Consider the following 115343-nt stretch of genomic DNA (forward strand, 5'->3'; position numbering starts at 1 on the left):
TGCATGTGTAAGGCATGCCGCCAGCGTTCAATCTGAGCCAGGATCAAACTCTTCAGTTTAATCTCTGTTACTTTGCCATTTTACAGGCACCGTCATTTCTGACGGGTCGCTCACTCAAAAAACTGACAGGCTACTTCCGAAGAAGTATCCTATTTCATTATTTCTTGTGAACATTTGATATTTTAAGTATTACAGCAATCCGAAGATCACTGCTGCACTACATCAAATGCCCACACTTATCGACTGTTAATTGTTAAAGAACTGTATTCGGTACTACTTTCGCGCTATCGACAAAGCGTTGTGTTTGTCAGCTGCGAAGAAGGAAGAGTATGAAGCGTTTCGGCTAATTCGTCAACCTTCTTTTTTACTACCCAGCCCCGGAAGGCCGCCCCTTTTGTGCCGCAAACTAGTGCGTCTCATCGGGGAGGCGAATCATATCAAAGACCGCCGAAGTTTGGCAAGCGCTTTTCCAGGAAAGCGTGCATGCCTTCTTTTTGTGCAGGCGTGCCGAAGGCAGCCTGGAACAAGCGGCGCTCATAGGCGACGCCATCGGTCAGGGTCGTTTCGAAGGCGCGGTTGACGCAATCCTTGATCATCATGGCCACCGAGGTCGGCATGGCGGCGATGGTCTTGGCGGCAGCCAGGGTTTCTTCCAGCAACTTATCGGCCGGCACCACGCGCGACACCAGGCCGATGCGTTCCGCCTCGGCGGCATCGATGGTGCGTGCCGTCAGCAGCAGATCCATGGCCTTGGCCTTGCCGATGGCGCGCGGCAGGCGCTGCGTACCGCCCGCGCCCGGCGTGACGCCAACCTTGATTTCCGGCTGGCCGAATTTGGCGCTGTCGGCAGCGATCAGGAAATCGCACATCATGGCCAGTTCGCAGCCGCCACCGAGCGCATAGCCGGCCACCGCGCCCACCACCGGTTTGCGCACGCGCAAGATATGCTCCCAGTTGCGGCTGATGTAACCCTGGGTAAAGGTGTCGGGATAAGTGTAGTCAGCCATGGCGGCGATGTCAGCACCGGCGGCAAAGGCTTTTTCGCTGCCCGTGAGCACGATGCAGCCGATATTCTCGTCCGCGTCGAATTTCAGCAAGGCGTGGCCCAGCTCATTCATCATGTTGTCGTTCAAGGCATTCAAGGCCTTGGGACGGTTCAGGCGGATGACCGCCACCTTGTCCTGGATGTCGATGATCAGGTCTTCGTATTGCATAGTGTCTCCTCTCGATGAACGGTGCAACGATTGTAGCGGCTAACGGCAGCGGCGCGGCAGGTGCGCTGCTATTATTGTGAGTCCGATCACCTTTATCGAGCAGCGTATTTTCTCCTCCTTCTTCCAGTACTGCACCCGCTATCTGCGCGGCGACGGCAGCGCCGCCAGCGTCAATTTCCGCCGCCTGTGGTTCAGCAACGGCCTCAATTGCTTCGGCGCGCAGATCACCTCGCTGGCCCTGCCCCTGTGCGCGGTATTGTTACTGCATGCGACGCCGGAACAGATGGGCGTGCTGGTTGCCCTGCAGGCGCTGCCGTTCGCCCTGTTCGGCTTGCCCGTCGGCGTGCTGCTGGACCGGCGCAGCAAGCACCCGATCATGCTGTTCAGCGAAAGCATGTCGGGCCTGGCACTGGCCAGCGTGGCCGTCGCCTGGTGGTGCGGCGTGCTGTCGATGCCATGGTTATATATAGTGGGATTCATCATCGGCACGGGCTTCGTCGTCGGCGGCGGCGCCGAACAGGTGTTTCTGACCTTCCTCGTGGGCCGCGATGGCTTGATCGATGCGCAGTCGAAATTTGCCGCCACCGAATCGGCTTCGCGCCTGATCGGCCCCGGCCTGGCCGGCGTGCTGGTGCAAATGCTGTCGGCGCCCGTCGCCATCCTGTGCACGGCTTGCGGTTATCTGGTTTCCGTCTTCAATCTGCGCGCCATGAGCGTGCGCGATCCACGCCCTGCTCCCTCCGACAAACACGCCCTGCACGACATCGCCGACGGCTTGCTGTTCGTCTGGCGCGAACCGCTGCTGCGCGCGCTGGCATGGGGCGCCGGCATCTGGCACTTCCTGTTTTACGCCAGCATGGCCTTGACGGTGCTGTTCGCCACGCGCGACCTGGGCATGAGTCCTGGCGTGCTGGGCATGACGCAGATGCTGGGCGGCGCCGGCGTCTTGCTCAGCGCCTTCATCGTCAAGCCGCTGACGCGCCGCTACGGCGCCGGCCGCACCATCCTGATCGGCCTGGCATCGACCTCGCTCTGCTTTGTCCTGACGCCAACGATTCCCGCCGCGCTGTTCGGCAGCGCGGCCGCCAGCGCCGTGGCGTATGCCATATTGATGTTCTTTTTCGATTGCGGCGTGATGCTGTTCTTTATTCCCTACCTGGGCCTGCGCCAGAAAGTCACGCCCGACCCCATGCTGGGCCGCATGACCTCGACCATGCGCTTCCTGACGGTGGCGACGGCACCGCTGGGCGCGCTGGCCGCTGGCTGGGTGGCGGAACATTTTGGCGTGCGCAATGGCCTGGCCTGCATCGCGGCAGGCAGCATTGTGTTGACGATCGCCATGGTGTGGGGCACGCCGCTGCGTAGCGTGCGCACCTGAAGCGAGGAACGGGCATACACTGCAGAAAGATTGCCTTGGCGACACTATTCATGCCAAAGCCTGTGAGGTTTGATTTACATCAAGGTTTTAATTGATGTAAATCCATAAGCTGTCTTACATCACTTGAGGAGCACGCCATGTTTAACACCATCTTATTTCCCACCGACGGCTCGCCGTTGTCCGACAAAGCTGCCGAGACTGCTCTCGCCTTCGCCCAATTGAACAAGGCCAAGCTGGTCGCCATCAGCGTGGTGCAACCCTTCCCGTTCTCGCCGATGGCCGACGGCGGCATCGTGCTCGACGCCAGCCTGTATGAACAGCAGATGCAGGAAGCCTCGCAACGCGCCATCGACAAGATCGGTGCGGCAGCGCGCGCCGCCGGCGTGCCTTTCGAAGGCGTGGTGGCCGTGTCACCGAGCCCGCACGACGAAATCGTCAACGCGGCGCAAACCTACCATTGCGACATCATCCTGATGGCCTCGCATGGCCGCAAGGGCTTGAACAAGCTGTTCGTGGGCAGCGAAACGCAAAAAGTGCTGGCGCATACGCATCTGCCCGTCATGGTTCTGCGGTAAACCGCCCCCCCCGGCGTCGCCAGGACTCCCTAGCGCGCCGGCGCCTGCTTCGGCAGCAACACCCACACGGCGCCGCTCTGCTTCATGCGGCCCGCATTCTCGGCCGCTTCCGCGCCAAAGCCAAAGAAATAATCGACCCGGATCGGCCCGCGAATGGCGCCGCCCGTATCCTGCGCCATGACCAGGCGCTGCATGGGAATCTCGCTATTGGCTTGCGTGGTGGACAGGAACACGGGCGCGCCCAGCGGCAGGAAGCGCGAATCGACGGCCACCGAGCGCTGCGGCGTCAGCGGCACGCCCAGCGCGCCCTTCGGCCCCACCTTCGGATCGGGCAAACGCTCTTCCTTGAAGAAGACATAGCTGGGATTGGCGTTGAACAATTCATCCTTGCGCGTGGGATGGCCGGCGATCCACGCCTTGATGCCCTGCGCGGACGCCTGGCTCAGGGTCAGCTCGCCCTTGTCAACCAGGTAGCGGCCGATCGACTTGTAGGGATGGCCGTTTTGATCTGCATACGCCACGCGCACGGTTTCCTGCGTATCGGTCAGCTGCACGCGCCCGGAACCCTGCACCTGCAGGAAGAACGCCTCGACTTCATCATCCACCCACAGCAATTCCTTGCCAGTGACGGATGTGGCGCGCTCGATATCGGCGCGGGTCGCGTACGGTATCACCTTCTTGCCGACCAGCTTGCCCCGCAGGCGCATGTTCTTCAGCTCCGGATACACGCCGGCCAGGTCGACCGAGACCAGGTCGTCGGGCACCTTGTACAGCGGCGTCTGATATGGACCGCCGCGCTTGCGCGCCCCGTGCAGCAGCGGCTCGTAGTAGCCGGTGACGAGGCCCGTGCTGGCGCCATCGGCCGTGATGACTTGATTGGGCACAAAGAAAGTCTCGAAGAACAGGCGGATGGCCTTGTCGCTGTCGGCATTCACCTGGCGCGCGATCGTGCACGATTCCTTCCAGTCCGGCCGCTTGACCAGCACGCCGCACGAAGCCATGAACGCGGGCCAGGCGGCGCGCATGTCGTCGCGGGCCCAGCCAGGCAAGGCGGCAAATTTGGCGGGCACGAAGGTGGGCGCTACCGCTGCATCGATGGCGTCCTTGGCATCCTTGGCATCGGCGGGCTTGGCCGGAACCGGCCTGACGACGGTCGGCGCGATGGGCGGCGCCTTGCCGCCGGCAGCGGGCGGCGCAGGCGGCGTGGTACAGGCGGAAAGCGCAAGCGCGACGGCGCCGATTGAAACGGGTAGACTACCGCGTGTCAACAGACGGCGGGTAAATACTAAGCTGCGGGTAAATAACATAGGAGTACGTATGTGGATCTTGATGATAGAGGCGCTGGTGGCGTTCTTCTTGCTGGCATTTATAGTCTGGTGGACCATGTATTCGGGTAAAAAACCCGCGCCACCGGCACGCAAGCAGCTCGGCGAAGAACAGGACGGCACCGAGAAACTGAAATAAGGGGGCGCGAGCCCCCGGCGACGCATCAATGCAGGGTGCGTGGCACCGACAGCACGAACTCGGGAATCGGCGCTTCGAACTGATGGCCGTCTTCGGCCACGCAGAAGTATTCGCCATGCATCGAGCCTTGCGGCGTGCCCAGCATGGTGCCGCTCGTGTACTCGAACTGCTCGCCCGGCTGCAGCAACGGCTGGTGGCCGACGGCGCCCAGGCCCCGCACCTCTTCCACCTTGTTGTTCGCATCCGTGATGACCCAGTGGCGCGAAATCAGTTGCGCGCCGGCCGTGCCCGTGTTGACGACGCGGATCGTGTAGCTGAACACGTGCCGCCCCTGGTCCGGTGCCGATTGCTCGGGCAGGTATTGCGTCTTGACCGTTACCGTAAATTCATAAGTCGCCATCGTCATTCCTATTCAGACATTGCCAGTCGTATTGTGTGTCGCGCGCGACGCATTGGCCATCGCGCGATGCGTATTCTGTGTTTCACTGTCCTTCAATGAAGCATGGTACCGGCGTCAAGCGTAAAATAGCGCATCTCCGCATTTTCTACTCTTAGCCTTTAGCCACCATGACAACATTCCGTATCGCTCCCAGCATCCTGTCCGCCGACTTTGCCCGCCTGGGCGAGGAAGTGCGCAACGTCGTTACCGCCGGCGCCGACATCATCCACTTCGACGTGATGGATAACCATTATGTGCCGAACCTGACCATCGGCCCGCTGGTGTGCGAAGCGATCCGCCCGCACGTGCAAGTACCGATCGACGTGCATCTGATGGTCAAGCCTGTCGATCGCATTATCCCGGATTTCGCCAAGGCTGGCGCGAACATCATCACCTTTCACCCGGAAGCGTCGGATCACGTCGACCGTTCCTTGCAGCTGATCCGCGACAACGGCTGCAAATCGGGCCTGGTGTTCAACCCGGGCACGCCGTTGCACTACCTGGAACACGTGATGGACAAGATCGACATCATCCTGATCATGTCGGTCAACCCGGGCTTCGGCGGCCAGTCGTTCATCCCGCAAGCGCTGAAGAAAATCGCCGAAGCGCGCCGCATGATCGACGAATCGGGCCGTGACATCATGCTGGAAGTCGATGGCGGCATCAAGATCGACAACATCGCCGCCGCCGCCGCCGCAGGCGCCGACACCTTCGTCGCCGGCTCGGCCATATTCGGCAAGCCGGACTACAAGGCCGTCATCGACGCCATGCGCGCGGAATTGGCCAAAGTGGCGGGCGCCTGATGCAAGCGGGCACGGTGAAAGACCACGTACTGGCCGGCGTGCGCGCCGCCATCATCGACCTCGATGGCACGATGCTCGACACCGTGCCCGATTTTCATGTCGCCATCAATGGCATGCGCGCTGAACTGGAGCTGGCACCCATCAGCGCCGAGGCCATCAAGCTGATGGTGGGCAAAGGCTCGGAAAACCTGATCCGCACCGTGCTGGCGCTCGACTTCGATGCGGCCGGCGTGGAACAGCGCTTCGAGCAGGCGATGGACGGCTACCAGCGCCACTACCTGGCCATCAATGGCCAGTTCAGCACCCTGTACCCGGACGTGGAAGCGGGACTGGCGGCCATGCAGGCGGCGGGCTTGCGCCTGGCCTGCGTCACCAACAAGCCGATCGCCTTCGCCCTGCCCCTGCTGAAACTGAAAAACCTGGACCAGTATTTCGAGATCGTCTACGGCGGCGATTCGCTGCCGCAGAAAAAACCGCATCCCATGCCGCTGCTGCAAGTGTGTGCGGACTTCGACCTGCCGCCCGCCAGAGTGGTGGCCATCGGCGACTCCTCGAATGACGCGCAAGCGGCCAGGGCTGCGGCTTGCCCCGTATTGACCGTACCGTATGGCTACAATCACGGACACTCTATACACGATACCGATTCCGATGGTATAGTAAAGACACTGCTCGAAGCAGCACGTTTTATTAGCATGCAAAATTAACCGGCATACTGACCAAACCCAACACTATATCGTGAACACGTTTCTCATCAAAAAACACAATGTCACCCAAACCGGCTCGATTGAGGCCTGGCTTTGGCGACGCTGGCAATCCTGGCAGGCCTAAGGGCCGAGCCGTTACGATTGCTGCCGGCTGCACACGCGTCCTTTGCGCCTCTTGCGCAAGTTCCATGTACCGGCAGGTTTTTTGATAACCCACCGCAGGGTTTGTGCACTATGCACACTCGCACCCTGGCGGCATGGAGAAACACATGACCGAACTCGAATTCAAATCGCTGGCCCAGCAAAGCTACAACCGCATCCCCCTGATCGCGGAAGCGTTCGCCGACCTGGAAACCCCGCTCACCCTGTACCTGAAACTGGCACAGGCCCAACACGGTGGCAAGAACACCTTCCTGCTCGAATCCGTCGTCGGCGGCGAACGCTTCGGCCGCTACTCCTTCATCGGCTTGCCCGCCACGACCGTGCTGCGCAGCTACGGCAAACGCACCGAAATCGTCAAGAACGGCACCGTGATCGAGGAACACGAAGGCAATCCGCTCGACTTCATCGAACAGTTCCAGTCGCGCTTCAAGGTCGCCCTGCGCCCCGGCATGCCGCGCTTCTGCGGCGGCCTGGCCGGCTACTTCGGCTACGACACCGTGCGCCACATCGAGAAAAAGCTGGCCGGCGGCGCGCCGAAAGATGACTTGAAGCTGCCCGACATCCAGCTGATGGTGACGGAAGAACTGGCCGTCATCGACAACCTGTCCGGCAAGCTGTACCTGATCGTCTACGCCGACACGACGCAGCCCGAATCGTTTTCGAAAGCACAGCAGCGCCTGAAGGACTTGCGCATGATGCTGCGCCGCGGTGTCGATGCGCCCGTCACCAGCGCTTCCGTGCGCACGGAAACCATCCGCGATTTTTCCAAGGAAGATTACCTGAAGGCGGTCGCCAAGGCGCATGAATACGTGATGGCGGGCGACCTGATGCAGGTGCAGATCGGCCAGCGCATCCGCAAGCCATATGTCGATTCGCCGCTGACCCTGTACCGCTCCTTGCGTTCGCTCAATCCATCGCCGTATATGTACTTCTATAATTTCGGCGACATGCAGATCATCGGCGCCTCGCCCGAGATTTTGGTGCGCAACGAAACGACGGCCGATGGCGGCAAGAAAGTCACCTTGCGTCCGATTGCCGGCACGCGTCCGCGCGGCGCCACGCCCGAGCGCGACGCCGAGCTGTCGGCCGAACTGCTGGCCGATCCGAAAGAGATCGCCGAGCACGTGATGCTGATCGACCTGGCGCGCAACGACATCGGCCGCATCGCGGAAACGGGCAGCGTGCAAGTGACTGACCGCATGGTCATCGAAAAGTATTCGCATGTGCAGCACATCGTCTCGAACGTGGAAGGCACCCTCAAGGAGGGCCTGTCGAACCTGGACGTGCTGCGCGCGACCTTCCCCGCCGGCACCCTGACGGGCGCGCCGAAAGTGCGCGCCATGGAAGTGATCGACGAACTGGAAATCACCAAGCGCGGCATCTATGGCGGCGCCTGCGGCTACCTGTCGTTTGGCGGCGAAATGGATGTGGCGATCGCCATCCGCACGGGCGTGGTCAAGGACGGCATGCTGTACGTGCAGGCCGCGGCCGGCATCGTGGCCGACTCCATTCCTGAAATGGAATGGCAGGAAACCGAAAACAAGGCGCGCGCCGTGCTGCGCGCCGCCGAACAAGTGCAAGATGGCCTGGATGGAGGGTTTTAAGATGCTGCTAATGATCGACAACTACGACTCCTTCACCTACAACATCGTGCAGTATTTCGGCGAATTGGGCGAAGACGTGCGGGTCTACCGCAACGATGAAATCACGATCGCACAGATCGAGGCGCTGAATCCGGACCGCATCTGCATCTCGCCCGGCCCGAAAGCACCGGCACAGGCGGGCATTTCGGTGGAAGTGCTCAAGCACTTCGCCGGCAAGAAGCCGATACTGGGCGTGTGCCTGGGCCACCAGGCCATCGGCGATGCGTTTGGCGGCAAGGTCATCCGCGCCAAGCAAGTCATGCACGGCAAGACTTCCCTCATCGCGCATACGGGCGTGGGCGTTTTCAAAGGCATGCCCAGCCCCTTCACAGTGATCCGCTACCACTCTTTGGCGATCGAACGCGCCTCGCTGCCTTCCTGCCTGGAAGTGACGGCGTGGACGGACGACGGCGAAATCATGGGCGTGCGCCACCGGGAATACGATATCGAGGGGGTGCAGTTCCACCCCGAATCGATCCTCTCGGAACACGGCCACGCCCTGCTGAAGAATTTCCTCGAGCGCTGATCCCATGCGCACGCCCCGACGTGCCATCAGTGTCCTCCTGCGCCATCATTGAAGAAGGAAGCATCATGCCGATCACCCCACAAGAAGCCCTGCTGCGCTGCATCGAACACCGCGAGATCTTTCACGACGAAATGCTGTACCTGTTCCGCCAGATCATGTCCGGCGAAATGTCCCCCACCATGATCGCGGCCCTCACCATGGGTTTACGCGTGAAAAAGGAAACCATCGGCGAAATCGCCGCCGCCGCGCAAGTGATGCGCGAGTTTTCCACCAAGGTGCCCATGGCCGACACCACCAACCTGCTCGACATCGTCGGCACGGGCGGCGACGGCGCGCACACGTTCAATATTTCCACCGCCTCGATGTTCGTGGCGGCGGCGGCGGGCGCGCGCGTAGCCAAGCATGGCGGGCGCAGCGTGTCGTCCTCGTCCGGCAGCGCCGACGTGCTCGATTCCTTGGGCGTCAACATCAACCTGCAGCCCGAGCAGATCGCCCAGTCGATCGCGCAGACGGGCATCGGCTTCATGTACGCGCCGAACCACCATGCGGCCATGAAGCATGCGGCGCCCGTGCGCAAGGAACTCGGCGTGCGCACGATCTTCAATATCCTCGGGCCGCTGACGAATCCGGCCGGCGCGCCGAATATCCTGATGGGCGTGTTCCACGCCGACCTGGTCGGCATCCAGGTGCGCGTGCTGCAGCGCCTGGGCGCGCAGCATGCGATCGTCGTGTATGGCCGCGACAATATGGATGAAGTCTCGCTGGGCGCGGCCACCATGGTGGGCGAATTGATCAACGGCGAAATCCGCGAATATGAAATCCATCCCGAAGACTTCGGCATGTCGATGATCGCCAGCCGCAACCTGAAGGTGGCCGATTCCATCGAATCGAAGGCGAAGATGATGGAAGCGCTGCGCGGCGAGCCTGGTGCCGCCGCCGACATCGTCGCCCTGAATGCGGGCACGGCGCTGTACGCGGCCGGCGTGGCCAGCTCGATCGAAGACGGCCTGGCGCGCGCGCGCGCCGCCGTCAGCTCGGGCGCCGCGCTGGCGAAACTCGATCAATTCGTGCAGGTGACGCAGCAGCTGGGCACCCCGGCACAAGCGTAAGCCTGCGCCCTCCTTTATAGAATAGCGACCATCATGTCCGACATACTCGATAAAATCCTGGCCGTGAAAGCCGATGAAGTGGCCAAGGCCAAAGCCCGCCGCAGCCTGGCCAGCCTGCGCGGCGACGTGGAAAGCGACGGCGCCCTGCGCGCCGGCCTGCGCGGCTTTGAAGCAAGCCTGCGCCAGCACATCGCCGACGGCAAGCCCGGCATCATCGCCGAAGTCAAAAAGGCATCGCCGTCGAAAGGCGTGATCCGCGCCGACTTCCGCCCGGCTGATATCGCCGCCAGCTATGCCCAACACGGCGCGGCCTGCCTGTCCGTGCTGACGGACGAACAGTTCTTCCAGGGATCCACCGATTATCTGCGGCAGGCGCGTGCCGCCTGCGCCATTCCCGTGCTGCGCAAGGATTTCATGGTCGACATGTACCAGATCTATGAAGCGCGCGCCATGGGCGCCGACTGCATCCTGCTGATCGTCGCAGCGCTCGACCATGGCCTGATGGCGGAGATGGAAGCGTGCGCCCACGAACTGGGCATGGGTGTGCTGATCGAAAGCCACGACGGCGAGGAGCTGACGGCGGCGCTCAAGCTCAAGAGTGCGCTAATCGGCATCAACAACCGCAACCTGCGCACGTTCGAGACGTCGCTGGAAACGACACTCGGCCTGCTGCCGCGCATCCCGCAAGACAAATTGATCATCACGGAATCGGGCATCCACAGCACGGCCGACGTGCAACGCATGCGCGACGCACACATCCACAGCTTCCTCGTGGGCGAAGCGTTCATGCGCGCACCCGACCCCGGCGTGGAACTGGAACGCCTATTCAGTTAAACCATGGTAGGCTGGCAGTCATGAGACACGCGATCGCCATCCTTGCCGCCGCCGTCCTGCTGTCGGCTTGCCAGACTGCGCCCCCGACAGCGGAGCGCACTGTCCCTCGTACGCCGGCCGCGCTACAGCTTGCCGCCAGCATCGACGCCTACAAGTCGCTGGTGGCGCAACAGATCATGGCGGCCAACGCAGAATATACGTTCAGCGGACGCCTGCCGCCCATGCTGCCGGCCATCGTCGTGCTCGACCTGAGCGTGGGCCCGGACGGCGAGCTGAAAAGCGTGCACGTGCACCGTTCGCGCGACAGCGACGCATCGGCCGCGGCGCTGGCCGCCGTGCGGCGCGTGCAGGTCCTCTTTCCTCCAGCCGCACACCTGATGCGCCGCCACGCCAAGACTTTCGATTTCTCCGAAACCTTCCTCTTCAACGAGCAGTACCGCTTCCAGCTGCGGACCCTGTCCGGTCCTCAGTAAACACGCAAGCATCGAGTTCGATGCGGTCGCGTCCCCGCTCCTTGGCCAGATACAGGGCCGCATCGGCGCGCGACAACAGCTGTTCCAGCCCTTCCACCACCGATGCCTGGCAAGCGACGCCGATGCTGACCGTACACGATGGCAGCCCCGCATGACTGGGCTCGCGCAGCAAGGCACGGATGCGTTCGGCCACGCCCAGCGCGTTATGCGCCGGCATGTCCGGCATCAGCACGACGAACTCCTCGCCGCCGAAACGCGCGACGCAATCCGATTCGCGCAGGGCGCCGCCAATGACGGTAGCCACATGCGCCAGCACCTGGTCGCCCACCGCATGACCGTGGCGGTCATTGATCAATTTGAAGTAATCGAGGTCGATGCTGAGCAGTGTCAGCGGCAGGCGGCGGCGCCGCAGATTGCCGATTTCGCGCGCATAGGCGTCGCCGAAGCCGCGCCGGTTCAGCACCTGCGTGAGCGGATCATGGGTCGAGCGGCGCTCCAGTATCTGCTGCAGGCGCCGCGTCGCCACCGTCATGAAGCCCACCGTCAGCAGCAGCGCCATGAAATTGGCGACCGCCAGATAGATGCCGGCCGGCGTGCCGGCCACCGCCAGGTTCACGCTGGCGCCGCCATGCAGCAAGGCCGACACGCCGCGCGCCAGCACCACGACGGCTTGCATCAGCATCAGCGCGGCAAAGAAAAAACTCGAGAAATGGCGCTCGCCGTGGCGCCACACCAGTTGCACCTGGCGCGCATAAAACAGGAAGACCAGCAGGGAGAAGACCGCCACACGCGCCGAGAAGTCGGGGTGCGCCAGCAGCCACCAGCTATTGCCGGCAATGGCCAGGGCAAGTATCAGCAGATAGGCGCGGCGACTGGGCGCCAGGCCAAAGAATTTCTCCGTGCCCAGCATCGACAGGCCGATGCCGGCCACCAGCGCCGCGTTGGCCGCGATCGTGGACAATGCCGGCGGCAGCACCTCGCGGGTGCCGAACAGCAGGGACGCGCACACCAGCAGCAGCAAACCGGCCGCCCAATGCCCCAGGCCATGCACCTCGCGCCGGAAACTGCGATACACCGAGAACATGACGATGCTCATCGCCCCGCACATCAGGGTCGTCATCAGCATAATCGTTCGAGGATCGAGGGTTTGCACGTTGAGCGTGATCTAAAAGAATCAATTTGGCAATTTTAGTTTAGTTAAAGAAAAATTAGTTCATTTGCAGTAAATTTTGAGGGCAAGCGCCAGTGTCGGCGGATGAGTTGTAGTGAGAAATTGCTGCTTGAAATAGAAAACCGGCCAGTGACGGCCGGTTTTCTGTCTTACTGCACGATAAACAGCATCATGCCGCGCTAGGACGCTTCGGCCCCGTGGCTTTCTTTGGGGCCGGCAGCAGGGTCAAGCTGACGCCCGGCACGCGATCGCCCTGCAGCACGGCGGTGAATGTCATCAGCTCGTCGCGACGGAAGGCGTGAATGGCCACCTTGGCGCCGACGGCGTAACGGCCCAGCAAGGTGTCCAGGTTCGCCGGGTTGCCCGTCACGCGCAAGCCATCGACGGCCACCAGCACGTCGCCCGCCGACAGGCCAGCCACGTGGGCGGCGCCGCCCTGGTGCACCTGCGCCAGTTTGGCGTCGGTGCCATCGCGGCCCAGGTTGACGTCCAGGCTGGCTTTTTCCGCCTTGCGCGCGTCGCTGTATTTCACGCCGAACGGCGCCAGCAGGCGCGCCAGCGGCACGTCGTCCGTGCCGCGGATGTAGCGCTCGAAGAACGGCTTCATGCGCGTGCCGGAGACCTCGTCGAACAGGGCTTCGACTTCGGCCGGCGTCACGCCGCGCGCTTTACCCTTGTAGAAATCGCGGCCATAGCGCTGCCACAGCGCCTGCATCACGTCGTCCAGCGACTTTGCGCCATTCGTCTTGGTGCGCAGCGTCAGGTCGAAGGCCAGCGCGATCAGCGAACCCTTGGTGTAGTAGCTGACGATGGCGTTCGGCGCGTTTTCATCCTGGCGATAGTACTTGCCCCAGGCGTCGAAGCTGGAATCGGCCACACTTTGCTTGGTACGGCCGCTGCCGCGCAAGACGCTGTTGACGGTCTTGCCCAGCAATTTGAAATAGGCCGCCTCGTCGATCAGGCCAGCGCGCACCAGCATCAGATCGTCGTAATAGCTGGTGAAGCCTTCGAACAGCCACAGCAGCGGCGAATAGCTTTCCGCCTGCAGGTTGTACGGCGCAAAGGCGGCCGGCTTGATGCGCTTGACGTTCCAGGTGTGGAAGTACTCGTGGCTGCACAGGCCCAGGAATTTCAGGTAGCCGTCGCCGATCTCGGTGCTGGTCGACGCCGTCGTCGGCAGGTCGGCGCGCGCGCAGATCAGCGCCGTCGAGGCGCGGTGTTCGAGGCCGCCGTAACCGTCGCCGACGGCCATGGTCATGAATACATAGCGGTCCATCGGCGCTTTCTTCGTCTTCGGCTCGAAGAAGGCGATCTGCGTTTCGCAGATGGCTTTCAGGTCGCGGCACAAACGCGGCAAGTCCAGGTTAGGCACCTTGCCCGTGACGACGATATCGTGCGGCACGCCATATGCGGTGAAGGTGGCCAGCGCGAAGTCGCCCATTTCCACCGGGTGGTCGATCAGCTCATCGTAGTTGGCTGCCTGGTAGCTGCCGAAGCCATAGCGCTTGGCCTTCAGTTCCGGCAGGGTGGTGGCGACTCGCCAGGTCTTGCAGGCCGCATCCTTGGGCTGCACGATGTGCACTTCATGGGCGTCGGATTCCTGGCCCAGCACGCGCAGGAATACGCTGGTGCCGTTGAAGAAGCCGTGATTCTGGTCCAGGTGGGCGGCGCGCACGGAAAGGTCCCAGGCATAGACGTCGTATTCGACCGTCAACGGGCCCTTGCACGGGGCGGCTTGCCACGAGTGCTTGTCCAATTTGGCCAGCGCCACGGCCTTGCCCTCGGACTCGGCGCGGATGCTGACGATATTGCGCGAAAATTCGCGGATCATGTAGCTGCCCGGGATCCAGGCCGGCAAGGCAAACACCTGGCCGATGGCGGCCGGCGACTTGACGGTCAACGTCACCTTGAACATGTGGCCGGCCAGGTCGGCTGCGGCGATGCTGTAGATGATGCCGGCGGCCGGCGTGGTTTTCACTGCGGTTTTCACTGCGGTTTTCGCCGCGGCTTTGCTTGTGGCTTTGCCGCTTGCCTTGGCTCCCGCCTTGGCGGTGATTTTTTGAATCGGTGCTTTCTTCATGTTTTCCTCGTGTCTGGCATGGATGTTCTACAATCGCCCGGGCGCGCCAGGCACCGGCGACAAATCGTCAGGTGTATCAATATCGCGCAAGATGCCGCCGTCGTCCACTGTCACTTCGCATACGGCATGGCTGTTGACGATGCTGCGCGCGCCCTGGTCGCCATCGAGCGCCAGCAGCAGCGGCAAGTGAAAGGTACTGAACGCGACAGGATTGCCGCGCCGTCCCTGGAACACGGGCACGGCGATGCGCGCGCCATCGCCGATGGCGTGCGACAAGGCGGCGATTGTAGCCGCTTCCACGAAAGGCATGTCGCCCAGCGCGATCAGCCAGCCCGGCGCGCCCCGCACGTGATCGATGGCGCAGGTGAGCGAGGCGGCCATGCCCGTGTCGGCGTCATCGCAGACGCGCACCTCGCAGCCCAGCGCGCCGAGCACGCGCGCCACCTGCGTATCGTCGGCACGCACCACGGCCAGCACGCGCGGCAGGGCCGCCAGCATGTTCCTGGCCGCCGCCACTACCACGGGCAAGCCCGCATGCGGGCCTTCGGCCAGCGGCTGCAATAATTTGTTCTGTACGCCGGAAGGGTCGAACCTGCGTCCCCTTCCGGCTGCCAGCAAGATGCCGACCGTGCTCAAAAAACCGCTGCCGTCATGCCGCCGCCAGGTCGAACGGCAGCTTGCGCAGGCGCTTGCCCGTCAGGGCGAACAGCGCATTGGCGAATGCGGGCGCCAGCGGCGGCACGCCCGGCTCGCCCATGCCCGTCGGCGCGTCGCCGGACGGCACCAGGTGCACCTCGATCACCGGCATGTCGGGCATGCGCGGCACCGGGTAGTCGCCGAAGTTCTGCTGCTCCACCACGCCATCCTTGAGCGTGATGGCCGCGCCGGGGATGGTCATGCCCAGCGCCATCAGCGCGGCGCCCTGTACTTGCGCCTCGATCGTCAAGGGGTTGACGGCCAGGTTGCAATGCACGCCCGCCCATACCTGGTGCAGCTTGGGCGCGCCTTCGACCACGGAGGCCGTCACCACGTAGGCGACCACGGAGTTGAACGACTCGTGCATGGCCACGCCCCAGGCCTGCCCTTTCGGCAGCTTCTTCCTGCCATAGCCGGACTTGGCCACGGCCAGGTCCAGCGCGGCGAGGTGGCGCGTGTGCTTGGCATCGATCAGCTGCCTGCGGTAGGCGACGGGGTCCATCTTCGCCACGTGCGCCGCTTCGTCGATCAGCGTTTCCATAACAAAGGCCGTATGCGTCGAGCCGACGGAGCGCCACCACAGCACGGGCACGTTGGCCTTGGCCGTGTGCACGGACAGTTTCATCGGCAGGGTATACGGCTCGCCCATGCCTTCGACCATGGTGCCGTCGACGCCATTTTTCACCATGAAGGCTTCGAACGGCGTGCCGGCCATGATGGACTGGCCCACGATGGTGTGGTCCCAGGCGAGGATCTTGCCCTTGGCGTCGAGGCCGATCTGCGCGCGGTGCACATGCGACGGCCGGTAGTAGCCGCCCTTGATGTCATCCTCGCGGCTCCACATCAGCTTTAACGGACCGCTCTTGCCCGCCGCCCGGTATGCCTTGGCGACGTTGACGGCTTCGACCACGTAATCGGACGAGGGCACGGCGCGCCGGCCGAAGCCGCCGCCCGCCATCATCGTGTGCAGGGTCACCTGCTCCGGTTTCAGGCCGGAAGTAGCCGCGATGGCCGCCTGGTCGCCCGTCTGGAATTGCGAGCCGACCCACATCGTGCATTTGTCGGCCTGCAGGTCGACGACGCAGTTGAGCGGTTCCATCGGCGCGTGCGCCAGGTAGGGAAATTCATAGACGGCTTCGATCTTTTTCGGCGCCTTGGCCAGTGCGGCGACATCGAATGCGCGCGCCACCGTGCCCGGCGTTTTCGCCAGCGCCTTGAAAGCGGCCAGTTGCTTGTCGCTGCTGACCTTTTCCACGGCGCTGCTATCCCACTCGATCACCAGCGCATCGCGCCCCTGCTTGGCGGGCCAGTAACCGTCGGCGATGACGGCCACGCCGCTGCCGCCACGGTCCGTCTTCACTTCCAATACTTCCAATACGCCCTTGATCGCCTTGGCCTTGCTGGCGTCGAATTTCGCCACTTTCGCGCCAAACACGGGCGGGCGCGCCACCATGGCCACCTTCGCGCCGGGCGGTTTGAAGTCGATGCCGAACTGCTGTTTTCCCGTGGACTTGGCGGCCGCGTCCAGGCGTTTCACGGGCTTGCCGATGATGGAAAATTCGCGCGGGTCCTTCAGCTTGACGGTGGCGGGCACGCTCTGGCGCATGGCCGCGTCGGCAAACTCGCCATACGTCGCCTTTTGTCCGCCGGGACCATACAGCACGCCCTTGGCGGCCCGTATCTGGTCGGGATTGACTTTCCACTGCGCGGCGGCGGCGCCCACCAGCATGGCGCGCGCCTTGGCGCCGATTTCGCGGTACTGCGTAAACGAATGGGCGATGCTGCCGGAACCGCCCGTCATCTGCATGCCGTAGGCGGCATCCTTGTACTGCTCGCCGGCCGGCGCCAGCGCGCCGTGCACCAGGCTCCAGTCGGCGTCGAGTTCCTCGGCGATCAGCATGGGCAAGCTCGTTTGCACGCCCTGGCCGAATTCCAGCCGGTTCACCTGCACCGTCACCGTGTTATCGGGGGCGATGTGCAGGAAGGCGTTCGGCGCATACACGGGCTTGGCGGGGGCGGCATCGGCCGCCTGCGCCAGCTTGCCCGCGCCGGGCAGGAAAAAGCCCAGCATCAAGCCGCCGCCCGCCGCCGCGCCTGCCTTCATGAAACCGCGCCGCGAGACGCCATCGGCCACCGGAGCCGATGCCAGCGCCGCGCCCAGGGTCACGCCACCGTGCTGCAATGCTTCCTGATTCAACCATTCGATACGCATGTCGCTCTCCTCAGGCCAGGGTCTTGGCCGCGTCCTTGATGGCTGCGCGGATCCGTTGATAGGTGCCGCAGCGGCAGATGTTGCCGCTCATGGCGCCGTCGATGTCGGCATCGCTGGGCGACTTGTTGGTGCGCAGCAGCGCCGTCGCGCTCATCACCTGGCCGCTCTGACAGTAGCCGCATTGCGGCACGTCGTGGCGCACCCATGCCGCCTGCACGGCCTTGCCCACCTGGTCGTTTTCCATCGCTTCGATGGTGGTGATCTTTTGCGCGCCCACCGAGGAAATCGGCGTGATGCACGAGCGGATCGGCTGGCCATCGAGGTGCACCGTGCAGGCGCCGCACAGGGCCGCGCCGCAACCGAACTTGGTGCCCGTCATGTTCAGGTTATCGCGCAGCGCCCACAGGATGGGCGTGGAAGGATCGGCGTCGACCTGCGTGTCGCGTCCGTTGATATTCAAGGTAATCATCTGCTGCTTCCCCTTTTTTGGATTGTTATGGCGTCTACGAACAACACTTGATGATACGACAGCGGAAAAAAACGCAAAAAAAAGCGCGCCTTGCGAGGGCGCGCCGTCCAGCCTTCCTGGCGACAGCCCGGATTACTTAATGGTCGAGAATTTCTGTTCCAGCGTTTTCGCATCGACCGCGCCTGGAATGCGGCTGCCGTCGGCAAAGAAGATGGCTGGCGTGCCCGAGACGCGCAGCTGCTGGCCCAGGGCGAGGATTTTTTCATGCGGATTGGCGCAATTGGCGGCGACCGTGGCTGGCGCCTTGCCGTTCAACATCCAGTCATCCCAGGCCTTGTTGCGGTCCGGCGCGCACCACACATTGCGCGACTTGACGATGGAGTCCGGCGACAGGATGTTGTACATGAAGGTGTAGACGGTGACGTTGTCGATCTCCTTCAGCGCGTTCTGGCGGAAGCGCTTGCAGTAGCCGCAGTTCGGATCTTCGAACACGGCGATCACGCGCTTGCCATTGCCCTTGACGGTTTTCATGGCCGAATCGAGCGGCAGGTCGGAGAACTTGATGCGGTTGACTTCGTCCAGACGCACCTTGGTCAGGTCTTGCGAAGTCTTGGCGTCGAAGACGTGGCCGACGAACAGGTACTGCGCATTCTTGTCCGTGTACAGGATGTCGCCGCCCGTGCGCACTTCATACAGGCCGCCGTACGGGGTTTCCTTGACCGAGTCCACCTTGGCGCCTTCGCCCAGACGCGGCTCGATCAGCTTCTTGATGCTCGCTTCCGTCGGCGTTTCCGCGCCGGCGCACGACATCATCAGGCCCGAGGCCAGTACCAATGCGATTCTGCTCATTTTGATCACTATCACTTCTCCACTTGACACGCCTGGCGGGACTGGACTCTGGTCCGGCGGCGATCTTTTAACAAAACGATCGCCGCAGACCAGCTGCGGCGACCTTGAATTTTCACTGCTGCCATTATCCGGCGATATCTTAAGATACGCTGATATTTACGGATGTCCCAATGCGTGCGAGATCATTTTTCGCTTCAGGGCCGGTAATTTATCCAGCAAGTTTAATCCCAAATTGCGAACCACGCGCAACGGCTCCAGATCGGCGCCAAATAACCGCGCCAGACCATCGGTGGCCAGCTGCATCAGCAGCACGTCTTCCTTGCGCGCGCGCGCATAGCGGGCCAGCACGCGTTCGTCGCCGATGCCGCGGTGCGCTTCGCGTTCGCCGATCGTCTTGACCAGCTGCGCCACGTCGGCAAAGCCCAGGTTCATGCCGTGGCCGGCCATCGGATGGACCACGTGGGCGGCGTCGCCGACCAAAGCCACGCGCGGCGCCACCATGGCGTGCGGGCGCATCAGGGTCAGGGGAAACGCGCGCACCAGTTCCGGCTGCAAGGGCGTCAGCTTGCCCAGCTTGTCGTGGCAGTAGGCGGCCAGGCGCGCGGCCAGGGCGTCGGCCGGTTCGGACATCAGGGTATCGGCCAGCGCATCGGGCGCCGACCAGACCAGCGAGACGCGCTCGCCCGGCAGCGGCAGCAGCGCGACGATGCCTTCGCTGCCCGTAAACCACTGGTGGGCCGCGCCATGGTGCGGCTTTTCGCAGGCGAAGTTGCTGACCACGCCCCGCTGGCCGTAGGAGCGGTAATCGAGGCCGATGTCGCACTGGCCGCGCACCCACGACTGGGCGCCGTCGGCGCCCACCACCAGCGCGCAGGTGATGGTGTCGCCGCCGTCGAGGTGCACGATGGCCGAATCATTCGTCCATTCCAGACGGCTGGCACGGCCCTGCAGCACGCTGACGTTCGGCGCGAATTTCAGGGCGGCGTCCAGCGCCTGGCCCAGGTTGCGGTCTTCGATGATCCACGCCAGGGCGCCCACATGCGCGCCGTAGGCGTCGAAACCGAGTCCGCCCGCCTGCGCGCCATCGCCGTTGACCAGCATGGCGTCGACGGGCGCCACCCTGTCGGCCTCCAGGGCGCCCCATACCTTCAGCGACGACAGCAACTGGTGCGCCGTGTGATTGAGCGCATACACGCGCACATCCCAGCTGGCTTCGACCGGCCTGGCGGCAGAAGTGGATGTGGATGCGGGCGGACTCACGGGGGATAACAGGGTGACGCTTTGTCCTGCCTGGGCAAACGCCAGCGCCGTGGTTTTCGCGATGGCGCCATTGCCGACGATGCAAACGTCGCTGTGGCTGTGCATGAAGCGCCGCATGGTGGGGGGAGTGGGACTGTTCATGCGGTCATTATAGCGTTTGCCCTACCCTTTTCAGCTAGTCCGGAAGTACAGAACGCATGCCCCAGGTCAAGCGGCGCCATGAAACACGGGCAGCACGTATTCGCCGATCTCCTGCATCGTCTCGGCCAGCGGGCGGCGGTTCTGCCGCAGCTGCAGGCCAATATGCCGCACGCCGGCCGCGCGCATGGCGTGCAGCTCGGCGATCAGTCCATCGCGCCCCGCGCGCCCGCCGAAGCGGAAGCGCTGCAGCGGCAAGGTCGGATCGTCATCCAGGTCCAGGTGGATGAAGCTGACATACGGCTTGTCGCCGCCGGCCACGGCCCGCCATTGGGCGGAACGCCGGGCATGGTCTTCCGGCGTGCCCGGATAGGCGAGCCAGCCATCCATCTGCGCGCCTATCCAGGCCGGCGTTTGCTGCGCCAGCCCCGCCACCAGCAGCGGCAACGGTGCGGCCGGCTTGGGCAGCAGGCGGATGCCGGGCGGCAGGCGCATATCTCCCCAGTCGCGCAGCATGGCGACCTGCTCGCGGAAGGCGGCGCCGCGCTGATCGAAGTCGCGGCCGAAGACGGGATACTCGACGGGCCGGTCGCCGCTGGCCACGCCCAGCAGCAGGCGCCCGCCGCTCAACTGGTCGACGCTGGCCGCCGCTTTTAAAGTCAGCACCGGTTCGCGCAGGGGCAGTACCACGGCGGCCGTGCCCAGCAAGATGTCCTCGGTGATGCCGGCCAGGTAGCCCAGATAGGTAAACACCTCGAAGACCTGGGCCGCGTCGCCGAACGACGGATCGTACAGGGGCACGTCGCGCAGCCACAGGGCCCGGAATCCCAGGCGGTCGGCCAGCTTTGCCAGCGCCGCATGCTGTTGCAGGTCCGGCTCACCCGGCACGCGGCCGCAGGCCGCATTCGCCTGGCGCCCCGTCGATGACCAGTCATTGTCGAGCGGCAGTTCCAGGCCGATACTGAAACCGCCCTGGCCCAGCTTCGTCATGGCGCCCATATCAATCCCACTGCGGCGCCAGGCCGTCCGGGTTGGCCAGGCGCTCGCCCCGTTCCAGGGTGGCCATCTGCGCCATCTCGTCCGGCGACAGGGTGATGCGCTGGAAATGCAGGTTCGCTTCCAGGTTGGCGCGCCTGGTCGACGACGGAATCACGGCAAAGCCCTGCTGCAGCGACCAGCTCAAGGCCACTTGCGCCGGCGTCACGCCATGTCTGGCTGCAATGGCCGCGATCACGGGGTCGGCGACCACCTTGCCGTACGCGAGCGGCATATAGGCCGTGATGTGGATGCCCTGGCTGCGCGCGAACTCGATGACCTTGCGGTTTTGCAGGAAGGGGTGGATCTCGACCTGCTGCGTGGCGATTTCCGCCGCGCCCACGGTATCGATGGCTTGCCGCAGCTGCGCATTCGTGAAATTCGATACGCCGATGGCCCTGGTCAGCCCCTGCGCCTTGGCTTCCGCCAGCGCCGTCATGTAGTCGGCCACGGGAATCGCATCTTGCGGCGACGGCCAGTGAATCAGCGTCAAATCCAGCTGCTCCAGCCGCAGCTTGTGCAGGCTGTCTTTTAAACTGGGAATCAGCTTGTCGCGCTGCAGATTGTCGATCCAGATCTTGGTCGTGACGAACAGCGCGTCGCGCGGAACGGCGCTGGCCGCGATCGCCTGCCCCACGTCGGCTTCGTTGCCGTAGATTTGCGCCGTATCGATATGGCGGTAGCCGACGTCGAGGCCCGTCGTGACGGAATCGATGACAACCTGGCCCTGCAGGCGGAAGGTGCCCAGACCGATGGCGGGGATAGCGGTGTGATTGGTAGCGGCGTGCATGCGGTAATCCTCTCAAAGCAATGTCGATGGCCACACTATGCGCCCATCTTTTGTTGAGAAAAATACCGTTTATCTCAAATCATATTTGATCTGTGAGCAACTAAAGCGATACCTATGCAGTAAATCAAGGAAAAGTCGCAGCCGGCTCTTGCATTCCCGTTTTGGTCTGCTATAATTCGCCACCTTGGCCTGGTAGCTCAGTCGGTAGAGCAGAGGATTGAAAATCCTTGTGTCGGTGGTTCGATTCCGCCCCGGGCCACCAAGAATTCGTTTCACGTTCAAAAACGCCACCTTCGGGTGGCGTTTTTGTTTGTCACCCCATCACATCGTCTTCAGATCATCATCGCGCGCCATGGCGCAGGACGCCAGCATCCTCGACAGGCAAATTTTCCTTGCGGGAAGTGTGTTACTGTTAAATCAATATCAACATCCGCATTCAGGAAAATGAGCATGAAACGATGGTTACTACTGGCGGTCGCCAGTGCCCTTGCCAATACTGGCCTGGCGCAGCCTGCGCAAGTGGCAGGACAGGCGGCCTCGCCCTTGAATGCCGCACAGCAAGAACACCGGAGCGCAATCCCGCTCATACCATCGGAAAAAAGACTGGCAGCGCCGACATTTTCCATGCAGATGCTCGCAAGCGACCGCATCGATCCCGACTATCCTGGCTTGCCGCTTGGCATAGCCGTAGCAGCAATACAAAAGTTCGTGGCAGACAAAAAAGGGGAATTCGAATCGACGGCTGATTACAACCGCAGAAAGGCCGCGGCCTTGGACGAAAAAATCGTCGGCAACTCAAGCATGAATGACTGGTTTGCGTTTACGGCGCCGGTCAAAAGAAACGGACAAACCTCACACGCCATCGGCTACGACTTCAATGCGGATACGGGAAAAGTACAGCTCTTTGTCTTGCCTTACTCTTTTGAGTTGAATGGCATCGGCGCGCCTGACTATGAGGCCAACAAACTGCGATATAACGGCCTGGATCAATTTGAGTTGAGTTCCAAACTGAACTCAAAGGATCCATATAAGGGACCTGGCAGCTATCGCGCGAAATACCCGATAGAAGAAACCGACACGACCAGACTGGGAATTGCCGTCAATCGCATCCCGTTCCTGGATTCTAAGCGCGACAATTTCCAATCCAGCAAGATACCTGCGATCCAGTTGACGATGGAAAATGCCGTCGCGCAAAAAGAGCTGCCCGCCTTGAAGGCGCTGCTCGTGATGAAGGTGGCGTCGCCTTACCTTGTCTATGATTTCTACCAGTCCGAGTTCACCCCGGACAGGACGGACATGAAAACAATACGGAGCATTTACCTTGCCGGGAATATGGCGGGCATCATTTTTTACTCCGGCACCACTGGCGAAATCCTCGGGCGACTACCCGCCGGATTTGGCCTACCTGTCGCACCGAATTAACGCAAAAAAAACGCCAACCCTCGGGTTGGCGTTTTTGAATCACGCAAGGCGGCCGCCTGCGGCAGCCACGTGGTTCTTACCACATCAGATCGTCCGGAATCTGGAACGCCGCATACGGATCATCCTCGTCCACTTGCGTGCTGGCCTGTTTCACGCGCACGACGATGGCCGGGTCGCGTTCGGCGATCTTGTCGGCGATGATGCGCGGCACCAGTTCCACGGCGCCGCCCAGGCAGACGATCACCAGGCGGCCCGCCACCAGGTGCGCCTGCACGGCGGCCGTCACGTAGATGCGCTCGATCTTGTTGTTGAACGTGAAGTTATACGGCACGTCGCCGTGGTTGCCCTTGCTCTGGCGGTTCTTTTGCACCATTTGCGCGATCTGCGCCACGATGGCCTTCTGGTTGGCGGCCGCATCGCGCTGGGCGTTCAGCTCGCGCGCGCGTTCCGCGTTCTTGCGCTGGGTCTCGAGCGCGGCCAGACGCACCTCGTCGACGCTTTGCGTGCCGCTCTTGCGCTCGTCCTTTTTTTGCTTGCTCTTGTCCTGATTGGCCAATTTGACCTTCTTCTTGTCGACCAGGCCGGCCTTTAAAAACTGCTCTTGCAACGAGACCATAACTACTCCGTATTGAGGGTGCGCCGGCCAAGGCAGCGGCATCGGCCGGTAGAAAGACGCTAGCATAGCAAAAAATGGAGCCGCTGCCGCCGCAACATGGCTGCCTTGGCCACCGGGCAGGCGCTTGACAACGGCCAGTAACAAAAAGACACACTCGAGTGGAAATTTTGTTGATAAATGTCATATAGTTAGTTACGTTCTGCATATCGGCATTCATAGCCGATTGCACGTCCCCTTCCACTGACTGCGTCTACAAGGATTTGCCATGAAACAATTAATCGCCCTCTGCATCGCCGCCGCGTTTGCCAGCACCGCCTTTGCCGCCGCACCGGAAGCGGCGCCCGCCGCCAAGACGGCGCAACAGTCGAAGATGACGACCTGCAATGCGGATGCCGCCGGCAAGAAAGGCGATGAACGCAAGACCTTCATGAAGGAATGCCTGAGCGCCAAGCCGGCGCCGGCCATGACGCAGCAAAACAAGATGAAGGCGTGCAATGCCGACGCCAAGGACATGAAGGGCGACGCGCGCAAGGCTTTCATGAAAGAGTGCCTGAGCGCACCAAAGAAATAAGCGCCGCTTCGACGCGCCTGCATGCGCTTCGCTGCGCAACGCCAGCCGAAAGGCTGGCTTTTTTTCGCCGGCAACACGCCGCCACGCATGCAACCATGTTTAATGATCAAGATGACATGGAGAAAGATAGCGCGTAGTATTTAATCAACCTACAGCTCAGTACGGTTATACGGCATTCTGGAGAAAGGACGGCAGCGTGGCGGCGTCGAACGATCTCGCACACTGGCGCGGTCAGGTCTTTACCCGCCTGTTGCAGGCGGTGTTGCTGCTTGGCATCGTCACGGCCATTCCCAGCGCACTGCTGGCCGCGAGCGAAGCGATCTGGTCCATCGTCGCCCTCGACCTGCTGGCCATCGGCTGGATCGGCGCCATCTGGCATAGTCGCGCCATGTCCTACCGCTGGCGCGTGTGGCAATTCCTGATCGTCGCCTACCTGGTGGGCGTGGGTTTGCTGCTGAAAATCGGCCCCGTCAGCCAGATCTACATGATGCTCATGCCCGTGCTGGCGGCACTGCTGCTGGGCATGCGGCCCGCCTTGTCGACCCTGGTCCTGACTACGCTGACCATCTTTTTCCTCGGCCTGCATCCCGACGTCGCCCTGCGCCTGCCGGGCACGCCCGATTCTCCCGTGCTGCGCGCGCTGATCGTGGCCCTGAACTTCCTGTTGATCGCCGCCGTGCTGACTCTGTCCTGCGCCTTTCTGCTGCGCCACCTGGAAGACAGCAGCCAGGCCTTGTCGCAGCTGAACGCCGAGCTGCGCCTGACGGCCACGGCGCTGGCCCGCCTGAACGACATGGTGATGATCGCCGAAGTGGCCGATGCCCCCGCCGGCACGGGCGCGGCGCCGGCCACGCGCATCATCTTCGTCAACGACGCCTTCGAGCGCAGCAGCGGCTATGCGCGCGCCGAGGTGCTGGGCCGCAGCCTGCTGTTCCAGCAGGGCCCCGCCACCGATACGGGCGAACTGGCGCGCATCGCCGCCGCCATGGCCCGCGCCAAGCCGGCCAGGGCGGAATTGCTGAACTACAACAAGGCCGCCAAGGCATACTGGGTCGAAGCGGAACTGGTGCCGTTTACGGATGCGGACGGCAGGCAGACGCACTGGGTGGCCGTCGAGCGCGAAATCGACGAGCGCAAGAAATCGGAAGCGGACATCCACCGCCTGGCCTTCTACGACGTGCTGACGGGCTTGCCCAACCGGCGCCTGCTGATGGACCGCATCGGCCACCTGCTGGCCGCCGCGCCGCGCGGCCATACCATCAGCGCGCTGATGTTCATCGACCTCGACCACTTCAAGCACATCAACGACGCGCGCGGCCATGCCACGGGCGACGCGCTGCTGCGCCTGGCGGGCGAACGGCTGGCGCAGCTGATGCGCAAGGCCGACACGGTGGCGCGCATCGGCGGCGACGAATTCGTCGTGCTGCTGGCGCACCTGGCCGATGACCTGGACAACGCCGCCCGCGCGGCGGCCCAGGTGGCCGAGAAAATCCGCGCCGCCATCGCGCGCGACTTCGACATCGGCGCGCAGTCCTATCATTGCAGCGCCAGCATCGGCGTGACCCTGCTGCCGAAAGCGGGCCAACAGGCGCACGACCTGCTGCGCGAAGCGGACATCGCCATGTACCGCGCCAAGGCGGAAGGGCGCAACGGCATCGCCTTCTTTGAAGCGGCCATGCAGGCGGGCGTGGAGCGCCGCCTGACCCTGGAACGGGCGCTGGCGCGCGCCCTCGACCTGGGGCAATTGTGCATGCACGTGCAGCCGCAGGTTGACCGCCATGGCCGCTTGACGGGCGCCGAATTGCTGATGCGCTGGCCGCAGGCGGACGGCGGCTTTATCGCACCCGGCGTGTTCATCCCCATCGCCGAGGAATCGGGGCTGATCGTCAGGCTCGGGCACTGGGCCCTGCGCGAAGCATGCCGCGCCGCCAGCCTGCTGGCGCAGGCGCAGGCTGGCCAGCCGGCCCCCCTGTCCGTCAACGTCAGTCCGGCCCAGTTCCGCCAGCCCGATTTCGCCGCCCGCGTGCAGGCGGCGCTGGCCGAACACGGCACGCCGGCGGGCGCCCTGATCCTGGAACTGACGGAAGGCTTGCTGATCGACCAGCGCGACGCCTCGCTGGCGCGCATGCACGAACTGGCGGACCTGGGCATCCGTTTTTCCATCGACGATTTCGGCACCGGCTATTCCAGCCTTGCCTACCTGACCTCGATGCCGCTGTACGAACTCAAAATCGACAAGCGCTTCATCGACGACACGCCGCACGACGCGCGCGGCACGGCCATCGTGCAGGCGATCCTGGCCATGGCGCGCCACCTGGGCTTGCGCGTCGTGGCCGAGGGCGTGGAAACGCAGGCGCAAGCCGACTTCCTGATCGCCCACGATTGCGACGGCTTGCAAGGCTTCCTGTATGCGCGGCCGATGCCGCTCGACGACTTTCCCGCCTGGCTGGCCCGGCATCAAGCTTAGCTTTCCGACATTTCCTGCACGAAACTCCTCCGCTAGAATACCGGCCTCATAGCCTGTACCTTCACCATCCCCTTTTATTAAAGCGATCCCCGATGCGTCTGGTTCTTCCCCTGCTGCCGCTCCTGCTGCTATCTCTGCCGCCCGCCGCCCATGCGGCCCCCTCCGCCAACGCGCCCACGCCGATCACGCTGGACCAGACCATGGCCGATCCCGACTGGATCGGCACACCCGTCGAAGCGGCATGGTGGGGCTGGAATGGCCAGCTGTATTACAAGCAAAAACGCCTCGGTTCGCCCCTGCGCGACACGTTTCACGTAGCGGGCGCGCATGCGAAACTCAATAGCGGCAAGAAGGTCGACGATGCGCAGCTGGCGAACCTCGATGGCCAGCAGATGGTCGTCAACCGGGCCGGCACGCGCGCCATCCTGCTGCGCAACGGCGACTTGTTCGAGCGCGACCTGAAAAACGGCACCCTGGTCCAGATCACGCGCGGCGTCTCCGCCATCAGCGACCCGCAGTATTCCGCCGACGGCAGCGCCGTGCAATACCGCAGCGGCAGCGACTGGTTCAGCTGGAGCCGCGCGGAGCGCCTGAGCGCCCCCGTCGCCCTGCTGCGCGCGGCCAAGGACCCGGACGCCAAGCCGGAAGCGGACGCCCTGCGCGAGCTGCAGCTGCGCCTGATCGTCAACCTGGCGCGCCAGAAGGACGACCGCGACGCCAGCCGCGAGCGCCGCCACGAAGAGCGACGCCTGGACGCCACGCGCGCGCCGGAACCGATCTACCTGGGCGACAAAGTCACGATTTCCGGCAGCGCCCTGTCGCCGGACGGCCGCTGGCTGCTGTTCGTCACGCAGGACAAGGCCGCCGAAAAGGGCAAGCTGGGCAAACTGGCCCGCTACGTCACGGAGACGGGCTACCCGGAAGCGGACGACGAGCGCACGCGCGTGGGCCGCAACATGCCGATCGCGCAAAGCCTGAAACTGGCCGACCTGCGCACGGGCCAGGTGCGCGAGATCGCCTTCGACAGCCTGCCCGGCATCGCCACCGACCCGCTGGCCAGCCTGCGCGCCGAACAGAAGCTGCCGCCGCTGAAAGGCAACCGTGCCGTGCGCATCGACGCCCAGCGCGACGGCATCGCCTGGACCGATGACGGTTCGCGCGTGGCCGTGCGCGTGCGCGCCATCGACAACAAGGACGGCTGGCTCGCCACCGTCGACCTGGCCAACGCCTCCCTGGTTCCGGCGCACCGCATCAGCGACACGGCCTGGGTCAACCGCCGCGCCGAGGAATTCGGCTGGCTGCCCGACAACGCTACCCTGTGGTATCTGTCCGAGGAAAGCGGCTACGCCCACCTGTACGCGAAAACGGGCGCCGCGCCCGCGCGTGCCTTGACGCAAGGCCAATGGGAAGTGAGCGCCGTCGAATGGAGCCGCGACGGCAAGACTGCCTATTTTATGTGCAACCGGCAGGCGCCGGGCACGTATGAAGTGTGCGCCAGCACGGCCAAGGAGGGCGGCGCGCGCGAAGTGACGAATCTGAAAGGTGTGGAAAACTTCGGCCTGTCGCCCGATAACGGCAAGCTGCTGCTGCGCTATTCGAGCAGCTATATGCCGGCCCAGCTGGCGACCATTCCTGTCTCTGGCGGCAAGGCGACTATCCTGACGGATACGCGCAGCGACGCCTTCAAGGCGCGCAGCTGGGTCATGCCGGAACTGGTGCAAGTGCCGTCCACGCATGGCGCAGCGCCCATCTGGGCCAAGCTGTACCGGCCACAGCAGCTGGAAGCGGGCAAACAGTATCCGATCGTCATGTTCGCGCACGGCGCCGGCTACCTGCAGAACGTGACGCAGCGCTACCCCGTGTATTTCCGTGAACAGATGTTCCACAACCTGCTGGTGGAGCAAGGCTACATCGTGCTCGACGTCGATTACCGCGCCTCGCTCGGCTACGGCAGCGCCTGGCGCACGGCCATCTACCGCCAGATGGGCCACCCGGAGCTGGAAGATTTCATCGACGGCGCCAACTGGCTGGCGCAACAGCACCAGGGCGACATCCGGAACGTGGGCATCTATGGCGGCAGCTATGGCGGCTTCATGAGCCTGATGGCCCTGATGCGCGCGCCGGAAATCTTCAAGTCCGGCGCCGCCCTGCGTCCCGTGACGGACTGGACCACCTACAACCACGAGTACACGGCGAATATCCTGAACACGCCGGACGTCGATCCTCAGGCGTATAAAATCTCGTCGCCCATCGAATACGCGGACAAACTGACGGGCAACCTCCTCATCGCCCACGGCATGATCGACGACAACGTGTTTTACCAGGATTCCGTGCGCCTGGCGCAGCGCTTGATCGAGCTCAAAAAGGATCACTGGGAAATGGCCAGCTACCCGATGGAGCGCCACGGCTTCGTGCAGCCGGAAGCGTGGTATGACGAGTACCGCCGCATCTATCAGCTGTTCAATCGTACGTTGAAATAAGCGATATCAACAAAAAATGTCGGATTACGCGGCTGCGCCGCTAATCCGACCTACTCGCTCAGGTGTAGGTCGGATTAGCCCGCAAGGGCGTAATCCGACACCACACCCACCACAAGCACTCAGTCAAACGGCACGGGCCGCGGCGTCGTGTCGCTCGATGGCGGCAGGATCGGCAGCACAAGGTGCGGCTGCTTGCCCGTCAGGGTTTTCAGGAAGGCGACGAGTTGCGCGTTTTCATCAGGCGCAAACGTGCGGCCCAGCTGCAAACGGCCCATCACGTCGACGGCCTGCGTCAGGGTGGCCGCTTCGCCATCGTGGAAGTAGGGATACGTCAGCTCCACGTTGCGCAGGGTCGGCACCTTGAAGTTGAAGCGGTCGGCATCCTTGCCCGTCACGGCCGAGCGTCCCTGCGCCGTCATCGCCGTCTTGTACGGTTCCACCACGCCCATCTTCTGGAAGGTATTGCCGCCGACGGCGGGGCCGTTATGGCAGGCGATGCAGCCGCTGGACTTGAACAGCTGGTAGCCAGCCAGCTCGTCTTTCGTCAGCGCGCTTTTCTTGCCCATCAGCCATTGGTCGAAGCGCGAACCGGGCGTCACCAGCACTTCCTCGAAGGCGGCGATGGCGCGCGTGACTTGCTCGATGGTCAATTTATCCTGGCCAAACACTTGCCGGAATTCCGCGCGGTAGGCGGGAATCGAGGCCAGCACGTCGATGGCCAGCTCGTGCGTAAAAGCCATCTCGCCCGGATTGGCGATGGGGCCGCCCGCCTGCTCCTGCAAATCCTTGGCGCGGCCATCCCAGAATTGCGCCACGTTCATGCTGGCATTGAGCACCGTCGGTGAGTTGATGGGTCCGCGCTGCCAGTTATGGCCGATCGACGTCTTGATGTTATCCGTGCCGCCCATGCTCAGGTTATGGCAGCTATTGCAGGAAATGAAGCCGGAACGCGACAGCCGCGGATCGAAAAACAGTTTCTTGCCCAGTTCGACCATGGCCGGATTGGCCACCTTGGCGGCCGTGATGGGCTGGATCGGCTCCTTGCTGGCGGCGTGCAGCGTGCCGCTGAAAGCGAGGCTGGCGATAAAGACAAAGGGGGAGAAGGTACGGCGCATAGTCTAACTCCTGGAAGCATTCCCGAATCGGCGGTGCACGCCGGCGCGGGAATGCAGCGCGGCGGCCCGGTCGCCACCCGACCATCGCTGATTGGATGTTGATTTATATTAACTTTGACGGCTTGATAATGAAAATGACCGGCGTCAAGGATCGTCCAGCGCGCGAATCGCGCTTGCCATTTGGGCAAGCGTGGCACATGATGAGGGCATGCATACACCTCCCTGCTCCGCCCTGCTGCGCACCGCGTGCGCCGCCATCCTGCTGCTGGCCACCAGTGCCTGCGGCAGCGCCCCCGCACAAGATGCGCCGCCCGCGCCCGGCAATGCCGGCTTGCTGGCGCAAATCCAGGCGGAAGTGGGCGCCGCCGCCTGCGATTCCACGCAGCAATGCCAAACCATAGCCATCGGCGCCAAGGCCTGCGGCGGCCCCGAGCGCTACCTGGCCTGGTCCAGCAAGGACAATGACGGCAAAAAACTCAAGGCCTTGGCCCAGGCGCAAGCCGAGGCCAGCCGCAAGCAGCAGCAGGCGGACGGCATGATGTCGACCTGCTCCATCGTCACGGACCCGGGCGCCGTCTGCGAAGCGGGGCGCTGCGTGCTGCAAAAGAGCGGCCTGGGCGGCAGCTCGGCGATGTAAAAAAAGCCGCTGGATCAGCGGCTTGCGTGATTCTGCAACAAGTCAGGACTGCAGCTGCAAGGTCTTGACGATCTTACTTTCCACCTTCTCGCCCGCGCCCGAAGTGGCATTCTTGCTTTCCTTGCGCAGCAACAATAAATGGTCGCCGCTGACGCCATACTGGCGCGTCTCGTCCGTCTTTTGCGTAAAACTGACGACGACAAAGGCGCGCCCGCTGACATCGAAGTGAAAATGGCTGGCCAGCGGCGTGCCGTCGGCGGCGATCCACACCTCGATGCCGCCCTCGAACTTCTTCACATACTTGCGGTCTTTCTCAGGTACCTTGTCGAGCGACAAGGTAAAACTCAGCAGGCGCGCCGGCTTGCCCTTGTAGCTATCCATCTTCTCGCCGCTGAACACGGCTTCCTCGATCTCGCGCGACAGGGAATCGGCCGCCGACACCATGGAACGCAGCTCTGTCGCCTTCATTTCCCCCAAAGCAAAACCGATCGGCGTCCTGGCCTTCGGATCCTTCACCCTGGCGCGTTGCTCGGCCTCCACTTTTGCCAGCACCTCCTTACTGTAGAGCACTTGCAAGCCCGCCGGTCCGCCCTCGACAGCGACCGTGGCCTGGCCGCTATCCTCTTCCGCCGCCTTGCCCTCGCCCTCGCGGCGCCAGGTTTTCGATTCCACCTGCGCCTTGATGGGCAGCTGGCCCTGCAAGCGCGCCAGCGCCGCATTCAGATCGGCCAGGCCATCGGCCCGCGCCGCGCCGCAAAACAAACTGAACAAGCCCGCAGCCGCCAGGCCCTGCACTCCAATACGTCGCCGCATCGCCACATCCCTTCAGCTCATACAAGGATGCCAAAACACCATGTTTTGGCCATCTGTTGCATTTGAACACAGCTAGCTCTGGTCAGGTGGAAAGTCTTTCTGCTATAATTCGCCGCCTTGGCCTGGTAGCTCAGTCGGTAGAGCAGAGGATTGAAAATCCTTGTGTCGGTGGTTCGATTCCGCCCCGGGCCACCAAGAACAGTCTCCATGAAACGCCCACTCCCGCCAGTGGGCGTTGTCGTTTCCGGGCTTCGCCGTGCCCGGCGCCAATGTAGCCGCGCCCTGCCGCAGACGCCCGCCCTCGCCCATCGAGGCGCAATTTCATCGCTGTTTGATTTATTACAAAGTGCAACATCCGTCCTTGGGCGACAGTCCATCAACGGGCGGCAGGCACGCAATCAATGCCAGCGGACCAGCCTATCTCCTCGACCAAGGAGTCCACGCGCATGAATGAGCACAAGATTGTGGTCTTTACGGGCAATGATGGCTATTCGATCCGCCAGGGGATCGCAGCGATTGAGCGCGCCCTTCCCGGCTTGCGCTGGCTGATCGTGATCCACGCGCGGCGCAAGTCAGCGCCTGAATTGCTGCATAGCCAGTGGGCGAACCTGAAAAAGAATGGCTGGCGCTGGATACCATATCAAGCCGCGGATATCTGGCGGCGCCTGCGCGCGCGCCCCGCGCCTGGGCAGGGTGCGATGGCAGCGCCAAAGCACCTCGACGTGCTCACCGTCGCCGATATGCATGCGGACGCCACGCTGTCCGCCGTCAAGGCCTTCGCGCCGACGCTGGGCCTGGCGCTGAACGCGCCGGTCTTGCGCAGGCCGCTGTTCGCCCTTCCCACGCTCGGCACGCTCAACTTGCACAAGGGAAAAGTGCCCGACTACCGCGGCATGCCGCCGGCATTCTGGGAATTGTGGAACGACGAGCCGTCGGTCGGCTGCACCATCCATTGGGTCGACGACAAGCTCGACACGGGCAATGTCGTGCTGGCGGCCACGCTCGAGCGGGAAGCCTATTCGACGGTGCGCGGCATGCAGCTGCGCCTGGACGAAGCGGGCGTCCATCTGATGCGCGATGCGGTGCGGCAAGTGCTTGCCGGCGCCCCGCCGGCGCTGGCGCAAGCAGGGGGCGGCGCGACCTATCGAAAACCCAGCCTGGCACAGGTGGCCGAACTGGACGCCAGGCTGCTGCGTGGCCAGCGGCCCGGAGGCCACGCCATGCGCAGAATGCTCAAGGATGGCGCAGCGGCTGGCGCATCGGTGCTGGGGCGTCTCGGCCTGACACGCGCGCTCGCGCCACGCCTGACGGTGCTGCTATACCATCGCGTCAGCGACAGCGCGCGCGACAATCTCAGCGTCGGAATCGCACAGTTTGACCGGCAAATGGCATTGCTGCGCAAGCATTGCACGGTGCTGCCGATCGAGCAGGCGCTGAAGCTCGAATCAATCCCCGCCTCGCCCCGCCCGCTGGTATGCGTCACCTTCGACGACGGCTACCTGGACAACTACACCAACGCCGTGCCTATCCTCCTGAAGCACCGGATTCCCGGCGCATTTTTTGTCGCCACCGGCTTCATTGGCACCGGGCGCGCCTTTCCGCACGATGCGCGACGGGGCAACCCGGCGATACCGATGATGACCTGGCAACAGCTGCGCGCGATGCGCGACGAGGGTTTCCTGATCGGCTCCCACACCGTCAACCATATCGACTGCGCGGCCGAACCGGAAGACGTCGTTCGCCACGAACTGGCGCGCTCGCGTGACGATTTGCGGCACGCACTGGGACTCGAAAGCGTCGTGCTCGGCTATCCATACGGGGGACGCCGGCACATGACGCCAGAGCGCCTCGAACTGGTCAGGCAAGCCGGCTATGTCGGTTGCCTGTCCGCCTATGGCGGCAGCAATATCGGCGCCGTGGATCCGTTCAACCTGCTACGGCGCGGCATACACTGGGAGTTTTCCGATCGCGCCTTCCTGTTCGCGTGCCTGGGATGGAGATGAGCGGATGAGCGGAAAAGCGCCGCCGCTGGTCTTGCATGTCATACATCATCTGGTCACCGGGGGCCTGGAAAATGGCGTGGTCAACCTGATCAACCATATGCCCGAATCGGCCTTCCGGCATGGCATCGTCTGCATCGAAGATTATTCGGACTTCCGCGACCGCATCGTTCGCCGCGACGTGGACGTCATTGCCCTGAAGCGCAGCCGCATCGGCGTGTGGGCGATGCGCCGCGAGATCTACAAGCTATGCCGCCTGCTCCAGCCAGCTATTCTGCATACACGTAACCAGTCCGCTCTCGATGCCCTGTTGCCGGCACGGCTGGCGGGCGTGCGCCATGCCGTCCATGGCGAGCACGGCTGGGATGTCGACAACTTGCGCGGCGACCAGTGGAAGCCGGCGCTGCTGCGCCAGCTGCATTCACCGTTGATCGACCGCTATGTCACGGTCTCGAAAAACCTGCGAAGCTACCTGACCGGGCGCGTGGGCATCGCTCCCGCGAGGATCAGCCAGATCTACAACGGCGTCGACACGACCCGCTTCACGCCCCGGGAAAACGGCCCCCGCTGCGCCATGCCCGCAGCTTACGCGCGCGGCGATGCGATCATCATAGGCACGGTCGGCCGCATGCAGCCCGTCAAGGATCAAGCCACCCTGCTGCGCGCCTTTGCCAGCCTGGCGCCGCTTCACGCCAGGGCGCGCCTCGTGATGGCCGGCAGCGGCCCGCTGTCGGCGGACCTGCGCGCATTGGCCGCCGCGCTCGGCGTCGGGGAGCGCGTGTGGTTTCCCGGCACCTTGCACGACGTCGCCGGGGCCTTGCGCAATTTTGACGTCTTCGTCCTGCCTTCCTTGTCGGAAGGGATCTCGAATACCTTGCTCGAGGCCATGGCCAGCGGCGTGCCGGCCCTCGCCACCAGCGTGGGCGGCAATCCCGAGCTGCTCCAGGAAGGGCATACGGGCCGGCTGTTCCAGCCTGGCGACGTGCCCGCCCTGAGCCGGCTCCTGGACGACTATATGACGCAACCTGCCTTGCGCCTCGCGCACGGCGCCGCCGCGCGGCGCGCGGCCGTCGACCATTTCAGCCTGCCCGCCATGGTCGCGCACTACCAGTCGGTGTACCAGCGGTTGTGTCATTAGCGGGCGCCGAGAGTGGTCCATCTGCGCAAAAAACGTTCCTGCCCCCACCGCTATGTACGCAAACGTACGGACTGCGGCCGCCCAAGAGCACATGCTGCAGGCAGACCATCACTTCTCCTCCCGCCGCCAGCGCCCTGCGCGACACGGCAGACGGGTCGCCTGGTCTGCTCTCCCCGCCACACCGCCATGCGAAACTCGCGCCCGACGCCGTCGAGCCGTTCCGTACATTACGGCTCACCGCCAAAGGATGCATCATGAAAACTACCCTGATATTGCTCGCGCTCGCCTCTACCCTCGCCCTGACCGCTTGCCAGCGCGAAGCGCCACCTGCGCCCACCGTCGTCCAAGTCGTTCCCGGCCCTGCCGGCGCGCCTGGTCCTGCCGGCGCCACCGGCGCCACGGGCGCTGAAGCCCCTGCCGGCGCGACCGGTGCCACCGGCGCCACTGGCCAGACCGGCGACAGCGGTGCCGCCGGCTACGATGGCGCCAAGGGCGCTACCGGTGCACAAGGCAACGACGGCCCCAAGGGCGACGACGGTGCCAAGGGCAAGACGGGCGACACGGTGATTGTCGTTCCACAACGCTAATACCGTTAGCGCCGGTCATCACCGGCAACCTTGTTTCCCCACAACGCCAACCCCTGCGGTTGGCGTTGCTCCGTATGCGCTGTACCGCACAGTAACATCGGCCGCATCGGCCTATCCTGTTCTTATTCCACAGGGAGATATCGCATGCTGACGATCATACTGATGGTGGCCCTCCTGGGCTTGGCTTTACTGTTCGCGCCCGGCCCCGTGCGCCGCGCACTGATTACCCCGCACCTGCTGGCCTTGTTCAAGCGCATCCTGCCAAGCATGTCCGGCACGGAACGCGACGCCCTCGAGGCGGGTACCACCTGGTGGGATGCGGATCTGTTTTCCGGCAAGCCCGACTGGACAAAATTGCTGGCGTATGGACGCGCTTCGCTCACCGCCGAGGAGCGCCACTTTCTCGACCACGACGTCGAGCGCCTGTGCGAACTGGTCGACGACTGGGAAACGCAGCAGCAACTCGACTTGCCACCGCAAGCCTGGGCCTACATGAAAAGCCAGGGTTTCCTCGGCATGATCATTCCCAAGCAGTACGGCGGCAAGCAGTTTTCCGCCTATATGCATTCGCAGGTGGTGATGAAACTGTCGAGCCGCTGCTCGGCGCTGGCCGTGACCGTGATGGTGCCCAATTCGCTGGGACCAGCCGAATTGCTGTTGCACTACGGCACCGAAGAACAGAAAAACCATTACTTGCCGCGCCTGGCCGCCGGCACCGAGATTCCCTGCTTTGCCCTGACCAGCCCGTATGCGGGCTCCGACGCGGCCGCCATCCCCGACCTGGGTGTCGTGTGCATGGGCATGCATGAGGGGAGGCCTACCCTGGGTTTCCGCCTCAGCTGGAACAAGCGCTACATCACCCTGGCGCCCGTGGCGACCTTGCTGGGGCTGGCGTTCCAGACCAGCGATCCCGACCACTTGCTGTCCGACAACGATACGCCCGGCATCACCTGCGCCCTGATCCCCGCCAGCCACGACGGCGTGGTGATCGGCCGCCGCCACCATCCGCTCAATGCCGCGTTCCAGAACGGCCCCACGTCCGGCAACGATGTCTTCATCCCCATCGACTGGGTCATCGGCGGCCAGGCGCAAGTGGGCAAAGGCTGGCGCATGCTGATGGAATGCCTGGCGGCGGGACGCGCCATCTCTCTGCCCTCGTCCAGCGTGGGCATGGGCAAGATAGCCGTGCGCGGCACCGGCGCGTATGCGGCCGTACGGCGCCAGTTCAACATGCCGATCGGCAAGTTCGAGGGGGTACAAGAAGCGCTGGCCCGCATGGGCGCCAACCTGTACCTGATGGACGCGGCCCGTACCCTGGCCGCGCACGCCGTCGACCTGGGCGAGAAGCCGGCCGTCATTTCCGCCATCGTCAAATATCACGTCACGGAGCGGGGCCGCGCGCTCGTCAACGACGGCATGGACATTCTTGGCGGCAAGGGCATCTGCGTGGGCCCGAACAATTTCCTCGCCAGCGCCTACCAGCAAATCCCCATCGCGATCACCGTCGAAGGCGCCAACATTCTCACGCGCAGCCTGATCATCTTCGGCCAGGGCGCCATCCGTGCGCATCCGTATGTACTCAGGGAAATGGCCGCCGTCGGCGAAAGCGACGGCCGCAAAGCCCTGCGCGATTTCGATGCGGCCTTCTTCGGCCACGTGGGCTTTGTGCTGGGCAACCTGGCCAGGGGACTGTGGTACGGCCTCGGCGGTGCCCGCCTGGCGGCCGTGCCCGACGCCGGCGCACCCGCCCTGGCGCCCTACTACCGCGCCCTGACACGGCTGTCGACGGCGTTTGCCGTCATGACGGATATGTCGATGTTCGTGCTCGGTGGCGAACTCAAGCGTCGCGAACGGTTGTCCGCCCGGCTGGGCGACGTGCTGGCGCAGCTGTACCTGGCTTCGTCCGTGCTGATGCGCTACGAGGACGATGGCCGGCCCGAGGCCGACCTGCCCTACGTGCACTGGTCGCTGCAGGATGCACTGGTCCAGGCGCAGCAGGGCTTGACGGGCGTACTCGACAATTTCCCCGCGCGCATGCTGGCCGTGCTGCTGCGCACCTTGCTGTTCCCGTTCGGCCTGCCACACCGTCCGCCGTCCGACGAGCTGGGCAGCGAAGTGGCGCTGGCCCTGCAAACGCCGGGCGCCGACCGCGAACGCCTGCTGGCCGACGGCCATGTCGCCAGCGACAGCAACGATCCCGTCGCCTGCGCCGAGCGGGCGCTGGCCCTGCAGCCCGAGGTCCTGCACATCGAAAAACGCCTGAGGGACACGCCCGAAGGCGCGGCCCTGCGGCACCTGCCGCAAAGCCTGTCCGCCATGCAGCCGTGGCTGGCCGCGGCCAAGGCGGCAGGCACCATCAGCTGCCAGGAGCACAATACCTTGCTGGAATATGCGCGCCTGGTCGATGGCTTGATCCAGGTCGACGATTTTCTCACCGATGCGGCACAGCCAAAACACTTGCCTGTGCACAGGGCCGATACCAGCAGCCGTGCAGCCTAAGCCAGATTGCGACCTATACTGAATGGAGCGGGCACGGTGCCCGCTCTTGGCAGAAAGGAGTTGATCATGACGCGCAAATTCATCGATTGCCGGGAGTTCCCAAGTGACACGCATTGCTCGGTTGCGATCTCGGCCGACAGCGAAGAAGAGCTATTGGGCATTGCTGTGGAACACGCAGTCTCGGTACACCATCACCACGACACGCCGGAGTTGCGCCAGCAACTGCGTCAATTGTTCAAGGACGGCATGCCGCCCGAACACTTGCCCATGACGGGGCAGGCCGGCAGCAGCGGAGTCTCGCACGCACACTAGCCTGCCAGGGCTTGCGCCGGCCTCTGCAAGCGCAAGCCCAGCACGAGCGGCACCAGCGCCGCATACACGACGATCACCGATAGCCAGACGGCGCCGGGCCAGTACGCCCTGACGCCAAAGTAAATGCTGGAAAACACCAGCGGACACAGCACGGATGCCAGGCTCACGGACGAGGCCAGCACGCCCTGGAACTGGCCTTGCCGGCCTTCATCAACCTGGCGCGTGGCCAGCGATTGCAGGGCCGGCGCGCCGATGCCGCCCAAGGCGAACACGGGCATGATGGCGAAAACCATCCAGCCGCGGCTGGCAAAGGCCATGACGACCAGTGCAACGCAGGCACAACCGACGCCAGTCAGGATGGTGGCGCGCTCGCCCAGCAGCTTCACGGCCGGGCCGGGCAAAAAAGCCTGGGCCAGCGCCTGGCACACGCCGAAGGCGCCCAGCGACAGGCCGATCCACAACCCGTTCCACTCGAACGCATCGTGGCCCCACAGCGCCCAGCACACGCCATACACTTCGCCGGCCGCGCTGAAGGTAAAGAAGATGGCGGTGATCGGCAGCAAGCTTTTCTGAGAAAACACCCAGCGCAGCGGGCGCAATGGATTCAATGCCGCCAGGTCGATTTTTTCGCGTGTCGGCGTTCGTGATTCGGGCAACGTCAACAACGCCAGCAGCAGGTTGCCGCCATTCAAGATGGCCGCCGCCATGAACGGCAGGCGCAATCCGTAATCGCCGAGCGCGCCACCGAGCACGGGGCCGATGATGAAACCGGCGCCGAACATGGCGTTGAGCAAGCCGAAACGACGCGCCCGCGTCGCTTCAGGGGAAATGTCGGTGATGTAGGCCGTGGCGACGGAGACGTTGGCGCTCGTCAAGCCGGCGATGGCGCGCCCCAGCAGCAGCATCCACAGGCTGGGCGCAAACGCGAGAAACAGGTAATTGACGGCCGCGCCCGCCAGCGAAAGCAGCAGCACGGGCCGGCGTCCCAGGCGGTCGCTCAGCGCGCCCAGCACGGGCGCGAAAACCAACTGCATCAGGGCGTACAGGGCCGTCATGATGCCGATATACGGCGCCACGTTATCGGCATGCGTGACGTCGCGCAACAGGGCGGGCAGGATGGGGAAGATCAGGCCGATGCCGATGGCGTCGAGCATGACGGTGGCAAAGATGACAGGCAGTGCTGTCGCCGGAACGGCTATTTTCATATACTCAATCTAAATATGTACTCAGTACATAAATAGTACGCCTGGCTTGGCCGCGCCATCAAGCCTTATCTGTACTCAGTACACTTCGTGTATGATCGCAGCAACATGACGATTCCTTCCGACCTCCGCTCCCGCAAACGCCTTGCCACCCGGCAAGCCATCTCGAATGCTGCCACGCGCTTGTTTTTCGTGCGCGGCTTCGAGCAGGTGACGGTGGACGAGATCGCGGCGGCTGCCAGCGTGGGACGCATGACGGTGTTCAACCACTTTCCCCGCAAGGAAGACATGTTCTTCGACCGCGAGGAAGAGGGACGCGAGCTGCTGCGCGCCGCCTTGCGCCAGCGCGATCCCATGGTGCCCCCGATCGTAACCCTGCGCCTGCTGGCGCACCGGCTGGTGGCCGAAGACAGTCCCTACGTCACGTTTTCCGCCGCCGGCCAGGGTTTTATCGCCACCATCGAGGCCAGCGAGACCCTGAAAGCGCGGGCGCGGGCCATCCGCGACGAACTGGCGCAAGTGGTGGCAACGGCGCTGACCGACAGCACGGGGCGCGACGCGCACGATCCCCAGGCCCGGCTGGCGGCCAGCCTGCTGCTGGCCACCTGGAGCACGGCCCTGATCGAAGCGCACCGTGCCTTCGCGCGGCACGGCGACGCGCAGCTGGCCAAGGCCCGCTTCCTGGCCCTGGTGGACCAGGGGCATGTCGGCCTGAAGGCGGCGTTGGCGGGCACGCCTTACGTCTGACGTTGCCGGGCATCGGATGTCAATCCCTTGACCCAAGGCAAGGCAATCTGGCGCCAGCCCGCCTACAATCGCCGGCTTTGCCCATCCCATGCGCCACGCTCCCGAACTCCTCCTGCCTGCCGGCTCCCTGGCCAAGATGCATGCCGCCTTCGACTATGGCGCCGACGCCGTCTACGCGGGCCAGCCGCGCTACAGCTTGCGCGTGCGCAATAACGATTTTTCGACCTTGCAAGCCTTGCAAGAAGGCATTGATGGCGCCCATGCGCGCGGCAAGCAGTTCTTTGTCGCGAGCAATATCTTCGCCCACAACGCCAAGCTGAAAACCTATTTGCGCGACATGGAACCGGTGATCGCCATGCGCCCGGACGCCCTGATCATGGCCGATCCGGGCCTGATCATGATGGTGCGCGACAAGTGGCCGGAGATTCCCATCCACCTGTCCGTGCAGGCGAATGCCGTCAACTGGGCCGACGTGAAGTTCTGGCACCGCATGGGGCTGACGCGCGTGATCCTGTCGCGCGAACTGTCGCTCGACGAGATCGAGGAAATCCGCCAGCGCTGCCCGGAAATGGAACTGGAAGTGTTCGTGCACGGCGCCCTGTGCATCGCCTATTCGGGCCGCTGCCTGCTGTCCGGCTATTTCAACCACCGCGATCCGAACCAGGGCACGTGCACGAATTCCTGCCGCTGGGATTACAAGGTGAAAAATGCCGCCGAAGACGCCAGCGGCGACCTGGGCGGCATGCAGGTGGTGCCGCTGGAATTTCATCAGGCGCTGGCCGAGGCCGACAACAATGCGTTTTCCGCCCTGCACCAGCAGCCGCGCCACCCGCTGGCCGACCAGCCATACTTCATCGAAGAAGCGCAGCGCCCGGGCCAGCTGATGCCGATACTCGAAGACGAGCACGGCACCTACATCATGAATTCGAAGGACTTGCGCGCCGTCGAGCATATCGAGCGCCTGGTCAAGATCGGCGTCGATTCGCTGAAGGTGGAAGGCCGCACCAAGTCGCTGTACTACGCGGCGCGCACGGCGCAGGTCTACCGCCAGGCCATCGACGATGCTGTGGCGGGCCGCCCCTTCGACATCAGCCTCTTGGGCCAGCTGCAAGGCCTGGCCAACCGCGGCTACACGGACGGCTTTTATCAACGCCATCACACGCAGACGCACCAGAACTATATGCGCGGCGCGTCCGAGGCGGACCGCAGCCAGTACGTGGGCGACGTGCTGGACGTGGCCGACGGCTGGGCCAGGGTGGAAGTGAAAAACCGCTTCGCCGTGGGCGACCGCATCGAAGCCCTGCACCCGGGCGGCAACCGCGACTTCACCATCGCCCGCATGCTGGCCGACGATGGCAGCGAGATCCAGGTGGCCCCCGGCAGCGGCCACTTCGTGCGCATCGAACTCGACAGGGCGCTGAATAAAGCCTTGCTGGCCCGCTATTTGTAACCGCCAGTCTGCCGCGCGCGGTGGCGAGCAGTTTCCAAGTGTTTGATTTGACAAGAAAAATTCCAGCCAACACTGCCTAAATAATTTGTTTAGGCTTCAACATTGCTATACGATACGGCCACCCTGCGCCCGGGGGCCTGATCGGCATCCGGTGCGTCCCTGACACGTTCACCGGAAGCCCCGATGCCACCTGCCACCTCTGCCCTGATCACCAATGACGCCGTCGTCCTCGGCCTGCTCGCCATGACCCTGGGGGGCGTCTTCTGGACCGCCTCCCGTGCCGACGGCTTCTGGAAAAAGTTCTACGCCTATATCCCGTCGCTGCTGATGTGCTATCTGATTCCGGCGCTGCTCAACACCTTCGGCATCATCGACGGCAACGCTTCCGGCCTGTACGCCGTGGCGCGCGACTATCTGCTGCCCAGCGCGCTGGTGCTGCTGTGCGTGGCCATCGATTTCGGCGGCATCCTCCGCCTCGGCCCCAAGGCCATCATCATGTTTCTCACAGGAACACTCGGCGTCATGCTGGGCGCCCTCGTCTCGTTCGAGGCGCTGCGTTTGATCCACCCGGAAACGGTGGCGGGCGACACCTGGCGCGGCATGACCACCGTCGCCGGTTCGTGGATAGGCGGCGGCGCCAACCAGGCGGCCATGAAGGAAGTGTTTGAAGTGGACGCCACCCTGTTCGGCCAGTTCGTCGCCGTCGACGTGCTGGTGGCCAACGTGTGGACGGCCGTGCTGCTGTTCCTGGCCGGCCGCGCGGGCGCCTTCGACCGCTGGACGGGTGCCGATTTGTCCGCCATCAATGCGCTCAAGGACAGCATCGAAAGCTACCGCGCCCAGCACGCGCGCGTGGCCAATCTGACCGACATCATGATCATCCTCGGCGTGGGCCTGGGCGTGACGGGCCTATCGCACTTCCTGGCCGGCCCCATCATCAGCTGGATCACCACCCTGCCCGCCGCCTGGCGCCTGCAGGATTACAGCCTGACGTCGAACTTCTTCTGGATCGTCGTGCTCGCCACCACCTTCGGCCTGCTGCTGAGCTTTACCCGGGCGCGCAGCCTGGAAGGCGCGGGCGCCTCGACCATCGGCTCGGCCATGCTGTACGTGCTGGTGGCCACCATCGGCATGCACATGGACTTGAAAGCCCTGTTCGACAAGCCTTTCCTGTTCCTGCTGGGCCTGATCTGGATCGCCGTGCACGGCGGCCTGATGCTGCTCGTCGCCAAGCTGATCCGCGCGCCCCTGTTCTTCATGGCCGTCGGTTCGCAGGCGAACATCGGCGGCGCCGCCTCGGCCCCCGTCATCGCCAGCGCCTTCCACCCGGCCCTGGCCCCCGTCGGCGTGCTGCTGGCCGTGCTCGGCTACGCGCTGGGCACCTACGGCGCCTACATCACGGGGCTGATCTTGCGCGGCATGGCGGGGTGATCCACGCGGCAATGGCGGCAACGCCAGCCTGCCGGCTGGCGTTGCCGTTACTGGCCTCCTTACGACAAGTCACTAACAGTTGCTACGAAGCGACACATTAACGTAAATAAAATGCAACTTCATGCGGTAGTAGCGTGAAGTGAGATAGTATTTGAAGACAACAATTTTTCCATAAAAACAATTCGCTTGCCTTTAAGACATCCAATCGCCGCTAACAAGGCTGAGCAGGCCTATCTCCACTATCCATGAATGATCGTTGCAACACTCCGTTGACTGACGCACGCTCAGTGTGGCCAGGCACCATGCGCCCTACGCCCGCCGAAATGCGCGAGTTTCCCTACGACACAACATCGTCAGCGTTCCCCGATAAAAAACTGCTGGTCTGTGCAGCACCACGCGCCTCGAGCAAGCGGCTGGCCCGCCTGTTGCTGGGCGCGGGCATCGGCGTGCCGCTGGAATATTTCAATGACAACAGCGTGCAGGCACTGACGAACCGCTGGCAAATCAAAAAACATGATTACCTGGCACATATTTATGCCCGGCGTTCCGCGAATGGCGTGTTCGCATCGAACATCCAGTTTGCCCAGATTCAAAAGTGGCCCCATGCACACGACTTTGCAACCCTGTTCGAAGGCGCAACCGTGATGCATTTAATCCGCGACAACAAGGTCGCCCAGGCTGCGTCTCTGGCGACTTGCATGGTGACGGGGCGCTGGGGTTTCGAACAAGCGACGGTGACAAAGAATTACTCGACCTGGCGCCTCAAATTGGCGGCGCGCAAGGCCATGCAACTGATTGCCGAGGATGACCAGCTTTGGCAGGACTGGTTCAGGCAACGGGGCATCCAGCCGCTCGTCATCAGTACCGAACGTGTCAACCAGAACGATTTGACACTGATTAATGACATCGCCGGTTTGCTCGGCGTCAGCGCCGATGCGGCAAGCGCGCAGCGCATGCTGGACGTGGATCGTGGCGCCTATCCTGGCGATCAGGAGCTGAAATCGCGCTTTCAGGCACTTATCGAAGAACTCGCGGCGCGCGGCTAAGCACCGTACCTTGCCTCCCAATTTCCCTACACCCCCATAACAAGAAGGACGGACATTGAATATCTTTATGGTGCGGCCCACCACTCGCAATATCGGCAACGATCTCATCGGCTACGCTACCGCAGAACTCCTTTACGAGGTATTCGGAGAAGCCACCAATGTCGTCAGCATTCCTGCCTTGAAGGGGCCGCAGTTCGGCGGCTTGGTAGCGCGCCAGATCTATGACATGAACCGCCTCGCCGACGCCGTCATCGTGGGCGGCGGGAATCTGTTTGAAAACGGCCAGCTGTCCTATGATGTGCAGGCCGTCAATGCCCTGCGCCGCCCGATGATGCTGATGGGACTGTCCCATGGCCGCATCACGGGCCGCGATGGGCAAATGGAAGACCGCACCGATGCCCTCAGCCCGACTGCAATACGGCACCTGGTCGAGCATGCCAAGGTGGCCATGGTGCGCGACACGGGTTCGCAAGAAATCCTCGCCGATCTTGGCGCCAAGGTGACGGTCGGCGGCTGCCCCACGCTGTACCTGCCCCCAAATGCCGAGGGCGAAGCGGCCAGGGGCGGCGTGATCATTTCGGTGCGTCACCCCATGCGCATGAGCGTTCCTGCCACCTTGCAGTGGCGCATCGCAGAAGACCTGCGCCGCCTGATTGCCGCCCTGCGTGCCGAATATGCGCAACCCGTCTATCTGGCCTGCCACGATTACATCGATCTCGAATTCGCGGCCGGCTTCCCGGAAGCGGCGCCCATGTACTTTGACGAAGTCAGCCGCTACATCGAAGCGCTGCGCACCTGCAAGCTGCACGTCAGCTACCGCCTGCACGGCTTCCTTCCGTGCCTGGCCATGGGCTCGCACAGCATCAATCTTTCCTATGACGAAAGGGGCCGCTCGATGCTGTCGACCATCGGCATGGCATCGTGGGATGTCGATCTGATGGAAAATGGCGATTGCGTAAGCGCCATCATGGACCGCGCGCGCTCGGCCGATCAATATCACCGTACCCGCCAGAACGCCCTGCCGCTGATACAAGAGTTGCGCCAGATTACGGTGCGCGGCTTGCACACCTTGCGCACCCTGGCAACGGAGCAATGAATATGAGCTCGCCATCTTCGTCGCAGGGCGTGTGGCTGAAGTGCCACGTCCGCGAACTCGCCCCTTGGGAAACCATGACCGAGCGCGTGCTCGAGGAAATTATTTCCACGGTGGGACAAATGAAGGGCGCAGCAAAGGCTCAGGTGCTGCGCCAGCAGGGCATTGAGCGGCTGCACGAAGTCATCGATACCGACGATGTGGCTTCCTTGCGCAACCAGGTGCTGGAACGCTTGCGCCAGCCCTTGCTGGCCATGGCGACGGCCGTCGGACGCCAGATCCTGGGCTGGGATGGCGATTTCTATGTGGATGACTATTTGATCCTGCGCATCAACTTCCCTTACGAAGTGGCCCGCAAGACCAATCCGGCGAGCGAGAATCCCGGTATTGGCAGGCTCAGCGCTACCGTGCGCGAAAAATTCCAGATGCGCAAGGTCATCGACCCCGTGTACGCGCCGAAGGAGTATCACCGGGGCCACCCGCCCGCCGCCTGGGCGCACGGTCCGCACATCGATAGCTGGGCCGGCCATTCGCGCGACGGGCGCAATATCTGGTGGGCCATAGGCGAGGTGCCGGCGGAAGCGGGCATGGTGCTGTATCCGGAGTTAGCCAACGTCACGCTGCCCTGCGAGCGGCGCACGCTGTACCTGCAAGCGGGCTACCGCCTGCCGGTGCCGACCTACCTGCCCCTGGCGGCAGGCGAGATGCTGGTCTTCGATCCCGAAGTGCTGCACGGCACGCATCTGAACACGACAGAGGCCACGCGCGTGGCCATTTCCATGCGCCTGAACGCTTCCAGGCCGACGTTCGATCCCGCCTGCTTCTATTCGCGCGAATTCTGGCGCCGGGCCGCCGATATCGAGCAAGGCCATGATGAAGTCCTGCATCTGCGACGCGAAGACAACTTCGGCCCGCCTGTGGCGAACGCACCCGTGCAGACGCCGCCTGCCGTTCCCGTCATCGCCGGCCGGCTCGAGCAGCAAAGCGGTCTCATACATGGCCAGCTGCCTGCCGCCGGCCCGGATACGCAGCGCGTCATCGTCGATGCCGCGCCGTATCGCATCATGCTGGTACACACCAGCGACGGCACCCGCGCCTACGACGCGGCCTGCCCGCACTATGGCGTGGACCTGGCCGATGGCGGATGCGATAGCGGCAAAGTGTATTGCCCGGCTTGTGCAATCTCGTTCGACTTGCAAACAGGAAAATCGTCCTGCCCGTCGCTGACACTGCAACCGTATGAAATCCGGCAAGACGGCGCTACCGTACGCATCCGTGTTGCGCCGCCTGCGGCCGTGGCGACATGAGCGCAGCCGCAGCCCACGCTCTGCCTGCCGCCCTCGATGCGGGCGCGGCGGCAGTGAGTGTCATCATTTGCACCCGCAATGGCTGGTCGCGCGGCTTTCTTGACGACAGCTTGCAATCGCTGCTGGCCCAATCCTGGCCCGCGCAAGAAATCCTGCTGATCGATGATGCCAGCAGCGACGACACGCCCGCCTATGTACGGCAAGCCTACCCGCAAGTCACCGTCTTGCCGAATGCGGGAAGCGGTCTGGCGGCCGCGCGCAATACGGGAGTAGCTGCAGCCCGTTTTCCTTGGGTCGCCTTCATCGACGACGACGACATCTGGTGCCCTGAAAAACTGGCTGAACAACTTGCACAGGTACAAGCATCCGAAACGCCGGATGCGATTGTGTATGCGTCGCAAGTTGCCACGCTTAACAGCCATGGCGGCAATCCCGTGGATTGGGCAACGCCACGGCAGTTTGCCGCCTGGCCCGCCTGTCTGCTGGGTTCTCCCATTCAGCCATCCGGCGTGCTGCTCAGCAAACGGCTACTCTCCCGTATGGGGCCATTTAGCGAACAGCTCAAGGAAGGCGCCGCTTACGACTACTGGATACGCTGCCTGAGCGCCGGGATGTCCATACACTACAGTACCAACGTCCTGCTGCACTATCGTCAACATCATCCACAGATGACGGCGATGTCGCGCAAGCTCGATCATTTCCTGAATATCGACGCCATGATCACGCCGCACCTTGCGCGGCTGGCACCTGCGCTGGCCAACCGGATCCGCTCAGCGCGCTTGCTGAACAATCTGCGCTCCCTGCTGGGCCATACCGGCATCTCGGCGGCGGTACGCTACTGGCGCGTCAGCGTGCCACGCCCGGCGTCCAGCCTGCGTACCCTTTCCTATTTTTTGTTAGATACGATTGCATGCCGGACCCCGCACCGGATACGCCACACACTGCGGCAACGCGCCATGCAGCTACTCATCGGCAAGCAGACGCCCTTGCCCGAGCTACGCCCGAAACGATCCGGACATCCGACGTGAAGGACCACAACGCCAGCGCTTCCGCTGGCGTTTTTGTTTTTATATCAAGTTTTCCATCAGATCAGGGGCTGTTTTTCCGCGCCGGACGGCTGAAAAATTCGCCCCACAATGTAGCAGAAACCCCTCAAAACCAAATTTCCGCACCATTTTTGTGCGAAATCTGCGATGATAGTTGCCCAAATAACCGATTACCTCCATGGAATTCTGATGAAATACGCATCTGCTCACGAGTATGTCCAGCATGTCGCCGCACGCAATCCAGGTCAGCCCGAGTTTCTGCAAGCCGTCACCGAAGTCATGGAGAGCTTGTGGCCGTTCCTGGAGCAGCACCCGAAATACGCGGAACAAGGCTTGCTGGAACGCTTGATCGAGCCGGAGCGCGTGGTGATGTTCCGCGTGTCGTGGGTCGATGACCATGGGCAAGTACAAGTCAACCGCGGCTACCGCATCCAGCACAGCATGGCCATCGGGCCGTACAAGGGCGGCATCCGCTTCCACCCCTCCGTCACCCTGTCGGTGCTGAAATTCCTCGCCTTCGAACAGACGTTCAAGAATGCGCTGACGACATTACCGATGGGCGGCGGCAAGGGCGGCGCCGATTTCGATCCGAAGGGCAAGAGCCCGGGCGAAGTGATGCGCTTCTGCCAGGCCTTCGTGAGCGAACTGTTCCGCCACGTGGGTTCGGATACGGACGTGCCGGCCGGCGACATCGGCGTGGGCGGGCGCGAAGTGGGCTATATGGCCGGCATGATGAAAAAGCTCAGCAACCGCGCCGATTGCGTGTTCACGGGCAAGGGCGCCAGCTTCGGCGGCTCGCTGATGCGGCCGGAAGCGACGGGCTACGGCACCGTGTATTTCGCCGAGGAAATGCTGAAGACGCGGGGCCGCTCGTTCGAAGGCATGCGCGTGTCCGTTTCCGGCTCGGGCAACGTGGCGCAGTACGCGGTCGAAAAAGCCATGGCCATGGGCGCGAAAGTCATCACCGTCTCCGATTCCAGCGGCACCGTCTTCGACGAGGACGGCTTTACGCCGGAAAAGCTGGCCATCCTGATGGAGGTCAAGAATCATCTGTATGGCCGGGTCAGCGACTACGCAGAACGCACGGGCGTGCGCTTCGAGGCGGGCGTGTCGCCATGGCATGTGCCGGTCGACATCGCCCTGCCCTGCGCCACGCAAAATGAACTGAACATCGACGATGCGCGCCTTCTCATCGCCAATGGCGTGCAGTGCGTGGCCGAGGGTGCCAACATGCCGACCACCATCGAAGCAGCCAAGGCTTTCGAAGCGGCCGGCGTGCTGTATGCGCCGGGCAAGGCCAGCAATGCGGGCGGCGTGGCGACTTCCGGCCTGGAAATGAGCCAGAACGCGGCCCGCATATCGTGGCCGCGCGAGGAAGTCGACGCGCGTTTGCTGCAGATCATGCAAGGCATCCATGCCGCGTGCAAGCAATACGGCACCCGCGCCGACGGCACCGTCAGCTACGTGGATGGCGCGAATATCGCCGGCTTCGTCAAAGTGGCCGATGCCATGCTGGCGCAGGGTGTCATTTAGGCGTAGGTCGGATTAGGCGCAAGGCGCCGTAATCCGACAACATGGTTGGCGCGGCCGGTAGTGTTGTCGGATTACGCACGGCATAGCCGCGCTAATCCGACCTACAACATCTCGGGCTTCATCAGACTCTTGCGGCTGATCGTGCGGCCCGACACCATGAACTCGCCATTGCCCCGGTAGTGCAGGGTTTCGGGCAGCTTGGGCGAGGTGGCCACGTGGGCTTTCACGCACTCGAAGATGAAGAAGCCGCCCTTCGGGTTGCCCGCCACCTGCGCCAGCTTGCATTCGAAGTTGGCGTAGCACTCGGCGATCAGGGGCGCGCCCACCAGTTCGGCCGGCTGCGGCGTCAAGCCGAAGGCCGCGAACTTGTCCGTGTCTGCGCCGCTGCAATTGCCGATGGCGACCACCTGGTCGACCATGTCGGCCGTGGGCAGGTTGATCACGCATTCCATGCTGCGCTTGATCATTTCATGGCTGTGATTCGCGTCGGAAATGAAGCAGCCGAGCAAGGATGGGGTAAATTCCATCAGCATGTGCCAGGCCATGGTCATGACGTCGCTCTCGCCCTGCCACGTTGAAGTGACGAGCACCACCGGCCCCGGTTCGAGAAAGCGGCGGATATCGGCGACGGGATAATCTTCTTTGTGATAATTTTTCATGCAGTCTCCAGGACGCGTTACGCCATAGCATAGCCCAACGGCGCCTTCGCGGGCGCGCGGCTGGCCGATGGCGGCGTGTCATCCACGCCGCGATTTGCGCCGCTCATCGCAAATTTCTCCACCTTGGAGATGTTGCAACATAGAATACACTGATCAACTACTCAAGGAAACCGCCATGCGCCCTCTGTTCCTGTTGTCAGTCCTGTCCCTCGCCTGCCTTTCCACCCTCGCGCATGCCGACGAGCAAACCCGCACGGTCGCCGCCTTCAACGCCATCGACATCCGCGGCCCCATCAGCATCGAAGTGGAATCGGGCAAGGAGCAAAGCCTGCTGCTGCGCGGCGACCAGAAATTCCTCAGCGGCGTGATCACGGAAGTGGTCGACGGCGAACTGAAAATTTCCATGAAGGATAAAGATATCAAGAAGACCGAGGGCGACCCGCGCATCATCATCACCATGCCCACCTTGCGCAAGCTGATCGCGGAAGGCGCGGGCGAGAAGATATTGACCAAGCTCAATGGTCCACGTGTCGACATCAGCTACAAGGGCGCGGGCCGCCTGGCCGCCGATGGCCAGGTCGACTGGCTGCGCCTGAAGGCGCAGGGCGTGGGCGAAGTCGATACGAAAGCCTTGCTGGCGAAAAACGTCGATGTGAATTTCGAAGGCATCGGCTCCGTCAAGGTGTATTCCTCGGGCGAGCTGAACGCCGTGGTGCGCGGCATGGGCGAACTGACGTATTACGGCAAGCCGAAGATCGTGCACAAGTCGATCGCCGGCATCGGCAGCGTCAACGCCGCCAAGTAAGCTTTTCCATAAAAACAAGGCCATCAGGCCACTGGAGACCGCATGACCGCTTTACAAGATACCGACGCACCGCTGGTGCTGCGCGAAGAGCAGGATGGCCTCGTCACCCTGCGCCTGAACCGTCCCCTGCAATTCAATGCCCTGTCCGTAGCCATGCTGGCCGCGCTGCAGGAAGCGTTCGATGCCATCGCGCAGCAGCCGCACGTGCGCTGCGTGGTGCTGGCCGCCGAAGGCAAGGCGTTTTGCGCGGGCCACGATTTGCGCCAGATGCAGGCCACGCGCCAGCTTGATTATTATCAAACCCTGTTCGCGCAATGCTCGCGCGTAATGCAGGCGATTCAGGCCTTGCCCGTGCCCGTGATTGCCCGCGTGCACGGCATCGCCACGGCGGCCGGCTGCCAGCTGGTCGCCAGCTGCGACCTGGCCGTGGCAGGCGCGTCCGCCCGCTTTGCCGTCTCCGGCATCAACGTGGGCCTGTTCTGCGCCACGCCATCCGTCGCCCTGTCACGCAATGTCTCGACCAAGCGGGCCTTCGACATGCTGGTGACGGGCCGCTTCATCGACGCCGACACGGCCGCCGACTGGGGCCTGATCAATGAAACGGTGGCCGACGCGGCGCTCGACGAGGCCGTGGCACGCCTGGCGCAGCAGATCATGGCGAAAAGCCCGACGGCCATCCGCTACGGCAAGGCCATGTTCTACCGGCAGCGCCAGCTGCCGCTGGACGAGGCGTATGCGTACGCGGGCGACGTGATGGCGCGCAACATGATGGAAGAGGATGCGGAGGAAGGCGTCGCCGCCTTTTTAGAGAAGCGGCCGCCCGGCTGGGCGCAGCCTTGAGTACCTGACCGAACCTACTGCGCGTCGGTATAGGCAGCCTGCGATGCTCACCGTACTTCAGTACGGTTGCGCTTCTCGGCTACCTCTCCCTTCCGCTCGCTACGGTTCTGTCAGGTACTCTTGGACTGCCTGGTCTTAACGACTGTCCTTCATCTGCTGCTGCACGGAAAGACTCAAGGTACCGAGGTCTTCCTTGCCCAGCAACGGCAATTGCGCCAGCAGCTGCATCAGGGCCGAGCTGCCCGTCACGTCCAGCTCGGACGACTGCACCAGCACCGTGCCGGCGCCCGTGAAGTCGATCTGCTTTTCCTCGCCCGACAGGGTAAAACCCGTGAGCGCGCCGGCGGCCGAGGCCCAGCCCTGCACGTGGGCATAGTCGTAGTGATACGAGGGGCTGGGGCAATCGGCCCAGCCCAGCACGGCCTGCTCGTCCACGCGGCACGGCAATTCCAGGAAATGCACGGGGCCGTTCGACGAGGCGATCACTTTACCCGTGCCTATCATGGTCAGATAGCCGGGCAAGGTCGATTCCTGGCAAATCACATCCTTCGTAAAACCCAGCAGGTTTTTCGCGCGGATGGTCATGTTGGCGTTGTCCAGGTCGTAGCACGCCAGGTCGTTGCCGTTGTCGCCCAAAATCAATTGGCCCTGCCCTTGCGCCACGACAAAGTGGTGCACGTATTTCGGTGCATTGAAGGCATTGCGCACGATCAAGTCGAGCACGCTGCTGCCCATGGCTTCGAAGCGCAATTCGCCATAGAAGGCGATCATCTTGCCCTTGCGAATGAAGATCTGTTCCTTGACGTCGATGACATACGAAAAACGGTTCAGGTTATCGTTCTTCGGCAAGGTATCGGGGTTGTAAATCGTCATGGCTTACCTTTCGCTCGCTTGGATGTAGACCGTACCCTGGCCCGTAAACTTCACCTGGTAGGATTCGCCGGACGCCTGGCCGACGAAGGTTTTCCAGTTCAGGTCCGTGACGATGGTCGAGCTCAGCTGGCCCGTGTGGCCGATATACGCTTGCGGGTCGACAAAGACGGGCACGTCCGGCGTGACGGGCAAGCCGATGGCATTGCCGTCGGACAAAATCGCCACCTCGCCCGTGCCTTGCAGGGTGGTGGTAAACAAGCCCTGGCCCGAGGCCATGCCGCGCACCACGCCCTGCACGCCGCCCTGGTTGCCAAGGAACATGGTACCGGCCGTGAGGCGCGCATCGAAGGCCAGCAGAGAGTCGCTTTCCACATAGAAAGTTTCGCCGCGCACGGGCACGATGCTGACGAACAGGCCGCCCTGCGCATAAAACACGCTGCCCGTGCCGCGCGCCGACATCAGGGCATAGCCCTCGTTCGTGACGGCGCGCATGGCCAGGCTTTGCACGCCCTGGCCGGCCAGGAAGGAGCGGCTGAACGCCACGTCGCCCTGGTAGGACACCATGGCGCCCTTGCGGGCGAACACTTCTTCATTGCCGAGTTTGACCTCAAGCATCTTTTCATTGATCTGCTGATAGACAGGCATGACGGGTCCTCGCTGACTTAACGTTCGGCGGGCTGGATGAACACCACGCCCTGGCCTGTGAATTTGTGCTGGTACGATTCGCCCGAGCTCTGGCCGATCATGGTGCGCCAGTTGACGTCGAAGACGAATTCCTGGCGGATATCGCCCTTGAAGCCGACGAAGGCGTCCGGGTCCACGCGCAGCGGGTGAGAAGGCGTCACTTCCAGCATGATCAGGTTGCCGCGCGAAATGACGGCCAGATTGCCGTGGCCTTCGACGGTGGTGGAAAACAGGCCCTGGCCGGAACTGGCGCCGCGCAGGCCCGCAAAGCTGGTGCCCGTCTTCAGGCTCGTGTCGTAGGCCAGCAGGCTGCTGCTTTCGATGGTCAGCTTTTCGCCGGCCAGCGCCATGACGGTGATCTCGGCCGCGTTCTGCGCGAAAAACACGGTACCCGTGCCGGCGGCCTGCATCACCTGCATGCCTTCGTTCGTCACCTTGCGCTTGAGCGCGCCAAAGATGCCCTCGCCGCCCAGCAGGGATTTTTCAAATTTGATGCTGCCCGTGTAGGCGACCATGGCGCCGGCAATCGCCAGCACTTTTTCATCCTGCAGGCGCACTTCCAGCAGGCGGTCGGTATTGGTGCGGAAACTGGTCACGCGCGACTCCCCAAGAATGCCAGGGCACAAAGCCATGGCTATCCGACAAGATACCGGGGGCGTTACCGCCATGCAAGTGCTATTCCTCCCGAACGGGGGGGAATCTATAAAAAAAGGCGTGCCCGGAGGCACGCCTTGCGTTCACGCAAAGAACGGTTTATTCAGCCAGCACCGGCCTGGCGCCGCGCGCGTTCTGGAACAGCGGCACGGGATCATTGGTATTGACCTCGACCACCGTGACGCCCTGCACCACGCCAGCGACCTGGTAGCCGACGGCGCCCAGGTGGCGCTTGCCTTCGGCCAGGTTGGACCAGCTCAGCGAGACAGACGCGGTGCCGCCCACGTAGGCCGTGCCCGGCATCAGCGCCTTGAAGTTGCCGTTGTTCAAGCCGGGTGCCAGCACCCACGACGACAGGGTGTAGTCGGCCTGGCCGTTTTGCGGCGCGAAGCCGATCACGCACACCTTGTACGTGCCGGCGGCGGGCAGGCGCAATTCCACTTGCTCATTGGAACTTTCGTTGCCGCTGCTGCCGACCAGCACATTGGCGGCGTTGTAGACCTCCATGTCCATGTCGGTATTCGCGCCGCCCGTCGTTTCCGCGTCGTAGGTGGCAAAGCGCGCCGCCAGGGTACCGGCCGGGACCACCACGTTGTGCACGTTCACGCCCGTGGCGCCGCCCGCCTTGCAGGCGGCCGATGCGGCAGCGCCCGTCGCGGCCTGGCCGATCGTGCGCGACTCGCGCACGGCTTCGACCAGGCCCGACTTGACGCCCACCAGCGCGCCCGTGAAGCCCGTGCCCAGGGTCAGCACCTTGCTGCCCGTGGCCGCTTCACTGCTGACCAGTGGAATGGCGGCCAGCGAGGTGCCGCGCGCCGTCAGCGGGCTGCGCACCGTGTGCGTGCCATCCGTCCAGCTCAGGGCGCCGTAGGTCCAGGTATTGGCCGGCGCCGTGGTGCGCGTCAGCTTGACCTGGTACTGGCCCTTGGCACCGGGCGCCAGGCTCAGGCTCGTTGGCGTCACCGCCACCGTGTAGCCGGGCAGGCTGGCCGAGACGTTGTAGACGGCGCTGCTGGCGCCCACGTTGGTCACCGTGCGCGTCAGTGTCTGCGTGCCCAGCACGTTGGCCGCCGTCAGCGACGCCAGGTTCAGGTTGTAGGCAGCAATGGTGCCGACGGCCTGGCAGGTGGCGGCGCTGTAGACCTTCAGGTTCAGGCCGCACAGGAAGCGCGCATAGTCGATTTCCGACACGTCGTACACGAGCCCGGGATCGGCCGCGCTGTTGGGCGCGATATGGCCGGCGCCCTGGCCCCACGGCAGCTGGCCCGAGTTCTTCGCCGTGGCATCCCACGACACGGAACCGTTCAAGCCATCGGAGTACGTGCTGAAGGCCGTCGTCATCAGCGCCGACTTGATGGCCGCGGGCGACCAGCTCGGGTGCTGCTGCTTGAGCAGCGCCGCCACGCCGGCCACGTGCGGACTGGCCATCGAGGTGCCGGAATAGAAATCCCATTCCGCCACGGGCGCCGCGCCGCCGGCCGCCACCGCATCGCGCTGTGCCGGCGTCAGGTCGGCCGTCACGCCGGCCAGGATGTTGGTGCCGGGCGCGGACAGGTCGGGTTTCAGGATGTTCGCGTTGGCCACGTTCGGCCCGCGCGAGGAGCGGTCGCTGACGATCGGCGCCTGCACCGTGGTGTCGGCGATGGTGTGGATTTCGCCCAGTGCCGCCGTGCCGTCCGGATTGGCCGCCATGAAGGCCTTCAGCGCGTCGCCCTGCGCCTGCGCTAGGTGCACGGTCGACAGCACGTGCGCCTGGTTGATGATGGTGTTGGCGCCGCCGGCCACGTTGGCGATGACCACGCCCGCCGCGCCCGCCGTCCTGGCGTTCGCGCTCTTGTTGACCAGCACGTTGCCGCCACGGTCGCACACGAGCACCTTGCCCGCCACTTTCGCCGGGTCCAGATAAGCCGAGGTGGCATCGGCCGCGCCGTAGCAGCGCAGCAGATTGACGTCCGTCGGCGGCACGCCGGCCAGGCCCGCGTCGCGCGAACGGATCAGCGGCAGCGCCGGCGTATTCGCATTGCTCGACGCGCCTTCCAGCTTGCTGCCGTTGCTGAGGATGACATTGCCCGCGTACAGGCGGTTATGCGTGGAATTGGCCACCGTGGCCAGCCACGGGCTGATGTGCGAGACGGGCGCCGGCACGTCGGGCGCGGGCGTGGCCGGGCCGGAATTGCCGCCGGAGGTGGCGACAAAAACGCCGGCCGCCGCCGCGCCGAGGAAGGCGACTTCCGTCGGTTCGTCGAAGGCGCCGCCGCCCGCGTTAGGGCCGATGGAGAAGTTGATGACGTTGACGCCATCCTTGACCGCCTGGTCGATGGCGGCCACGCTGTCGGCCGTGGCGCAACCGTTGCGGCCCGTCGACGCGGCCGTCCAGCACACTTTATAGGCGGCGATGCGGGCGCGCGGCGCCATGCCGGAAGCCTTGCCCAGCGACACGCCGTTCGAGGTGGCGATGGCGCCATTGTTGCCGCCGGCCGTGGACGCCGTGTGCGTGCCATGGCCGCCATGCCCCGTCAGGCCGGCGACGGAATCGCGCGGCGACAGGAATTCCGTCCAGTGCAGCGCCGACGTGGAGGCGCGGTAGTAGCGCGCGCCGATCAGCTTGTTGTTGCAATTCTCGGCGCCAAAGCCTTCGCCCGTCTGGCACGTGCCCTGCCAGCTGGCCGGCGGCGCGCCGTACACGACGTTGCCGCCGCTGTGGCTGGGCACGCCGTTCTCGTCGAGGCGGTCGGCAAAGGCCGTGTTCTCGGGCCAGATGCCGCTGTCGACGATGCCGATGATGATGTCTTCGCCCGCGTGTGTCTTGCCGCCCAGTTGTTCCCACAGGCCGCCCGGCTTGTCCAGGCCCAGGAAGGTCGGCGTGTAGCTGGTGTCGAGCTGCAGGATGGAGTCGGCGCTGATGCTGGCCACGCCGCTGTTTTTCTTCAGGGCCCGCACTTCATCGTCCGTCAGCAAGGCGGAAAAGCCGTTGAAGACGACGCTGTACTGGTGCGTGATTTCCGCCGCGCTGACGGTGCCGGCCACGGCGGCCTGCTTGCTGTCGAGGTAGCTCAGGTAGGCCTGCACATCGGCGGCGCCCACGTTGATGCGCGCGCCCGGGGCGGGCTTGGTGGCGGCCAGGCCGTCGACCTGGCCCGTGTAGGTGGCGGCCGGCTTGTCGACCAGCTGCACGATGTAGGAACGGCGTTCCTGCGCCTGCGCCGCTTGCGCCAGGCTGGCGGCCAGCAGGAGGATGGCGAGGGAAACGGGACGTAATTTCATCTCACGCTCCTTGCACGGTGAACGCGGCGAACTTGCCGCTGCGGCGGCGCGACAGCATGCCGATGGCGCCCAGGCCGGCCAGCAGCAGCATGTAGGTCGACGGTTCCGGCACGGCGCTGATGTTGATGTTGTCCAGCGCAAACTGGCCCTGGTTAAAGGCGGGGAAATCGATGGAATTGCTGCACACGCCAGTGTCATTGAAAATGCAGGCGTTGAAGGTCAGGCCCGTGAAGGCGTAGTTGCTGAAGCCGCCCAGCAGGGAAGCGCCCTGGAAATGGTAATTGCCATCGCTGCCCTGGCCGGGAAACGCCAGCGAGGTGCTGACCACCTGGCCGTTGCTGAGGGTGCCGCTCAGCTGCAGTTCGCCCCAATTCTGGTTCGGCAAGCCGGAGACGGGCGCGATGAAGGAATAGTCGAAACCGGCCAGGCTGAACGCCTGGTGGTCGGCACGCGCGAAATTCACGCCGCCATCGTTGAGGATGGCCAGATAGTTGCCGGTGCCGCCCTGCGGACAGGCGGCGATATCGCACGACGAACCCGCGCGCCCATCGAGGATGGCGCCCACACCGCTGACGCCGCCGCCGGCCGCCGTGGTCGGGTCGGCCAGGAACAGCAGGTTGTAGCTCGACGTATTGAGCGTCTGGCCGCTTTCATACACGTCGGGACGCAAATTATCGAAGGTCAGGACATCGGCCATGGCCGGCGCCGAGGCCAGCACGGACACGGCGGCCAGCGCGGCCAGGATGGTGGCGCGACCGCGGGTAGCGGGCGGATGGGCAGTGGCGGGCGATACCCGCGCATGTGATGGACGATTCATTCTATTCCCTTGTTTGTTGTGGATAGATAGGTCGGCAGGTCTGGCGCCCGCTTTCAGCTTTTTCACAAAAGTGTCAACAAATATAGCAAATCGCATAAAACAAATATCATATTTTTAATATCATTTATTTATTTTTTATCTAAGCCTGCGAAACTTTGTTTTGTTTTATCTATGGAAGCTTGAGGAATCTCAACGTTACATTGGAACAACAATGCCTCGCACTGCAGGCGTGCGCGCCAGCGTGCCGGCGCGACTTCAGATAAGCTCGAAAACCGTGCCTGCGGCCAGCGCAAGCGCCCACCGTCACATCGCGGTACACCTGTTCCATCCTGGAACAGTCATCCCCTCCCCTGCTCCGCATGACGCGCCCCCAGAGGCCCCTGCGCCGATGGCATGAAGCTTGCACAACAACGAGATCGACCGTGCTCAGGGAGCAGCATCATGGAACACCATCAACTCGCCGGCAGCGGCCGCGCAGGCACGCGGCCGGCCCGGCGCATCCTCGTGTGCTGCGCACTGGCACTGGCTTTTTTCCTGCTGGCCGCCAGGCTGGACCTGGCCGAACGGCTGACGCACGCGCTCTGGCGCCAGGAACACTGGCAACTCGATGAACTGGCCCTGAGCCTGTTGCTGCTGGCGCTGGCGCTGGCCGGCTTTGCCGTGCGGCGCGGGCGCCAGGTGGCGCTGCTGCTGGCGCAAAACCGCGCCCTCACGCAGCGCCTGCTGCGCGCGCAGGAAGAGGAACGCTGCGCGCTGGCGCGCGAGTTGCACGATGAAGTGGGACAGGACTGCACGGCCATCCGCGCCGCCGCCAGCTACATCCTGCGCGCGCGCGACGGCGACCAGGCGAACGTGCAGGCGTGCGCCGCCAGCATCGCCCGCTCGTCGGAAGCGCTGCACGCGATGGTGCGCACGATGCTGCGCCGGCTGCGCCCGCCCGTGCTCGACAGCCTGGGATTGGCGCCGGCCCTGCAGGCGCTGTGCGACAGCTGGGCCCAGCAGCACGGCATCGCCTGCCATTTCGCGCCGCACGCCATCCCCGCCAGCCTCGACGACAGCACCGCCACCGCCATCTACCGCCTGGTGCAGGAAGGCTTGACGAACGTGGCGCGCCACGCGGGTGCCGACCGTGCCACGGTGGAATTGCGCGCCGATGCGCACGGCGTGCTGCACCTGGCCATCGAAGACAATGGCCGGGGTTTGCGCCAGGACAAAACGGAAGAAGGCGGTTTCGGCATGCTGGGCATGCGCGAGCGCGTGGCCGGCTTGCGCGGCCATATCCGCTGGATCAGCGGGCTGGGCAACGGCTTGCGCATCGAAGTGGCGATGCCGCTGGCGGCCGGTGCGGCATGAACGCGGCGCTGACCCCGGTCCGCGTGATGCTGGTGGACGACCATCCGGTGGTGCGCTCCGGTTACCGCCGCCTGCTGGAACAGGGCGGCGACATCGCCGTCGTGGCCGAGGCGGGCAATGGCGAAACGGCGTATGCCTTGTACCAGGAGCACGCGCCCGACGTCTGCGTGACGGATTTGTCCATGCCCGGCATCGGCGGCCTGGAATTGCTGCGCAAGCTGCTCGCGCGCGACGCCGCTGCGCGCGTGCTGGTATTTACCATGCACGACACGCCGCAGCTGATCGCGCGCGCGCTCGATGGCGGCGCCTGCGGCTTCGTCAGCAAGCAAGCCGACCCGGAACACCTGGTCGACGCCGTGCGCGCGGCCCACGCGGGCCGGCGCTACCTCGATCCGCACAGCACGCCCGGCGTGCTGCAAGGCACGGCCTGCATGGAAGCACAGCGCTTGAGCAGCCTGAGCCAGCGCGAATTCGAAATCTTCCGCCTGCTGGCCGAAGGCCGCAGCGCCGCCGACTGCGCCCGCCTGCTGCACCTGAGCAGCAAGACGGTGGCCAACCACCAGACCTGCATCAAGGAAAAACTCGACGTGCCCGGCCCCGCCGCCCTCGTGCACCTGGCGCTGCGCAATGGCGTCATCGAGCATATCCTCCCTTAAAACGCGTAGCGCAGACCTACATTCACGCTACGCGGCGCACCGGCCGCATAGAAGGTCGCATTGACCATCGGATAGTCGCCGTTCACGGCGGACAGTGGCCGGGCGGCAAAATTGCCGTTGGCGTCGAAAGCCGTCGCGCCCAATTGCGCCGCCGTCGCGTACTGGCGGTCGAACAGGTTGTTTATCTGGGCAAACACGCTCAGGCGCGGCGTCAGCTGGTATTTCCCGTTCAGCTCCACCACGGCGTAGCCGGCGCTCTTGCCGGAACCCAGGTATGACGGGCCGCCCGCCTGGTGCCCGTTGTTTTCATTGCCGCGCGCATAGGAACTCGACACGGCCGTCATGGCCAGGCCCACCGTCCAGTCGCGCCCGCCCTGATAGTCCACGTGCGCCTTCAGGATATGGCTGGGCGTCAGCGGTATGCGGTTGCCGGGCGTGATGACGATATTGCCTTCCAGGCCGGGCGCGTCCGCATCGCTGCTGCTGTTGGCGCTGCCGTTGACGGTTTCGCGGCTTTGATACGTCGCCTGCAGCCACGTGTAGTTGACGCCGAAGTCCAGCGCGCCCGCCTTACCATCCAACGCCAGCTCCACGCCCTGGTGGCGCGTCTTGCCGAAATTCTTGAAGTAGCCGAAACCGGCCTGATTGTCGGCCACGAACAGGATATCGTCATGGTTTTCCGCGCGGAACAGGCCGGCGCTCCAGCGGGCCACGTCGGAAAACTTTCCGCGCACGCCCGCTTCCCACGTCTTGGTGACCACCTGTTTCAAGGGCGGGTCGCCCGCCATGGCGTTGGGCAGGCGGCACGGGTTTTCCGGGTCGGCGCAGCCGAGTTCGATGGCCGTCGGCGTGCGGCTGCCTTCGTTGTAGCCAAGATAGGCGCTGGTGCCGCCGGCCGGCGCATAGGCCAGACCGATGGCGGGATTGAAGCGGCTGAAACGGTGGTCGCCATCGAGCGAGCCGCTGCCGCCGCCCGGCGTGATGGCGTCGCGGTTGCGCACGGTGCTGCGGTTGTAGCGGCCGGAGATGGTCAGGGTCAACGCTTGATTCAACGCCATGCTGTCGCTTGCATACACGCTCCACGTGCGCATGCGCCCGCTCAAGTCGACCCGGTTGTCGACCGGTGTGCCATCGTCGTCGATCTGCGTGCCGTCGGCAAAGAAATCGACGGGCGTGATGCTGCGGTCCGGGTTCAGGTAGCCGAACTGACTGGTCTGGCGAAAGGTGGCGTGGCTGGCATCGAAGGCGGCGCCGGCCGTGACGGCGTGGCGCGCGCCCGCCACGTCGGCCAGCGCGGTGAACTGGCCTGAAAAACCATAGTTTTCCTGCTGCGTATGGCTGCGGTTGAGCATGCCATTGCACTTTTCGGCCGGCTCGTCATTCAACAGCACGTTGGCTATGCAGCGCCATTTCGGGAACGGCGTATTCGACGCGTTCGCCCCGCTGGCGGGAAAACCCGTGTAGCCGGCCGCCGCCAGGGCCGCCCGTTCGGCCGCGCCTGGCTGGTAGACGGACTGGTCGAGCGACTCGTCGTTCAGGTCGCCGTTGTAGGTGTGCGTGTCGATCTTGCGGTAGTACACATTGCCGGACAAGAGCAAGCCGGCGCCGGCCTGGTGCTTGCCCGTCACGTTCAGCAGGGTGGACCTGTTTTGCGTCAAGTCGGGCTTGGTGTAGACGCTGCGATAATCGCGCGCCAGCATTCGCTGCTCCTGCAAGCCGTTGCCCGTCAGCGCATTGTCCGCGTGGGTCACGGTGACGGCGATATCCGTGCGCGCATCGCTCCAGCCCAGCTTGCCAAACACCTGGCGTACGTCCGATGGGGAATCGTCGCGCCAGCCGTCTTCCCTGAAGCGGTTGCCCGTCACGTACCAGTGCCAGCCCTGCGCATTGCTGCCGCCATGTTCGACCTCGACGCCGCGACGTTGATCGGAACCGAGGCGCGCCTCGACGGCTGTGCCGGGATTGCTCTTGCCATCCTTGGTCTGCAGGGCCAGCGCGCCGCCCAGGGTGTTCAGGCCGAACAGGGGGTTCGAGCCGGGCATCAAGGTCAGCGAGGCGATGGCCATGCGCGGGATCAAGTCCCAGCTGACGACGTCGCCAAACGGCTGGTTCAGGCGCATGCCGTCGAGGTAGATGGACAAGCCTTGCGGCGTGCCCAGCAGCGGCGAGGCCGTATAGCCGCGGTAGCTGACGTCGGACTGGAACGGGTTGTTCTGCACTTCGTTCACATACACGCTGCCCAGGTTGCGGCGCAGGAAGGCGGAAATGTCGAGCGCGCCGCTGCCGGCGATCTGTTGCGCGCTGGCCGTCTGCACGGGCACGGCGAATGCGTCGCGCGGCTGCTCCACGGTGGGCAGCGGCATGCTGCCCGTGATGATGACGGTGGGCAAGTCGTACGCCAGCTCCAGGCTGGCAGGGTCGGCAGCTTGCGCCTGGCACAGCGCCATGGCGGCGGCCGCGAATAAGGTCAGTCTCATGCATATCCCCGATTTATAGTGGTTTTTATTGCGTCCAGTATCGGACAGTCACCATCAATGAACTAGGGAAAAACTCCCGCCGTGCGGGGAAGGGGTCACAAAGTCAACGCTGCAAGGGCAGGTAGCTCTGCTTGAGCTGACGCAAGACAAAGCTCGATTTGCTGTGGCGGATGCCGGGAATTTTATACAGGCGCTCGCGCAGCAGGCGTTCGTAGTCGCGCGTGTCGCTCACCGCGATGCGCAGGTAGTAATCGTAGTCGCCGGACACAAGAAACGCTTCCAGCACTTCCGGGATCATGGCCAGCGCGTGGCCGAATTCAAACAGGGCCTGGTCGGAATGGTCGTCCAGGGTGACTTGCACGATGACGGTATCGGCCAATCCCACCTTGGCCGCGTTGACGTTCACCGTATAACCCTCGATGACGCCATCGTCTTCCATGCGCTTGATGCGCGCCCAGCATGGCGACGAGGTCAGGCCCACCTTGGCGCTCAAGTCATGCAGGCTGATGCGGGCGTCCTGCTGCAGGGCCGTCAGGATGGCGAGGTCGAATTTATCCAGTTTCATTCTGTCATATCCTTATTTCACAGCAAATTTTGCTGAATACTACATTCTATACGAGAAAACCAGCAGCCTTTTCTGCCGCATCAGGCAGAAAATAAGGCCATGAAACCCGATCCCGCCCCCCTCCTCGCGCGCGCCTCCCGCAACGGCGCCAGCACCCTGATCGACACCCTGCTGGCGCTGGGCGTCGACACCGTCTTCGGCTACCCGGGCGGCGCCGTGCTGCCCCTGTACGACGCGCTGCACGCCCAGCCGCGCCTGCGCCACGTGCTGGTGCGCCACGAACAGGCGGCCGTGCACGCGGCCGAAGGCTATGCGCGCAGCACGGGCCGGCCCGGCGTCGTCTTCGTCACGTCCGGTCCCGGCATGAGCAATACCACCACGGGCTTGCTCGACGCCCTGTGCGATTCGATCCCCGTCATCTGCATCAGCGGCCAGGTGGCCACCACCAGCATCGGCACGAACGCCTTCCAGGAATGCGACGCGCTGGGCATTTCGCGCCCCGTCACCAAGTGGAACCGGCAAATCCGCACGGCCGATGAAACGGCGGCCGTCGTGCGCGAAGCGTACGCGCAGGCCACGCAGGGCCGGCCCGGCCCCGTGCTGGTCGATTTCCCCAAGGATCTGCAACTGGCGCCGGTGCAGGAAACGACGGTGCTGGCCCCTGCCACGCCGGCCCCGGTGCCGATGCCGGCAGCCTCCGATCTCGAACGGGCCGCCGGCCTGATCGCCGCCGCCCGCCAGCCCGTGTTCTATGGCGGCGGCGGCCTCATCAATTCCGGCCCCGCCGCCTGCGCCGCCTTCGGCCAGCTGGTGAAACTGGCGGCCGCGCCGTGCACCCTGACCTTATTGGGCCTGGGCGCCTTTCCCGCCTCGCATCCGGCCTTCCTGGGCATGCTGGGCATGCACGGCACCCTGGAAGCGAACCTGGCCATGCACCATGCGGACCTGATCGTCTGCGTCGGCGCCCGCTTCGACGACCGGGTGACGGGACGGCTGGACGCCTTTTGTCCCGGCGCGAAAGTCATCCACGTCGATATCGACCCGGCGTCGATCGGCAAGGTGGTGCGCGCCGACGTGGCCCTGCGCGGCGATTGCGCGCCCGTGCTGGCGGCTCTGCTGGCGCAGCTGCGCGGGCGATTGCTGGCGGACCGTCAGCCGTGGTGGCAGCGCATCGATGGCTGGCGCGCGCAGGACTCGCTGGCGTTCGACGACACGCCCGACGTCATCGCGCCGCAGGCGCTGATGCGCCGGCTGCAGGCGGCGCTGGACAGCGTGGATGGCGGCGACGCCATCGTCTCCACCGACGTGGGCCAGCATCAGATGTGGGCGGCGCAGCATCTGCGTTTCGAGCAGCCGCGCCGCTGGCTGACCTCGGGCGGCGCCGGCACCATGGGTTATGGCTTGCCGGCCGCCATCGGCGCGCAGATCGCCCATCCCGAAAAATGCGTGGTGTGCGTCAGCGGCGACGCCTCGATCCTGATGAATATCCAGGAACTGGCCACGGCCGTGCAGCACCGCCTGCCCGTGAAAGTGGTGCTGTCGAACAATGGCTACATGGGCATGGTGCGCCAGTGGCAGGAACTGATACACGGCGGGCGCTACAGCCACAGCTACACCGAAGCGCTGCCCGACTTCGTCGCCCTGGCGCGCGCGTTCGGCTGGCAGGCGCACACGGTCAGCCGGCGCGAGGAACTCGACGCGGCATTGACTACCTGCCTGGCATCCGAGGGCCCGTACTTCCTCGACGTGCGCGTGCATGGCGCGGAAAACTGCTTCCCCATGATGGCGCCCGGCGCGGGGCACCATGAAGTGACCTTATCCAAGGGCAAGGTGTACAAGGAACGGTAGGTCGGATGAGCGGCGGGACGCCGCGTAATCCGACACCAGCGTCTTGCAACAATGTTGTCGGATTACGCTCTACGAGCTAATCCGACCTACGCCCATATCCGGTAGATCCAGTAGCTTTCATCTTCCTTCATGGCGCGCGCCAGTTCCGTGGGGCTCAAGCCCGTGATTGCGCGCGTCTCGCGGCAGAAATGCGCCTGGTCGGCGTAGCCGCCGCTGGCGGCAACGTCGGACCAGGACGCCGTGCCCTGCAGGATGGCGCCGCGCTCGTCGAGAAACAGCTGTTCCGCGCGGCGCATGCGGCGCAAGGTGCGCATGGGCTGGCCGGCCCAGGCCTTGATGCGGCGCTCGATATGGCGCGCGCTGCTGGCCAGGCCCGTCGATGCGGCCTGCACGCCCAGGCGGCGCACCCAGTCCTGGATGGCGCCGGCCGGATGGTCGCCGCTCTTGCGCGCCAGCTGCCAGCGGGGCGCGAGAAAATCCTCCACCAGCCTGACGCGGGCCTCGTCGTCCGGCGCGGCCAGCACGGCGTCCGACAGGGCCAGCCAGTCGGCATCGAACAGCGCGCCCAGGGGGCGGAACTGGTCCAGCAAGGCATCCATCGAGATGCCCGTCAACGCATGCAGGGCGGCCGGATAAAACATCACGATAAACGAATGCACGGGACCGGGGTTGTAGCTGACCAGCGGATACGAACGGGGGCCGCCGAACAGCGCGGGCGGCATGCGCACGTCCGGCAGCGACAGGCCCGGCGCGGCCGCTTCCACGTCGCCGGCGACGGTCCAGACGATGCTGCACATGGGCGCGGCGGGAAAGCGGTTCAGGCGCTGGGCCGGCGGCAGGGGCGCGCAGCCCGTGGTGTCGCGCACGAGCATGGCGCGCACGCAGGAAGCGAGCGCGGCGCGCGGTGCGATCAGACGGGTCAGAGGCGTATGGGCGGCAGGCATGGCGACGATTGTACCGGCAAAGCCGGGCGCCGCACGATGTCGTATTCGTTCAAGACGCGGGCGCGCAAGCGCGCTACAGTGATGTCATTGTCGCCATCCACCAGGAGTCCGCCATGCCCCCGCTCGACCATGCCGCCGCCCCCGCCGTCGCCACGCCCTTGCGCCAGATCCGCCGCCTGCCGGGGCCCTTCGCCCTGCCCATCGTCGGCAACAGCCTGCAACTCAAGCTCACGCGCATCCACCGCGACGTGGAGCAGTGGGTACAGCGCTACGGCCCCTTCATGCGCGCCTGGTTCGGCCGCACCCTGGTGCTGGTGGTGGCCGACAGCGAGGCCGTCGGCGCCGTGCTGCGCGACCGGCCCGACGGTTTTCGCCGCCCCCTGAGCAGCTCCGTCGTGTCCGAGGAAATGGGCGGCATCCCCGGCCTGTTCCTGGCCGAGGGCACGGAGTGGCGCAACCAGCGCCGCATGGTGATGGCCGGCATGGCGCCCGGCGCCATCAAGGCCTACTTCCCCGCGCTGGTGACGGTGGCGCAGCGCCTGCAGCGGCGCTGGCATCTGGCCGCCACGCAAGGCCAGGCGATCGACCTCGATGGCGACCTGAAACGCTACACGGTCGACATCATCGCCGGCCTGGCCTTCGGCACGGAAGTCAACACGCTCGAATCGGGCGAAGACGTGATCCAGCGCCACATGGACGACATCCTGCCCGCCGTGGCGCGGCGCAGCCTGTCCATGTTCCCGTACTGGCGCTATGTCAAGCTGCCCATCGACCGCCGCCTGGACCGCGATGTGGCGGCCCTCTCTGCCGCCGTGGCGGACCTGGTGCAGCAGGCGCGCACGCGCATGGCGCACGACCCGGCGCGCCGCGCGCATCCGCCCAACCTGCTCGAAGCCATGATCGCCGCCGCCGACCTGGAAGGCAGCGGCGTGACGGACCGCAACGTGGCCGGCAATGTACTGACCATGTTGCTGGCGGGCGAGGATACGACGGCCAACACGGTGTCCTGGATAATTTACCTGCTGCAACGCCATCCGGCATGCCTGGCGCGGGCGCGCGAGGAAGTGCGGCGCCTGGCGCCCGACACGGCCCACTTCACCATCGAGCAGATGGATAGCCTCGATTACCTGGGCGCCTGCGCCAGCGAAGCCATGCGCTTGAAACCGGTGGCGCCCTTCCTGCCCGTCGAGGCGTTGCGCGACACGGTCATCGGCGACATCGCCGTGCCGGCCGGCACCCTGGTCTGGTGCGTGATGCGCAATGACACCGTATCCGATGCGCACTTTCCCGACGCGCAGGCCTTCCAGCCCGAACGCTGGCTGGCCGACGGCGGCGATGCCAACAACAAGCGCGCTTCGATGCCCTTCGGCGCCGGCCTGCGCACGTGTCCGGGCCGCTACCTGGCCTTGTTGGAAATCAAGATCGCCATGGCCATGCTGCTGGGCAGCTTCGACATCGCGGGCGTCGACACGCCCGATGGCGGTGCAGCGCAGGAACTGATGGGCTTTGTGATGTCGCCCATCGGCCTGACCATGCGCCTGGCGCGGCCGCAGTGATACCATGGGGGAATCTCAGTCAACGTGCTTTCCCCCATGCAAATTCACCTGGAATCGCCGCAGCAAGCGGACGTGCAGACCCTGATCGCCGAGCTTGATGCCTATCAACAAACGCTGTATCCGGCCGAGTGCGTCTACTCGCTGGACCTGGCATCGTTGCCGCCGGACACCCTGCTGTTTGCCGTCGCCCGCGATGCGGCGGGCACGGCGCGGGCCTGCGGCGCCATCGTCGTCACGCCCGATTTCGGCGAGCTCAAGCGCATGTATGTGCACCCGGACAGCCGCGGCCTGGGCCTGGCCAAGCGCCTGCTGGCCCTGCTGGAAGAGCAGGCGCTGGCGCGCGGCTGCCGCTTGCTGACGTTAGAAACGGGCATCCACCAGCCCGAGGCCATCGCCCTGTACGCGCGCCACGGCTACCAGCGGCGCGGGCCCTACGGCGGCTATCCCGACGATCCATTCAGTGTCTTCATGGAAAAACCGCTGCGGGCGGCCGCATGAGCGCCCCATCCGACAGCCTGCTCGACATCCGTGCGCGCCTGCGCGCCTTTGCCGCCGAGCGCGACTGGGACCAGTTCCACACGCCGAAGAACCTGGCCATGGCCCTGTCCGTGGAAGTGGCGGAACTGGTGGAGCACTACCAGTGGCTGCCCACGGGGGCGGACGCCGAGCTGGACGAGGCGAAACGCACGGGCATCCGCCACGAGCTGGCCGACGTGCTGATGTATCTGGTGCGCCTGGCCGACAAGAGCGGCGTCGACCTGCACGCGGCCGTGCTGGAAAAGATGGCACTGAACGCGCAGAAATACCCGGCGCAGCAGGTGCGCGGCGATGCGCGTAAATATAGCGAGTACTGATAGACCCACCCGTGCGTGGCCGCCGCGCAAAAAAGCGTAGCATCAAGCCATGCGCATTCCTCTCTCCCTGCTGCTCGCCGGCTTGCTCGCCGGTCCACTCTCCAGCGCTGTTGCGCAGGCGCAAACCGCGCCCGTGCCGCAAGTGAAAGTGAGCGCCACGCGCGACCCCGTCGACAAATCCTACCGCAAGATGCTGCAGGGCGTGGACCGCTTCGAGCGCGACCATGCGCTGGCCCCGCAGGCCGTGCTGCGCTTTCGTCTGCTGCCGCGCCAGCCCGGCGTGGACATGAGGGGCGTGCAGCTGCGCATCGCGGGCGACACCGTCAGCATCCCGTTACCGCTGGCCGAGGACAACAGCTTTGCTCCCGTGCGCAATGCACAAGCGGCGCGCGAAGACGCCGTGCTGATCGCCAACCGCAAGGCCACCACCATGAGCTGGCGCGCGCAGGTGATCACGCCCGGCTTGCCGCCCGGCACGCGACGCCTGGGCGACTTGCGCCTGGAATGCCGCGCCGGCATGGATTCGGGCCTGATCTCGAACGACCCGCAAATCATCGCCTGGCTATCCAGTATGCTCTACAGCACGGACAAGGTGTGTTCCGAGCCCGATGGCAATTATCTGTTCTTCACGGAGCGCCCCCTGTTCGGCGTGACCCTCGTGCATGGCGAACGCCGCCTGGCCCTGCCGTTCGCCATGCTGTACGCGGGCGGCGAGCAAACACCCGCCTCGCTGCCGTATTGCGATTGCCAGGTCTTGCTTGACCGCACGTATTACGCGCCCCTGTGGGATATGAACTGGCCAGACGACGCCCTGCTGGAATTTGACTATATGGACGAGGTGGCGCCATGAAATGGCTGCTGATCGCCATGCTGGTGCTGCTCACCGCCTGCTCCGGCACGCGCGCCTTGCAGGCAAGCAAGAATGTGCCTTACGCCACCCTGGAACAGACGGTGCAAGTGGGCAGCAGCACGCGCGAGCAGGTGCGCGCCGCGCTGGGCGACAGCACATTGATCCGCTTCGACAGCGGCAAGGAAGTGTGGATGTACACCTACCCGGCCGCCTCGGGCACGCAGGGAGAATATGTGATTCTGTTTGGCGGGGATGGGGTGGTGAAGAAGGTGCGCAGCGGGGAAGTGTATCGGGTACGGAAGTAAATCCCGCCAACGGTGCGCTGGCGGGATGATCGTCTTAGCGTGCCTTCAGCAAGGCCCGCGACGCGACGCCAGCGCCCACGCTGCGCCCCACGCCGGCAGCCTTGCGCTTGGGCGAGGCCTTCAATTTGAAGATGCCGATCGACTGGGCCACGCTCTCCGTGCGCTGCGCCAGGCTGGTGGCGGCGGCGGCCGCCTGCTCGACCAGGGCCGCATTCTGCTGCGTGATGCCATCCATGTGGATGACGGCCTGGTTGACCTGGCCGATGCCCTGGTTCTGCTCGCGCGTGGTCGAGGAAATCTCGTCCATCACTTCCGTTACCCGGGCCACGGAGGCGATCACTTCCGTCATGGTGGCGCCCGCATTGCTGGTCAGCACGCTGCCCGCATTCACGGTGGCGATCGAATGGTCGATCAGATTCTTGACCTCTTTCGCCGCCGTGGCAGAACGCTGCGCCAGGCTGCGTACCTCGCCCGCCACGACGGCAAAGCCGCGGCCGTGCTCGCCCGCGCGCGCCGCTTCCACGGCCGCGTTCAAGGCCAGGATGTTCGTCTGGAAGGCGATGCCGTCGATGAGGCCGATGATGTCGAGAATCTTGCGCGACGAAGAGCTGATCTCGTCCATCGTGGTGACCACTTCGCTGACGATGGTGCCGCCCTTGGCCGCGACGGTCGATGCCTGCGCCGCCAGGTCGTTGGCCGTGGCCACATGGTCGGCGCTGTTTTGCACGGTCGACGTCAGTTCTTCCATGCTGGCCGCCGTCTGCTCCAGGCTGGAGGCCTGCGACTCCGTGCGGCTGGACAAGTCCATATTGCCCGTGGCGATTTCCGCCGTGGTGATGCGGATATCCTCGAAGTTGGCGCGCACGTCGCCGATGATGCTGTGCAAGTTGATGTTGGTCTGGCGCAAGGCTGCCATCAATTGACCCATGTCATCGTCGCGCACCTTGTCGATGACGCCCGTCAAGTCGCCACCGGCCATCTTGCGCGCCACCGTGATGGCGTCGCCCAGCGGCGCGACGAGGGAGTTGTGCAGATGGGCCCAGAAATACAGCATCAGCGCCACGGCGGCAGCAGCAGCGCCGCTGAGCCAGCTGCGCGTGGCCGTACCCGTGTCGCCGTCGATATTCCACACGGCGCAGCCGAGGATGGCCAGCACCACGCCAAAGACGATGCAATGCAGGGCCAGGTCTTGCGACAGGGTCAGCTTGCGCCACTCGGCCAGCTTGGCGGCCCAGCCCTGACGCACGACGCGGCCATTGCGGATCGCCAGGTTGGCGCTATTGCCGTCTTTAAAACTTTTATACAGGGCTGCCGCTTCGTTGATCTGCTCGCGCGTGGGCTTGGTGCGCACGGACATATAGCCGATCGGGCGGCCGTTTTCGATGACGGGCGTGATATTGGCGAAGACCCAATAGAAATCGCCATTCTTGCAGCGGTTCTTGACCATGCCGGTCCACGGCATGCCCGTCTTGATGGTGTCCCACAGGTCGGCAAACGCTTCGGCCGGCATATCGGGATGCCGCAGGATATTCTGTGGCGCACCCAGCAGTTCCATTTCTGAAAAACCGCTGACCTCAATGAAATACTGATTGGCGTAATTGATGTTTCCCTGTAAATCCGTGGTGGAAACAATCGTCATGCCTTCATTTAATACGTATTCATTTTGCGTGATAGGCGTATTGACCCGCATCGTCGCTCCTCTATTTTTTTCAACTAGCATAACAAAAACATAAAAACAATATACCACATCAAGCACCCATGATATATCGCCTCGGCGACAGTGACGCTGGTCAAACAATTTAATAAAAATCAATTCATTTATGTTTTAGAATTTACTTTGACTCAACTTGATTGATTTTATTGAAATACAAAATTTAAATTGCGCGCAGATACAATAATTAATAAAAAATTATGTATCGATGCGGCAGGCAATAAAGACGGTGCTTGCGCCGATAAAAAAAATGCACAAGCGCCGTAATAAGCGCCGGCCCATGGCGGGGCCTGCCGGCAAGCATAATGCGGCAATCCCAATCGTTTCTTGAGGGAAAATAAAAACTGGCGCGAACGTGCCAGTGGGGGAACTGTCTCCAATCCGCGACACAGGCGCCGGGGAGGCGCCTGGGAAGGGACAGCTTACTTGAATGATTTACGCGGTGGCGATTTCGGACGCGGTGGCGCAGGCTTGCGCTCCGTCGTGCCGTCATCGAGGCTGATGCGCAGTTTCTGGCCCGACACCACGACCGATTTCAGGTGGTCGAGGATTTCCGGCGGCATGCCTTCCGGCAGGTCCAGCACGCTGTAATTGTCAAAGATATCGATGCGGCCGATATGCTTGGCTTCCAGGTTCGCTTCGTTGGCGATGGCGCCCACGATGTTGCTTGGCGTCACGGCGTGCTCACGACCCACTTCGATGCGGTAAGCCGTCACGCCCGGGCGTGGACGTTCCTTCTTCGGCGCGCGCGGCGCAGGTGCTGCCTCGCCCGCATCCGCTGGCGCGGACTTGGCGGCGAACGGCTTGCGCGGCGCGGCTGGCGGCGCCAGGTCCGGCGCGTCGCCGTCACGGCTGATGCGCAGCTGCTGGCCCGCGACCCACACGGTTTTCAGCTGGTCCAGCAATTCTTTCGGCATGCTGTCCGGCAAGTCCAGGACACTGTAGTCGTCATAGATTTCGATGCGACCGATGTTTTTCGAATCGATGCCCGCTTCGTTGGCGATGGCGCCCACGATATTGCCCGGTTTTACGCCATGTTGATGACCTACCTCAATACGGAACGTCTGCATGCCGGCGTCGGCTGGACGCTGGATGCGTTCCTTTTTCGGGAAGGCCGGGCGTTCGCTGCGCTCGTTGCGGTCGAAGCGGTCATTACGTTCGAAACGGTCATTACGCTCAGGGCGGTCAAAACGGTCCTGGCGCACGGGGCGGTCGTCTTGCCACGTTGCTTGCTCGCGCGCCTTGTTCTTGTCCAGCAACAAAGGCACATTGCCACGCGCCATCTTGGCCAGCGCGGCGGCGATTTCGATGGCGGGAATGTTCTGTTCGCGTTCGAAATCCTCGATCAGCGACTGGAACTGCTCCAGTTCGCCCAGGGCCAGGGTTTCGCTGATCTGCTCCTTGAACTTGGCGATACGCACGTCGTTGACGGCCTGGATCGTCGGCAGTTCCAGCATGCCGATCGGCTGGCGGGTCGAGCGTTCGATGGCTTTCAGCAAGTTCTTTTCACGCGGGGTGATGAACAGGATCGCTTCGCCGCTGCGGCCGGCGCGGCCCGTGCGGCCGATGCGGTGGGTATAGCTTTCCGGATCGTGCGGCACGTCGTAATTGACGACGTGGCTGATGCGCTCGACGTCCAGGCCGCGGGCGGCCACGTCGGTTGCGACCAAAATGTCGATCTTGCCGTCTTTCAACTGCTGGATCGTGCGCTCGCGCTGGGCTTGCTGGATGTCGCCATTGATGGCGGCGGCCGAGAAGCCGCGGGCTTGCAGCTTGCCGGCCAGCTCTTCCGTGCCCAGCTTGGTGCGGGCGAAGATGATCATGCCGTCAAACGCTTCCGCTTCCAGGATGCGCGTCAGCGCGTCGAGCTTGTGCATGCCCGACACGAGCCAGTAGCGCTGACGGATGTTGTCGGCCGTGCCCGTCTTGGCGGCGACCGTCACTTCGGCCGGGTTCACCAGGTAGGTGGTGGCAATGCGCTTGATGACGGAAGGCATGGTGGCCGAGAACAGGGCCGTTTGATGGCCTTCCGGGGTTTCTTTCAAGATACGTTCAACGTCGTCGATAAAGCCCATGCGCAGCATTTCATCGGCTTCGTCCAGCACCAGGGTTTTCAGCTTGGACAGGTCGAGCGAACCCTTGTCCAGGTGATCGATGACGCGGCCCGGGGTGCCGACGATGACGTGCACGCCGCGGCGCAGGGCCGACAGCTGCGGGCCGTAGCTTTGGCCGCCGTAGATCGGCAGCACGTGGAAGCCGGGAATGTGGGCGGCGTACACCTGGAACGCTTCGGCGACCTGGATGGCCAGTTCGCGCGTCGGTGCCAGGACCAGGGCTTGGGGTGAGCTTTGTTTCAGATCGATGCGCGACAGGATAGGCAAGGCGAAGGCGGCGGTCTTACCCGTGCCCGTTTGCGCCTGGCCCAGCACGTCGCGGTTGGCGAGCAATAATGGAATCGTGGCCGCCTGGATAGGCGACGGTGTTTCGTAACCGACATCCTTGAGCGCGCGAACCAGCGGCTCGCTCAGGTTAAGGTCGGAAAATAAGGAAATTGGTGTATCAGACATGAAATCACTCACAAGTTCGCTCGAATCGCCCAATGCGAAAGAGTGTATCTGCTAGTTTACTCTTTACTGGACCATACCGGGTGGAACGAGGCGGCAGAACGCCATTTTTTGCATCCTAAAACGCAGAAAAATCGGCGATCCGCACGCAATTGGTGCAAAAACCAAGCAATATTATGTGTTTTGCAATAGATTCAGCTGTTTTACAGATGCGCCTCGATATTGCTTGCCGCATCGACCGAGTGGCGCAGGAACTCCAGCAAGTCCTCGTTCAGGCGGTCCTTGTGCGTCGTCGCCAGGCCGTGCGGCGCGCCCGCGTACACGAGCAATTTGCTGCCGATGATGAGCTCAGCCGTGCGCCGCGCCGAGGCGGCGATCGGCACGATCTGGTCGTCGTCGCCATGGATCACCAGGGTCGGCACGTCGAATTTGGCCAGGTCGCTGGTGAAATCCGTTTCCGAAAATTGCTTGATGCATAAATACGATGCCGGCATGCCCGCCTGCATGCCCTGCAGCCAGAAGTGCTCGCGCACGCCGTGCGACGGCGTGGCGCCGGGCCGGTTGTAACCATAGAAGGCCTCGCTCAAGTCGCGGAAGAACTGGCTGCGGTCGGCCTGCACGCCGGCGCGGATGGCGTCGAACGCGGACAGCGGCAAGCCCAGCGGGTTATCGGCGGTTTGCAGCATCAGCGGCGGCACGGCGCCCACCAGCACGGCGCCGGCCAGGCGCCCGGTGCCATGGCGGCCGATGTAGCGCGCCACCTCGCCGCCGCCCGTCGAGTGACCGACGAGGGTGGCGCCCGCCAAGTCGAGTGCGTCGATCAGGGCGGCCAGGTCGTCGGCATAGGTATCCATGTCGTTGCCGCCGAAGGGCTGGCTGGAACGGCCATGGCCGCGCCGGTCGTGCGCGATGACGCGATAGCCGCGTGCGGCCAGATAAAACATCTGGTCTTCCCAGGCATCGGACGACAAGGGCCAGCCGTGGCTGAAGACGACGGGCGGGCCGCTGCCCCAGTCCTTGTAGTAGATCAAGGTGCCGTCGGCGGTACGCAGGGTGTTACTTGAATGCAAGTCAGGGCTAGTCATGGAACGCTCCTTGTCGGTGGGCCAGCGGCCATTGTGGCCGCAATCGGCTTGCGCACGCCGCGCGCTACGCCAGGGCATTGCGGTAGAGTAAGATTGCCGCTGCTTTGCTTTCTCGTATTCACTTTTGGAGTTGTCATGCGCTTTCCCTTCGTCCTCGCCGCCAGCCTGTTCAGCACGGCCGCCCTCGCCCAACCGCTCGTCGCCGAAGCGCCCCTGCGCGCCCATTTGTCCTTCCTGGCCGACGATTTACTGGAAGGACGCGGCACGGGCCAGCGCGGCGGCGACCTGGCCGTGCGCTACCTGGAAACGCAGGCGGCCGTAGCCGGCTTGCAACCGTTACAGGATGGCAGCTACCGCCAGGCGCTGACCATCGTCGGCAGCAAGGCCTTGCCATCGAGCAAAGTCACCTTCAGCGCGGGCGGCAAGACCATGTCTCCCGCCTTCGGCAAGGACATCGTCTTTGGCGCGGCGAATGGCCAGCAGACAGTGGCGTTCGACGCGCCCGTGGTGTTTGCCGGCTACGGCATCCGCGCGCCCGAGGAACGCTGGGACGATTTCAAGGGCGTCGATCTGAAGGGCAAGCTCGTCATCATGATGGTCAACGACCCGCAGCCGACCGCCGCCGAACCAAACCGTTTTGCCGGCAAGTCCCTCACGTATTACGGCCGCTGGGTCTACAAGTACGAGGAAGCGCTGCGCCAGGGCGCCGCCGGCGTCTTGCTGATCCATACGACCGAATCCGCTTCCTACCCATGGTCGGTGCCCGCCAACGGCTTCGGCCACGAGCGCTTCAGCCTGGCCGGCGCGGGCAATGCGATGGAAGGCTGGCTGCAGGAAGACATGGCGCGCGCGCTGTTCCAGCAAGCCGGACAAGACCTGGACGCCTTGCGCGCCCAGGCCGAAACGCGCGAATTCCGCCCGGTGGCCCTGAACGCGACGGTCAAGGTGGCATTGAACAGCCAGATCCGCAGCATCGAGCAATTCAACGTGGCCGGCATCGTGCCGGGGACCGACCCGAAACTCAAGGACGAAGCCGTCATTTACTCGGCCCACTGGGACCACCTGGGCAAGGATGACGAAGGCAGCGCGCGCGCAGGACAGAGCGACCATATCTACAACGGCGCCATCGACAATGCCTCGGGCGCGGCGGCCCTGCTGGCCATGGCGCAAGTGGCCGTGAAACAGCCGGCGCGCCGCACGCAGATCTTCCTGTGGCCGGCCGGCGAGGAAACGGGCATGCTGGGCAGCACGGCCTACACGCGCGCGCCCCTGTGGCCGCTGGCCAAGACGGCCGCCGACCTCAACCTCGACAGCATGAATTTCGTCGGCAAGACGCACGACATCGGCGTGGCCGGCGCCGAGCGCAGCAGCCTGTACGCAAGCGCCGCCAAGGTGGCCAAGCGCATGGGCCTGCGCCTGGCGCCAACCATCCCCGACCTGTCCGGCGCGTTTTACCGGGCCGACCATTTTGCCTTCGCCAAGGCCGGCGTGCCGGCCTTCAACGTGGGCTCGGCCGTGTTTTCCGGCGACGGCTCGTTCGACTTCGTCCACGAGCCGAAGGCGTCCAGCGAACGCCTGGTCGCCTTCAAAAAGGATTACCATCAGGTAACGGATGAGTACCACCCGTCGTGGGACTTGTCGGGCATGGTGCAGCAGGCGCAGTTCACCTTGAACCTGGGCTACGAAGTAGCGAACGACAAGAATTTGCCGGTGTGGAACAAGGGCGAGGCATTTGGAAAAGTGAAGCGCTAACGTCAAGCGTAGGTCGGATTAGCGGGGCATCGCCCCGCTAATCCGACAACATTGTTAGCGCCGGTGGTGGTGTCGGATTACGCGGCGTAGCCGCTAATCCGACCTACGCTCTTTGATTCAAATCGCCATGATGCGTTTCAGGTCGACGAATGCCGTCTCGTACAAATGCTGGAACGCGCCCACCATGACCTCTTCCACGCCTTCGGCCGCGTCGAACTCGCTCGACCATTGCGCCACGCACTCATTCGCGCCCGGTTCGCCCGTGACGCGCAGGGTGGAACGGTAGTTCTTGACGGGGATCGGGCCCGAGACGATGGTGTAGCTGTAGCTCTTGTCCGCTTCGCTGTAGCTTTGCAGGCGTTCGGCGATGATGGCGCCGTCCGTGGTTTTCAGGCGGCGCACGCGGCCGCCGTGTTCGGACAGGCTGGTCTTGATGGAGCTCGACCATTCAGCCAGCGACTGGAAGCCGCCGATAAAATCCCACACGCGTTCGGCGCTTGCCGCCAATGTTACAGAAACAATTACTTGGGCCATCTTTAATTCGGTTCCTCATCCAGGTTTGCCGGGCGCCGCGCCCGGCCGGCCGGAGTTGCCCGGCACAGCCGCTATTTTAGCGCCCATGCGGCTTTGCTGCTGAGCAAACCATGGCAACCGGCCAGCCTGGGCTGGCTCTCTTATAGATTTTCCGCCAAGAAAATCAAGGAATTGCCGTGCGCGTGGGCTGCGGCGCGCTGCTGGTAGCTGTCGCGGTGGGTGCAGTTGAAACCGTGCTCGGCGCCCGGGTAGATATGGATTTCCACGTCTTGCCGGTCTTCGAAGCGCTCGGCGATCTTTTGCACGGCTTCCGGCGGAATATGGCTGTCCTGGCCGCCGAAATGCATGAGCAGCGGCACCTGGATCTTGTCGGCCAGGTCCAGCTTGTTCTGGATGCCGCCGCCGTAATAGGCGATGGCCGCATCAACTAGGCCAGCCGCGGCCGTCTGGAACGACAGCCTGCCGCCGAAGCAGTAGCCGACCGAGGCCAGCTTGCCCGTCACTTCCGGGCGGGCGCGCAGGACGGCGACGGTGGCGGCGATATCGGTATTGGCGTGCGGATTGTCGGTGGCCTGCATCAGTTCGACGGCGCGCTTCCAGCCATCCGCGTCATAGCCCAGTTCGATGTGCGCGCCGGCGCGCCAGAACAGGTCGGGCACCAGCACCACGTAGCCATCGGCCGCGTACTGGTCGGCCACGGCGCGGATGTGCTCGTTGACGCCGAAAATTTCCTGCAACAGGATGATGGCGGGCCCCTTGCCCACGTGCGGCACGGCCAGGTAAGCCTGAAAGCTGCCGTCCGGGCCGGCGATATCGATCCACTGCGAAGTTGTGCTCATAGAAACTCCAGTCTGAGGTTGGGGGAAATGCCACAGCCAGGCATGTTACTGGTTTTTCCCCCTTTCTGCGCCCACCCTTTGTTCTGGCTCAATACATCTCGCGCAGGTAAATCACGGGACCCGATTTGAAGACGCCAAAGACGACGGTGCCCACCGTGCTGGGCAAGTAGGGATGACCGGAGACGGAAACGTCGACGCTGCCGGTCTTGCCCGCGCCGGGTGCCGCCAGGGTCAGGCGTTTATTCAGCGGCAAGACGCCCTTGTCGACCGTATAAGTAATAGTAGTGCCAGCGGGGAATGCAAAGTCCTTGCACTCCAGTGTTTTCTTGCAATTGGCAAACACCACCTGGGTGTTGCCGAACGCGCTGATGCTGTCGAGCAGACTGGTGACCCAGGTCTTGCCGTCCCAGTACTGCGCCTGCACCGCCAGCCGCACGGGATAGCGCTCGGAACCGTAGTCATGCGGCACCATCAGGCGGCCCGTGAGCACGGTCAGCTGCGCTTCCTTGCCATCAACTGGCGCCGAACTCACCGTTCCGGCGGTAGGAAAAGCATGGGTCGCGCGCAGCAGCAGGCCCGTCGGCGAGGCCAGTGCTGTCGGTTCTTTGGGTACGGCGTAGGCGGCAGGGAAGCTGTAGGCGATGGGGCGCGTGGCAACGCCATTGCTGAAACTGGTGACGGGGACGCCCGTCACGGCCGCAGGTGCTTTTGCCCCATCCGTCAGCGTGCTGCCCGATGGCGCCGTGGGTGGATAACTGTTCTTCCCCGTGGCCACGTCATACGGGAGCAGCGTCACTTGCGTTTTGTTGATGTCGTCATTCCTGGCGTCAAAATTCTTGGTGTCCACGCCACCCGAGGTCTGGGCACGGATGGTCAGATCGAAGGGCTGGCGCGAGTACACGGCGCGGTCGCCGGAGCAGGCGAGCGGCGCGCTGCACGGGAAAGGAAACTCCGTCTTCGCCCCCCCCGGGAGGTCCACTTGCTTGATAACCAGTTCCGTCACGAAATGATGCGGATAAAAGAGCACTGGGTCGCTCGGTCCCGGCGACGTCAGGCTGCTGCCCAGATAACCGTTTTGCAGCGCAGCCGTGAAGTTGATCTTGCCCACTTCGGGCCAGACCAGCGGCGGCGCCGTGATGACGCCCCCTCTTTTCACGAAATCGAGATCGCCGCCAACCTCTGGATTGGCTACGCCTGTATAGAGCGGCGCCAGCAGGATACGATTGAGCACGACTTTTTGCACGGCGACACCGCTTTCGTTGCCGAAATTCTTCGTCACGGCACCGAGCGCGTTGACGGCCGACAGCATGATGGTCGCACCGGGCGTCAAGGGCGCCGCCGCCAGGCCCGCGCGCTGCATCGGCGCCAGCTTCGTGAACAGAAATTTCGCTGGCGCCACGATGACCGTGCCGCTGCCGCTCATCTCCAAACCTTTATCGCTGCCGCTGTCCGGCTTGTAGGAGGCTGTCAGCAGCAGCGCTCCCGCATCGGCATACAGCATGTTCGGCTTGGCCACGCCATTGGCGCCGAACGTTACCGTCACCTTGGTGCTCGACCCGGCGCAGCTGCTCTGGTCGTTGGCCGCCAGGGCAACATAACTATTTTTGGCACTGTCAAAGATGCGCGCAGGCAATGTCCCCTTGTCCGGATTGCTGTACGCACAAGTCAGGTTCAAGTCCTTGTTCTGGTTGGCGAACATGGTCACGCAAGCGGTCGGATCGTTGGGCGCTACTTGCAAGGCGCTGATTTCCAGTTCGCCCGCCTCTTCCGCGTAGCGCGGGAGGCCGCTCACCTGGAAGCCGCTGGAGAGAAAGCTGATCTGGCAATTGCTCGTATTGCCGCCGCTCTTGCACACCAGCGCCCCCGTCGTGGCGGGCGTGCTGACCAGGCTCAGCGTGGCGATGCCCACCGTGGTCTGGCGCACCGCGACATTGGCGTTGACGCCGCTGGTATCAATCTGCGTCGGCACGCCGCCAGGGCTGACGGTGACGCTGGGGCTGGGACTACCCTTGTAGACCGCGCTGCAGCTGGCATCGGCGCAGGCCGTCACTTTCACCGTGGGTACCTGGCAAGTAAGCGCCGTCAGCGGGTGGTCTATCTGGAAATGGTGCAGTCCGCTCGGCGTACTGGGTCCGCACTTCGGCCCCATCGGTTCATTGAAAGCCCAGCCGCTGTTGTTGGTCACGCAGCTGCACGGGTTCGACGGCGTATACGCCTTGCAAGTGATGGTTTGCTGCACCCGGCCCTGCCAGCCCAGGGTGATGTGGTCGACCTTGGCGTTGCCCGTGATATAGGCGTTGGACGAGTCGAGCGTGACCTCGCCGGCATCGACGTTGCCCTTGATACCATTGCCGGAAGCGATCGACAAGGAATTGCTCGCCTCTACATTGCCCGTGACGAGCAGGCCCGACGCCTTCAGGTCGATCGTCGGCGATTTCAGGTTGCCCGTCACCTGGCTGCCGGAACCGATAGTCAGCGAGGTGGTCGCCGTGATATCACCCTGGATGCGGGTACTGGCGGCCAGGATATTGACCACGGTGCCGCTGATGGGACCGTTGATGACGGAACCCGAGGCGATTTCCACGGGCCCCTTGGCGCTGATCTTGCCCGTCACCGTGACGTTGTTCGAGCCCATCTTGATGGTCGTGGCGGAGATATTCGCCGTGATCGTCTGTTCCTGCGCGCCCATGAGGAAGGTGCCGCCCTCGGCGCTCAAGCTGCCCCCCGTCACCTTCAGGTTCGGCGGATTGATATCCTTGATGTCGAGATTGCCCTTGACCGTCAGCGCGGCATTGCCGCTCATCGTCAAGCCCTGGTTGTAGCTCATCGCCAGGGAACTGTTGACCGTCACGCCATACGCGCTGCCGATGACGATGACGTCGGTGGAACCCAGCGCCAGCGAAGCGCACGTGTATTGCAGGCCATCCGTGCTCAGGCTGCAGCCGCTGACGGCACCGCCATTGAAGTTGAGCGTGGCCGCTTGGGCAAGGGATGAGCCCAGCAGCAATGTCAGGGCGGCAAAAATGTGGAGTAAGCGCACGATATCGAGGAATCCGGTGGGTGGGGAGCCAGCGGGCGCGCGGATTATTTCATGCTAACCTACGCCATCGCTGTTGTTGCATTATGGCAGTATTTATCCCCCTCGCGCATATCGCATGATCAAGCAAAGCCCCAAAGAATTTCCCCTGCGCACGGTCGATATCATCGTCTATCCCGGCTTCAAGGCGCTCGAAGCCATCGGCGCCATGAAAGTGTTTGACTACGCCAACACCCATCTGCGTCTGCGCAAGCTGCCCGGCGGCTACGACGTGCGCATCGCCTCGACGGCCATCGGTCCGGTCGAGTCCGACACGCTGATGTCGCTGCACGCCAGCAAGACGCTCGATGCGCACCGCCTGCCCGACCTGGCCGTCATCGTCGGCTGCCACCACGTCGAGCAGGTGCTGCAAGACATTCCCGCCCTCGCCGCCTGGGTGGCTGCGGCGGCGCCCCGCATCGACACCCTGGCGGCCCTGTGCACGGGCTGCTTCTTCCTGGCCGAGGCGGGCGTGCTCGACGGCAAGAGCGCGGCCACGCACTGGAGCGCCGTGGACAGCCTGCGCCAGCGCTACCCCTTGATACAGGTCAATGCCGATGCGATTTTCGTGCGGGAAGGCAAATTCTGGACGTCGGCCGGCGTGACGGCCGGCATCGACCTGGCGCTGGCCCTGGTGGAAGACGATTTCAGCCGCGATATCGCGCTGGAAGTAGCGCGCGACCTGGTCGTGTATCTGAAGCGGCCCGGCGGCCAGTCGCAGTTCTCCGTGCACCTGTCGAGCCAGATGACGACGCATCCGACCATCCGTCAGTTGCAGGGCTGGATCATGGAACACCTGGCCGACGAGCTCACGGTGCCGCTGCTGGCGGCCAGGCTGGCCATGAGCGAGCGCAATTTTACGCGCGTGTTCCAGCGCGAAACGGGCACCAGCCCCACGGAATTCATCGACACGGCCCGCTTCGAAGCGGCGCGCCGTCTGCTGGAAGACAATGTGTCTTCCTTAAAACAGGTGGCCGTGCAGGCGGGCTTGCATAGCGAGGACAGGCTGCGCCGCCTGTTTCAAAAGAAACTCGCCATCACGCCGCGCGATTACCGCGAACGTTTTTCCAGCACGGCGCGCTAGGATTTCAGCGCGGCTTGCCGTGACGCACGTGGCGCGTGGCCAGTTGACGGCTCTGCCGGGCCAGCGGTGTAAACAGCAGTGCGCATAGCAAATACGTGGCCAGCAGCGCCAGCCAGATGGCGGGCGTGGCAAGGGTGGCGGCATTGCTCCACCACAAGGCCAGCAGGGAAGACAGGGCCGCGCCGAGGAAGACGGGCAACATGCGGCGCAAGGTCGCGAGGTAGGCAGTGGCAAACATGAACGGCTCCCAAAGCAAGGCGGTATGCCTTCACACTAGCAGGGGCAGGCAGCGAAGTACAGCCTGCCGCCCTGCCCCGCCCGTCAAGTGTTGCGCAATGAGTACATCCGATAAAATTAGTACAACACGACGGAACGGATCGATTCGCCGCTCTTCATCAGGTCGAAGCCTTCGTTGATGCGTTCGAGCGGCAGGCGGTGCGTGATCAGGTCGTCAATGTTGAGCTTGCCTTCCATGTACCAGTCGACGATCTTCGGCACGTCCGTGCGGCCGCGCGCGCCGCCAAAGGCGGAACCGCGCCATTCGCGTCCCGTCACCAGTTGGAATGGGCGGGTGGAAATTTCCTGGCCGGCCGCCGCCACGCCGATGATGAACGATTTGCCCCAGCCCTTGTGCGTGCATTCGAGGGCCTGGCGCATCAGGGTCGTGTTGCCCACGCATTCGAAACTGTAGTCGGCGCCGCCGTCCGTCAGCTGCACGATGGCGTCGACGACGTTTTCCATCTCGTTCGGGTTGATGAAATGCGTCATGCCGAACTTGCGCGCGATGGCCTGGCGCGCAGGGTTGATATCGATACCGATGATCTTGTCGGCGCCGACCATCTTGGCGGCCTGGATCACGTTCAGGCCGATGCCGCCCAGACCGAACACGGCCACGTTGGCGCCCGCTTCCACCTTGGCCGAGAACAAGACAGCGCCCACGCCCGTCGTCACGCCGCAGCCGATGTAGCAGACCTTGTCGAAGGGCGCGTCTTCGCGGATCTTGGCAAGCGCGATTTCCGGCACGACGATGTAATTGGAAAAGGTGGACGTGCCCATGTAATGGAACAGCGGCTGGCCGTTCAGGGAAAAGCGGCTGGTGGCGTCCGGCATCAGGCCGCGGCCCTGCGTCGAGCGGATGGCCTGACACAAATTCGTCTTTTGCGACAGGCAGAACTTGCACTGGCGGCATTCCGGCGTGTACAGGGGAATGACGTGATCGTCCTTTTTCAGGGTCGTCACGCCCGGGCCCACGTCGACGACGATACCGGCGCCTTCATGGCCGAGGATGGCGGGGAAGATACCTTCCGGATCGGCGCCGGACAGGGTGTAGTAATCGGTATGGCAAATGCCCGTGGCCTTGAGCTCGACCAGCACTTCGCCGGCGCGCGGGCCGGCCAGGTCGACTTCTTCGATGGTCAGCGGGGCGCCCGCCTTCCAGGCAATCGCGGCTTTGGTTTTCATGGGGTGTCTTCCTGCTCGGTTTCAGATGCGCCATTATCGGGCGCAGGCGGGCACAGCGGCGTAGCTGGCCCCGCGCTTGTCTGAAAACGCGGCGCATTTGTCCGATGCCGCCGCACGTTTGCGCCAGCTCAATCTTCCCGGCATACAGAGGCGCATTCTTGGCGCAAGCCTAACTCCGCTTGAGCACCCATTGCCGCGTTCCCGCAGGAGACTGATATGCGCCCTATTTTTCGATGCCAGCAGACCTGGCTGGCCCTGCTGCTGGCATGCTGCCTGGCCCTGCTTGCCGCCTGCGGCGGCGGCCATCACCACCCGGCGCCAGGCGCGACCACGGGCAACCTCACCGTCACCATCGGCGGCTTGCCGGCCGGCGTGGCGGGCGCCGTCACGGTCACGGGGCCCGCGTCGTACAGCAAGACGCTGACGGCCACCACCACGCTCACCAGCCTGGCGCCCGGCGCCTACGCCATCAATGCCGCCAGCGTGGCGCAAGGCACGGGAACCCTGGCGCCCACGCCCGTCACCCAGCAGGCGCAAGTCACTGCGGGGGCCACGGCCAGCGCCAGCGTCCTGTATGCGGCGGCCGCGCCGCTGCTCCTGCGCCTGCAGGAAGTGGCCAGCGGACTGGATGCCCCCATCTTCCTCACGGCGCCACCCGGCGACAGCCGTCTTTTCATTGTGGAGCGTCCAGGCCGCATCCGCGTGGTGCAGAACGGCGACCTGCTGGCCACGCCCTTCCTCGACGTCAGCACGCTCACCACCACCAGCGGCGAACGGGGCCTGCTGTCGATGGCCTTCCATCCGCAGTACGCGAGCAATGGCTATTTTTTCATCTACTACACCAACCTGGCCGGCGATATCGTCATCGAGCGCCGGCAAGTGTCGGCCGGCAACGCCAATGTGGCCGATCCCCTGTCCGCGCTGACCATCCTCACGATACCGCACCCCACGTTCAGCAACCACTATGGCGGCCTGCTCAGCTTCGGGCCGGACGGCTATCTATATGCGGGCACGGGCGACGGCGGCAGTGGCGGTGATCCGCCAGGCAATGCGCAAAACACGAATGTGCTGCTGGGCAAGCTGCTGCGCCTGGACGTCAACGCCAGCACGGTAGCCCAGCCGTACGCCATTCCGCCCGGCAACCCATTTGCCGGCACGGCCGGCGGGCGCGGGGAAATCTGGGCCTACGGCTTGCGCAACCCCTGGCGCTACGCCTTCGACCTGCCGGCCCAGCTGCTGTACATCGCCGACGTGGGCCAGGCCAACTGGGAAGAGGTCGACGTGCGTCCCGTAGGCCAGGCGGGCAACAACTATGGCTGGAACATCATGGAAGGCGCACACTGCTACAACAGTGCCAGCTGCAACCAGGCGGGGCTGGTCCTGCCCGCCATCGAATACGGCCACGATACGGCCGGCGGCTGCTCGATCACGGGCGGCTATGTGTACCGCGGCACGGCCTTGCCGGAACTGGCGGGGCAATACCTGTATTCGGACTACTGCAGCGGCTGGCTGAAAAGTTTCAGCTACAGCAACGGTGCGGCATCGGCCGTGACGGACTGGGGCATCACCAACGTGGGCAACATCCTGTCGTTCGGCCAGGATGCGCAACACGAGCTGTACATGCTGAGCGGCACGGGCAAGGTGTACAAGATCATACGTAAATAAGCGTGCGCCAATGAAGCGCAGCCACGCACGTGGCTGGGGCCGTTTTTCGACGGGGCGCGGGGAACCGGCTAAAATTGGTTTTTTTCCGCCGCGCCCTGCGCCCCAGCCCAAGAGAACACCATGGCCCGTTTGAAACTTGAATTTCCTGAAGACCAGTACTGCTATTCCTCGCAACTGACGGTACGCACGACGGACATCAATGCCGGCAACCATCTCGGCAACGATTCCATGATTTCCATGATTTCCGAGGCACGCGCCCGCTTCCTGTTCGAATACGGCGTGCGCGACATCGAAGCGGACGGCACCGGCATCATCGTCACCGACCTGGCCACCACCTACCGCGCCGAAGCCCATGCGCGCGACCAGCTGCTGTTCGAAGTGGGCGTCATGGATTTCAACAAGTATGGCGGCGACATCACCTTCCGCATCACGCGCCCGCGCGATAACACCCTGATCGCGATGGCCAAGTCCGGCTTTGTCTTCTTCAACTACAAGCGCAGCCAGGTCGTGCCCATGCCGGAAGAGTTCGGCAGCAAGTTTCCACAGGTGAACTGGATCGATTGATTCAGGTGCGGTTAAACGGGCCCTCATGCCGCCATGCTGTATGCTTATCAGGAAGACATTAAATCTGGAGCGGCATGCAATCAGCAATCACGGCAAGACTGTGCCTGGCCCTGGCCCTGCTGGGCATATTGCCGCCCGTCCTGGCCGCGCCGCAAACCGTCACCCTGTACGGCGACGATGACTATGCGCCGTACAGCTATGTGGAGCACGGCGCCTTCAAGGGCATGTACATCGATATCCTGCGCCAGGCGGCCAGCCGGATGCCCGGGTACCGGCTGGAACTGCAGCCGCGCCCCTGGAAACGGGGGCTCGACGCGCTGGAAAAAGGCCAGGTTTTCGGCCTGTTCCCGCCCGGACGCAAGACGGAACGGCCATACGTGCAGCCGTATTCGGCCATGCTGCACCGCGAATCGGTGGTGTTGTTTTGCCATGACGCCGTCATGCGCACGCCACGCACGCACTTCCCGACCGACTTTGCCGGCCTGACCATCGGCGTCAACACGGGTTTTCTGCTGTCGGAGAAATTGATGGCGCCCGCCCGCAAAGGGCTGCTGCGCCTGGAAGCGGCCAAGGGCAATGAAGCGAACCTGAAGAAACTGGCCCTGCGGCGCATCGATTGCTACGCCAGCGACCGCGGCGCGGCACGCCACACGGCGCGCCAGCTGCAAGGCGAACTGGCCGGCTACGGCTTTCACTTGCGCGAAGTGCTGGAACTGTCGTCCGAAGCCACCTACATCGCCTACAGCGCGCGCAATACCCCCGCCTACAAGGCCGATTTCATCGAGAAGATGAATGCCGCCCTGCTTGCCATGCGGCAAAACGGCCAGCTGGCGCGCATCGAAGAGGCTTATTTGCGTTGATTACCTGCGCTGAACGTCGCGCGGCTGCAAGGTCAGGACGGGACTGCTGCGGCCCTGGGGCTTGACGCCGAAGGTATTCTTGAACCACTCGTCGATCATGCGCTTTTCATAGCGCAAGGCGTCGCTGCTGGAATAGCGATTGATATGCTGTAAATAGGACATGTCCGACAGATAAGCGTTGCCGCTGGCAATGACTTTGCCATGTTGCTCGAGCGTATAGCGCAAGCGCAGGCGGGGCCAGTCAGCGCGGCCCGTCATCACGCGCACATCGAAGGCGCCGCGCCGCGCCGGGTCTTCGCGTCCCGCCAGATCGACATCGGTGATCTCGATCCTGAGGTCCTGACCGTGGGGCAAGCTCTTGCCCAGCCAGCTGAAGTGATCCGCCAGGCCCGCCAGCACCTGCTCCCGGTCGCGCGAGCTGAACGGCACATCGGAATAGTCGTCGGGTTTGTCGAACGTCACCTGGACGCCTGCCCAGGCGCTGCTGCCAGCGGCCAGCACCACGGCCGCCACCCATGTTTTCGCCATCGTGGAAATACGCATATGCCTTCCTTTCAGAAAGTTCACGGTCAGGCGGCAGCTGCCATGCCGGCCTCTGCCTGTCCTGTTTGACTATAGCCTGAAGTGAAAATTTCCGGAGCGCAATACGTCTAGTGCGCCGGCAGGTGCGGCGGCACGCCGCGACCGGCCGCGCCGCTTACTTGCGCGCGTGGCGCTTCGGCTTGACGCCAAAGGTAACGGCATACCAGTCGTCGATCATCAACTTTTCATAACGCAACTTTTCATTGCTGAAGTAAGGATTGAGGCGGGTCAGGTACGACATGTCGGACAGGGCCGCATCGCCGCTGCTGATGACCTTGCCATCCTGTTCCAGCACATAGTGCAGGCGCATGCGCGGCCAGTCGACCCGGCCGTTCATGACGCGGATATCCTGGCCGGCACGCAGCGATGGATTTTCACGTCCCGCCAGGTCCACGTCCGTGACGTCGATTTTCAAGGTCTGCCCGGGCGGCAGCGAGGCGCCCAGTTTCTCGAAATGCCGGCTCAGTTCCTTCAATACCTCGTCGCGGTCCTGCGGGTTGAACGGGACGTCCGTGAATTGATCCGGTTTGCTGAACCGCACTTCGGTTCCCGCCCAGGCCGCGCTGCTGGCCAGCAAGGCCAGGCCGGCGATCAGGGCGCGCGTCGTTTGCTTTTGCATGATGTACCCTTTCAGGAAATGTGAGTGGCATGGAGCCACTTCTTATGCCTGCCCAATATAGCGCGCTCCAGTCGATTCCGGCGCGGAATTCATACCTTGTTACTTTTCCGTTGTTCCGCCGGGAAGGAAGACGCCGTCTTTTTTTGCAGATTCATTGGCAATATTAATTAAAACAAAGTATTGTCTTGAAAATATAGTTGCCTAAGCGATAAAGTATAGATAGTGTAGACAGCACGGATTTAAAGTATTTTTTTAGCACGCATGTTGCATGATTTTAGTCAATTGTTCTTGCTTATTGTTAATACTTAGCGGTCGGTCTACAATCGACAAAATGCGCCCGAAAAACGCGCAACGCCGTTCATGGCGCACAGGAATTCCTGGCGCGGGCGTCTCAGCATTGCGTCAGTTATGCCTTTTAGCGGAACTCGCCCTTATGTCATTTTTGTCTTCAGCATCGCCCAAGTTACCCCCCTGGAAAGTCCTGCTCGTCGATGATGAACCCGACATCCATGACATCACCGAGCTGACGCTGAGCCGTTTCCGCCTCGAGGGCCGCGCCCTGAGCTTCGTGCATGCGTACAGCGGCGCCGAGGCCAAGCAGGTGCTGGCGCGCGAAGACGGCATCGCGCTCGTCTTCCTGGACGTGGTGATGGAACGCGAAGACAGCGGCCTGGAAGTGGCGCGCTGGATGCGCGAAGACCTGGGCAACCAGTTTACGCGCATCGTGCTGCGCACGGGGCAGCCGGGACAGGCGCCGGAAGAACGGGTGATCGTCAACTACGACATCAACGACTACAAGGAAAAAACCGAGCTCGACCGCACAAAGCTGTTTACCACCACCTTTGCCGCCCTGCGCGCCTACCGCGACATCATGAAGGTGGAAGAAGCGCGCCAGGCCCAGCTCCATTACCGCGAAGGCCTCGAGCGCGTCATCGCCGCCTCGGCGCACATTTTCAAGCAGCGCAACCTGCGCGACTTCGCCAGCGGCCTGCTGCAGCAAGTCGTCGCCCTGCTGCGCCTGGAAACGAGCATGCTGCTGCGCCTGCGCGGCGCCAGCGCCATCTCGGGCGAGCAGGATTATGAAATCCTCGCGCAGATCGGCGACACGGACGACGGCATCCTCAGCCCGTCCCTGCTGTCGCAGCTGGACGACGCCAAGAGCAATAAAATTTCGCGCCTGCATGGCGACACCTATGTCGGCTATTTTCCCAACAGCAGCGGCAAGGCGTCCCTGCTGGTGCTCAAGGGCGTGGAAGAAATTTCCGACCTCGACGCGCAATTGCTGGAAGTATTCTGCTCAGGCGTGGCCATCGCCTTCGACAACATCCTGCTGACGCAGGAAATCACCGATACCCAGGCCGAGCTGATCCTGCGCCTGGGCGACGTGGTCGAATCGCGCTCGCACGAAGGCGGCAACCACGTGCGCCGCATGGCCGAAGTGTGCCAGCTGCTGGCGCAGGCCTCCGGCATGTCGGAGGAAGAAACCATGGTGCTGCGCCACGCGGCGCCCATGCACGACATCGGCAAGATTTCCACGCCCGACGCCGTGCTGCTGAAACCCGGCAAGCTCGACGCGGCCGAATGGGAAATCATGAAACAGCATCCGACGGTGGGCATGTCCATCCTGGACGGCTCGCAGCGCCCGCTCTTGAAGGCGGCCGCCGTGATCGCCCACCAGCACCATGAGAAATACGACGGCAGCGGCTACCCGCAAGGCCTGGTGGGAGAGAACATTCACAAATACGCACGCATCGCCGCCGTCGCCGACGTCTTCGACGCGCTGATGCACAAACGCTGCTACAAGGACGCCTGGCCCCTGGAACGCGTGGTCAGCTACCTGCGCGAAGTGAGCGGCAGCCACCTGGACCCGCAGTATGTGGAGTTGCTGATTGCAAACCTCGATGAGGCACTTGCGCTAAATCAACGTTTCCCTGATTAAACGGCGTAGGTCGGATTAGCGCTCGCGCGTAATCCGACAACATCGTTGACGTGGCTTGTGGTGGCGTCGGATTACGGCCCTTCAGGCCTAATCCGACCTACGCGGCTGATATTCACGGCCGTCGTTTTCATTCTGCGAACCCGCGACGCAAGAGCGCCTGAAAAACGTTCAGGGCAAGGCGCGCGGTCGCAGACAGTGCGAATAGCACGGCAAGACCAAGCAACGCAGCCATGGACGTTTTCTCAGGTGCTCTTAGGTTCCAGCGGGAAGCGGATCTTGTAGTGCAACCCCATCCCCGGCGCGCTGACCACCTTCACCGTGCCGCCCAGCGGTCCCGTCACCAGGTTATACAGGATATGCGCCCCCAGGCCGCTGCCGCCCGAGCCCCGCTTCGTCGTGAAGAAGGGGTCGAACAGCTGGCCCAGGGTGGCGCTGTCCATGCCCATGCCGTCGTCGCTGTAATCGAGTTCCAGCATGTCGCCGGCCGTCCGGGCGGACAGCTTGATCTTGCCCGGCTCGCCTTCGGCAAAGCCGTGCACCAGTGAATTGACCACCATGTTCGTGACGATCTGCGAGACGGCGCCCGGATAGCTGCGCAGCTGCACCTCGGGCGCGCAGTCGATTTCCACCTTGACGGGCTTGCCCTTCAGCTTGGGCTGCAATGAGAGCAGGATTTCATCGAGGTATTTACGCAAGTTAAAGCTGCGCAGTTCGTCCGAGGACTGGTCGACGGCCACCTGCTTGAAGCTGCGCACCAGCGCCGCGGCGCGCTGCGTATTCGTCGTCATGATGCGCAGGGTCTGGTCGACGATGTCGAAAAACTGCTGCAAGCCATCTTCATCGAGCTGGCCGCCCGCCAGGTCTTCGCGCGTGAGCTTCAATTCCTGCACCAAATGGCTGGTGGCCGTGACGCAGATGCCCAGCGGTGTATTGATTTCATGGGCCACGCCCGCCACCAGGCGTCCCAAGGACGCCAGCTTTTCCTGGCGCACCAGTTCCGACTGCGCTTCCTGCAAGGCGTTCAAGGCGCTGTTCAGGGCCGCGTTCTGCTCTTCCAGCGCTTCCTTGGCCTGGCGCATGGCGCTGTCGGCCTGGATGCGGGCCATCGCCACGGCCACGTGGCTGGCCATGAAGGCCAGCACGTCCAGTTCCGCCTGGCCATACACGACGGATTCGTCGTAGCTTTGCACGATGATCACGCCATATTTGCGGTCGCCCAGCAGCATGGGCGCGCCCATCCAGCTGGCGATGCTGGTATTGCCCAGCGGCTCGTCCATCTCGCCGCTGGCCACCAGCGCCGCATAGCTGCCGGCATCGAGCAAACACGCTTGCCGGCGCGCCAGCACGTAGGAACTCATGCCGATGCCGTAATGAAAGCGTTTCACGGGCGCCTGCGCATCCTTCTCGTCGACGAAATACGGGATCGTGATGTCCTTGTTGTCCGGGTGATACAGGGCGATGAGGAAATTCTTTGCCGTCACCAGTTCGCTGATGATGGCGTGCAGGCGCGCATACAGGGTCGTCGCGTCGGCCGCCTGCGCCGACAGGTTGGCGATTTCATACAGCGCATGCTGCAGGTTTTCCGCGCGCCGCCGCTCGGCCACCTCGTGCGCCAGCAGGGCCGTGCGCTCCTGCACCGCCTTTTCCAGCCGGTCCATGCTTTGCATGCCTTGCAGGGCGCTCGACACGTGCGTGGCGATCAGCGCGAACAGGGCCTGGTCTTCCAGGCTGAAGCGGTGCTGGGCGTCATAGCTCTGGATGACGATGGCACCGAGCACCTGGTGCTGCTGGTCCAGCAGCGGGCAGCCGATCCAGTGCTCGGCCGCCGTGCCGCCGCCCCAGGCGCCGCCGCCGATGGCGCGCATGGCGTCGTCGTCGGCCGTCATCACCAGCTGCTTGCGGTTGACGATGACCCAGGCCGTGGGCGACTGCGCGGCGCTGGCCAGGCGCACGCCCTCGTCCGGATCGGGCGCGGCATCGAATTCGTCGACAAAATACGGAAAGCGCACGAGGCCGTCGTCGCGGTCGCTGAGCGCCACGTAAAAGTTGGCCGCATACATGATGCGTCCCAGCGCCGCATGCACCGCCTGCAGGAATTCGCTGATATCGCTGCAGGTGCTCGAGCGCTGCCCGATTTCCAGCAACACGGTCTGGACGGCTTCCAGGCGGCTGAGACGGCTTTCCATGGGTGGCTATGTACCTTGTGCAAGTATATGTTCTGAAAATCAATATTATCAGTTCAGCCCAACCTTGGCACGGCATAAAACACAGAATCTTGCCTTGAGGCAGAGCAGCACACGCCACGCGCGCATTTGCCACGCTGGCAATACAGTGGCAGACTAGGCCCCTTCCTATAGACCAGACCGTCCTCATGACCGCCATGCTACGCGCCTCGCTTCGCCCCTACACCCTCGCCGGCCTGCTGGCCTTTGCCGCGCTGGGCATGCCGTCGCTGTGCGCCGCGCCAGCCAAGGCGCCGGCGGCGGAAACGGCCGATGGCGGACGCTATTTCGGCCCCCTCGTCGCGGGCAAGATGCACGGCCAGGGCCGGCTCGAATACGCAAGCGGCGCCTATTACGAAGGGGGCTTCGCGCGCGGCGTGTTTTCCGGCCAGGGCAAGCTGCGCCAGGCGTCCGGCGTCGAATACACGGGCGCATTCCGCCAGGGCGCCTTCGACGGCATCGGCCGCTACACCTCGCCCAAGGGCGAAATCTATGCGGGCAACTTCGTCAACGGCAGCTTCGAGGGACAAGGCCGCTTCCAGGGCGCCGATGGCGCCACCTTCGAGGGCCATTTCAAGCACTGGCGCCCGCACGGCGCCGGCAAGCTGACCGACACGGACGGCACCGTCTTCGAAGGCGAATTCGTCCAGGGCCAGGTGCAGGGCAAGGCGAAGGTCACCACCAGCGACGGCATCCATTACGAAGGCGCGCTGAAAGACTGGAAATTCGAGGGCGAAGGCGTGCTGCGCACGGCCGACGGCGACGAATACCGGGGTGGCTTCAAGAATGGCCAGTTCGACGGCAAGGGCGTGCTGCGCTACGCCGTGGCGCAGCTGGACGGCCGGCGCGAAGACAGCGGCAACTGGACGGAAGGCCAGCTCGACGACCCGGCCCTGGACAAGCTCACGCGCGACAATATCGAGCTGGCCCTGTACAACCAGCGCACCCTGCTCGACGGCGCCCTGGCCCGCATCGCGCCGCGCGACGGGGCAAAAAAGATCAACCTGTACCTGCTGGGCGTGGCCGGCGATGGCGCGCAGGAAGTGTTTCACCGCGAAACGGCCTTCGTGCAGCGCCAGTTCGACCGCGATTACGGCACCGTGGGCCGCTCCTTGATGCTGGTCAACAGCCGCAACACGGTGGCGCAGCAGCCGATGGCCACGCGCACCAGCATCGCCGCCAGCCTCGACGCCCTGGGCGCGAAGATGGACAAGCAGAACGACATCCTGTTTTTATTCCTCACCAGCCACGGCTCGCCCGAGCACGAACTGGCGCTGGCGCAAAACGGCATGGACTTGCACAGCCTGCCCGCGCAGGAGCTGGCGGGCATGCTCAAGCGCAGCGGCATCCGCTGGAAAGTCATCGTGATCTCGGCCTGCTATGCGGGCGGCTTCATCGCGCCATTAAAAGATGACAATACCCTCATCATCACGGCCGCGCGCAGCGACCGCACCTCGTTCGGCTGCGACGACCAGAACGATTTTACTTACTTCAGCGAAGCGTATTTCAAGGAAGCCTTGCCCAAGAGCGCCGGCTTTGCCGAGGCGTTCGACAAGGCCAAGGTGCTGGTGCAGGCGCGCGAGGCGGCCGATTTCCTCGAAGGCGGCATGGAGGCGGAAGAGCATTCCGAGCCGCAGCTATTCCAGGGCAAGGCCATCGCCACGCAGCTGAAGGCGTGGCGCGCCCAGCCAGGCATGCGGGACCGCCTTTCTGTACAATAGATGCATACATGAAAAAATTCTTCCTCATTTTGCTGCTGTTCGTGCTTCCGCTCCAGATGTCCTGGGCCGCGGCGAGCGCGTATTGCCTGCACGAGGAAGGCAAGGCGGCGCAGCACCTGGGCCACCACAGCCACCAGCACAAGGCCGATGCGGACAAACAACCCGCCGGCGATAAAGCTGAGCAGCAGAAAAAAGGCCAGCCGCACAGCGATTGCAACGTCTGCCACGGCATCGGCCATGCGTGGCTGCCGGCCGGCTCCAGCCTGCCCATCGGCGACATGACTTCCGTCAACGCGGACACCTCCCCCTTCTTTTACGCTTCCCACATCCCGGACGCGCCCAAGCGCCCTGACTGGTCGTCGGCCATCTAGGCCGACGGGACGTTACTTTCACTGATCGCAATATGCGGGCCTGACTAAAGCAGGCGCAAGCCTGCGCGTCCCGTCGAATTCTTTTTCCATTCCCTGGAGAATTCGATGTACCGAATCATCTTGTTACTTTCCGCTGGCCTGCTGGCCGGCAACTTTGCGCACGCGCAAACACCTGCAGAACCCGCCGCGCCCCTGACCCTGCCCGCCGCCCTGCTGCTGGCCGAAGGCGGCAACGCCACCCTGTCGGCCGCCCGCCATGAACTGGCGGCGCAGGGCGGCGCCCTGCAACAGGCGCGCGCCCTGCCCAACCCGGAACTGCAAACCGTGCTGGAAGACACGCGGCGCGCCACGCGCAGCACCACCGTGCAACTCAACCAGCTCATAGAACTGGGCGGCAAGCGTGGCGCGCGCGCCGCCGTCGCCCAGCGCGGCGAAGACCTGGCGCAAGCTGGCCTTTCCCTGCAGCAAGCCGACACGCGCGCGCTAGTGGCCACCGCCTTCGTCGACGTGCTGGCGGCGCAGGAAGGCTTGCGTCTGGCCGACAGCGCGCAGGCGCTGGCCGCGCGCGCCAGCGACATCACGGCGCGCCGGGTGACAGCCGGCAAGGCGTCCCCCGTCGAGGAAACCCGCGCCAGGGTCGCCGAAGCGAGCGTGCGGCTGGAGCTGAACCTGGCCCGCAGCACGCTGGCTGGCGCCCGCAAGCGCCTGGCCGCCCTGTGGGGCAATGCCGCGCCCCGCTTTACCGTGGCCGAGGGACGCCTGGAAACCTTGCCGCCGCTGCCGCCAGGCAGCGAACTGGCGGCACGACTGGAGCAAGCCCCTGCCGTGCGCCAGGCCCGCAGCGCGCTTGCCCAGCGGCAAGCCATGCTGGACGTGGAACAGCGGCGCGCCACACCCGACGTCACGGTGAGCATCGGCATGAAGCGCTCGGAAGAGCTGGGCCGCAACCAGGCCATCATCGGCCTGGCCCTGCCGCTGCCTTTGTTCGACCGCAATGCGGGCAACAAGCTCGACGCCCTGCGCCGCAGCGACAAGGCCAGCGACGAGCTGGTCGCCGCCCGCATCGCCGTGCAGACGGCCGTGGCCGCCGCCAGCGAACGCCTGGCCACGGCCCGGCTCGACGTGGAAAGCTTGCGCCAGGATATCTTGCCCGGCGCCCAGAGCGCCTACGACGCGGCCAGCAAGGGCTTTGAGTTCGGCAAGTTCGCCTTCCTCGACGTGCTCGATGCCCAGCGCACCTTGCTGCAAGCCAAAAACCAATACCTGCGCGCGCTGACGGAAGCGCAGCACGCCGCCGCCGAGATCGAGCGCCTGCTGGGCGCCCCTGCTCCCCTGTAAGGAATCCATGACAATGAATATCAAACTCGACAAGAAACAAGCGATCGCCATCGGCGCCATCGCGGCCGCTGGCATCGTGCTGGCCATCCTCATCCTCGGCACGGGCAATTCCACGACGGCGCCGCCCACCGCCGCCAAGGCGGAAGCCCACGCTGAAAAGAAAGACGAACACGGCCACGAGGAGGTGGAAGGCCGGCTGGAATTGACGGCGGCGCAAGGCAAGGCGGCCGGCGTCGTCATCGCCACGGCCGCGCCCGGCCGCATCAAGACGACGGTGGCCCTGCCCGGCGAAATCCGTTTCAATGAAGACCGCACGGCCCACGTCGTGCCGCGCCTGGCCGGCGTGGTGGAAGCCGTGCAGGCGGACCTGGGCCAGCTGGTGAAAAAGGGGCAAGTGCTGGCCGTCATCGCCAGCACGGAACTGTCGGAACAGCGCAGCGCACTGCTGTCGGCGCAGCGGCGCCTGTCGCTGGCCCGCTCCACGTATGAGCGCGAAGAAAAACTGTGGCGCGAGAAGATTTCGGCCGAACAGGATTACCTGCAGGCGCAGCAGGCGTGGCGCGAGGCGGAAATCGCCGTGCAGAACGCGCAGCAAAAGCTCAGCGCGCTGGGCGCCAGCGGCGCCGGGACCGGGGCCAGCAAAGGGCCGCTGAACCGCTACGACATCCGCGCGCCGTTCGACGGCATGGTGCTGGAAAAACATATCACCCTGGGCGAAGCCGTCAAGGAAGACGCGAACATCTTCGTCATTTCCGACCTGTCGACCGTGTGGGCCGAAATCGCCGTGCCGGCAAAAGACCTGGCCACCGTGCGCATAGGAGGCAAGGCGGAAGTCAAAGCCAGCGCGTTTGATGCCAGCGCGCAAGGCACGATCACCTACGTGGGCGCGCTGCTGGGCGAACAGACGCGCACGGCCAAGGCACGCATCAGCTTGCAGAACCCGGACATGGCCTGGCGCCCGGGCCTGTTCGTCAGCGTGGAAGTGGTGTCCGGCGAAGCGGACGCGCCCGTCACAGTGCAGAGCACGGCCATCCAGACGGTGGAAGACAAGCCCGTCGTCTTCGTGCAGGTCAAGGACGGCTACCAGGCCACGCCCGTGGTGCTGGGGCGCAGCGATGGCAAGTTGACGCACATCAAGCAGGGCCTGGCCGCCGGCACGCCGTACGCGGCGCAAGGCAGTTTCGTCCTGAAGTCCGAGCTGGGCAAAGATTCCGCCGGCCACGAACATTGATCACGTCAAAGCTAAGGAAACCATCATGTTTGAACGCTTGATCCGCTTTGCCATCGACCAGCGCTGGCTGGTGATGCTGGCCGTGGCCACGATGGCCGGCCTGGGCATCTACAGCTATCAAAAGCTGCCCATCGACGCCGTGCCCGACATCACCAACGTGCAGGTGCAAATCAATACCCAGTCCGCCGGCTATTCGCCGCTGGAAACCGAGCAGAGGGTCACCTTCCCCATCGAGACGGCCATGGCCGGCTTGCCCAACCTGGAACAGACGCGCTCGCTGTCGCGCTATGGCCTGTCGCAAGTGACCGTGATCTTCAAGGATGGCACGGACATCTATTTTGCCCGCCAGATGATCAACGAGCGCCTGCAGGAAGCGAAGGAAAGCTTGCCGGCTGGCATCACACCGAAGATGGGCCCCGTCTCCACGGGCCTCGGTGAAATCTATTTGTGGACGGTGGAAACGCAGGAAGGCGCGAAAAAGCCGGACGGCACGCCGTACACGCCGACGGACTTGCGCGAAATCCAGGACTGGATCATCAAGCCGCAGTTGCGCAATGTCACGGGTGTTACGGAAATCAACGCCATCGGCGGCTACGCCAAGCAATACCAGGTGGCGCCGTATCCGGAAAAGCTGGCCGCCTACGGCATCAGCCTGCAAGACGTGGTGACGGCGCTCGAGCGCAACAACAGCAACGTGGGCGCCGGCTACATCGAACGGCAGGGCGAGCAGCTGCTGATACGCGCGCCGGGCCAGGTGGCGTCCAAGGACGATCTCGGCAACATCGTCGTCGCCAATGTGCAGGGCGTGGCGATCCGCATCCGCGACGTGGCCGACGTGGTGCTGGGGCGCGAGCTGCGCACGGGCGCGGCCACGGAAAACGGCCGCGAAGTGGTGCTCGGCACCGTCTTCATGCTGATCGGACAGAACAGCCGCGCCGTGTCGCAAGCCGTGGATAAAAAGATGGTGGAAATCAACCGCAGCCTGCCCAAAGGCGTGCACGCCGTCACCGTGTATGACCGCACGGTACTCGTCGACAAGGCCATCAATACGGTGAAGAAAAACCTGCTGGAAGGCGCGGTACTGGTGATCGCCATCCTGTTCTTATTCCTCGGCAATATCCGCGCGGCCGTCATCACGGCCATGGTGATTCCGCTGGCCATGCTGTTCACGTTTACGGGCATGGTGCAATACCATGTGAGCGCCAACCTGATGAGTCTGGGGGCGCTCGATTTCGGCATCATCATCGATGGCGCCGTGGTCATCGTGGAAAACTGCGTGCGCCGCCTGGCCCATGCGCAGCAGAAACTGGGACGGCCCTTGACCTTGCAGGAGCGTTTTCAGGAAGTGTTTGCGGCATCGCAAGAAGCGCGCCGGCCCCTGCTATATGGCCAGCTGATCATCATAGTCGTGTACCTGCCCATCTTCGCGCTGACGGGCGTGGAGGGCCGCATGTTTACGCCGATGGCCCTGACGGTGGTGATCGCCCTGCTAGGCGCCATGCTGCTGTCGATCACCTTCATCCCGGCCGCCGTGGCGCTGTTTATCGGCGACAAGGTGGCGGAGAAGGAAAACGCCATCATGCGCGCCGCCAAGCGCTGGTATGCGCCGCTGCTGGACAAGGTGATGCGCAACACGCCCGTCGTGTTGACGGGCGCGGCGGTAGCCGTCGTGCTGTCGGGCTTGCTGGCCACGCGCATGGGCAGCGAATTCGTGCCCAGCCTGAACGAGGGCGACATCGCCATCCAGGCCCTGCGCATCCCCGGCACCAGCTTGACGCAATCGCTGGCCATGCAGCAGCAACTGGAAAGCAAGCTGATGGCAAACCACAAGGAAATCGCGCGCGTGTTCGCCCGTACGGGAACGGCCGAGATCGCCTCCGACCCCATGCCGCCGAATATTTCCGATGGCTACATCATGCTGAAACCCCGCGACGCATGGCCAGAACCGAAGAAGTCGCGCGAGCAATTGCTGGCGGAAATCGAAGCCACGGCCACGAGCTTGCCGGGCAATAACTACGAGTTTTCGCAACCGATCCAGCTGCGCTTCAATGAACTGATTTCCGGCGTGCGCAGCGACGTGGCCGTGAAACTGTTCGGCGACGACATGCTTGTCCTCGACAGCACGGCGGCGAAGATCGCCGCCGTGCTGGGCAAGATACCGGGCGCGACAGAGGTAAAAGTCGAGCAGACGACGGGGCTGCCGATGCTGACGGTGCAGATCGACCGCGAGCAGACGGCCCGCTACGGTCTCAACATTGCCGACGTGCAGGCGGCGATCGCCACGGCCATCGGCGGGCAGGAGGCCGGCACCCTGTTCCAGGGCGACCGCCGCTTCGACATCGTCGTGCGCCTGCCCGACAGCCTGCGCAGCGACCTGGAGCAACTCAAACGCCTGCCCATCGCCCTGCCCCTGGGCGCGGCGGCGGAAGGCCGCGCACGCTTCATTCCGCTCGGCGAAGTGGCCAGCCTGCAAGTGGCGCCGGGACCGAACCAGATCAGCCGGGAAGACGGCAAGCGCCGCATCGTCATCAGCGCCAACGTGCGCGGGCGCGATATCGGCTCGTTCGTGGCCGACGCCACGCAGCAGTTGCAAGCGCAGGTGGCCATTCCGGCCGGCTACTGGACCAGCTGGGGCGGCCAGTTCGAGCAATTGCAGTCGGCCACCAAGCGCCTGGAACTGGTGGTGCCCGTGGCGCTGGCGCTCGTCTTCGTCCTGCTGTTTGCCATGTTCGGCAACGTGAAAGATGGCTTATTGGTCTTCAGCGGCATCCCGTTCGCCTTGACGGGCGGCATCGTCGCCCTGTGGCTACGCGACATTCCCATGTCGATTTCGGCGGCCGTGGGCTTCATCGCCCTGTCCGGCGTGGCCGTGCTCAACGGCCTGGTGATGATCGCCTACATCCGCCAGCTGCGCGAACAGGGCATGCCCTTGCAGGATGCCATACGCGAGGGAGCGATCACGCGCCTGCGGCCCGTCTTGATGACGGCGCTGGTGGCGTCGCTGGGCTTCGTGCCGATGGCCATTGCCACGGGCACGGGCGCTGAAGTGCAGCGTCCGCTGGCCACCGTGGTGATCGGCGGCATTTTATCGTCGACGGCATTGACGCTGCTGGTGCTGCCATTGCTGTACCGGCTGGCGTATGCCGTAAGAGGCAGGTCGGATTAGCGGGGGCCGCCGAGGTCGCAAGCGCGTCATCCGACGCATTGTTGACGCTGGTAGCAATGTCGGATGACGGCCTTTCAGGCCTGATCCGACCTACCTGTCCATGGGTGGCGGACGTAGGTCGGATTAGCTCCGAAGGAGCGTCATCCGACACCAGCATCGGCGCCAACAATATGCAGCTTACGGCCGGCGGTAGCCGCCTTCGATCCAGTTCGCCGCGGACGTGGCATTGAACTTGAACGCGGCCGAGGTGCGCACCTTGGCGATCTGTTCGCCGTCGGCGTCGTAGGCGCTCAGTTCAGCGTACGGGTGGTCTTCGTCGGGCACGATGTCGAACATCACCTTGATCTGCCCCTCGTCGGTGGCGACGAACAGGTTCTTGTGCAGTTGCGCATGCAGCTGCTGCTCGTGGCGGCGCAGCACCTCGGACGCCGTCTTGACCAGGGTATTGAAGGCGTTGACGTCGAGCGGCTTCGGGTTTTTCTTGTCGCGGCCCATGGTCCACGGTCCCACGAGGGCCGGCTCCGGTTCGCCATCCTTGATCATGGCCACGGCCCAGCCTTCATCTTCCTCGTTCTTGATCACGCGCGCCGTCCAGCCATTGCCTACCCACAGGCGCGGCTCCTGGATCGGGGCGTCATTGTCCTGCTCGGCGGATTCGTCGGAAAAGTCGGGAAAATCGGTACTCATGGCGGTGCTCGTGATGGAAGGTCGGGGCTAGCATGATAGTCGAAAACGCCCGCCCGTGCCGCCTTGCCGGCGGCAACGGTGAACCTTCACCACTTCCTTCCGGCACCTTCCCGGGCAACTGTCAGCACATGGACATGGCAGGCCGGTTGGGCCAGGTCAGCGGCGGACCGGGCGGCACCCAGCGCGGGTCGATGGCCGGCAGCGGTGCATGGTAATTGAACGGGGTGATGATGATCGGCGGTATCGCCGATGGCGCGCCGACGGGCTCGGCGCAGGACTGCGGGGCGCTACGCTGGCGCGTGGTTCGATGGCGGGAAAGGGATAGCGATTGATCCCCGGTATCTGCAAACATGTTGCCCTCCTTGCGGGACTGAGGTAATCAGTATAGGACGGCTTGCGCACATTACAAGAAAAGAAATCTTGTTATACATCAGCGTTTTTCCGGCCTCCAGCGCCTTCCATACCGTGAAAATGACGGCCTGTCGCACGCCGCTGGCGGCAAGCGGGGCGCGCCCCTACAGTGTGACCATGCAACACCCCATCCCCCACACAGCGAGGCTTACCATGAAAAAATTGCTCACCTTCGTCCTCATCGTCATGCTTGCCTGCCTGTTCCTCGACAAGATCGGCGCCGCGGACATGCACATGCAGCTCAACGGCGACGAGATCGACGGTCCGCTGGAGTGGCTGTTCGGCCTGGTGTTTGCCGGCGGCGGCTTGCTGATCGCCGCCATTGCGCTGGTGTGCGCCGCCGTCGTCACGGGCGTGGTCCTGGCCGGCGTGGGCGTGGTGCTGATCGCCGTGGTGGCCCTGTGCGTGGCGCTGGCACTGGCGCTGAGCACGCCCGTGCTGCTGCCGCTCTTGATTCCCGTCGCCATCGTCTGGCTGATCGTCAGCCGCAACCGCAAGCAGGCGCAGACGCATCAGCACAGCCTGTAATCACTGCGCCATGAACTTGCTGAGCACGCCGTCGCCGCCGCCGTCATTCTGCTCGATGCGGTTGCGCCCGCCCCGCTTGGCCCGGTACAGCGCCTCGTCGGCGCGCGCCAGCACGGCGTCGCAATCGGCATCGGTGCCGGCCATGGCGGCCATGCCGATGCTCACCGTGATGGTGAGCACAATGCCGCCATCGATGGTCAGCGAACTTTCCGCCACGCGCCGGCGCAGCCGTTCGGCAAACACGGCCGCCGCCGGCAGATCCGTGCCCGGCAGCAAGATGGCGAATTCCTCGCCGCCCACGCGGCCCGGCACGTCGACCTTGCGCAGCGCCTGACACATCAGCGCGCCCAGGTGACGCAGCACGGCATCGCCCACGGCGTGGCCGTATTCGTCGTTGACGCGCTTGAAGTGATCGATGTCGAGCATCAGCACGCTGGCGCAGCTGGCCAGCTCGCGCTGCAAGCGGGCATGCTCGTTTTCCAGCGACGCCATGAAGTGGCGCCGGTTCGGCAAGCCGGTCAGGAAATCCGTGGTGGCCAGCTGCAGCAGTTCCGCGTTCATGCGCTTGCGCTCGGTGATGTCGAGCGAGGACACCATGACAAAGTCCAGGCTGTCCGCATGGCCGGGCATCACCAGCAAGCTCAATTCATTTTGCCGCGCCGCGCCGTCGAGACGCACGAAGCTGCTTTCGCACTCGTACAGGTGGGCGCCGCCAGCCAGCGCCAGCAGCGCATCGCCGAAACGGGGCAAGGCGCTGTCATCGAAATTCTGTGCCAGGCTCAGCGCGCCGCGGCGCTGGTCGTCCTCGTTGGCGCGCACCTGCGCCAGCGCGGCGCCGTTCGCATCGATGATGCGCACCAGCCCCGCCAGCCGCTGCAGCGCGTCCGGATTGGTCTGGAAATGGGCGCCCAGGTCGCGCACGCCCGCTTGCTCGAGAGCATCGAGCGCGGCGCGCACGGCCGACCAGTCCTGTTCCCACAGGGCCACGGGCGCATGGTCGTACAGGCTGCGGAAACGCGCTTCGCCGGCGCGCAGGGCCAGCGCCACCTGCGCCTGTTCGATGGCCATGCCGGCCAGGTGCGCCGCCTCGCTCAGCCGCGCCAGATGCGCCGCACCCGGTAGCGTCGGCTGGCGGTGATACGCCATCAGCACGCCCAGCAGCTTGCCCGAGCCGCCACGCACGGGCTCGGCCCAGCACGATTGCAGCTGGGCCCGGCACGCCAGTTCCATCGTTTCCTGCGCCTCGGCATGCAGGTCGCCGACGATCACGCGCTGGCCGTCGCGCACGGCTTGCGCGGCGATGCCATGCACGCCCTGCAGCGTGTCGAGGTCATGCCCATGGCTGGACAGGTTGAAGAACGCGGGCAAGCTCGGCGCCGCGCCCAGCACCAGGCGGTGGCGGCTTTCATCGAGCAGCAAGATGCTGCATAGCATGGCCGGATGGTCCGCTTGCACGCTCAGCACCACGCTTTCCAGCACCCGCTCCAGCGGCGCGCCCGTGGCCAGCATTTCCAGCACTTGCCGCCGCGTATGCTCGCGCCGCTCCATCTGGCTGCGCTCGCTGATATCGCGGAAGGTCCACAAGCGCGCCTGCTCATTGCCCAGCTGCATGCTGCGCACATATTGTTCGACCACCCGTCCATCGCGCAGGTGCAGCACGTCGCGCCGCTCGCGGTGGCCGTGCGGCGCGTGGGCGCGTGCCCCGAGGAACGGCGCCGCCTGCTCCAGCTGGCTTTCCACATGGCGCACCAGCGCCGCGCCATCGGCTTGCCAGTCGAGCGCGTCGGGCACTTGCCACAGGTCGCGGAAGCGCCGGTTCGAGGTGAAGATGCGGCCATTGATGTTGTCGACCAGAATGCCGTCGATGGTCGAATCGAGGATGCTGCGCAGCATGGCCTGGCTGCGCTGCGCCGCCTCGGCCATCGCCAGCACGCTCGCCTGCCCCTGCTCCAGCTGCGCAGTCAGCTCGCTCGAGCGCGCCAGCGCCGCCTGGGCGCGGGCGCGGCCCGCCGCCAGCAGCCAGGCCGCCAGCGCCAGCACGATGCTGGCCAGCAAGCCGGCCCAGGCCACCAGGCGGGGCCGCGCCAGCACCTCGCCATCGAAGCCCGGCATGGCGCGCACGCGCAAGGTCCAGGCGCGGCCGGCGATGGTGATCGCCTGCCGCGACACCAGGCTGTCCGACGCGGCGGACGACAAGGCGCCCGGCAAGCTGTCATACATCAGGGCCGCCTCGGCCAGTTGCGCGCCGTCATAGATTTCCAGGTCCAGCTGGCGCGCCGCCTCGCCGCCCACGCCCGCCATCAGGTCGCCCATGCGGAACGGCGCAAACACCCAGGCGCGCAAGGCGGCGCGCCGCTGCTCCACGCCGGCATGCGGCAAGCCATTGTCATACACGGGCAGCACGATCAGGAAACCATGCGCCTGGGCGCTGCCGCCATCTTGCACCAGGTGGATCTTGCCCGTCATGGCGGCCTGGCCCGTATCGCGCGCCTGCTCGAGCGCGGCGCGGCGCACCGGTTCGGACCAGATGTCATAACCGAAGGCCAGCAGGTTGCTCTCGCTCAAAGGTTCCAGATAGGTAATGGGCGCGTGCCAGGCGCGCTGGCCTTGCGGGCGCACGGCATAGCCGGGATAGCCCTCCGCGCGCACGCTGGCCTCGTGCCGCGCCAGGGCGGCGCCGGGCAACAGCGGCAGATAGCCGATACCGTGGATGCCGGGAAAGTTTCGGTCGACTTGCTGCACCGCCAGATAAGCATGGAATTCGCGGCGCGTGACTTCCTGCGAACTGGCATACAGTCCCTGCACCCCGTGCAGCACCTGGATATAGGTCTGCATGCGGCCGGCGATGTTGCCCACCAGTTCGCGCACGCGGAAATCGAAATCGGCCCGCACCTGCTGTTCGCTGGCGTCGTGGGCATTGCGCCAGGCGCCATACGTCAGTCCCAGGCACAGCGCCAGCACCAGCGCGGCCAGGGCGCGCGGTCCCACCCAGTGCGACACTGGCCGGGCAAACCACGACAAAGACGCGCGTGTAGGCATGGCAGGCTGACAGGCAGAATGACATCAAACCGCGACACGGCCGGCAACATGGCTGGCCGCGGCTGCACGATTACCATCGGTAGTCGATGAGAATGATAGTACGTTACAGCGGGCGCCCTTGCAATGCTGAATATTGTGCTAAAAAGCGCACATGTTTCGTCGATGCAATGATGCGTACTCCATGAAAATTCGATGCCATGAAAACCATCTCGCGCCCGCTGGTATGATCGCCCCGCAATCCATCAACAAGGAGCCACATTTGCAGCAAGACAGCTGGCAGGGAACACTCTGGCTGGCGCCGGACTTCGCCATCCTGCATGGCGCGGCGGGCGCCACGGACAGCCACGCCCATTATGCGCACCAGTTGATGCTGAGCATGGGCGCGCCCTTCACAGCAGAGCTCGACGGCATCGTCCACACGGCGCGGCACTTGCTGGTCGATAGCCTGCGCCCGCACGCCATCGTGACCGCGCTGGCGCCCATGCTGACCATCTATGCGGAGCCGCAGCGCCTGGGTGGCGCAGCCTTGCTGGCGGCCGCCGCCCAGGCTGGCGCGCCCACGCTGGAGCATATCGCCGCCGCATTGCGGGCCCAGCCGCGCGAGCCCTTGCCCGATCCCCGCTTGCGCCGCGCGCTGGAGCAGGTCGACATATTGTTGTCGGGCAAGGTCAGCGCGGCAGCCGTGGCCGAGGCCGCGCATTTGTCGCTGAGCCAGCTGGAACGCCTGTTCAGCGCCCAGCTGGGCTTGCCCGTGCGCCGGCTGGTGCTGTGGCGCCGTTTGCGCCTGGCCATCCGTTTTATCTTGTTCGGCAGTACCTTGACGGACGCGGCCCACGGCGCCGGCTTTGCCGATGCGGCGCATTTTTCGCGCACCATGCGCAGCCTGTTCGGCGTGCGCGCCGACCGCAGCTTGCGCCAGTTGCAGGTCACGCTGCTCGATTGAGCGCATGCTTCAAGCCGGCCGGCAGCTCGGGCGCACGCACGCCCTCTTCCGCGCGGAACGGTTCGATCAATTGCGGCAGGTAGGCCACGGGATAGTCGGGACGGCTGCCGATGCCCAGGTCCTCGCCCCGCATGCGGTAGCCGGGTGCGTCGAAGGCCGTGCCCAGCAGGCGGTCCCAGCACGTAAAGAACAGGCCGAAATTCACGTCGCCGGCCGTGCCGTACTTCATGTGGTGAAAACGGTGCAGCGGCGCCCAGGCGAATACGTGGCGCAGCGGCCCCATGCGCATATCGACGTTCGCGTGCTGCAACAGCAGCTGGATCGCCACGGCAAACGCCAGCACGGCCATGACGGGCTCCGGTATGCCCAGCAGCAACAAGGGCAGCATGCCGCCCGCCGCTTCCAGCAGCAGGTGCAGCGGGTGCTTCATCCAGCCGTTAAAACCATACAGGCGCCGCACGCTGTGGTGCACGGCATGCAGTTTCCACAGAAAGTAATAATGGTGGCTCAGGTAATGCACGAGCGTGATGCCGCAGTCGGCGATAAGGATGGCCAGCAGCAGCTGCGCCCAGAACGGCAACTGGTCCGGCCAGAATGCGCCCAGCGCCAGGTGTCCGGCCAGCAGGGGGAAGGCAACCAGGCCCAGCAGGTACAGCGCCTCGTTGACGAGCGCATGCACGGCGTCGCGCCAGCCGTCGCCGTGCGCGTGGTTCCACGCGCCGTCATACGGCAGGTAGCGTTCGGCAAGCAGGGAAGTGAGCAGGGCCAGCAGCAGCAAGGGCGGCAAGACCCAGAGGGAATAGTGGCACACCGCGATCAGGCAACTGGCGGCGCCGATGAAGCCGGCCCAGAAGACGGGGCCGTACAGCGCGGCAAAGAGGGATGTCATGGCAAGGCGCTCCTGTGGCAAAAACCACAGCATCGCTTGCACGCCTGCCGCGCCGCTTGAAGAAACGGCGCAACCTGCTTATTTTGCCGCCTTGCGCGCCGCGTACTGCTGGTAACCGTTCGCGCGCAGGGCACAGGCGGGGCAGGTGCCGCAGCCATAGCCCCAGTCGTGCAATTCGCCCCGCTCGCCCAGGTAGCACGTATGCGTGCCGCTGCGGATCAGGTCGACCAGCGGCTGGCCGCCCAGGTCTTCCGCCAGGTCCCAGCTTTGCGCCTTGTCCAGCCACATCAGCGGCGTTTCCAGCTTCAAACGCGTATCCATGCCCAGGTTCAGGGCCACTTGCAGCGCCTTCATCGTGTCGTCGCGGCAATCCGGGTAGCCGGAGAAATCCGTCTCGCACATGCCGCCCACCAGCACCGTCAAGCCGCGGCGGTAGGCCACGGTGGCGGCCACCGTCATGAACAGCAGGTTGCGTCCAGGCACGAAGGTGTTCGGCAAGCCGTTTTCCTGCATGACGATCTCGACGTTCTGCGTCATGGCCGTATCGGAAATGGCGGAAATCAGCGACAGGTCGATCATGTGGTCCTGGCCCAGGCGGCTGTCCCACTCGGGCGACTGCCGGCGCATCTGTTCCAGTACGCCGGGACGCACGGTCAGCTCGATCGCATGGCGCTGTCCATAGTCAAAGCCGATGGTTTCCACGCGGCTATAGTGTTTCAGGGCCCAGGCCAGGCAGGTGGTGGAATCTTGTCCACCGCTAAAGAGCACCAGTGCGGAGTCCGTTGCTAGCATAATTTCTTTCTTTTCAGTGTGATTCTGTTCCAATTGTGCGCAGGGAAACATGATTCCCAGTGCAAAAAATACTTATTCGTCCGCCATCAGTTTACCTATTCCGGTAACATGCAGTCAGCATTTACTCATCTGGAGCACCATGTTTTCTGCACGACCCATACGGCATACGGCTGCCGGCAAGGCGATACGACCACGAATTTTGGCACAAGTAGTGACAAAAGCAATGGGTCAACTGACACTGGCGGCCGCCGGCGGCGTCATCTCGCTGTTTCCCATCGCCCATGCGGCCGCGCAAGATGCTGCTCCGGAGAGCGCCAGCGTCACGGAAACGGCGCCCGCCCCGCTGCAGTACGAGGTCAAGGTCAACGCCCCCGGCGACCTCGATGAGTTGCTGGAAAAAAACCTGGACCTGGAACGCTTCCGCGGCAACCCGCGCATGGACCGCGAGCAATTGCAGCGCCTCGTGCGCGATACGCCCGAGCAAGCCAAAAACCTCATCGCCACGGCCGGCTACTACACGCCCGTCGTCACGGTGCGCGTCGATACGACGGGCGCCAAACCCGTCGTCATCGTCGACGTCGAGCCGGGCCAGCCCGTGACCGTCGACAAGGTCGAGCTGGAATTACGCGGCTTCGATCCCACGCCGCCGCTGGCCGCTTCCGAACCCTACGATACGGAAGCCCTGAAACGCAGCTGGGCCCTGAAGACGGGCAGCGTGTTCCGCCAGGCGGAATGGGAGTCCGCCAAACGCGCGCTGCTGCGCGAAGTGGTGCAGACGCGCTACCCGCGCGCCCAGCTGGTCGATACGCAAGCCGTGGTCGATCCGGAAACGCACAAGGTGTCCTTGCTGGTCGTTCTCGACAGCGGCCCCGAGCTGCGCTTCGGCGAGCTGCGCATCGAAGGCTTGAAGCGCTACGATGCCAGCATCATCCGCAACCTCGACAAGATACGCCCGGGCGACTATTACAGCGAGTCGGCGCTGCAATCGTTCCAGGCACGCCTGCAGGACACGGGCTACTTTGCCAGCGTGGAAGTGAGCGCCGACATGAGCAGCATCCTGGGCGAGCAGATCGAGGCGGGCCAGGAAAGCCAGCAAGCCGAGGCCGCCGCCGAAGCCAGGCCCGCCAACCGCGGCCCCGCGCCGCAGCTGCCGCTGGTCGTGCGCGTGACGGAAAACAAGCAGCAGAACGTCAGCGCCGGTCTCGGTTTCAGTACGAATACGGGTAATCGCGCCCAGCTCAACTATGACAACCTGAACGTGTGGGGCACGCGCTTCAAGAGCGCGATCACCATGGAAACGAAGAAACAGGCGGCGCACGCCAATTTCTACTTTCCGACGACCGAGCGCGGCTATAACGACAGCGCGGGCGCCTCGTTCGAGCGCAGCGACATTTCCAACGAAATCACGGCCGTCACCACCATCTCGGCCAAGCGCAACTGGGGTGGCACCAACCTCGAGCGCAGCCTGACGTTCGAGTTCCTCAGCGAAGACAAGACGGTGGTGGGCCTGGAACAGACGCGCAGCAAGAGCTTGCCGCTGACCTATGCCATCACCAAGCGCAGCCTCGACAGCCTGCTGTTCCCCACCAAGGGCTATGTCATCAATGCGCAGGTGGGCGGCGCGCTGCTGCCCCTGCTGACGGACGAGCGCTTCGTGCGCGTCGCCGGCAAGGCCGTGTATTACCGTCCGCTGGGCGAAAAGGGCGAACTCATCCTACGCGGCGAAATGGGCGCGCTGGGCTCGAAAGAGAAGCGCGGCGTGCCGGCCGTCTACCTGTTCCGCGCGGGCGGCGACCAGTCGGTGCGCGGCTATGCCTACCAGGAACTGGGCGTCAAGGAAGGCGACGCCACCGTCGGCGGGCGCTACATGGCCACCGCCAGCGCCGAGTACCAGTACTGGTTCAAGCCGAAATGGGCCATCGCCGCCTTCTACGACGCCGGCAACGCGGCCGATACCGTCAAGGCGCTGACGCCGAAATCGGGCTACGGCCTGGGCGGACGCTACAAGAGTCCCGTCGGCCCCATCAATGTCGACGTGGCATATGGCCATGCCGTCCACGCCTACCGTTTGCACTTTTCTCTGGGATTCACTTTCTGATGTCCGATATTTCTACCGAGTCCCACGACGCCGCGCCGCCACCGCCGGCGAAAAAATCGCGCCGCTGGGTGCGCTACGTGCTGATCGCCGTCGCCAGCCTGGCCGTGCTGCTGGGCGGCGCCTTCTGGTTCCTGGGCCGCGAATCGACCCTGCAGATGCTGGTGCAAAAAGTGGCCAGCGCCAGCGGCGGCGACATCGCAGTGTCGGGCGTGTCCGGCTCGCTGTACAACCGCATGCACCTGGGCCACGTCAGTTACCGCAGCAAGACGCAGCACATCACGGCCGACAACATCGACATCAACTGGTCGCCATTCCAGTTCTTCTCGGAAGGCATCGCCATCAGCGAACTGCACGTGGCCAGCCTGTCCGTGGAAAGCACGGCGCCGTCCGACGAGCCGTCGACCATGCCCGCCAGCCTGGCCGCGCCCTTTAAAATCGGCATTGCCGACGCGCGCCTGGACAAGGTGACCCTCATCAGCGCGGGCGGCAACACGGTGTTTGAAAAAATCCATTTCACCTTGTCGGGCGACAAGTCGCAATGGCAGCTGGAAGACGCCTCGGCCGTCACGCCGTTCGGCCAGGCCACGGCCAGCGCGACGATCGCCGCCACGCAGCCGTTCAAACTGTCAGGCAAGGCGGGATTGACGCAGATCAACCCTGCCGCCGGCGAAAAACCGGCTGCCCTCGCCTTGCAGCTGGGCGGCGACCTGAACGTGCTGAACGTCACGGCCAAGGGCAGCGCGGGCGCGGCCACGGCCGATGCCCGGCTGGCGCTGGCGCCGTTCGACCCCGTCATCATCCTGCGCTCGGCCAGCATCAAAGGCCGCAACATCAATCCGGGCAAGTTCGACGCGACCTTGCCGCAGGCGGACCTGAGCCTGGAACTCGATGCCGCCATCGACACCCGGCCGGCCAGGCAAACGGTGTCGGGCAAGCTGGCCATCCTCAACCACGCCACGCCTGGCCCCATCGACCAGCAAAAGCTGCCGCTGCGCCAGTTCGAAGCGCGCCTGGGCGGCACCCTGACGGCCACGACGCTGGAATCGGCCATCATCGATTTCGGCAACGCGGGCAAATTCACGGGCGGCGGCAAGCTCAACCGCGATGCCGTCGATGCCCCCATCGGCACTGCGCAACTGACCTTGCACACGGACAAGATCGACTTGCAGCATATCTACAGCAGCATCAACAGCACGAAGATCGTCGGTGACATCGTGCTCGACAGCGACGGCAAGACGCAAACCCTGCGCGCCAGGCTCGGCGAAGCCAAGCTGCGCCTGGATGTGGAAGCCACCCTGGCCGACTCGCTCGTGCAACTGCGCAAGGCCACCTTGCAGGCAGGCAAAAGCAGCGTCAACGCGACGGGCCAGATCAGCCTGAAGGACGAACAGCCATTCAAGGCCGTGGCCAGCACCAGCCGCCTCAATCCCGCCGACTTCGGCGCCTTCCCCGTGGCCGACCTGAACCTCGACGTGCGCGCCCATGGCCACGTGGCCCCCAAGTGGCTGGCGAACGCGGACTTCACCGTGCGCCCCAGCAAGCTGCTCGACCAGCCCTTGTCCGGCAAGGGCAAGCTGACGGCCGATGCGGCCCATTTCAGCGGCATCGACGTGCAATTGGCGCTAGGCAAGAACAACGTGACGGCCAAGGGCAACTTTGGCGGCGCCGGCGAAAAACTCAACTGGAACGTCGATGCACGCCAGCTTTCCGCCCTGCAGGGCGACTTGCTGGGTACGGTGCTGGCCAGCGGCGTGGTGCAGGGCACCCTGCAGCAGCCGCGCACGAGCTTTGTGGCCGATGCGAAAGGACTGGGCCTCACCAGCGGCAAGCGCCCCGCGCCCGACAGCGCCATCCACGCCAGCGGCGAAGTGGGCTTGACGGGGCCGAAGCAGCAGGCGGAATTGAAAATGACGGGTTCCTTGCAAAAGATCAACCCGGCCGCGTTTGGCGCATCGCTGCCCAACGGCAACGTGAATGCGGATTTCAACGGCAGCGGCCGATTGACCAGCGACTGGCAAGTGGCCCTCAACCTGGCCTTGCGCGAATCGACCCTGCAAAACGCCCCGCTGGCCGGCTATGCCAAGCTGTCGGCCAACGCGAAACGCATCGACAGCGTGGATACGGAACTGCGCCTGGGGCCGAACAGCTTGCTGGCCAAGGGCGCGCTGGGCGGCGCCACCGACAAGCTGACGTGGAAACTCGATGCGCCGCAACTGTCGACCCTGGGTCCCAATTTTGCCGGCGTGCTGCATGCGGCCGGTTCCGTCTCGGGCAAGATGGACGCGCCCGCCGCGCAATTGACGCTCGATGGCAAGGACCTGACCTTCTTTGGCGAGCAGCAATTGAAAGCCGTGAAAGGCAGCGCCAGCGTGGGCGCCGGCCAGGGCGCACTCGACCCCATGGTCAGCAGCCTGGAAATCACGGGCTACGCCACGCCCACCTTCAAGCTGGCCAGCGCCCGCCTGGGCACGACGGGCACGCGCGGCAGCCATACGGTCAATTTGACGGCGCGCAATGACGATTTCGATGCCACCGTGCAAATCCGCGGCAGCCAGAGCGGCGCCGCCTGGACGGGCAGCATCGACAGCCTGCAAAACAAGGGCCGCTACGCGCTCGTGCTGCAAGCGCCCGTGCCCGTGAAAGTGGCAGGACCGGCCGGCAGCGGCGTGGCGGGCCTGGGCCAGCCCGAGCAGATCAGCGTGGGCAACACCGTCATCAAATTACCGGCAGGCAGCATCACCATGCAAAACCTGGTCAAGAACGGCCCCCGGTGGACCAGTTCCGGCCAGGCGGCCGGCGTGGCCCTGACCTATCTGGCGCAGGTCATTCCCTCGCTGCAGGCGAATGCGCGCAGCGACCTGACCCTGGGCGCGCAATGGTCGCTCGACATGCAGGTGCCGACGGCCAAGCAGAAAGATCCCTCGCTGGCGGGCATGCTGCACATCTACCGCGAAAAAGGCGATGTGACGGTGGGCGTGGAGCAGCCGCTGGCGCTGGGCTTGCGCACCTTCGATGCCCGCGTGGATGTCGCCAACCAGCAGCTGCGCCTGGCCGTGAAACTCGATGGCGCACGCGCGGGCCAGAGCGATATCAATGCCACCGTGCAAATGCTGAACGGACGCATCAGCAACGACAGCGCCCTGTCGATGACGGGCACCACGAATATCGATTCGTTGGCGTGGCTGGCGCCGCTGACGGGCCAGCCGGGCCTGGAACTGGGCGGCGCCTTGAAAGTGGCCCTGTCCGGCAGCGGCACCATCGGCGCGCCGCAACTGAATGGCGACATCAACGGCAGCAAGCTGCTGGTGAACTGGGCCGACCAGGGCTTGAAATTGCGCAATGGCGTGCTGCAAGCCAAGCTGGCCGGCGATCAGCTGCAATTGCAGCGTTTGAGCTTTGACGGCGGCGACGGCAAGGTGCAGGCAGATGGCTGGGTACGCTTTGCGAATGGCGAAGCGAGCCTGGAACTGAAGCTGATGGCCGACCGCCTGCAGGCGCTGTCGCGCCCGGACCGCACTTTGGTCCTGTCGGGCAACAGCACCCTGGTGCGCAATGACAAGCGCTTCAGCTTCGAGGGCAAGTTCAAGGCCAACCGCGCGCTGATCGAGCTGGCGCCGCAGGATACGCCCACGCAAAGCAGCGACGTGGTGGTGCTGGGCAAGGAAGTCAAGGGCGGCAAGGAAGCGCCTTCGCTGCCCCTGAATATCGATCTCGAGTTTGACCTGGGCAACGCCTTCCACCTGCGCGGCATGGGCCTCGACGCGGATCTGGCGGGCAATGTGCGCGCCCGCGTCATCAACCGCGCCGCGCCGCGCGTGACGGGCAGCATCAAGGTCACGAACGGCCAGTACGCCGCGTATGGACAGAAGCTGTCGATCGAGCGGGGCCTGATCGCCTTCACGGGCGCCTACGACAATCCGTCGCTGAACATCCTGGCCGTGCGCAAGCGTCCCGAAGGCGAGGCGCTGTCGGAAACGAACGTGGAAGCGGGCGTGGAAGTGCGCGGCACGGCGCAGGCGCCGACGGCCAAGCTGGTGTCCACGCCCAGCGTGTCGGACAGCGACAAGCTGGCCTGGCTGATCCTCGGCCACGGCGCGGAAACGGCGGCCGGCGACGAAATGGCCCTGCTGACGACGGCCGCAGGCGCCCTCTTCGGCGGCTCCGGCGGCGGCTTGCAGGGCAAGCTGGCCAATTCGCTGGGCCTCGATGAAGTGGGCCTGTCGCAGGCCCAAGGGCTGGAAAGCACGGTCGTCACCGTCGGCAAGCGGCTGTCGTCGCGCGCCTACCTGACGTTCGAGCAAGGCACGAGCACGGCGACGAGCCTGGTGAAGCTGCGTTATAAACTGAACCGCCGCATCACTTTGCAGTTCCAGACGGGCACGAACAATGCGCTGGACGTGTTGTATACGTGGGCGTTTGATTAGAGTGGCGGCCAACGATGTTGTCGGATTACGCGGGGCGTGGCCCCGCTAATCCGACCTACGGCCCATGTGCATCCACGTAGGTCGGATTAGCGGCGCAGCCGCGTCATCCGACACCACCAGAAACAACAAAGGGCGCCTCGGCGCCCTTTTTCTTGATCTGCCGCAAAGGCGATCTTACTCAGCCACGTCGAGCCCCCGCTCGATCATGCCTTCGACATACGCGCGCAGATACTGCTCCAGCGCGGGACCGGACAGCACATTGGCCGTCAGCGCGCCGTGCGGCGAGCCTTTCAGCACGCCGGCATGGTACACGCGCGCAATCCAGGCCACGTCCGCGCCCTGGGTGTAATCGAGTTCATAGTCGAACGATTCTCCGCTGACTTTGCGTGTGTAGACTTCCTTGACAATTGCCATCTAAAACAGCCTTTCTTGACGAGATTAACTAAGTAATCCTCAGGAAATTATTGTGAATTTATGACGAACAGAACCGGATGCTATGCAAGGCGCCCGCTGCGACGCAGTGCGAGCACTGCTAGCAGCGGGCAACGCCGCAGAGCGCCGGTTATGGAAGTCAGAAATCACAATAATTTATTGGGGGTTACTTAGCATAGGATGCGGGTGCGGCACGGGATCGTCCTGCGGCACCGGGTGCACGGGCCCCGGGTGGCGCCCGGGCGCTTCTTGCGGCTCCGGCGCCGGCATGGGTTCATCGACGGGCGCCGGGTCGGGCGCGCGGTGGGCGTGGATGACGGTCATGGCTGGCCTCCCTGCAGACAAAGGAAGACCATACCACGAGATGCGCGCCGCCGCCCTTATTTGCCGGCCGGCTTGACGTCGGCGGCTGGCGGCGCCGCGTTCTTCACATATTTCTCCAGCCAGTTGTTGCTTTCATACAGCATCTGCATGATCGATTCGCGCGCGCGGTAGCCGTGGCTCTCGTTCGGCAGCATCACCAGGCGCGCCGTGCCGCCCAGTCCCTTGACGGCCTGGAACATGCGCTCGCTCTGGATGGGGAAGGTGCCCGAGTTGTTGTCCTGCTCGCCATGGATCATCAGCAGCGCATCCTTGATCTTGTCCGCATAATTGAACGGCGACATGGCCTGGTAGACGGCCGGCGCCTGCCAGAACGCGCGCTCTTCCGCCTGGAAGCCGAACGGCGTCAGGGTGCGGTTGTAGGCGCCGCTGCGGGCGATGCCGGCGCGGAACAGCCGCGTATGCGCCAGCAGGTTGCCCGTCATGAAGGCGCCATACGAGTGGCCGCCGATGGCGATGCGGTTGCGGTCGGACACGCCACGGCGCACCACTTCGTCGACGGCCGCCTCGGCATCGGCCACCAGCTGCGGCAGATAGGTGTCGTTCGGCTCCTGTTCGCCGTTGCCGACGATGGGGAACGATGGATTGTCGAGCACGGCGTAACCCATGGACAGGAAGGCGGCCGGGCCCCAGTAGCTGACGGCATTGAATTTGTAGGGCGAGCCCTTGGTCTGGCTGGCGGCGCTGGCCGTCTTGAATTCCTGCGGATACGCCCACATCAGGGTCGGCAGCGGGCCGTCGCGCTTGACGTCGTAGTTCGGCGGCAGCATCAATGTCGCCGTCAAGTCCACGCCG

General features: G+C 64.0%; 97 protein-coding genes and 2 tRNA genes (1 of these 99 running past the window's edge). 55 read left to right on the forward strand and 44 right to left on the reverse strand.

What is annotated here, in order from left to right; genetic code table 11:
- Positions 1-437 precede the first annotated feature (437 nt).
- Positions 438-1214: an enoyl-CoA hydratase gene (locus AC07VH_RS25015; protein ID WP_099411739.1), complete on the reverse strand. Its 777-nt coding sequence runs from the start codon at positions 1212-1214 to the stop codon at positions 438-440.
- Between the two features lie 76 nt (positions 1215-1290).
- Between AC07VH_RS25015 and AC07VH_RS25020 the strand changes: the two genes are divergently transcribed.
- On the forward strand, positions 1291-2592 hold the full coding sequence (locus tag AC07VH_RS25020) for an MFS transporter (protein ID WP_494788880.1): 1302 nt from the start codon (positions 1291-1293) through the stop codon (positions 2590-2592).
- A 137-nt stretch (positions 2593-2729) separates the two neighbouring features.
- Positions 2730-3167 (forward strand): universal stress protein, encoded by a 438-nt coding sequence (locus tag AC07VH_RS25025; RefSeq protein ID WP_070312619.1) that lies wholly within the window; start codon positions 2730-2732, stop codon positions 3165-3167.
- 29 nt (positions 3168-3196) lie between these two features.
- Here the strand turns inward: AC07VH_RS25025 and mltA are convergent, their stop codons facing one another.
- Complete coding sequence (gene mltA / locus AC07VH_RS25030) at positions 3197-4474, reverse strand: murein transglycosylase A (RefSeq protein ID WP_494788879.1); 1278 nt, start codon at positions 4472-4474, stop codon at positions 3197-3199.
- 10 nt (positions 4475-4484) lie between these two features.
- Here mltA and AC07VH_RS25035 point away from each other — a divergent pair, with 10 nt between their 5' ends.
- Positions 4485-4631 carry a hypothetical protein gene (locus tag AC07VH_RS25035; protein WP_162995539.1) on the forward strand — a complete coding sequence of 49 codons (147 nt, stop codon included), beginning with the start codon at positions 4485-4487 and terminating at the stop codon, positions 4629-4631.
- A gap of 25 nt (positions 4632-4656) precedes the next feature.
- On the opposite strand, the gene apaG is transcribed toward AC07VH_RS25035, so the two are convergent.
- Positions 4657-5031 (reverse strand): Co2+/Mg2+ efflux facilitator ApaG/CorD, encoded by a 375-nt coding sequence (gene apaG, locus AC07VH_RS25040; RefSeq protein ID WP_034753698.1) that lies wholly within the window; start codon positions 5029-5031, stop codon positions 4657-4659.
- A gap of 167 nt (positions 5032-5198) precedes the next feature.
- On the opposite strand from apaG, the gene rpe reads away from it, so the two are divergent.
- The 7 genes from rpe (at position 5199) to AC07VH_RS25075 (ending at position 11324) form a co-directional block, all read left to right on the forward strand.
- Entirely contained in the window at positions 5199-5873 is a 675-nt protein-coding gene (gene rpe / locus AC07VH_RS25045) for a ribulose-phosphate 3-epimerase (protein WP_086145604.1), read from the forward strand.
- Complete coding sequence (locus AC07VH_RS25050) at positions 5873-6577, forward strand: phosphoglycolate phosphatase (protein ID WP_494788878.1); 705 nt, start codon at positions 5873-5875, stop codon at positions 6575-6577. Before rpe ends, AC07VH_RS25050 begins: the two co-directional genes overlap by 1 nt.
- Before the next feature lie 269 nt (positions 6578-6846).
- The gene (trpE, locus tag AC07VH_RS25055) at positions 6847-8343 is read left to right on the forward strand and encodes an anthranilate synthase component I (RefSeq protein ID WP_475414552.1); all 1497 of its coding nucleotides are present in this window, start codon (positions 6847-6849) and stop codon (positions 8341-8343) included.
- Between the two features lies 1 nt (position 8344).
- Positions 8345-8908 carry an aminodeoxychorismate/anthranilate synthase component II gene (locus AC07VH_RS25060; protein WP_475414551.1) on the forward strand — a complete coding sequence of 188 codons (564 nt, stop codon included), beginning with the start codon at positions 8345-8347 and terminating at the stop codon, positions 8906-8908.
- 65 nt (positions 8909-8973) lie between these two features.
- Positions 8974-10017 carry an anthranilate phosphoribosyltransferase gene (trpD, locus tag AC07VH_RS25065; RefSeq protein WP_475414550.1) on the forward strand — a complete coding sequence of 348 codons (1044 nt, stop codon included), beginning with the start codon at positions 8974-8976 and terminating at the stop codon, positions 10015-10017.
- A gap of 33 nt (positions 10018-10050) precedes the next feature.
- Positions 10051-10851, forward strand: a complete 801-nt coding sequence (gene trpC, locus AC07VH_RS25070; protein ID WP_494788877.1) for an indole-3-glycerol phosphate synthase TrpC — start codon at positions 10051-10053, stop codon at positions 10849-10851.
- Between the two features lie 20 nt (positions 10852-10871).
- Positions 10872-11324, forward strand: a complete 453-nt coding sequence (locus AC07VH_RS25075; RefSeq protein WP_475414548.1) for a hypothetical protein — start codon at positions 10872-10874, stop codon at positions 11322-11324.
- Here the strand turns inward: AC07VH_RS25075 and AC07VH_RS25080 are convergent.
- From AC07VH_RS25080 to dkgB, 9 genes are all read right to left on the reverse strand, one after another.
- Positions 11275-12444 carry a GGDEF domain-containing protein gene (locus AC07VH_RS25080; RefSeq protein WP_475414547.1) on the reverse strand — a complete coding sequence of 390 codons (1170 nt, stop codon included), beginning with the start codon at positions 12442-12444 and terminating at the stop codon, positions 11275-11277. The genes AC07VH_RS25075 and AC07VH_RS25080 overlap by 50 nt on opposite strands.
- Positions 12445-12664: 220 nt before the next feature.
- Positions 12665-14575, reverse strand: coding sequence for a M61 family metallopeptidase (locus AC07VH_RS25085; protein ID WP_494788876.1), 1911 nt, complete (start codon positions 14573-14575; stop codon positions 12665-12667).
- A 27-nt stretch (positions 14576-14602) separates the two neighbouring features.
- On the reverse strand, positions 14603-15211 hold the full coding sequence (locus AC07VH_RS25090) for a nucleotidyltransferase family protein (RefSeq protein ID WP_475414545.1): 609 nt from the start codon (positions 15209-15211) through the stop codon (positions 14603-14605).
- A gap of 13 nt (positions 15212-15224) precedes the next feature.
- Positions 15225-17483 (reverse strand): xanthine dehydrogenase family protein molybdopterin-binding subunit, encoded by a 2259-nt coding sequence (locus AC07VH_RS25095; protein WP_494788875.1) that lies wholly within the window; start codon positions 17481-17483, stop codon positions 15225-15227.
- 10 nt (positions 17484-17493) lie between these two features.
- A complete protein-coding gene (locus AC07VH_RS25100; RefSeq protein ID WP_070292451.1) occupies positions 17494-17952 on the reverse strand; it encodes a (2Fe-2S)-binding protein in 459 nt (152 codons plus the stop codon).
- A 132-nt stretch (positions 17953-18084) separates the two neighbouring features.
- A complete protein-coding gene (locus AC07VH_RS25105; protein WP_475414543.1) occupies positions 18085-18801 on the reverse strand; it encodes a DsbC family protein in 717 nt (238 codons plus the stop codon).
- A 156-nt stretch (positions 18802-18957) separates the two neighbouring features.
- Positions 18958-20202: an FAD-dependent monooxygenase gene (locus AC07VH_RS25110; protein ID WP_494788874.1), complete on the reverse strand. Its 1245-nt coding sequence runs from the start codon at positions 20200-20202 to the stop codon at positions 18958-18960.
- A 66-nt stretch (positions 20203-20268) separates the two neighbouring features.
- Positions 20269-21198, reverse strand: a complete 930-nt coding sequence (locus AC07VH_RS25115; RefSeq protein ID WP_494788873.1) for an LLM class oxidoreductase — start codon at positions 21196-21198, stop codon at positions 20269-20271.
- A 1-nt stretch (position 21199) separates the two neighbouring features.
- On the reverse strand, positions 21200-22024 hold the full coding sequence (gene dkgB, locus AC07VH_RS25120) for a 2,5-didehydrogluconate reductase DkgB (RefSeq protein WP_494788872.1): 825 nt from the start codon (positions 22022-22024) through the stop codon (positions 21200-21202).
- A gap of 186 nt (positions 22025-22210) precedes the next feature.
- Here dkgB and AC07VH_RS25125 point away from each other — a divergent pair.
- Positions 22211-22286: transfer RNA gene (locus tag AC07VH_RS25125), tRNA-Phe, on the forward strand.
- A 188-nt stretch (positions 22287-22474) separates the two neighbouring features.
- A complete protein-coding gene (locus AC07VH_RS25130) occupies positions 22475-23446 on the forward strand; it encodes a hypothetical protein (RefSeq protein WP_475414539.1) in 972 nt (323 codons plus the stop codon).
- Between the two features lie 76 nt (positions 23447-23522).
- On the opposite strand, the gene AC07VH_RS25135 is transcribed toward AC07VH_RS25130, so the two are convergent.
- Positions 23523-24062 (reverse strand): DUF2058 domain-containing protein, encoded by a 540-nt coding sequence (locus AC07VH_RS25135; RefSeq protein ID WP_494788871.1) that lies wholly within the window; start codon positions 24060-24062, stop codon positions 23523-23525.
- 265 nt (positions 24063-24327) lie between these two features.
- Here AC07VH_RS25135 and AC07VH_RS25140 point away from each other — a divergent pair, with 265 nt between their 5' ends.
- The 3 genes from AC07VH_RS25140 (at position 24328) to AC07VH_RS25150 (ending at position 29580) form a co-directional block, all read left to right on the forward strand.
- Positions 24328-24633 carry a PsiF family protein gene (locus AC07VH_RS25140; protein ID WP_070292445.1) on the forward strand — a complete coding sequence of 102 codons (306 nt, stop codon included), beginning with the start codon at positions 24328-24330 and terminating at the stop codon, positions 24631-24633.
- Between the two features lie 196 nt (positions 24634-24829).
- The gene (locus AC07VH_RS25145) at positions 24830-27100 is read left to right on the forward strand and encodes a putative bifunctional diguanylate cyclase/phosphodiesterase (RefSeq protein WP_494788870.1); all 2271 of its coding nucleotides are present in this window, start codon (positions 24830-24832) and stop codon (positions 27098-27100) included.
- 92 nt (positions 27101-27192) lie between these two features.
- The gene (locus AC07VH_RS25150) at positions 27193-29580 is read left to right on the forward strand and encodes a S9 family peptidase (protein ID WP_494788869.1); all 2388 of its coding nucleotides are present in this window, start codon (positions 27193-27195) and stop codon (positions 29578-29580) included.
- Positions 29581-29699: 119 nt separating this feature from the next.
- On the opposite strand, the gene AC07VH_RS25155 is transcribed toward AC07VH_RS25150, so the two are convergent.
- Positions 29700-30695, reverse strand: a complete 996-nt coding sequence (locus AC07VH_RS25155) for a cytochrome-c peroxidase (RefSeq protein ID WP_494788868.1) — start codon at positions 30693-30695, stop codon at positions 29700-29702.
- A 208-nt stretch (positions 30696-30903) separates the two neighbouring features.
- Between AC07VH_RS25155 and AC07VH_RS25160 the strand changes: the two genes are divergently transcribed.
- Positions 30904-31332 (forward strand): hypothetical protein, encoded by a 429-nt coding sequence (locus AC07VH_RS25160; protein ID WP_475414535.1) that lies wholly within the window; start codon positions 30904-30906, stop codon positions 31330-31332.
- Positions 31333-31374: 42 nt separating this feature from the next.
- Here the strand turns inward: AC07VH_RS25160 and AC07VH_RS25165 are convergent, their stop codons facing one another.
- A complete protein-coding gene (locus tag AC07VH_RS25165) occupies positions 31375-32145 on the reverse strand; it encodes a hypothetical protein (protein ID WP_494788867.1) in 771 nt (256 codons plus the stop codon).
- A 119-nt stretch (positions 32146-32264) separates the two neighbouring features.
- Between AC07VH_RS25165 and AC07VH_RS25170 the strand changes: the two genes are divergently transcribed.
- The 6 genes from AC07VH_RS25170 (at position 32265) to AC07VH_RS25195 (ending at position 38681) form a co-directional block, all read left to right on the forward strand.
- Positions 32265-32340, forward strand: a tRNA-Phe gene (locus AC07VH_RS25170).
- Between the two features lie 251 nt (positions 32341-32591).
- Complete coding sequence (locus AC07VH_RS25175; protein WP_494788866.1) at positions 32592-34148, forward strand: polysaccharide deacetylase family protein; 1557 nt, start codon at positions 32592-32594, stop codon at positions 34146-34148.
- A 4-nt stretch (positions 34149-34152) separates the two neighbouring features.
- A complete protein-coding gene (locus tag AC07VH_RS25180; protein WP_494788865.1) occupies positions 34153-35283 on the forward strand; it encodes a TIGR03088 family PEP-CTERM/XrtA system glycosyltransferase in 1131 nt (376 codons plus the stop codon).
- Positions 35284-35537: 254 nt separating this feature from the next.
- Positions 35538-35870 (forward strand): collagen-like protein, encoded by a 333-nt coding sequence (locus tag AC07VH_RS25185; protein WP_494788864.1) that lies wholly within the window; start codon positions 35538-35540, stop codon positions 35868-35870.
- 144 nt (positions 35871-36014) lie between these two features.
- Entirely contained in the window at positions 36015-38369 is a 2355-nt protein-coding gene (locus AC07VH_RS25190; protein WP_494788863.1) for an acyl-CoA dehydrogenase, read from the forward strand.
- A gap of 66 nt (positions 38370-38435) precedes the next feature.
- Complete coding sequence (locus AC07VH_RS25195) at positions 38436-38681, forward strand: DUF1059 domain-containing protein (protein ID WP_489628971.1); 246 nt, start codon at positions 38436-38438, stop codon at positions 38679-38681.
- On the opposite strand, the gene AC07VH_RS25200 is transcribed toward AC07VH_RS25195, so the two are convergent.
- Complete coding sequence (locus tag AC07VH_RS25200) at positions 38678-39835, reverse strand: TCR/Tet family MFS transporter (RefSeq protein ID WP_494804010.1); 1158 nt, start codon at positions 39833-39835, stop codon at positions 38678-38680. The genes AC07VH_RS25195 and AC07VH_RS25200 overlap by 4 nt on opposite strands.
- Before the next feature lie 156 nt (positions 39836-39991).
- Between AC07VH_RS25200 and AC07VH_RS25205 the strand changes: the two genes are divergently transcribed.
- The 8 genes from AC07VH_RS25205 (at position 39992) to gdhA (ending at position 49536) form a co-directional block, all read left to right on the forward strand.
- A complete protein-coding gene (locus tag AC07VH_RS25205; RefSeq protein WP_475414902.1) occupies positions 39992-40630 on the forward strand; it encodes a TetR/AcrR family transcriptional regulator in 639 nt (212 codons plus the stop codon).
- A gap of 88 nt (positions 40631-40718) precedes the next feature.
- Positions 40719-42080 carry a prephenate-dependent tRNA uridine(34) hydroxylase TrhP gene (gene trhP, locus AC07VH_RS25210; protein WP_494788861.1) on the forward strand — a complete coding sequence of 454 codons (1362 nt, stop codon included), beginning with the start codon at positions 40719-40721 and terminating at the stop codon, positions 42078-42080.
- Positions 42081-42263: 183 nt separating this feature from the next.
- Positions 42264-43511, forward strand: a complete 1248-nt coding sequence (locus AC07VH_RS25215; RefSeq protein ID WP_494788860.1) for a DUF819 family protein — start codon at positions 42264-42266, stop codon at positions 43509-43511.
- Between the two features lie 302 nt (positions 43512-43813).
- Positions 43814-44557: a Stf0 family sulfotransferase gene (locus tag AC07VH_RS25220; protein WP_475414899.1), complete on the forward strand. Its 744-nt coding sequence runs from the start codon at positions 43814-43816 to the stop codon at positions 44555-44557.
- A gap of 55 nt (positions 44558-44612) precedes the next feature.
- Complete coding sequence (locus AC07VH_RS25225; protein ID WP_489628978.1) at positions 44613-45653, forward strand: polysaccharide pyruvyl transferase family protein; 1041 nt, start codon at positions 44613-44615, stop codon at positions 45651-45653.
- 2 nt (positions 45654-45655) lie between these two features.
- Positions 45656-46957: a Rieske 2Fe-2S domain-containing protein gene (locus AC07VH_RS25230; protein WP_494788859.1), complete on the forward strand. Its 1302-nt coding sequence runs from the start codon at positions 45656-45658 to the stop codon at positions 46955-46957.
- Positions 46954-47985: a glycosyltransferase family 2 protein gene (locus tag AC07VH_RS25235; RefSeq protein ID WP_475414896.1), complete on the forward strand. Its 1032-nt coding sequence runs from the start codon at positions 46954-46956 to the stop codon at positions 47983-47985. The genes AC07VH_RS25230 and AC07VH_RS25235 overlap by 4 nt, the downstream gene beginning before the upstream one ends.
- Positions 47986-48192: 207 nt before the next feature.
- Entirely contained in the window at positions 48193-49536 is a 1344-nt protein-coding gene (gene gdhA / locus AC07VH_RS25240) for an NADP-specific glutamate dehydrogenase (RefSeq protein WP_494788858.1), read from the forward strand.
- Between the two features lie 101 nt (positions 49537-49637).
- Here gdhA and AC07VH_RS25245 read toward each other — a convergent pair whose 3' ends face one another.
- Positions 49638-50195, reverse strand: a complete 558-nt coding sequence (locus AC07VH_RS25245; RefSeq protein ID WP_475414894.1) for a flavin reductase family protein — start codon at positions 50193-50195, stop codon at positions 49638-49640.
- A gap of 175 nt (positions 50196-50370) precedes the next feature.
- Here AC07VH_RS25245 and AC07VH_RS25250 point away from each other — a divergent pair, with 175 nt between their 5' ends.
- Together AC07VH_RS25250 and AC07VH_RS25255 are read left to right on the forward strand one after the other, a co-directional pair.
- The gene (locus tag AC07VH_RS25250; RefSeq protein WP_070305483.1) at positions 50371-51000 is read left to right on the forward strand and encodes a head GIN domain-containing protein; all 630 of its coding nucleotides are present in this window, start codon (positions 50371-50373) and stop codon (positions 50998-51000) included.
- A 42-nt stretch (positions 51001-51042) separates the two neighbouring features.
- Positions 51043-51840, forward strand: a complete 798-nt coding sequence (locus tag AC07VH_RS25255) for an enoyl-CoA hydratase (RefSeq protein ID WP_494788857.1) — start codon at positions 51043-51045, stop codon at positions 51838-51840.
- Positions 51841-51975: 135 nt separating this feature from the next.
- Here the strand turns inward: AC07VH_RS25255 and AC07VH_RS25260 are convergent, their stop codons facing one another.
- The 5 genes from AC07VH_RS25260 to AC07VH_RS25280 all read right to left on the reverse strand — a co-directional run bounded on the left by AC07VH_RS25260 (position 51976) and on the right by AC07VH_RS25280 (position 58132).
- Positions 51976-52713: an AIM24 family protein gene (locus AC07VH_RS25260; protein WP_070312592.1), complete on the reverse strand. Its 738-nt coding sequence runs from the start codon at positions 52711-52713 to the stop codon at positions 51976-51978.
- 3 nt (positions 52714-52716) lie between these two features.
- Complete coding sequence (locus AC07VH_RS25265) at positions 52717-53358, reverse strand: AIM24 family protein (protein WP_101483726.1); 642 nt, start codon at positions 53356-53358, stop codon at positions 52717-52719.
- A 17-nt stretch (positions 53359-53375) separates the two neighbouring features.
- The gene (locus tag AC07VH_RS25270; RefSeq protein ID WP_494804008.1) at positions 53376-54029 is read right to left on the reverse strand and encodes an AIM24 family protein; all 654 of its coding nucleotides are present in this window, start codon (positions 54027-54029) and stop codon (positions 53376-53378) included.
- A 121-nt stretch (positions 54030-54150) separates the two neighbouring features.
- The gene (locus AC07VH_RS25275; RefSeq protein WP_494788856.1) at positions 54151-57315 is read right to left on the reverse strand and encodes a S8 family serine peptidase; all 3165 of its coding nucleotides are present in this window, start codon (positions 57313-57315) and stop codon (positions 54151-54153) included.
- A gap of 1 nt (position 57316) precedes the next feature.
- Positions 57317-58132: an NF038120 family PEP-CTERM protein gene (locus AC07VH_RS25280; RefSeq protein WP_494788855.1), complete on the reverse strand. Its 816-nt coding sequence runs from the start codon at positions 58130-58132 to the stop codon at positions 57317-57319.
- A 441-nt stretch (positions 58133-58573) separates the two neighbouring features.
- On the opposite strand from AC07VH_RS25280, the gene AC07VH_RS25285 reads away from it, so the two are divergent.
- The gene (locus tag AC07VH_RS25285) at positions 58574-59485 is read left to right on the forward strand and encodes a histidine kinase (RefSeq protein ID WP_494788854.1); all 912 of its coding nucleotides are present in this window, start codon (positions 58574-58576) and stop codon (positions 59483-59485) included.
- Positions 59482-60141, forward strand: coding sequence for a response regulator (locus AC07VH_RS25290; RefSeq protein ID WP_494788853.1), 660 nt, complete (start codon positions 59482-59484; stop codon positions 60139-60141). The genes AC07VH_RS25285 and AC07VH_RS25290 overlap by 4 nt, the downstream gene beginning before the upstream one ends.
- On the opposite strand, the gene AC07VH_RS25295 is transcribed toward AC07VH_RS25290, so the two are convergent.
- Both AC07VH_RS25295 and AC07VH_RS25300 read right to left on the reverse strand, forming a co-directional pair.
- The gene (locus AC07VH_RS25295; RefSeq protein ID WP_494788852.1) at positions 60138-62618 is read right to left on the reverse strand and encodes a TonB-dependent receptor; all 2481 of its coding nucleotides are present in this window, start codon (positions 62616-62618) and stop codon (positions 60138-60140) included. The genes AC07VH_RS25290 and AC07VH_RS25295 overlap by 4 nt on opposite strands.
- 103 nt (positions 62619-62721) lie before the next feature.
- Entirely contained in the window at positions 62722-63183 is a 462-nt protein-coding gene (locus AC07VH_RS25300; protein WP_070217690.1) for an Lrp/AsnC family transcriptional regulator, read from the reverse strand.
- Positions 63184-63282: 99 nt separating this feature from the next.
- Between AC07VH_RS25300 and ilvB the strand changes: the two genes are divergently transcribed.
- On the forward strand, positions 63283-65031 hold the full coding sequence (ilvB, locus tag AC07VH_RS25305; RefSeq protein ID WP_494788851.1) for a biosynthetic-type acetolactate synthase large subunit: 1749 nt from the start codon (positions 63283-63285) through the stop codon (positions 65029-65031).
- An 86-nt stretch (positions 65032-65117) separates the two neighbouring features.
- Here ilvB and AC07VH_RS25310 read toward each other — a convergent pair whose 3' ends face one another.
- Positions 65118-65975, reverse strand: a complete 858-nt coding sequence (locus AC07VH_RS25310) for a helix-turn-helix domain-containing protein (RefSeq protein WP_494788850.1) — start codon at positions 65973-65975, stop codon at positions 65118-65120.
- 113 nt (positions 65976-66088) lie between these two features.
- On the opposite strand from AC07VH_RS25310, the gene AC07VH_RS25315 reads away from it, so the two are divergent.
- The 5 genes from AC07VH_RS25315 to bamE are packed head-to-tail and all read left to right on the forward strand — an operon-like array spanning position 66089 to position 69540.
- Positions 66089-67531 carry a cytochrome P450 gene (locus AC07VH_RS25315; protein WP_494788849.1) on the forward strand — a complete coding sequence of 481 codons (1443 nt, stop codon included), beginning with the start codon at positions 66089-66091 and terminating at the stop codon, positions 67529-67531.
- Between the two features lie 36 nt (positions 67532-67567).
- A complete protein-coding gene (locus tag AC07VH_RS25320; protein ID WP_475414882.1) occupies positions 67568-68029 on the forward strand; it encodes a GNAT family N-acetyltransferase in 462 nt (153 codons plus the stop codon).
- Entirely contained in the window at positions 68026-68385 is a 360-nt protein-coding gene (locus AC07VH_RS25325; protein WP_494788848.1) for a nucleotide pyrophosphohydrolase, read from the forward strand. The genes AC07VH_RS25320 and AC07VH_RS25325 overlap by 4 nt, the downstream gene beginning before the upstream one ends.
- 49 nt (positions 68386-68434) lie before the next feature.
- A complete protein-coding gene (locus AC07VH_RS25330; RefSeq protein WP_494788847.1) occupies positions 68435-69235 on the forward strand; it encodes a hypothetical protein in 801 nt (266 codons plus the stop codon).
- Entirely contained in the window at positions 69232-69540 is a 309-nt protein-coding gene (bamE, locus tag AC07VH_RS25335) for an outer membrane protein assembly factor BamE domain-containing protein (RefSeq protein ID WP_494788846.1), read from the forward strand. The genes AC07VH_RS25330 and bamE overlap by 4 nt, the downstream gene beginning before the upstream one ends.
- A 34-nt stretch (positions 69541-69574) precedes the next feature.
- Here the strand turns inward: bamE and AC07VH_RS25340 are convergent, their stop codons facing one another.
- The 3 genes from AC07VH_RS25340 to AC07VH_RS25350 all read right to left on the reverse strand — a co-directional run bounded on the left by AC07VH_RS25340 (position 69575) and on the right by AC07VH_RS25350 (position 74900).
- Complete coding sequence (locus AC07VH_RS25340; protein WP_494788845.1) at positions 69575-71230, reverse strand: methyl-accepting chemotaxis protein; 1656 nt, start codon at positions 71228-71230, stop codon at positions 69575-69577.
- 443 nt (positions 71231-71673) lie between these two features.
- Positions 71674-73818: a DEAD/DEAH box helicase gene (locus AC07VH_RS25345; protein WP_494788844.1), complete on the reverse strand. Its 2145-nt coding sequence runs from the start codon at positions 73816-73818 to the stop codon at positions 71674-71676.
- Between the two features lie 200 nt (positions 73819-74018).
- Entirely contained in the window at positions 74019-74900 is an 882-nt protein-coding gene (locus tag AC07VH_RS25350; protein WP_494788843.1) for an alpha/beta fold hydrolase, read from the reverse strand.
- Between the two features lie 135 nt (positions 74901-75035).
- On the opposite strand from AC07VH_RS25350, the gene AC07VH_RS25355 reads away from it, so the two are divergent.
- On the forward strand, positions 75036-76652 hold the full coding sequence (locus AC07VH_RS25355; protein ID WP_494788842.1) for a M28 family peptidase: 1617 nt from the start codon (positions 75036-75038) through the stop codon (positions 76650-76652).
- Positions 76653-76769: 117 nt separating this feature from the next.
- On the opposite strand, the gene AC07VH_RS25360 is transcribed toward AC07VH_RS25355, so the two are convergent.
- The 3 genes from AC07VH_RS25360 to AC07VH_RS25370 form a co-directional block, all read right to left on the reverse strand.
- Positions 76770-77186, reverse strand: a complete 417-nt coding sequence (locus tag AC07VH_RS25360; protein WP_082654475.1) for an SRPBCC family protein — start codon at positions 77184-77186, stop codon at positions 76770-76772.
- Positions 77187-77326: 140 nt separating this feature from the next.
- Complete coding sequence (locus tag AC07VH_RS25365; RefSeq protein WP_489628998.1) at positions 77327-78025, reverse strand: dienelactone hydrolase family protein; 699 nt, start codon at positions 78023-78025, stop codon at positions 77327-77329.
- 88 nt (positions 78026-78113) lie between these two features.
- Positions 78114-81065, reverse strand: a complete 2952-nt coding sequence (locus AC07VH_RS25370) for a DUF6701 domain-containing protein (protein WP_494788841.1) — start codon at positions 81063-81065, stop codon at positions 78114-78116.
- A 115-nt stretch (positions 81066-81180) separates the two neighbouring features.
- Between AC07VH_RS25370 and AC07VH_RS25375 the strand changes: the two genes are divergently transcribed.
- Positions 81181-82185, forward strand: coding sequence for a GlxA family transcriptional regulator (locus tag AC07VH_RS25375; RefSeq protein WP_475417917.1), 1005 nt, complete (start codon positions 81181-81183; stop codon positions 82183-82185).
- A gap of 4 nt (positions 82186-82189) precedes the next feature.
- On the opposite strand, the gene AC07VH_RS25380 is transcribed toward AC07VH_RS25375, so the two are convergent.
- On the reverse strand, positions 82190-82423 hold the full coding sequence (locus AC07VH_RS25380; RefSeq protein ID WP_489629003.1) for a hypothetical protein: 234 nt from the start codon (positions 82421-82423) through the stop codon (positions 82190-82192).
- A 116-nt stretch (positions 82424-82539) separates the two neighbouring features.
- Positions 82540-83646 (reverse strand): S-(hydroxymethyl)glutathione dehydrogenase/class III alcohol dehydrogenase, encoded by a 1107-nt coding sequence (locus AC07VH_RS25385; RefSeq protein ID WP_494788840.1) that lies wholly within the window; start codon positions 83644-83646, stop codon positions 82540-82542.
- A gap of 216 nt (positions 83647-83862) precedes the next feature.
- On the opposite strand from AC07VH_RS25385, the gene AC07VH_RS25390 reads away from it, so the two are divergent.
- The 3 genes from AC07VH_RS25390 (at position 83863) to AC07VH_RS25400 (ending at position 86735) form a co-directional block, all read left to right on the forward strand.
- Entirely contained in the window at positions 83863-85311 is a 1449-nt protein-coding gene (locus tag AC07VH_RS25390) for a PQQ-dependent sugar dehydrogenase (protein WP_494788839.1), read from the forward strand.
- 120 nt (positions 85312-85431) lie between these two features.
- Positions 85432-85875, forward strand: coding sequence for a thioesterase family protein (locus AC07VH_RS25395; RefSeq protein ID WP_034753479.1), 444 nt, complete (start codon positions 85432-85434; stop codon positions 85873-85875).
- A 74-nt stretch (positions 85876-85949) separates the two neighbouring features.
- Positions 85950-86735, forward strand: coding sequence for a substrate-binding periplasmic protein (locus tag AC07VH_RS25400; protein ID WP_494788838.1), 786 nt, complete (start codon positions 85950-85952; stop codon positions 86733-86735).
- Here the strand turns inward: AC07VH_RS25400 and AC07VH_RS25405 are convergent, their stop codons facing one another.
- Both AC07VH_RS25405 and AC07VH_RS25410 read right to left on the reverse strand, forming a co-directional pair.
- On the reverse strand, positions 86736-87278 hold the full coding sequence (locus tag AC07VH_RS25405) for a DUF3016 domain-containing protein (protein ID WP_489629005.1): 543 nt from the start codon (positions 87276-87278) through the stop codon (positions 86736-86738).
- Positions 87279-87432: 154 nt separating this feature from the next.
- Positions 87433-87936, reverse strand: coding sequence for a DUF3016 domain-containing protein (locus AC07VH_RS25410; protein WP_489629006.1), 504 nt, complete (start codon positions 87934-87936; stop codon positions 87433-87435).
- Positions 87937-88369: 433 nt separating this feature from the next.
- Between AC07VH_RS25410 and AC07VH_RS25415 the strand changes: the two genes are divergently transcribed.
- Entirely contained in the window at positions 88370-89875 is a 1506-nt protein-coding gene (locus tag AC07VH_RS25415) for a DUF3369 domain-containing protein (protein WP_494788837.1), read from the forward strand.
- A 242-nt stretch (positions 89876-90117) separates the two neighbouring features.
- Here AC07VH_RS25415 and AC07VH_RS25420 read toward each other — a convergent pair whose 3' ends face one another.
- Entirely contained in the window at positions 90118-92061 is a 1944-nt protein-coding gene (locus AC07VH_RS25420) for a GAF domain-containing sensor histidine kinase (protein WP_494788836.1), read from the reverse strand.
- A 185-nt stretch (positions 92062-92246) separates the two neighbouring features.
- Here AC07VH_RS25420 and AC07VH_RS25425 point away from each other — a divergent pair, with 185 nt between their 5' ends.
- The 5 genes from AC07VH_RS25425 to AC07VH_RS25445 all read left to right on the forward strand — a co-directional run bounded on the left by AC07VH_RS25425 (position 92247) and on the right by AC07VH_RS25445 (position 99924).
- The gene (locus AC07VH_RS25425) at positions 92247-93818 is read left to right on the forward strand and encodes a C13 family peptidase (RefSeq protein ID WP_494788835.1); all 1572 of its coding nucleotides are present in this window, start codon (positions 92247-92249) and stop codon (positions 93816-93818) included.
- A gap of 8 nt (positions 93819-93826) precedes the next feature.
- The gene (gene czcI, locus AC07VH_RS25430; protein ID WP_494788834.1) at positions 93827-94189 is read left to right on the forward strand and encodes a cation efflux protein, CzcI family; all 363 of its coding nucleotides are present in this window, start codon (positions 93827-93829) and stop codon (positions 94187-94189) included.
- 105 nt (positions 94190-94294) lie between these two features.
- Complete coding sequence (locus tag AC07VH_RS25435) at positions 94295-95527, forward strand: TolC family protein (protein ID WP_494788833.1); 1233 nt, start codon at positions 94295-94297, stop codon at positions 95525-95527.
- A 13-nt stretch (positions 95528-95540) separates the two neighbouring features.
- Positions 95541-96758, forward strand: coding sequence for an efflux RND transporter periplasmic adaptor subunit (locus AC07VH_RS25440; protein WP_494788882.1), 1218 nt, complete (start codon positions 95541-95543; stop codon positions 96756-96758).
- 25 nt (positions 96759-96783) lie between these two features.
- Positions 96784-99924, forward strand: a complete 3141-nt coding sequence (locus tag AC07VH_RS25445) for an efflux RND transporter permease subunit (protein ID WP_494788832.1) — start codon at positions 96784-96786, stop codon at positions 99922-99924.
- Between the two features lie 177 nt (positions 99925-100101).
- Here the strand turns inward: AC07VH_RS25445 and AC07VH_RS25450 are convergent, their stop codons facing one another.
- Together AC07VH_RS25450 and AC07VH_RS25455 are read right to left on the reverse strand one after the other, a co-directional pair.
- Positions 100102-100611, reverse strand: a complete 510-nt coding sequence (locus AC07VH_RS25450; RefSeq protein WP_070217754.1) for a hypothetical protein — start codon at positions 100609-100611, stop codon at positions 100102-100104.
- 121 nt (positions 100612-100732) lie between these two features.
- Positions 100733-100963: a hypothetical protein gene (locus AC07VH_RS25455; RefSeq protein ID WP_475417187.1), complete on the reverse strand. Its 231-nt coding sequence runs from the start codon at positions 100961-100963 to the stop codon at positions 100733-100735.
- A gap of 212 nt (positions 100964-101175) precedes the next feature.
- Here AC07VH_RS25455 and AC07VH_RS25460 point away from each other — a divergent pair, with 212 nt between their 5' ends.
- Positions 101176-101550: a hypothetical protein gene (locus AC07VH_RS25460; protein ID WP_489629013.1), complete on the forward strand. Its 375-nt coding sequence runs from the start codon at positions 101176-101178 to the stop codon at positions 101548-101550.
- Here the strand turns inward: AC07VH_RS25460 and AC07VH_RS25465 are convergent, their stop codons facing one another.
- Entirely contained in the window at positions 101551-104589 is a 3039-nt protein-coding gene (locus AC07VH_RS25465) for a sensor domain-containing diguanylate cyclase (protein WP_475417185.1), read from the reverse strand. It abuts the gene before it with no gap.
- Between the two features lie 259 nt (positions 104590-104848).
- Between AC07VH_RS25465 and AC07VH_RS25470 the strand changes: the two genes are divergently transcribed.
- Positions 104849-105532: a helix-turn-helix domain-containing protein gene (locus AC07VH_RS25470; protein WP_494788831.1), complete on the forward strand. Its 684-nt coding sequence runs from the start codon at positions 104849-104851 to the stop codon at positions 105530-105532.
- On the opposite strand, the gene AC07VH_RS25475 is transcribed toward AC07VH_RS25470, so the two are convergent.
- A complete protein-coding gene (locus AC07VH_RS25475) occupies positions 105516-106421 on the reverse strand; it encodes a sterol desaturase family protein (protein ID WP_494788830.1) in 906 nt (301 codons plus the stop codon). The two genes, AC07VH_RS25470 and AC07VH_RS25475, sit on opposite strands and share 17 nt — an antisense overlap.
- A gap of 78 nt (positions 106422-106499) precedes the next feature.
- A complete protein-coding gene (queC, locus tag AC07VH_RS25480) occupies positions 106500-107213 on the reverse strand; it encodes a 7-cyano-7-deazaguanine synthase QueC (RefSeq protein ID WP_086140873.1) in 714 nt (237 codons plus the stop codon).
- Positions 107214-107436: 223 nt separating this feature from the next.
- Between queC and AC07VH_RS25485 the strand changes: the two genes are divergently transcribed.
- Both AC07VH_RS25485 and AC07VH_RS25490 read left to right on the forward strand, forming a co-directional pair.
- Positions 107437-109311, forward strand: coding sequence for an autotransporter assembly complex protein TamA (locus AC07VH_RS25485; RefSeq protein ID WP_494788829.1), 1875 nt, complete (start codon positions 107437-107439; stop codon positions 109309-109311).
- Complete coding sequence (locus AC07VH_RS25490) at positions 109311-113735, forward strand: translocation/assembly module TamB domain-containing protein (RefSeq protein ID WP_494788828.1); 4425 nt, start codon at positions 109311-109313, stop codon at positions 113733-113735. Before AC07VH_RS25485 ends, AC07VH_RS25490 begins: the two co-directional genes overlap by 1 nt.
- Positions 113736-113909: 174 nt before the next feature.
- On the opposite strand, the gene AC07VH_RS25495 is transcribed toward AC07VH_RS25490, so the two are convergent.
- The 3 genes from AC07VH_RS25495 to AC07VH_RS25505 all read right to left on the reverse strand — a co-directional run.
- Positions 113910-114149 (reverse strand): hypothetical protein, encoded by a 240-nt coding sequence (locus AC07VH_RS25495; RefSeq protein ID WP_475417179.1) that lies wholly within the window; start codon positions 114147-114149, stop codon positions 113910-113912.
- Between the two features lie 174 nt (positions 114150-114323).
- The gene (locus AC07VH_RS25500; RefSeq protein ID WP_489629019.1) at positions 114324-114491 is read right to left on the reverse strand and encodes a hypothetical protein; all 168 of its coding nucleotides are present in this window, start codon (positions 114489-114491) and stop codon (positions 114324-114326) included.
- 56 nt (positions 114492-114547) lie between these two features.
- Positions 114548-115343: the 3' portion of an alpha/beta hydrolase family protein gene (locus AC07VH_RS25505; protein ID WP_494788827.1), read on the reverse strand. It continues 1700 nt past the right edge of the window; the window shows 796 of its 2496 coding nt (coding positions 1701-2496); its start codon lies off the right edge, out of view; its stop codon occupies positions 114548-114550.

The sequence above is a fragment of the Janthinobacterium sp. GW821-FHT03C10 genome (assembly GCF_059420865.1).

Excerpts from the sequence above, each read along its gene's own strand:
- AC07VH_RS25015 (WP_099411739.1), bottom strand. The coding sequence starts at position 1,214 with ATGCAATACGAAGACCTGATCATCGACATCCAGGACAAGGTGGCGGTC.
- AC07VH_RS25025 (WP_070312619.1), top strand. The coding sequence starts at position 2,730 with ATGTTTAACACCATCTTATTTCCCACCGACGGCTCGCCGTTGTCCGAC.
- mltA (WP_494788879.1), bottom strand. The coding sequence starts at position 4,474 with ATGTTATTTACCCGCAGCTTAGTATTTACCCGCCGTCTGTTGACACGC.
- AC07VH_RS25035 (WP_162995539.1), top strand. The coding sequence starts at position 4,485 with ATGTGGATCTTGATGATAGAGGCGCTGGTGGCGTTCTTCTTGCTGGCA.
- apaG (WP_034753698.1), bottom strand. The coding sequence starts at position 5,031 with ATGGCGACTTATGAATTTACGGTAACGGTCAAGACGCAATACCTGCCC.
- rpe (WP_086145604.1), top strand. The coding sequence starts at position 5,199 with ATGACAACATTCCGTATCGCTCCCAGCATCCTGTCCGCCGACTTTGCC.
- AC07VH_RS25050 (WP_494788878.1), top strand. The coding sequence starts at position 5,873 with ATGCAAGCGGGCACGGTGAAAGACCACGTACTGGCCGGCGTGCGCGCC.
- trpE (WP_475414552.1), top strand. The coding sequence starts at position 6,847 with ATGACCGAACTCGAATTCAAATCGCTGGCCCAGCAAAGCTACAACCGC.
- AC07VH_RS25060 (WP_475414551.1), top strand. The coding sequence starts at position 8,345 with ATGCTGCTAATGATCGACAACTACGACTCCTTCACCTACAACATCGTG.
- trpD (WP_475414550.1), top strand. The coding sequence starts at position 8,974 with ATGCCGATCACCCCACAAGAAGCCCTGCTGCGCTGCATCGAACACCGC.
- trpC (WP_494788877.1), top strand. The coding sequence starts at position 10,051 with ATGTCCGACATACTCGATAAAATCCTGGCCGTGAAAGCCGATGAAGTG.
- AC07VH_RS25075 (WP_475414548.1), top strand. The coding sequence starts at position 10,872 with ATGAGACACGCGATCGCCATCCTTGCCGCCGCCGTCCTGCTGTCGGCT.
- AC07VH_RS25080 (WP_475414547.1), bottom strand. The coding sequence starts at position 12,444 with ATGACGACCCTGATGTGCGGGGCGATGAGCATCGTCATGTTCTCGGTG.
- AC07VH_RS25085 (WP_494788876.1), bottom strand. The coding sequence starts at position 14,575 with ATGAAGAAAGCACCGATTCAAAAAATCACCGCCAAGGCGGGAGCCAAG.
- AC07VH_RS25095 (WP_494788875.1), bottom strand. The coding sequence starts at position 17,483 with ATGCGTATCGAATGGTTGAATCAGGAAGCATTGCAGCACGGTGGCGTG.
- AC07VH_RS25100 (WP_070292451.1), bottom strand. The coding sequence starts at position 17,952 with ATGATTACCTTGAATATCAACGGACGCGACACGCAGGTCGACGCCGAT.
- AC07VH_RS25105 (WP_475414543.1), bottom strand. The coding sequence starts at position 18,801 with ATGAGCAGAATCGCATTGGTACTGGCCTCGGGCCTGATGATGTCGTGC.
- AC07VH_RS25110 (WP_494788874.1), bottom strand. The coding sequence starts at position 20,202 with ATGAACAGTCCCACTCCCCCCACCATGCGGCGCTTCATGCACAGCCAC.
- AC07VH_RS25115 (WP_494788873.1), bottom strand. The coding sequence starts at position 21,198 with ATGGGCGCCATGACGAAGCTGGGCCAGGGCGGTTTCAGTATCGGCCTG.
- dkgB (WP_494788872.1), bottom strand. The coding sequence starts at position 22,024 with ATGCACGCCGCTACCAATCACACCGCTATCCCCGCCATCGGTCTGGGC.
- AC07VH_RS25130 (WP_475414539.1), top strand. The coding sequence starts at position 22,475 with ATGAAACGATGGTTACTACTGGCGGTCGCCAGTGCCCTTGCCAATACT.
- AC07VH_RS25135 (WP_494788871.1), bottom strand. The coding sequence starts at position 24,062 with ATGGTCTCGTTGCAAGAGCAGTTTTTAAAGGCCGGCCTGGTCGACAAG.
- AC07VH_RS25140 (WP_070292445.1), top strand. The coding sequence starts at position 24,328 with ATGAAACAATTAATCGCCCTCTGCATCGCCGCCGCGTTTGCCAGCACC.
- AC07VH_RS25150 (WP_494788869.1), top strand. The coding sequence starts at position 27,193 with ATGCGTCTGGTTCTTCCCCTGCTGCCGCTCCTGCTGCTATCTCTGCCG.
- AC07VH_RS25155 (WP_494788868.1), bottom strand. The coding sequence starts at position 30,695 with ATGCGCCGTACCTTCTCCCCCTTTGTCTTTATCGCCAGCCTCGCTTTC.
- AC07VH_RS25160 (WP_475414535.1), top strand. The coding sequence starts at position 30,904 with ATGCATACACCTCCCTGCTCCGCCCTGCTGCGCACCGCGTGCGCCGCC.
- AC07VH_RS25165 (WP_494788867.1), bottom strand. The coding sequence starts at position 32,145 with ATGCGGCGACGTATTGGAGTGCAGGGCCTGGCGGCTGCGGGCTTGTTC.
- AC07VH_RS25175 (WP_494788866.1), top strand. The coding sequence starts at position 32,592 with ATGAATGAGCACAAGATTGTGGTCTTTACGGGCAATGATGGCTATTCG.
- AC07VH_RS25180 (WP_494788865.1), top strand. The coding sequence starts at position 34,153 with ATGAGCGGAAAAGCGCCGCCGCTGGTCTTGCATGTCATACATCATCTG.
- AC07VH_RS25185 (WP_494788864.1), top strand. The coding sequence starts at position 35,538 with ATGAAAACTACCCTGATATTGCTCGCGCTCGCCTCTACCCTCGCCCTG.
- AC07VH_RS25190 (WP_494788863.1), top strand. The coding sequence starts at position 36,015 with ATGCTGACGATCATACTGATGGTGGCCCTCCTGGGCTTGGCTTTACTG.
- AC07VH_RS25195 (WP_489628971.1), top strand. The coding sequence starts at position 38,436 with ATGACGCGCAAATTCATCGATTGCCGGGAGTTCCCAAGTGACACGCAT.
- AC07VH_RS25200 (WP_494804010.1), bottom strand. The coding sequence starts at position 39,835 with ATGCTCGACGCCATCGGCATCGGCCTGATCTTCCCCATCCTGCCCGCC.
- AC07VH_RS25205 (WP_475414902.1), top strand. The coding sequence starts at position 39,992 with ATGACGATTCCTTCCGACCTCCGCTCCCGCAAACGCCTTGCCACCCGG.
- trhP (WP_494788861.1), top strand. The coding sequence starts at position 40,719 with ATGCGCCACGCTCCCGAACTCCTCCTGCCTGCCGGCTCCCTGGCCAAG.
- AC07VH_RS25215 (WP_494788860.1), top strand. The coding sequence starts at position 42,264 with ATGCCACCTGCCACCTCTGCCCTGATCACCAATGACGCCGTCGTCCTC.
- AC07VH_RS25220 (WP_475414899.1), top strand. The coding sequence starts at position 43,814 with ATGCGCCCTACGCCCGCCGAAATGCGCGAGTTTCCCTACGACACAACA.
- AC07VH_RS25230 (WP_494788859.1), top strand. The coding sequence starts at position 45,656 with ATGAGCTCGCCATCTTCGTCGCAGGGCGTGTGGCTGAAGTGCCACGTC.
- AC07VH_RS25235 (WP_475414896.1), top strand. The coding sequence starts at position 46,954 with ATGAGCGCAGCCGCAGCCCACGCTCTGCCTGCCGCCCTCGATGCGGGC.
- gdhA (WP_494788858.1), top strand. The coding sequence starts at position 48,193 with ATGAAATACGCATCTGCTCACGAGTATGTCCAGCATGTCGCCGCACGC.
- AC07VH_RS25245 (WP_475414894.1), bottom strand. The coding sequence starts at position 50,195 with ATGAAAAATTATCACAAAGAAGATTATCCCGTCGCCGATATCCGCCGC.
- AC07VH_RS25250 (WP_070305483.1), top strand. The coding sequence starts at position 50,371 with ATGCGCCCTCTGTTCCTGTTGTCAGTCCTGTCCCTCGCCTGCCTTTCC.
- AC07VH_RS25255 (WP_494788857.1), top strand. The coding sequence starts at position 51,043 with ATGACCGCTTTACAAGATACCGACGCACCGCTGGTGCTGCGCGAAGAG.
- AC07VH_RS25260 (WP_070312592.1), bottom strand. The coding sequence starts at position 52,713 with ATGACGATTTACAACCCCGATACCTTGCCGAAGAACGATAACCTGAAC.
- AC07VH_RS25265 (WP_101483726.1), bottom strand. The coding sequence starts at position 53,358 with ATGCCTGTCTATCAGCAGATCAATGAAAAGATGCTTGAGGTCAAACTC.
- AC07VH_RS25270 (WP_494804008.1), bottom strand. The coding sequence starts at position 54,029 with ATGGCTTTGTGCCCTGGCATTCTTGGGGAGTCGCGCGTGACCAGTTTC.
- AC07VH_RS25275 (WP_494788856.1), bottom strand. The coding sequence starts at position 57,315 with ATGAAATTACGTCCCGTTTCCCTCGCCATCCTCCTGCTGGCCGCCAGC.
- AC07VH_RS25280 (WP_494788855.1), bottom strand. The coding sequence starts at position 58,132 with ATGAATCGTCCATCACATGCGCGGGTATCGCCCGCCACTGCCCATCCG.
- AC07VH_RS25285 (WP_494788854.1), top strand. The coding sequence starts at position 58,574 with ATGGAACACCATCAACTCGCCGGCAGCGGCCGCGCAGGCACGCGGCCG.
- AC07VH_RS25290 (WP_494788853.1), top strand. The coding sequence starts at position 59,482 with ATGAACGCGGCGCTGACCCCGGTCCGCGTGATGCTGGTGGACGACCAT.
- AC07VH_RS25295 (WP_494788852.1), bottom strand. The coding sequence starts at position 62,618 with ATGAGACTGACCTTATTCGCGGCCGCCGCCATGGCGCTGTGCCAGGCG.
- AC07VH_RS25300 (WP_070217690.1), bottom strand. The coding sequence starts at position 63,183 with ATGAAACTGGATAAATTCGACCTCGCCATCCTGACGGCCCTGCAGCAG.
- ilvB (WP_494788851.1), top strand. The coding sequence starts at position 63,283 with ATGAAACCCGATCCCGCCCCCCTCCTCGCGCGCGCCTCCCGCAACGGC.
- AC07VH_RS25310 (WP_494788850.1), bottom strand. The coding sequence starts at position 65,975 with ATGCCTGCCGCCCATACGCCTCTGACCCGTCTGATCGCACCGCGCGCC.
- AC07VH_RS25315 (WP_494788849.1), top strand. The coding sequence starts at position 66,089 with ATGCCCCCGCTCGACCATGCCGCCGCCCCCGCCGTCGCCACGCCCTTG.
- AC07VH_RS25320 (WP_475414882.1), top strand. The coding sequence starts at position 67,568 with ATGCAAATTCACCTGGAATCGCCGCAGCAAGCGGACGTGCAGACCCTG.
- AC07VH_RS25325 (WP_494788848.1), top strand. The coding sequence starts at position 68,026 with ATGAGCGCCCCATCCGACAGCCTGCTCGACATCCGTGCGCGCCTGCGC.
- AC07VH_RS25330 (WP_494788847.1), top strand. The coding sequence starts at position 68,435 with ATGCGCATTCCTCTCTCCCTGCTGCTCGCCGGCTTGCTCGCCGGTCCA.
- bamE (WP_494788846.1), top strand. The coding sequence starts at position 69,232 with ATGAAATGGCTGCTGATCGCCATGCTGGTGCTGCTCACCGCCTGCTCC.
- AC07VH_RS25340 (WP_494788845.1), bottom strand. The coding sequence starts at position 71,230 with ATGCGGGTCAATACGCCTATCACGCAAAATGAATACGTATTAAATGAA.
- AC07VH_RS25345 (WP_494788844.1), bottom strand. The coding sequence starts at position 73,818 with ATGTCTGATACACCAATTTCCTTATTTTCCGACCTTAACCTGAGCGAG.
- AC07VH_RS25350 (WP_494788843.1), bottom strand. The coding sequence starts at position 74,900 with ATGACTAGCCCTGACTTGCATTCAAGTAACACCCTGCGTACCGCCGAC.
- AC07VH_RS25355 (WP_494788842.1), top strand. The coding sequence starts at position 75,036 with ATGCGCTTTCCCTTCGTCCTCGCCGCCAGCCTGTTCAGCACGGCCGCC.
- AC07VH_RS25360 (WP_082654475.1), bottom strand. The coding sequence starts at position 77,186 with ATGGCCCAAGTAATTGTTTCTGTAACATTGGCGGCAAGCGCCGAACGC.
- AC07VH_RS25365 (WP_489628998.1), bottom strand. The coding sequence starts at position 78,025 with ATGAGCACAACTTCGCAGTGGATCGATATCGCCGGCCCGGACGGCAGC.
- AC07VH_RS25375 (WP_475417917.1), top strand. The coding sequence starts at position 81,181 with ATGATCAAGCAAAGCCCCAAAGAATTTCCCCTGCGCACGGTCGATATC.
- AC07VH_RS25380 (WP_489629003.1), bottom strand. The coding sequence starts at position 82,423 with ATGTTTGCCACTGCCTACCTCGCGACCTTGCGCCGCATGTTGCCCGTC.
- AC07VH_RS25385 (WP_494788840.1), bottom strand. The coding sequence starts at position 83,646 with ATGAAAACCAAAGCCGCGATTGCCTGGAAGGCGGGCGCCCCGCTGACC.
- AC07VH_RS25390 (WP_494788839.1), top strand. The coding sequence starts at position 83,863 with ATGCGCCCTATTTTTCGATGCCAGCAGACCTGGCTGGCCCTGCTGCTG.
- AC07VH_RS25395 (WP_034753479.1), top strand. The coding sequence starts at position 85,432 with ATGGCCCGTTTGAAACTTGAATTTCCTGAAGACCAGTACTGCTATTCC.
- AC07VH_RS25400 (WP_494788838.1), top strand. The coding sequence starts at position 85,950 with ATGCAATCAGCAATCACGGCAAGACTGTGCCTGGCCCTGGCCCTGCTG.
- AC07VH_RS25405 (WP_489629005.1), bottom strand. The coding sequence starts at position 87,278 with ATGCGTATTTCCACGATGGCGAAAACATGGGTGGCGGCCGTGGTGCTG.
- AC07VH_RS25410 (WP_489629006.1), bottom strand. The coding sequence starts at position 87,936 with ATGCAAAAGCAAACGACGCGCGCCCTGATCGCCGGCCTGGCCTTGCTG.
- AC07VH_RS25415 (WP_494788837.1), top strand. The coding sequence starts at position 88,370 with ATGTCATTTTTGTCTTCAGCATCGCCCAAGTTACCCCCCTGGAAAGTC.
- AC07VH_RS25420 (WP_494788836.1), bottom strand. The coding sequence starts at position 92,061 with ATGGAAAGCCGTCTCAGCCGCCTGGAAGCCGTCCAGACCGTGTTGCTG.
- AC07VH_RS25425 (WP_494788835.1), top strand. The coding sequence starts at position 92,247 with ATGACCGCCATGCTACGCGCCTCGCTTCGCCCCTACACCCTCGCCGGC.
- czcI (WP_494788834.1), top strand. The coding sequence starts at position 93,827 with ATGAAAAAATTCTTCCTCATTTTGCTGCTGTTCGTGCTTCCGCTCCAG.
- AC07VH_RS25435 (WP_494788833.1), top strand. The coding sequence starts at position 94,295 with ATGTACCGAATCATCTTGTTACTTTCCGCTGGCCTGCTGGCCGGCAAC.
- AC07VH_RS25440 (WP_494788882.1), top strand. The coding sequence starts at position 95,541 with ATGAATATCAAACTCGACAAGAAACAAGCGATCGCCATCGGCGCCATC.
- AC07VH_RS25445 (WP_494788832.1), top strand. The coding sequence starts at position 96,784 with ATGTTTGAACGCTTGATCCGCTTTGCCATCGACCAGCGCTGGCTGGTG.
- AC07VH_RS25450 (WP_070217754.1), bottom strand. The coding sequence starts at position 100,611 with ATGAGTACCGATTTTCCCGACTTTTCCGACGAATCCGCCGAGCAGGAC.
- AC07VH_RS25455 (WP_475417187.1), bottom strand. The coding sequence starts at position 100,963 with ATGTTTGCAGATACCGGGGATCAATCGCTATCCCTTTCCCGCCATCGA.
- AC07VH_RS25460 (WP_489629013.1), top strand. The coding sequence starts at position 101,176 with ATGAAAAAATTGCTCACCTTCGTCCTCATCGTCATGCTTGCCTGCCTG.
- AC07VH_RS25465 (WP_475417185.1), bottom strand. The coding sequence starts at position 104,589 with ATGCCTACACGCGCGTCTTTGTCGTGGTTTGCCCGGCCAGTGTCGCAC.
- AC07VH_RS25475 (WP_494788830.1), bottom strand. The coding sequence starts at position 106,421 with ATGACATCCCTCTTTGCCGCGCTGTACGGCCCCGTCTTCTGGGCCGGC.
- queC (WP_086140873.1), bottom strand. The coding sequence starts at position 107,213 with ATGCTAGCAACGGACTCCGCACTGGTGCTCTTTAGCGGTGGACAAGAT.
- AC07VH_RS25485 (WP_494788829.1), top strand. The coding sequence starts at position 107,437 with ATGGGTCAACTGACACTGGCGGCCGCCGGCGGCGTCATCTCGCTGTTT.
- AC07VH_RS25490 (WP_494788828.1), top strand. The coding sequence starts at position 109,311 with ATGTCCGATATTTCTACCGAGTCCCACGACGCCGCGCCGCCACCGCCG.
- AC07VH_RS25495 (WP_475417179.1), bottom strand. The coding sequence starts at position 114,149 with ATGGCAATTGTCAAGGAAGTCTACACACGCAAAGTCAGCGGAGAATCG.
- AC07VH_RS25500 (WP_489629019.1), bottom strand. The coding sequence starts at position 114,491 with ATGACCGTCATCCACGCCCACCGCGCGCCCGACCCGGCGCCCGTCGAT.